We start from the raw sequence: 115343 nt of genomic DNA, 5'->3' as shown, positions 1-115343 counted from the left end.
CACTTTCGGGCATTCGTCGCCGCCGACATGGATATATTCGCTGGGGAACAGGGCGAACACTTCGGTCAGCACGTCTTCGAGGAAAGCGAAAGTAGCTTCTTTACCGGGACAGAAAACGTCGGGTTCCACCCCCCAGATGATGCGGGGCTGAGCGAACGGGCCGCCGGTGCACGAAAGTTCGGGATGCGATACCAACGCGGCCAGCGCGTGGCCCGGCATTTCGATTTCCGGAATCACGTCGATGAAACGTTCCTGCGCGTAGGCCACGACTTCCCTGATTTGCTCCTGGGTGTAAAAGCCGCCGTATTTCGAGCCGTCGCCTTCGGTGCGCACGGCGCCTTTCTCGGTCAGTTCGGGATATTTCTTGATTTCGATCGTCCAGAGCTGGTCGTCGGTCAGGTGCCAGTGGAACTTGTTGATCTTGAACATCGCCAGCACGTCGAGCTGCTTCTTGATGAAGTCCACGCCGGCGAAATGGCGGGCCGGGTCGAAGTGTACGCCGCGGTATTTGAAACGCGGCTGATCTTTGATCGTTACCGCCGGCACGGTCCATTCCACACCTTTGATTTTGGCGGGGCTTTCGATTTCCGCCGGGAGCAGTTGCAGCAGGGTCTGCATGCCGTAGAAAGCTCCGGCGGGCGTAGCGGCCGTGACGGTTACGCCTTTCGGGGTCGATATGAGGGTATAACCTTCGGGGGCGGAGATGGCGGTGTCCTGAACGAAATAGATGTAGTTGTCGGTCGGAGCGGCCTGTACGAGGGTCAGGTCGTATCCGGTCGAACCTTTGACTTTCGCGGCCAGGTATGCGGTGGCCGGAGCGAATTCCGGCACGCTGCATGCGATAGCGGTGTTTCCGTTCAGGGTAAAGGCTCCTTCGTTCCGGGTCATTTCGGCCGGTACGGGAATGACGTTTATCCCTTCGTTCCAGCTTCTTTTTTCGGGTGCCGAGCACGAGGCCAGCACCAGCGCGGCGGCGCAGGCCAGCGATGCGATGCCCGACAGGCGAATCTCTCTTTTCATAAATTTACGGTATGTTTATCGGGTTAATTTTCTCTTTTTATCGCTCGTTTATGCTGTACATCGATGCAGAGTCCACCGTTCTTTCTTTTCAAAAAAGAACCAAAGGCCGACGTAGTAATCGAGCGCCATCGAACTCATTCGGATGGCACTCGGCAGTTGCGTCGGTTTTCCGGTTCCTTTTTCACAAAAGGAACAGTACCCTCCAATACCAAAGTACGGATAAACGGACGGTTAAAGCGGTCAGAGTTGCGAAACCGTGGCTCCCGCTTTGGTATTCGCATCTTTTTCGATCTTCAGCAGTACCGGATAGGGAGCGTCGAGGCTGTAGGCGCTCCGGTTCAGCGGTTGCGCCAGCGCCGAAGCCGTGCGGCGGAAACGTTTCGTCGCGACCGTTTTGTCGCCGAACACCACCGTCACCGGTTTGTCCAGATCGACCAGCCCGTCGTTCAGGCCCACCAATACCACCGGCGAGTCGCTCTCTTCGATGCGAACCGTCTGGCCGTCGATCTCCGCCACGATCCTGGCGCCTGCGCGACGGTGGATTTCCGGTACGCCGAGCCAGTAGAAGTTATCGCGCAGCACATCGTCCTGTACCCAAATCACCCGTTTCGGATAGACGTTCCGCGTGAACTGCGCCATCCATGGAATCGCGATCGTGTCGCGGCGCAGCATCCAGTGGCCGCAGTCTTCGTAAATATGCGTATCGTGGATATATGTTCCCTCGCCCTCCGCGATGGCCAGCCTGTCGAGCGTGGTGCTGTACTGCCGTGCCAGCGAATTGCGGTCGTAAGCCGCATCCTGTCCGCCCATGTAGATGGCGAACGGCAGATTCCGCAGCGATTCGGGCCGCGCGTCGCCCGGATGACCGGCCATCATCGAAGCGGCGGCCCAATGGTCGGCCAGTCGCGGGGCCAGCTGGTACAACCCGTCGCCCCCGGCGGAATAGCCGAGTATATAGACTTTGTCCGGGTTCACGCCTTCGAAAAGCACGGCGGCGGCGATAGCCTTGCGCAGGAAATCGTCCATGTATTCCTGATGCCACATGTTCCAGCTGTCGGTCGGGGAACGGGGCACGAAATAAAGCCCTTCAGCGGGGCTGTACAGCCTTTTCTGGTTTTCCCACTGCTGGTCGTTGACTTCGGGCGGGGCGCCCCCGCCGCCGTGCAGCGAGATGTAGAGGCTGCGGCCGTCCGCAGGCGCCTCTTTCGGCCCGTAGATGGTGTCCCAGAATTTCATCCGGTACTCCCCGTTGGTGAATTCGTGGTTTTTCCATTCGTCGGCGAGCGCCTGGCGCAGTTTCGCGCGGCGTTCTTCGACAATGGTTTTCGACCGGGCGTCGCTGGCGGCCCGGGTGAGGGCCTTTTCGGCAGCCGAAGCGGTCGATACCGCGCCGCCGAACATCAGGCCGGCGGCCATGAAGGCAAATATGTGTCGGGTTTGCATAGGGTTGTGTTTTTTTTCGATTCGAATGACTTTACCCAAAGTCGGAGAGCGATCTCCCCATGGCGGGCCGGAGCCGACGACTACTCGAATTCGATGTCGCCGAAATATTCCGGCACATGGAAGTTGGGTTTTTCGGTCCCGATCGGCTGCCACGACAGGAAGTGGGGCCGGGAAAGGTCGTCGCCGCACTTATAGACGTTGGCGCGTGCCTTCAGTCCGTCCAGCGAGGCGAAACGGTGTGCGAAAAAGGCCGTTGCCGGAATCGCCACGTCCAGTTCCCAGCGGTTGTCGCCCCGGCGTTCCGCGAAATTCGTCCCGCCCAGCGACGAACGGCGCAGGATGGTACGCATCACTTCCGGGGCGGCGTGCGTTACGTCGGGTTTGGTCTTGCGAAAGCCCAGCAGGGCTTTGCCGATGCAGGAAAATTCGAAATTGTAGTAACCGGTGTCGTCGAACGAAATAAAAAATTCCACGGCCGAATCGGTCCACACGGGGCCGTTGTCTTCGGTTACTTCGGCTTTGGTGCACTCCTCCTCGACGCGGAACGTAAGCAGCAGGTGCGTGCCGTTGTGGGCGGCCGTGAAGGTCGTTTTCGGAGCATAAGGGTAGTCGGCCGCCCAGTTGTTGCAGGCCACGGCGCCGGACGATCCGGTCAGTTCCGCCGGAAGAGCCGGCGCGTCGATTTTCGGGATCTTAAGCATAACGTTCCAGCTCTTCTTTTACGATGCGCTGCATGTCGGCGTATTGCGCCTCCATGCTTTGCAGGAGTTTATATTGCGCCCGCGTCCGCACGAGGTTGTGGTCCGGGGACTTGATTTTGTAGTAGCGGTCGCCGTCGATATAGTCCATCAGGAAACGCAGCACCTGTTCGTAGGTGATGTATTTGGCCGAGAATGCGAGGTGTTCGGCTTCGGCGGGGGTCAGGAACGCGTGGGTTTCGGAGAGGTACCCTTCGGTATAGGCCTTGAAAATGTCGAGGCTCATGGATACGTTGTCCGGATTCGGGTCGTCTTCCAGCCCGGTGTTGGTGTACGAACGCATGGCGTCGCCGTAGTCGTTCAGACATGTGGCCGAAAGCACCGTGTCGAGGTCGATCACGCAGAGTACGTTCTCCTGTTTGTCGAACAGGATGTTATTGATTTTGGTGTCGTTGTGGGTCACGCGGGCGGGAATGGTACCCTCTTCGACCAAGCGCCAGAACGCGAGCATCTCTGCACGCCGGTCTTCGATCCAGCGGATCTCTTCGGCCACCTGGGCGGCGCGTCCGGCAGGGTCTGCGGCCAACGTTTCGTCCCACTGTTTGAAACGGAACCGGATATTGTGGAAGCCCGGCAGGATGTCGGTCAGCGGTTCCCTGAAATCGGCCAGCATGGCCTGGAAACGGCCGATCCCTTTGCCTCCCTGGTAGGCGAGCCGGGGCGTGTCGGCTTTCTGATAGGCGATCGTGCCGTCGATGAATTCGCACACGGCCCAGTATTCGCCTTCGTCGTCTTTGTAGTAGAGCTTGCCGTCGCGGGCGGGGGTTACGGTCAGGGCTTCGCGCCGGGGATCTCCGCCGCGGGCGATGATTTTGTTCTTGAGATGGTTGGTCACGCGCACGATGTTTTCCATCATGGCGGGAATGTTGGTGAAGATGTGCCGGTTTTTCCGCTGGAGGATGTAGTTCGGCGTGTGGGCCGAGGCGGTTTCGATGATGAAGGTGTCGTTGATGAAACCTTCGCCTAAGGGGCGCACGACGGCGATTTCGCCTTCGGTCTGGAAACGGCCGGCGATGGCACGTAATGTCTGATTCATGCGGTTCGGGTTGGTTTATGGGTTCGTTGCCGGCCTTTTGCGGTCGGTTCGACGGATAAAGATAATGGTTTTTCGGAAATTTCCGGGCTTGTTTGTCCGGGGGATTGCGAGCGCGTGACGCCATGCGAAGTCCTATGTCCGGTATCGGTCGTGCGGACGGCTGTATATCTTTTTTTAAAAGGTAGGGCTAAAACTAAATCTCCGCGTCAGTGGGCGGGCCGGACGCCTCCCCCCTCGGGAGGCCCGTTTTCCTGCCAGGCTCGATGCGGCACTACCGGATATCCGACCTCTGTCACTGATTGTGCGGATCTATGGAACCTATTTCGGAGAGCGCGGCAGGGGCGGAACGCAGCAGGCCCTCTTCCGTATTTCGGAAGAGGGCCTGCTGCGTTTGATAGGGGGGAGAAATTACATATTCATCCCGCCGCAGCAGTGCACGACCTGTCCGGTCACGTACCCGGCCATGTCCGAAGCAAGGAAAGTGCAGACGTTGGCCACGTCGTCCGGGGTACCGCCCCGTTTGAGCGGAATTTTCGATTCCCAGTCCTTACGGACGTCTTCCGGCAGCGCGCCCGTCATGTCGGTGATGATGAATCCCGGCGCGATGGCGTTGCAGCGGATGCCGCGCGACCCCAGCTCTTTGGCGGTCGATTTGGTGAGACCGATCATCCCGGCTTTCGAGGCCGAATAGTTGGCCTGGCCGGCATTCCCGCTGACCCCTACTACGGAACTCATGTTCACGATCGAACCGGAACGCTGTTTCATCATGAACGGAATGACGGCTTTGGTGAGGTTGAAAGCCGATTTGAGGTTCACGTTGATCACCATGTCCCACTGCTGTTCGGTCATGCGCATCAGAAGACCGTCGCGCGTGATGCCCGCGTTGTTCACCAGAATGTCCACCCGGCCGAAATCCTTGACGATCTGTTCGACGGTGGCTCCGGCCTGCGCGAAGTCGGCGGCGTTCGAGGCGTAACCTTTGGCTTTGACGCCCAGTGCGGCGATCTCTTTTTCCGTATTCCGGAAGTTGTCGTCTTCGTTCAGGTCGGTAAAGGCGACGGCGGCCCCTTCCTGAGCGAATTTCAGGGCGATGGCTTTGCCGATACCGCGGGCCGCGCCCGTAATGACAGCGACTTTTCCTTCGAGAAGTTTCATGCTTTGCTGTATGTTGGTTATATAAGACAAAGGTAACATTTTTCCCGGATATGGGACGAGGGAGTGGCCGGGCTTTGAAATTTTACCTACCTTTACGGCAACTTTCTTTCGAACGGGATATTACGTAACCAACCATCATAAACACCGAACAGGAAATGAACCGCGACACAGCCATTTTCGACCTTATCGGGCAGGAACGCGCCCGCCAGATGCACGGCATCGAACTGATCGCTTCCGAAAACTTCGTCAGCGAAGAGGTGATGGAGGCCATGGGCTCCGTCCTCACGAACAAGTACGCCGAAGGGTACCCGAATGCCCGTTATTACGGGGGGTGCCAGGTGATCGACCGGGTGGAACAGCTGGCGATTGACCGGGTGTGCGAGCTTTACGGGGCCGAATATGCCAACGTGCAGCCCCATTCGGGGGCGCAGGCCAATATGGCGGTATTCCTGTCGGTGATGAAACCGGGCGAGACCTTCATGGGGCTGGACCTGGCGCACGGGGGACACCTGACGCACGGGTCGCCGGTCAATTTTTCCGGGATACTCTACCATCCGGTGGCCTACCGGGTGGACGAGCAGACGGGAACGATCGATTACGACAAAATGGAGGCGCTGGCGTTGGAGCACAAGCCGAAAATGATTATCGGCGGGGCTTCGGCCTATTCGCGCGAATGGGATTACAAGCGCATGCGCGAGATTGCGGACAAGGTGGGGGCGGTGCTGTGGGTCGATATGGCGCATACGGCGGGACTGATCGCCGCGGGATTGCTGGAGAATCCGGTGAAGTGGGCGCATGTGGTGACTTCTACGACGCACAAGACGCTGCGCGGCCCGCGCGGGGGGATCATCCTCGTGGGCAAGGATTTCGAAAACTGGTGGGGGGTGAAGACGCCGAAGGGCGAAACGAAAAAGATGTCGGCCATCCTGAACAGCGCGGTGTTCCCGGGCGTACAGGGGGGGCCGCTGGAACATGTGATCGCGGCCAAAGCGGTAGCGTTCGGCGAGGCGCTCAAACCGGAATACAAAACGTATCAAAAACAGGTGCAGCGGAATGCGCAGGCGATGGCGGCGGCATTCGTGGCGAAGGGATACAAGATCATTTCGGGCGGAACGGACAATCACCTGATGCTGATCGACCTGCGTTCCAAGTTCCCGGAACTGACGGGCAAGCAGGCGGAACGCTCGCTGGTGGCGGCAGACATTACGACCAACAAGAACATGGTGCCGTTCGACAGCCGTTCGCCGTTCCAGACTTCGGGCATCCGGGTGGGTACGCCGGCAATCACGACGCGGGGACTCAGGGAGGAGCATATGCCGGTAATCGTGGAACTGATCGACCGGGTGCTGAACGCGCCGGAGGACGAGGGGGTTATCGCGGCGGTCCGCGGAGAGGTCAATGCGCTGATGGAGGGTTTCCCGCTTTTCACCTGGTAAACCTTTCGCTCCCGATTTTTAACCGTCCGTTTCGGTTAAGCTGGCACTCCTTCGGCTTTGCGCCCACCCCATCGGAGCAAACTCCCGGTCGGAGTGCCCGGAGGCACCGCGAAAGCCGGCGATTCTGATGAATCGCATCAATAAAAAAACTACGGTTTACAAGTACCCCCGATTTCTTACTTTGGTATCGAAGTACGAGTAGAGACTACTGCTCCGGGAATGTGCGATTTTCCGTTCCGACGGGAGTCGGGAGCGGGGAATCGCATTCCCGGCGACTTTTTTGCTTACTTTTTTGGTCGCGCAAAAAAGTAAGTGCCCCCGCGGCATGAGCGGGTGAAGAAAGAGCAAACGCCCGTCGGCGAAAGACAACAGTACAATTAAACCGTACGATTTTGTGTAAAATTTTCCCTTTGTCAGGCCGGAACCACCCCCGGCGTAGGCCTGCAACTGCGCGGTGCTTGTTACGGCCCCGCTGGCTCCGGCCATAATTAATCGTACGATTAAGTAATCGGGACATGCTTTGCGACCTTTAGGTCGCGCGGGCCGCAGCCTCCCGCAGCGGAGGCCCGCTCGCTCGCACAGCTCGTTCCCGTTCCCCGCAGGCTGCGCCCCATTACAAAGAAACGTACGGTTAATCGTCCGCATAGCGGCCAGCCCGAACGACGCAACAGCCGAGTGCCATCCGAACGAGCTCCATGGCGCCCGGTTGCTGCGTCGGCTCTTTGGTTCTTTCTTTGAAAAGAAAGAACGGTTGCTTCAAAACTTAACGTACTGAATAAACGAACGGATAAACAGATAAAATTATGGAATTGATCGACGGGAAAGAAGTAGCCGCCGCGCTCAAGCGGAAGATGGCCGAAGAAGTCGCCGTAATGGAGCGTAAACCCACCCTGGTAGCGATTCTCGTTGGGCACGACGGTGCCAGCGAGACCTACGTAGGGCATAAAGAGAAAGCCTGCAAAGAGATCGGGTTCAACTCCGCCGTACTGCGCTTCGAAGATACCATCACCGAAGACGCCCTGCTCGCCGAAATCGGCAAACTCAACGACGACCCGCAGGTGGACGGCTTTATCGTGCAGATGCCGCTGCCGAGACACATTTCCGAACAGAAAGTAATCGAAGCCATCGATCCCCGAAAAGACGTGGACGGTTTCCACCCCGTCAATGTGGGACGGATGATCCTCGGGCTGCCCGCATACGTTTCCGCGACCCCCGAAGGGATCTGCGAACTGTTGCGGTACTACAGGATACCGACCGCCGGAAAACACTGCGTGGTGGTCGGCCGCAGCAACATCGTCGGTCGTCCGATGGCAAACCTGCTCTCGGACAAAGAGTTCAACTGCACCGCTACCTTGTGCCACAGCCGGACGGAAAACCTGAAAGAGATCTGCGCCTCGGCGGATATTCTGGTCGCCGCTTTAGGCAAAGCCGAATTTGTCACCGCCGATATGGTCAAACCGGGCGCCGTGGTGATCGACGTCGGGATCACACGCGTACCGAGCGACAAAACCCGGAACGGCTGGAAACTGTTAGGCGACGTGAAATTCGACGAAGTGGCGCCGAAATGCAGTTACATCACCCCCGTACCGGGCGGAGTAGGACCGATGACGATCGTGAGCCTGATGAAAAACACGCTGCTCGCAGCCAAAGGAACCATATACGGGAAATAAACGCCCCGGAGCCGTTCCCCTCTCCAGGCGACCGAATGGGAGTGGAAATGGGATCGACCGGCAGGGTATTCGGAAAAACTACGGTTAATCGTCCACTGTGTAGCGGCCAGCCCGAACCGACGCAGCAGCCGAGCTGCGTACTGAGACCTAAAGGCCGCTTGCGGACTTTGGCGAGGCAGCGCGAGGAAGCCACCGGCAAACCGTAGGTAAAAAAGTATGCGCCCCGTCGGCATAAGGCGTCCGGAGAAGCTGGTGCCCCTGCAGCATAAGCGGGCGAAGAGAAACAAACGCCCGTCGGCGAAAGCATATGATAAACCTGCGGTTATCTGTCGAATGTTTCCTTTTTCTGCCCGGAGCCACCCGGAATCAAGGCGCAAACAATCTTCGCCGGCATCGGACAGTGCAGTCGTAATAAAGTCTGAAGGCTAAGGGGGCCGATCCGGCTGGGGAGCGTCATCGGGTTCTCGGACGGCCGGATACAGGTAGGGAAAACCGGTCCTTCCGGGAGTACTCGCGGGTAACGGCGGCAGGCCGGAGAGAGAGGAATTATTCGGCGAGTATCCGGCCGGTCAGGAATTCATCGCCTCCCGCATAGCCCGAGGCTTCAGGCACGGCGGAAGCCGGCATTCCCAGTTCCACCGGTACGATCCGGTTCACCCACTCCCGCCGGTACGGCACCGCCACGCGGATATAGTTGTCCGTGAAACCCGTCATGCGGCCTCCCCGCATCGTCGATTCGAACAGCACCGGCCGTACCTGCCCCGTAAAGCGGGCGCAGAACTCCGCATGCAATTCCGCCGATAACCGCCCCAAACGGGCCACCCGTTCCGCCGCTGTTTCCGGCGCCACTTGCTGCGGGAATTCCGCCGCCGGCGTCCCCGGCCTCACGGAATAGGGAAAGATATGCAGGTAAGCAGGCCGGATCGTCTCCGCCAGGAAACGGTATGCGTCCGCGAAGTCATCTTCCGTTTCGCCGGGAAAGCCCACGATCACGTCGATACCCAGAAAAGCGTCCGGCATCGCCTCCCTTACCCGTGCGATCCGCTCCGCGAAACGCCCCGTGTCGTACCGCCGCCGCATCCGGCGCAGGATCCGGTCGCTGCCCGATTGCAAAGGAATATGGAAATGCGGTACGAATTTTTCCGACGCGGCGCAGAACGCGATCACCTCGTCCGTCAGCAGGTTCGGCTCGATGGACGAGATGCGGTACCGTTCGATATCTTTCACCGCGTCCAACGCCGTAACCAGTTGCAGGAAGGATTCCCCCGTCGTGCGGCCGAAATCGCCGATATTGACCCCTGTCAGCACGATCTCCTTCACGCCGCGCGCCGCAATCTGTTCCGCCTCGCCGACCAGCTCGGCCGCCGGTATGTTGCGGCTGGCCCCGCGCGCGTCCGGGATCGTACAATACGAACAACGGTAGTTGCAGCCGTCCTGCACTTTGAGAAAGGCCCGCGTGCGGTCGCCGGTCGAGAAAGCGGCGAAGAACGAACGTATCTCCTCGGCGGCACATGTGTGCACTTCGAGCCGCCGTTCGCCCCGCCCCAACATCGCTGCCACCTGTGCGTAGAGCGATCCCTTTTCGTTATTGCCGACCACGATGTCCACCCCTTCGATGGCCGCCAGGTCCTGAGGGCGGAGCTGGGCGTAACACCCCGTTACGGCTACCAGTGCGCCGGGATTCTCGCGTACCGCCCGCCGCACGACATGGCGGCATTTTTTGTCTGCGTGTTCGGTCACCGAACAGGTGTTGATCACGCAGATGTCCGCCCGCTCTCCTTTCGCGGCACGGGCATAGCCGCCTTCTTCGAATTGGCGGGCGATGGTTGCGGTCTCGGAAAAGTTGAGTTTGCAGCCTAAGGTATAAAAAGCGACTTTGAGCGTTCGGACTTCCATTTCGGTCGGTTTATGGATTTGAACGGTACAGCCTTGTTGCCGGGCTGTCCGAAAGCGTTTTTTGCGGAGACTGACCGTATATATCGGTATGCCCGTGCAGAAGATTTCGTCCCTTGGACACGGGTCAGTCTTTCCGGCAATCGTAAATAGCGTTGTGCCGGTCTGTTTTGTATAGGTTCTCTCCGCGGTGGAGCAGCCCCCCCGAACGAGTCCGGCGGTACTGTTGGAGCCAGCATCGCAAAAATAGCATTGTTTTTCGAACAAAACCGCAGTCTGCGGGGAACGGGAAGTTATAACCCGGTCGGAGGGTCCGGCGGCACCGCAAAAACCGCAATGCGGCTTGGGGGCGAATAAGCCGGCGATTCTAAAGAATCGCATCAATAAAAACGTAGGGTTATCTGGCCCGCAGCCTGCGGGGCACGGGAACGAGTATCGCGAGCGAGCGGGCCTCCGCTGCGGGAGGCTGCGGCCCGCGCGACCGGAAGGTCGCAAAGCATGTCCTTAACATTTAACCCTACAGTTAAATGGCCGGGATATATTTTATGACCGGAAAGTCGCGCGGGCGATATGTACTCCATTTCCCAATGTACCTCTTGACTAACAGCCGCACCTATTCCCAGAGGTTCCGCAGGTCGCCTATGGAGACATCCCGGAAACCGTCTGCCAGCAGGTCGTAGTCGCCGCGCTGCCGGATCGTCTCGCGCGGGAAAGTAGAAGCGAGCGCGACCACTTTGGCCCCGGCGCTGCGGGCGGCCTGCATGCCGACGAAGGCGTCTTCGAAAACGACGCAATGGTCGGGCCGTACATCCAATTTTTTCGCCGCGAGCAGATAGACCTCCGGGTCGGGTTTGCTGCGGGTGATTTCGGAACCGGACGCGACGGCATCGAAATACCGGGAAATACGACAGCGGTCGAGGACGAAATCGACATTCACCCGCGGCGCGGAGCTGCCCACGGCGATTTTTACGCCGGCTGCCCGTAAGGCTGCCAGCAATTCCATAAGGCCGGGGGCAGGTTCCATGACGGGGTCGTAGAGTTCGCGGTAGATCGCTTCTTTCTCCTGCGAGAGGCGTTCGACCTCCCCGGCCGGAATGTCGTCGCGACCGAAGAGATGCCCCATGATGACGGCGTTGGTGGAACCGAAATAGGGCAAAAGGGCGGAGGTGTCGAAGCCGGGTATGCCGTGGCGGCGGGCGAACTCCGCGAAAGCGCGCAAATGGGCGTCGCGGTTATCGACGATTACGCCGTCCATATCGAAAAGAGCAGCCTGAAGCATAGGTCGCGAATGTTGGAAATGAAAAACCGCCTGCCGTATATCGATCGAGGCAGGCGGTCGCAAAGGTAACGTTTTTTCGGGGCTTTGGGTCGTCTCAGACCTCCAACGGAATCGATACGAGCCGAAATTCCCCGTTTTGCGTGTCGAGTTCGACAGCGTAAAGAACAGAATCGTCGGGTTCCACGCAAAAATCGATCAGCAACTTATCGATCTGATAGAAATGCCGTTCGTTTCCATCCCAGTCGAAGACCGCGATGCCATGAATGGCATCCATCTCTTTGGTACCGCGGTAAGTGCCGTAGATATAGCGGTCGGTGGAGCTGATATCTCCGAACCCGAAAACCGTCTTTTCGTTGGGGCCGATTGCGGCGCCTTCGGCCATTTCCGGTTTATGGAAATAACGCACGGCGTACGGACGGATACCGCCGTCCCGCAGGTCGAGGATTTCCAGAACGCACCCGTATTTCAGCCCGAAAGCCATTTTCGAGCCGTCGGGCGATACGGTCGCCGTGCAATCGACATAGCTTTTCCGCATCAAGGCGGTGTCTTCCGCCGCCGGATAGGTATCGTACCGGGCCGTACAAATCCCGTCGCGGAACCGGGCCAGACGGGCCTGACCATAAACTCCCGATCCTCTCGACAAAATGCCGTCGGCCGTATGCCACATCTTTGTCGGCGTAGTTACGGAATCCGGCAGGGTAAACTCGCGTTCCGGGAGCCGTTTCCCATACCGGATCAGGGAATCGAGGTCGAATTCGAGTATCTTGTAGGTCGATCGGTCGGTCACGAACAGCCGCCCATTGGCTGGCGAAACGTCGATCGTCGAGACCTGGACGGCCTCTCCCGGTCCTTTCCCCGGAGGAACCGCCATGCCGATCCGCTCGCCGGTATGCTTGTCGAAAAAGTGGACCCATCCGTCCGCATGGCGGGAGGCGACGATCAGCCAGTCTTTATATAAAGCCATGGCGCCGGAACCGTACAGGACAAGCGAATCGCGAAGCACTTCCGTTTGCGGGACGGAACGAGCGGGGAACACGGGCGGCGCATAGTTCTCGCAAGGCTGCTGCCGTCCGCATCCGGCCAACGCCAGACCGAGAAACGACGTAAACAGGATTTTACGCATGTCGGACGAAAATTAGAGAATCCATGTACCGCAATTGGGACACGGCCCCATCGCCTGAAGTTTGGGACCGGGCCAACCGGCGCTTAGTTTCTCACCGCATTTGGAGCAAGTGGCTTCGCACTTGTACAAAAAACTATTGCCGCATTTGCCGACGACGATTCCCGTTTCGTCCGTATCGAGGCCGAGCGCCTCGATATTGGCGAGGGTCAGATCGGAGACCTGCGGTTCGGGCTGCGCCAGACGATAGGCCGTAAATACGCCAGCGCCCAGCGACAAGGCGGCAACGATCGTCAGCATTTTAACCGGGCTAATTTTTTCTTGTTCATAACCATATGATTTTATGGTTATGTTTCACAGTAATACAAAATGACATCATACAAATTTTAAACAGAATCGAAATCCGGTTTTCTCTGCCGGGGCCGTTATTCCCGCACATAAATCCGCTTGATGCGGGCCGACACCGAAGTCAGCACCTCGTACGAGATGGTACCCAGCACCTCGGCCACCTCCCGCACCGTCGGCCGTTCGCCGAAGATCACCACCTCGTCCCCTTCGCGGGCCTCCGGTACGGCCGTAATGTCGATCATGCAGGTGTCCATGCAGATATTGCCGAATGTCGGACACAATACCCCGCGGATACAGACCTGCCCCGCCCCGCGTCCCAGGCCGCGGTCCATGCCGTCGGCGTAGCCGATCGGGATGGTTGCCGTCCGCATCGGCCCGGTCGCTACGCCCCGGCGGTTGTAACCCACCGTATCGCCCCTGTCGAGGGTCTTGATCTGCACGATCTGCGTGCGGAGCGTGGCCGCCGCCTGCAACGCAGGGTCTTCGATGCCGTAAAGCCCCACGCCGAGGCGCACCATGTCGAAGTGGGCTTCGGGGAAACGGGCGATGCCTGCGCTGTTGCAGATGTGTCGCAGGATAGAGGGATCGCCCAGCGTTTCGACGATCCGGCCGCTCATCCGGGTGAACAGGGCGATCTGCCCGCGGGTGAAATCGTCTTCGGCGGGGTCTTCGGAAGCCGCCAGGTGCGAGAATATCGACCTTACTTTCACCGCGTGTTCGTCTTTCAGCAGGACGCAGAGTTCCGGCAGCTCCTGCGGCATGAAACCGAGGCGGTGCATGCCGGTGTCCATCTTCAGATGGATGGGCGCTTCCGTAATCCCCCGGCTGCGTATTTCGGCGGCATAGCCTTTCAGGGAAGAGAACGAATAGATTTCGGGTTCGAGATCGTAGTCGGCCATCACGGCGAAGCTGCCGGGATCGGAATTGAGTACCACGATCGGCAGGCGGATGCCCGCTTCGCGCAAGGCGACGCCTTCGTCGGCGAAGGCGACGGCCAGGTAATCGACTCCTTCGTGCTGGAGCATGGCGGCGATTTCAACCGAACCGGTACCGTAAGAGTGGGCTTTGACCATCGCCATCACCCGGGTTCCGGGGCGGAGCATGGCGCGAAAGTGGCCGAGGTTGGCGGCCAGCGCGCCGAGATTCACTTCGAGGGTGGTGGTATGGGTGCGTTTTTCCAGCATCCGGCTGATACGCTCGAAACCGAACGCGCGGCTCCCTTTCACGAGGATGAAGCGGCCGGCAAAACGTTCCTTGTCGATATGGCGCAGGAAATCGTCGGTGGCGGCGTGCAAATGGACATGTTCCGAGCCGAGCAGCGCGACGAAATGGTGCGCGGCCGAGGCGATGCCGGGGCCGATGCCGGTAAAATCGGCGATACCGTGTTCGCGGACGAGGGCGGCGACCTGGCGGTACAATTCGTCGGATTTCAGCCCGGCCTGCAGGATGTCGGACAGGATCAGCGCTTTGGGCCGGTCGCCGGCGTTGTGGTCGAGGTAGTCGAGCGCGATGCCCAGCGAGGTCAGGTCGCTGTTGTAGGAGTCGTTGATGACGGTGCTGCCGAGTATCCCTTCACGCAGTTCGAGCCGCATGGCGACGGGCTGCAACCCGTCGAGAGGCTTGGGCGCGATGCCGAGCAACCGGTAGAGGGCGACGACGTGGGCGGCGTTCTCGCGCGAGGCGTAGTCGCCGAAGTGTTCCGCGAGGCCGGTCGCCAGGTCGGTCCGCCAGCCGTGCAACCGTTCGGGGCATTTCCCGTACCGTTTGCCGATATGTTTGGCGATCAGGGGGATGTCGGCGCGGTAGATGATCGATTCGGCATTGCGGAACAGTTTGAGTTTTTCGTCCAGTTTCTGTTCGTCGGAGTTGAAATTTTCACCGTGGGCGGCGCCGATATTGGTCAGGATACCGATCTGGGGCCGGATCATGGCTTCGAGCCGTTCCATCTCGCCGGGGCGGGAGATGCCGGCTTCGATCACGACCAACTGTTCGTCGCCCCGGATCATCAGCAGCGAGAGGGCTACGCCTAACTGCGAATTGTAGCTGCGGGGGCTGCGGAACAGCCGGCCGGCGCCCTCCGGCCAGAGCTGAGCGATCCACTCCTTGACGACGGTCTTGCCGTTGCTGCCCGTTATGGCCGCTACGGTGCCGTTGTATTGCTGGCGGTGGTATGCGGCGAGGGCCTGCAATGCGTCGAGGGTATCGGGAACGGTGACGAACGACGCATCGGGCATCGGTGCCGCGGGCGGGTCGGGGACGTATCCGACGAGAAAGCTGCGGACACCGCGGCGGTAGAGTTCTTCGATGTAGCGGTGGCCGTCGTGGTTGGGACCGACCAGAGCGACGAACAGGGTTTCGCCCGGCGCGGCGATGCTGTTGCGGCTGTCGGTAGCGACGGCGGCGACGCGCCGGTCGTCGCCGTGCAGAGCACCGCCCGTAACGGCGGCTATGTGGGATAGGGTATAGTCCATAACGGAGCCAGTTTTATCGGCTTCGCAAAGTTAAGGTTTTACCCCAAGAACGGTTATAAATATTGTCGGGAAAACCTGTCTCCTGCGTCGGCGGGTGTTTGTCCTTTCTTCACCCGCTCGTGCCGCGGGGGCACTTTCTTTCTTGTGCGACCAAGCAAGAAAGCAAAGAAATCGCACATTCCCGGAGCAGCAGTCTCTACTCGTACTTCGATACCAAAGTAAGAAGTCGGGAGAACTTTTTAAACCTACAGTTATTTCTAAGATTTAAGGTTGGACGCCCGGTCTTGGGTAGTTACAGCCCGGTTCGAGTGCCGAGCGGCACCGGGCTCCTGTGGGGAGGCGTCCGACCCGCCCGCTGACACAGAATTTTACTCTTAACAGTGTGGTTAATTATCCGCGTAGCGGCCAGCCCGAACTGAGGCGCCAGGAGGAAGCCGGAACGGCAACCCACCCCCGGCGCAGGGCTGCCACACTCGCGAAGCTCGGTCTTGTCCTCGCTGGCTCCGGCCTTGAACCTACAAATTAAAAGTACGATGAAAATATAAATTTCCGCGTCAGCAGACAAACCGGGCTGTAATTACCCATAACCTCCCGGGTGTCCGGATTATACACCCTATTATATACTTCGATATACCCATTGGTTTTCGTCGATACGTTTTTGGCTCGCGCCGTCCCCCGACAGCAGAGAGCATTCCCGGTCGGTTCGGCGGTGCCGCCGAACCGACCGGGAAGGTCTGTATTTAATATAATCGGGCTTCGGTTTTACGGATTACGGGGTTACTGCATGAAAATCGGGGATAACGGCTCCGGGTGATTTTCGAGATTCACCGCCGAAGGATAGGAAACCATCCGCTGAACCGAAAAAAGACAAAACCGTACAACGCAACCCTGCGTTTTACGGTCTGCGGGCGGTGTCTCTCCTTTCGGTTGTTCTGTGTTTTTCGGTCCGCGCGGGCTTTTCTTAGAGAATATTCACCTCCATCGAGAGCGTGATGCCGAATTTTTTTTCCACGTCGCAGATGATGCGTCGGGCGAGGTTCAGAATCTCCTGCGCGGTCGCGCCGCCGAGATTCACGAGCACAAGCGCCTGCCGGGGATGAACGCCCACCGTACCGCAGCGGAAACCTTTCCAGCCCGCACGGTCGATCAGCCAGGCCGCCGGAATCTTGACCTGCGTCCCGTTATCGCACGGGTAACCCGGCATGTCGGGGTACTGTCGCCGCAATGCCTCGGCCTGTCCGGCCGGGACGACGGGATTTTTGAAAAAGCTCCCGGCGTTCCCCGCGACTGCGGGATCGGGCAGCTTCTCCCGGCGGATGGCGATCACGGCCCGCCGGATATTTTTCAGCGAAGGGCCGCCCAGCTCCATGACCCGGTCTCGCAAATCTCCGTATCCTATATTATAGGTATATTTCCCACCGGCTTCGGGCGCGAGCCGGAACTCCACCGCCGTGACGACGGCCCGCCCTCGCAGCGGACCTTTGAAAACGGAATCGCGGTAGCCGAAAGCGCAATCTTTTCCTGCGATACGTACCGTTTCGAGAGTCTCCGTATCGAAATATTCGACCGTCTCGATCGTATCCTTGGCCTCGGCTCCGTACGCGCCGATATTTTGAACCGGGGCGGCGCCGGCATAGCCGGGGATCAGCGACAGATTCTCCAGCCCGCCCAGACCGCGTTCCACCGCCCAGCCCACCAGATCGTCCCAGACGACGGCGGCTTCGGCCCGCACCAGACCGGGTTCGGGTTCCGAGATACCGTCGGCCGTCGGATGAAGGACGACGCCGGGAAAATTGCCCGTCAGGATGATATTGCTGCCGCCGCTGAGCACATACCACGGAAGGTCGCGTTCGCGGCAGGCGAGGATCAGTTCGCGCAACCGGTCGTTCGTGCGGAATTCGGCCCAGTGCCGGGCGGTAGCGTCGAGGCCGAAGGTATTACGGCCGCGGAGTGTGAAATTGTCGGAAAAATTGGTCATCTTGTCGCTTCGGGACTGTTAAGGTGTTACAAATTTAAAAATAATACCTAACTTTAGACTTTGTTATCACCATCGAAAGACGAGATATGTTTACCCAGAAAGACTTGACTCAACTGACTGCAAGGGGCATGGCTCCGGAACGGGTCGAAGAACAGTTGGAAGCATTCCGTACGGGGTTCCCGTACCTGGCGATCGACCGCGCGGCGGTGGTCGGGGACGGTATCCGGAAACTGGATGCCGAGAAGGCGGCGGAGCTGGCCGTGCTGTACGGGAAGTCGGTCTGCCGGCTTTCGGTGGAAAAGTTCGTGCCGGCATCGGGTGCGGCCTCGCGCATGTTCAAGGAATTGTACGAATATGCGGGCGAGAATAAGGCGAGCGCGACGGTGGAGGCGGTGCTCTCGGGGCTGGAGAAATTCGCTTTTTACGAAGATCTGGCGGCATTGGATATCCCTATGAAAGATCCGAAAGCGGTGGTTTCGGCCATCGTCGGGGGAAGTCCGGCCGAAGGGACGGGCCTGGGGTTGGGCAAAAAACCGAAAGGGCTGATCAAGTTCCATAAGTATACGGGCGGAGGCCGCACGGCGATGGAGGAGCATCTGGTGGAGGTGGCCCTGTACGGAGGCAGCCCGGCGCGGATCCATTTCACGGTATCGCCGGAGCATATGGACGATTTCAAGGCGCTGGTGAACGAGCGGCTGGAGGCTTTTTCTTCGAAATACGGAGTGGAGTACGAAATCACTTATTCTGTGCAGGAGCCTTCGACGGACACGATCGCGGTGAATCCGGACAATACGCCGTTCCGCGAAGGGGATGCCGCCGCAGGGGAGATCCTGTTCCGCCCGGGCGGCCACGGGGCGTTGATCGAGAACCTGAACCGAATCGACGCGGACCTGATTTTCATCAAGACGGTAGATAATGTGGTGCCGGATCACCTGAAAGGGGATACGGTGCTGTACAAGAAGGCGCTGGCGGCGGTGGCGCTGGAGTTGCAGCAGCAGGTGTTCTCGTATCTGAAGGCGATCGACGGAGGCGCGGGCAAGGCGGGTGACGCGGCTTTCGCTGCGGAAGTGCGCCAGTTCATCGAAGAGAAACTGTGCTACCGGTTCCCGGCGGGGGCGGAACCGACTCTGGCGGAGCTGAGGCGGGTGCTCGACCGGCCGCTGCGGGTGTGCGGCATGGTACGCAACGAGGGGGAACCGGGCGGGGGGCCGTTCTGGGCCGAAACGTCGCTGGGGATGCCGGGGGCATTGTCGCTCCAGATCGCGGAATCGTCGCAGATCGACCCGGCTGTACGCGAAAAACTGATGGGCGGAGGAACGCATTTCAATCCGGTCGATCTGGTTTGCGCTGTACGCGATTTCAAAGGAAATAAATTCGACTTGACACAATATATAGATAAGAAAACCGGTTTTATATCCGAAAAAAGTAAGGACGGACGCAGTTTGAAGGCGCAGGAATTGCCGGGGTTGTGGAACGGGGCGATGGCGGACTGGAACACGGTGTTCGTGGAGGTGCCGATCACGACCTTCGCGCCGGTCAAAACGGTGGCCGACCTGCTCCGGCCGCAGCACCAGTAGCCCGGAATTTTCCGGAGCCGTCCTTTTCGACATATGCGGAGGGGGAGAAGAGGAAAGGGGATGCTTCGCTGACATAAAGTTCTGGCAGAACCGGTATCTTCGCGGTGTGAACGGGCGAAGAAAACCGGGAAACATCCGTCGGCGACAGACAGTACATTTACAAACCTACGGTTATTTTTCATTCGGGTCGGGCGCCCGGGAGGTCTCGGGTAGTTACAGTCCGGCTGGAGTGCCCAGCGGCACCGGGCCTACCGGGGGGGGAGGCGTCCGGCCCGTCCGCTGACGCGGAAACTTGTTTTTAATCGTAGGTTTAAAAGCACTTCCGGCTTCTTACATTGGTATCGAAGTACGGGTAAAGGCTGCTGACCCGGGAATGTGCGATTTCCCGATCCGACGGGAGTCGGGAGCGGGGAATCGCATTCCCGGCGGGTTCTTTGCTTGCTTTCTTGCCCGCTCAAGAAAGCAAGTGCCCCGCCGGCATGAGGCGTCCGGGGAAGCCGGTGCCCTGCGGCATGAGCGGGCGCAGAAAAACAAACGCCCGTCGGCGATAGACATTACAATTAAACCTACGGTTGATTGTCCGCGTAGCGGTCAGCCCGGAGCCACCCCCGGCGAAGGGCTGAAACTCGCAAAGCTCGTTTGGCCCTCGCTGGCTCCGGGCGACAATATATAAATTTCACCGTACGCTTTGAAATGCGCATTCCTTTGGCGCCGGCTCCGGTAGAGATAGAGGGCATACGCAGAACGAACGGAACGGATATGCGGGAGGGCAACGCGGGGAACGGGCGGCGCCTGCGGTTTGTCCTTCGTCTGTCCGGATGTCCGATATGGAATGATAAGAATAAAAACGCATCATAAGATCATGGAAAACAAACTGCAACAACTCACCGAGAAATTGTACAAAGAAGGGCTGTCGAAAGGACGGGCCGAAGCGGAGGCGATACTGGCCAAAGCGCATGCCGATGCGGAAAAAATCGTGGCCGAAGCTCAGGACAAAGCCAAAACGATCGTCGCGAAAGCGGAAAAAGAGGCCGCGCAGCTCAAAGCCAATTCGGAGAACGAAGTACGGTTGGCCGCGGGGCAGCTCAAGAGCGCGCTGCGCCAGCAGGTGGAGACGATGGTGCAGATGGAAGTGCTCTCGCCCAAAGTGAGCGATGCCTGGCGCGACGACTCCTTTATCAAAGAGCTGGCGGTGGCCGCCGTACAGTCGATCGGAGCCGAAAACGGCCTGCGGGTGGTGTTGCCCGAAAACCGGGGCGCGGAACTGGTCGAGGCGGTGAAAAACGCGCTGGCCGAACGGTTCGGAGCCGACGGCGGAATCGAGGTCGTGACCGACGCGAGGGTACGCGTACCGTTCCGGATCCAGGTCCGGGAAGGAGGGTATTACGTGAGCTTCGCCGATGCGGATTTCGACGCGCTGTTCCGGTCGTACCTGCGGCCGAAGGTGGCGGGGCTGCTGTTCGGGGAGGCCGGCGAGTAGGCTCCGGGCGGAGATTGTTTAATCCAGGAAATTCGGGCGTATGCAGTATTATTATCTGGTCGCGGGACTGACGGAGTATCCGTTCGACATCGACAACGTGGTGTCGGGAGGGCTGCGCGTGGACGTGCCGCAGATCAAGGCTCAGATCATGGGCGAACTGTCGCCGCGGGACCGTCGGGCGGTGGAGTTGCTTTATACTTATTACGATATAGAAAACATCATCGGGCATGTGAGGGGAACGAAGTTGCCCTTCAACGAGCTGGGGAACCTGTCGCGCGAAGAGATAGCCTTTCTGACGGACCGGAAAGGCGGAGAGGGGGAACAGGCGGGCCAGCCGTTGCCGGAGGAGATGGCGGAACGCGAGGCGAAACTGGCGTTGCCGGGGGCGGTAAGATTGGTGATCGACCGTTTCCGGGGGCACGGCGGGTCGGACGCCGTGCCGGAGCCGGACGATTTCGCGCCGTTGTCGGAGGATGATTTGGAGCGGGAACTGTTCCTGAGTTTTTATAAAGCCTGCGGCGCAGCTGGAGAACAGGGCGGCGGCTGGTTCCGGACGGACATGTGGCCGGGCGGGTTCGCGGTGCCGGAATACCTGCGGACATGGGCCGAATACGACCGGATGGTACGCAATATCGTGGCGGCGTACAAGGCGCGCCAGCTGGGACTGACGCCGGAGCAGAAAGAGGGGATGATCGTGGAGGAGAACCGGGATGTACGCGACGCGCTGATCGGCGGGCAGGCGGCGGATTTCGGCATGAAAGACCGTTTCCCGTATGCGGAAGAGTTGTTGCAGGTGCTGGAAACGGAGGATTTCGTGGAGCGGGAGAGGCGGATGGACGCGCTGCGCTGTCAGATGGCGGACGACTTGGCGGAACACGACTATTTCGGGATCGGCCGAATCATGGATTACCTGATCCGTCTCAATATCCTGCACCGTTGGGCGTCGCTGGATGCCGAGCAGGGGCGCGGGAACTTCCGCGAAATGGTATCGGCGCTGACCGATCCGGAGAAGATTGCGGAGTCGGTGGGCGGGACGCGGGGATAGCGTTCGTGCGGGGCTGGCAGGCCGATAATGGGACAGACCGAGGGGCCGGGCATATCGGGGGAGGGGGACGGAAACGAGGCGTTTGCGTCGGCTCCGATTGGTAATAATAAGGGTATGTTTTGCGCAGGGCCGCATCCTGCGGGGGATAGGGTACTTACAGCCCGGCTGGAGTGCCCGGCGGCACCGGATCTCCGCTACGGGAGGCTGCGACCCGCCGCTGACGCGGAAACCTAATTTAACCGTAGGGTTTTTATTGATGCGATTCATAAGAATCGCCGGCTTTCGCGCCCAAGCGGCTATGCCGCTTCGGGGGGGCGCAAAGCCGAACGGGTAAAACAGTTTAACCGTACGGTTAATTTATATAATTGTCGGCCGGAGCCAGCGAGGCCGCAACAAGCACCGCGCAGTTGCAGGCCGCCGCCGGGGGTGGCTCCGGCCTGACTAAGGGAGAACATTGTGATTAACCGTAGGTTTAAAAATTCCTTTTTCCAGCGTCTTACTCTGTACCCGAAGTACGGGTAAAGACTGCTGGCCCGGGAATGTGCGATTTTCCGTTCCGACGGGAGTTGGGAGCGGGGAATCGCATTCCCGGCGACTTTTTTGCTTACTTTTTTGGTCGCGCAAAAAAGTAAGTGCCCCGCCGGCATGAGGCGTCCGGCGCAACCGGTGCCCCGCGGCATAAGCGGGCGAAGAAAGAACAAACGCCCGTCGGCGACAGACATATGATTAAACCTACTTTTAATTTGCGGATTCAAGCCCGGAGCCAGCGAGGGCAAGACCGCAGGTTGCAGCCCTTCGCCGGGGGTGGCTCCGGGCTGACCGCTACGCGGACGATTAACCGTACAGTTAAATACCGTTAGATATCGACATTGCGTCCCCCCGAAGCGGCTCCGCCGATCGGACGGACCGGAAACGACAACGACACGAAAGAAATCAAAAAGCAAAAAACGACCATAAATGAAAACAACGGGCGAAGTAATCGGTATTATTGCCAACCTGGTGACAGTCAGGACTTCGGGTCCGGTGTCGCAGAACGAAATCTGTTACATCCTGATGGACGGCGGAGTGAGGCTGATGGCCGAGGTGATCAAAGTGATCGGCGACAAGGCGTACGTGCAGGTGTTCGAAAGCACCCGCGGCCTGAAAGGCGGCACGCGCGTGGAGTTCGAAGGGCACATGCTCGAAGCGACCCTCGGGCCGGGTATCCTGACACGTATTTACGACGGTCTGCAAAACGACCTCAAGGCGATGGAAGGCGTATTCCTCAAACGCGGCGAATATAACGACCCGCTGGACTATGAATCGCGCTGGGACTTCACCCCCCTGGCAACAGCCGAAAATCAGGAAGTACGCGCCGGAGACTGGCTCGGCTGGGTACCCGAAGGGTGGCTTCAGCACAAAATCATGGTACCGTTCAAGATGGAAGGCACCTATCGCCTGAAATGGATCGCCCCGGCCGGCAATTACAAGATCACCGACACCATCGCTACGGTGGTGGATGCCGACGGCGTGGAACACGGCCTGTCGATGGTGCAGAAATGGCCCGTGAAAGTGGCCGTAACCGCATTCCGCGACAAACCGCGCCCGTTCAAGACCATGGAGACTGGCTTCCGGGCCATCGACACTTTCAACCCGATCGCCGAAGGCGGGACCGGCTTTATCCCCGGGCCGTTCGGCGCCGGTAAAACCGTGTTGCAGCACGGGATTTCGAAACAGGCCAACGCCGACGTGATCATCATCGCGGCATGCGGCGAACGGGCCAACGAAGTGGTGGAAACCTTCGTGGAATTCCCGGAACTGGACGACCCGCGCACGGGACGCAAGCTGATGGAACGTACCACGATTATCGCCAACACGTCGAACATGCCCGTTTCGGCCCGCGAAGCGTCGGTCTATACGGCCATGACCCTGGGCGAATATTACCGGGCGATGGGGCTGAAAGTGCTGTTGCTGGCCGACTCCACCTCGCGCTGGGCGCAGGCCCTGCGCGAAATGTCGAACCGGTTGGAAGAGCTGCCGGGACAGGACGCTTTCCCGGTGGACCTGTCGGCCATCATCTCGAACTTTTACGCCCGCGCCGGGTTCGTCTATCTGAACAACGGGCAGACCGGTTCGGTTACCTTTATCGGGACGGTGTCGCCGGCTGGGGGTAACCTGAAAGAACCCGTCACCGAATCGACCAAAAAGGCGGCGCGGTGTTTTTACGCCCTCTCGCAGGCGCGCGCCGACTCCAAACGCTACCCGGCGATCGACCCGCTCGAAAGCTACTCGAAATACCTCGAATACCCCGAAATCATCGGTTACCTGGATGAAAACTACGGCGACGACTGGGTGACCAAGGTGCTGGCCTCGAAAGCGATGGTGCAGCGCGGCAAAGAGGCGTTCGAACAGATCAACATTCTGGGCGACGACGGCGTGCCGGTCGAGTACCATGACCGCTACTGGAAATCGGAACTGCTGGACTTCATCATCCTGCAACAGGACTCGTTCGACCCCACCGATGCCAACTGCCCGATGGAGCGGCAGGTCTATATGTTCAATCTGGTGATGGACATCTGCGGGCGGAAGTTCGATTTCGCGGATTTCGAAGCGTGCGTGTCGTACTACAAACGGCTTATCAACGAACTGCGGCAGATGAACTTCTCGACGTTCGAGAGCGACGACTTCAAACGGCACTACGCAGCGGTGCAGGATATTCTCAAAGAACAACAGAACTAACACGGAGGCGCTTATCTTATGGAGACTCAGGGATTTCAGAAAATATATACGCAGCTGACGGCGATCACCAAAGCGACGGTGACGCTCCGGGCCGAAGGGGCCGCGAACGACGAGCTGGCCACTGTGGCGGGCCGTCTGGCGCAGGTGGTGAAGGTGGCAGGGGACAGCGTGACGCTCCAGGTTTTCGCGGGTACGGAAGGGATTCCGACGGACGCGGAGGTGGTGTTCCTACACCATCCGCCGACGCTGAAAGTGAGCGACGAACTGGCCGGACGTTTCTTCAACGCCTACGGCGAACCGCTGGACGGCGCGCCGATCGAAGGCGAGGAACGCGAGATCGGCGGCCCGACGGTGAACCCCTACAAACGTAAACAGCCCTCGGAGCTGATCGCGACGGGCATCGCGGGCATCGACCTGAACAACACGCTGGTGTCCGGACAGAAGATCCCGTTCTTCGCCGACCCGAACCAGCCGTACAACCAGGTGATGGCGATGGTGGCGCTCCGGGCGCAGGTGGACAAGATCATCCTGGGTGGGATGGGGCTTACCAACGACGACTACCTGTATTACAAGACGGTATTCGACAACGCGGGGGTACTGGACCGCATCGTGTCGTTCGTGAACACGACGGACAACCCGCCGGTGGAGCGGCTGCTGGTACCGGACATGGCGCTGACGGCGGCGGAATATTTCGCGGTCGATAAGGGCGAAAAGGTGCTGGTACTGCTGACGGACATGACCCTGTATGCCGACGCGCTGGCGATCGTGAGCAACCGTATGGACCAGATTCCGTCGAAGGACTCGATGCCGGGATCGCTCTATTCCGACCTGGCGAAGATTTACGAAAAGGCGGTGCAGCTGCCCAACGGGGGATCGATCACGATCCTCGCGGTGACGACGCTGAACGACGGGGACATCACGCATGCGATCCCGGACAACACGGGGTATATCACCGAAGGGCAGCTGTTCCTGCGTAACGATGCGGAAATAGGTAAGGTGATCGTGGACCCGTTCCGTTCGCTGTCGCGTTTGAAACAGCTGGTGATCGGCAAGAAGACGCGCGAGGACCATCCGCAGGTGATGAATGCGGCGGTGCGCCTCTATTCGGATGCGGCCAACGCGCGTACCAAGCTCGAAAACGGGTTCGACCTCTCGGATTACGACCAGCGTACGCTGGCGTTCGCGAAGGAATATTCGGAGGAGTTGCTGGCGATCGACATCAATATCGACATCACGCAGATGCTGGATACGGCGTGGAAACTTTTCGCGAAGTATTTCTCGCCGAGCGAGGTGGCGATCAAGGAGGCGATCCTCAAAAAGTACTGGCCGACGGACGATCCGGCCCGCCGGGTGGATGCGGCGGCGGCCCTCAAAGGAGATATGGAACCGCTCGGCGATAATTAATCCGTTCCTTTATTTCGTACCGTTAGGTTCGAGGGTACTGTTCTCTTTAACGTCGCTACGCTCGTTTTTCTCCTCGCCGCTTACCAAAGCCAGCTCGCGGTCTTTGGGTTCGCTGGCAGCGTCGATTGTGAACAAAGAGAACCAGAAAAACTTCCGAACGCATCCCTGCGGGATGCTAATGCCGTGTCGCCCCAGGTTTTGCTATGCAGGAGGGGGCCGGCGATTCCCATTGTAATGCCCCTCCTGCATAGCAAATGCAAAGGGTAGTTACAGCGTGGCAGCCCGAAGGGCGGCCTCTGGAAAGTCTTTTTGGTTCTTTTTCTTCAGAAAAAGAACGGTTGCCTCAAACCGAAATATACGAAATAGAGGAAGGAAAAGGGAGAAATGGGATGATAAAGTTTCAGTTCAATAAAACCGCCTTGGGCGAATTGGGCAAGCAGCTCGCCATGCGGCAGAAAGCCCTGCCCACCATCAAAAGCAAGGAATCCGCCCTGCGTTCCGAGGTCAAGAAAGCCAAAGACCGGATGACCGAGCTGAAAGCGCAGCTGGACAAGACCATGGCTGAATACGACTATATGGTACAGCTTTGGGGCGAGTTCGACCGGTCGTTGATCGAAGTGCGGGACGTGAAATTCGGTACCCAGAAGATCGCCGGCGTCGAGATACCCGTGCTGGAAGATATCCGGTACAGCGAAAAACCGTACAACCTGTTCAGCGCCCCGCTGTGGATCGCCGACGGCGTGCGGATACTCAAGGAACTGGCGCGGCTGGGCGTCGAAAGCGAATTTTACCAGCGGAAGATGGACCTGCTCGAAAAAGCCCGCAAAAAGACCACTCAGAAAGTGAACCTGTACGAAAAAGTGCAGATTCCCGGCTATCAGGAAGCGATACGCAAAATCAAACGCTTCCTCGAAGACGAGGAGAACCTCTCCAAATCGTCGCAAAAGATTGTCAAATCCAGATTGGAAGCGGAGGCTACGATATGATTGAACCGATGATACGGTACAACCTGCTGTTGTACCACGGCGATGTGAAGCCTTTTATGGAAAAGCTCCGGGAGCTGGGGATGGTGGACATCACCCTGCGCGACTGGGACGCGCCGCAGCAGGTGCGCGACCTGATGGCGGCATCGGAACGTTACCGGACCGTTTACCAGCGGCTCGGTTCGGTGAAACCGGGCGCGGCGGAAGCCGGACAGGACAACGACGCGGCGCCGTTCGCTACCGTGCACGAAGCGGTCGAAGCCTATGAAACGGCTGCGGAACGCATCGCCCAGCTGGAAAACATGCGTGCCAAAGCGACCACCGAACTGGACGAACTGGCGATGTGGGGCGAATTCGACCCGCAGGAGATCAGGCGCCTGAGGGAACAGGACGGGATCGCGCTGCGTTTCTTCGAAGTCGCTACGAAACAGTACGACCCGCAGTGGGAACGCGAATATGCCATTCAGGTCGTTTCTCAGACGGCCGGCGGCGAAACCTATTTCGTGGTGGCTCAACCCCTGACGGAGAACGGTACGGCGGAACCGGTGGAACTGGGCAGTGCCGCGACGGAACTGAAAGCGCCGGAGATGACCTTCGCGCAGAAAGAGGCGCAGATCGAGGATTTCCTCCGGCAGGAACAGGAACAGCAGGCCGTGATCGCCCGTGCCGCCCTGTCGCGCGAGCGGATTTGGGCCGACTATCTGGAGATGAAAAACCGGGTTCTGTTCGACGAGGCGGTGAACGCGGGCGAGTCTTATGCCGACGGGACGGTCAAGATCGTGGAGGCATGGTCGGTGGCGGCCAACCGGGACGCAGTGGAAGCGTTTTTCGACCGCGAGGGGGTCATTTACGAATCGGACAAGGCCACGGCCGGGGAGAATCCGCCCATCAAACTGAAAAACCATTTCTTCGCACGGCTGTTCGAGCCGGTCGGATCGCTCTACATGCTGCCGAAATACAACGAGCTGGACATGACGCCGTTTTTCGCGCCGTTCTTCATGCTCTTTTTCGGCATGTGCTTCGGGGACGCGGGTTACGGGCTGCTGTTCATCCTGGCGATCGTACTTTTCTGGCGCAAGATTCCGGTGCGGTTCCGCGATTATGCGTGGCTGGTGCTGTTCCTGAATATCGCGGCGGTATTTTTCGGTCTGCTGACGGGCAACATGTTCGGTATCGAACTGGCGAAAGTGCCGGCGCTGGTACGGTTCAAGGAGTATTTCGTTTCGAACGACAACATGTTCAACGTGGCGGTCGGCATGGGGGCCGCGCAGGTGCTGTTCGGACAGATCCTGCGCATCTTCAACCGCTCGAAACAGAACGGGAGTTTCCTGTACGGGCTTTCGACCCTCGGATGGGTGATCCTGATGATCAGCGGCATTCTGGTATTGCTGGGCGTGTTGCCGGCCGGCAGTCTGGCGTTCTATATACTGCTGGGGATTTCGGGCGTGCTGATCTTTTTCCTCAATTCGCCGCACAAAAACCCGTTCATCAACGTAGGGGCGGGGCTGTACAGCTGTTACGAGATGGCGACCGGCGTAGTGGGCGACCTGGTCTCTTACGTGCGGTTGTTCGCGATCGGTCTTTGCGGCGCGATCATCGCGCAGGTATTCAACGCGCTGTCGGTAGGGCTGAGCGGGGATATTCCGGTGCTGAGCTGGATTTTCATGGCGGCGATTCTGGCGATCGGCCACGGACTGAATATCTTTATCAGCGCGCTGGGAGCATTCGTGCATCCGGTCCGTCTGACATTCGTGGAGTTCTACAAAAACGCCGGTTTCGAGGGTGGCGGACGTCGGTTCACACCGTTCAAACGGGCGGAAAAGTGATGTTGCGCGGCGGCGAAGGGGAGGCGAGGGAGGCCGAAGGGGCGAGGCGCAGAGGAGGGCGTAGAAGGGGCGACGAGGGGGCGCAGAAGGGGGCAGAGGGCAGGGCCATATGGGCTGTAAACTTCCGCGGTAACGGCAGCCCCGGCGCCGGGCGGCAGAGCCGCCGGAAAACGGGGCGGCGCGAGGCTGGAGAATGCCTGGCGATGTGCATGAAAAACAATTAACAAAACAATAAAAACAAAAACAGACAACGATTATGGAACCAATCTTGCTTGCTTATCTCGGGATCGCGATCATGCTTATTTTCTCGGGGGTCGGAAGTTGCTACGGCACCACCATCAGCGGTAACGCCGCCGTGGGGGCGATGAAAAAGAACAAAGGGGCTTTCGGTAGTTACATGATTCTGTGCGCGATGCCTTCGACGCAGGGTCTGTACGGCTTTCTGGGGTACTTCCTGCTCAAAGGATTCCTGACCCCGGAGATCACGATGGCACAGGCTGCGGCCATTCTGGGGGGCGGTCTGGCGCTCGGTCTGGTCAGCCTCTGGAGCTCGCTCCGTCAGGGACAGGTGGCCGCCAATGCGATCACGGCTATCGGAAACGGGCACGACGTGTTCGGTAACTCGCTGATCCTGCTGGCTTTCCCGGAGCTGTACGCTATTCTCGGCGTGGCTGCCGTGTTCTTCATCAGCCAGGCGATCTAAGCGCCGCCTGAATGGCAAAAACGGTTCGGGCCGGATTCTCCGCAAAAGGAGAGTCCGGCCCGAACGGCGTTTGAAAGGGGATTACTGCTTGCAGATAACCCAGAGGTTGTTGGCGCCGTATCGGTTGCCTATCATTAGCCCGGCTTCGCACGGGGTGAGTGCGACGGGTGATGTCAGGAGGCAGGTCTGTGTGGGGTCGGAAGGGTCCATAAAATAATAGTTTGCACCGTCCTTGAATTGCATGACGACGGCATGGCCGCCGGCATCGTTACTCTGTGTGACCTGTGCGCCGATAACACCGACGAAGCGGTATTGGGCGTTGGCCTCGGCGATGGCGTCGGCGGCAACCTGCGAGTCGCTGAGGCCGCTCAGGGTGAAGTGTATGAACTCGTGGACGGGATCGTTGATGGGGCCTGTAATTTGCTGGAAGGCATCGGTGAGTTCGACGGGTGACGGACCGATGGTGTTGAGGTCTGTACCGGGAGCAAGGCCGCGCCCGGTGGCGACGGATTGGAGGATGCCGGTTTCAATGTCAATATTGGGGGCGATGTCGCCGGTATTGACGAGAATCATGCGCAGGGCGCAGGGAAAACAGCCGTAGGCGTAATCCTGTTGTTTGTACTGGATACCGGTGCCGGGAAAGGTGTTCCATGGGTGTGGCATAGCATTTTGTTTTAGTGACTATATACGACTTTCCCCTGAATCAGGTACTGATCTTCCCAACCGGCCTGCGCCCAGGCGACTCCGCTGTTTCGGGGGATGGGTGCGGGCCGAAAACAATTGAAAATCAAGTATGGATATAAAACTGGGGAAAGTCTTATATAGTTAAAGGTTATTAGGTATGTTGTCAGCACAAATATAACCGGTCCCGGGCGGTGCCGGAGGACGAAGTATACGACCGGCGGTGCCGGGTTTGCGGACGGAGAGTACGGATGCATGACGGGCGGTGATTTCCTTTATGGGAATCACCGCCCGTGTCTTGCCATGGATTTCAGAGAGACTTACTGCCGCGGCGCGGGGGAACTGTCGCCGAGCGCCCGCACCGTGCGCACCAGCGTGCTGTCCTGCGGGAAGATATAATAATAAAAGGCCGTTTCGTCCAACGACGTGTTGCGGCCGATATAGCCTTTGATCTGGGCCGTGATGAGCGGTCTGGAAAGCGTCATCTCGGTCTCCGTCGGATGCACTCCCTCGCGGTCGGCGAAAGCGACGAAATCGTAAAACAGGTTTTTGTCGGCAAAGAAACGATCCAGCTCATCGAGGCTGCGGATCGCATTGACCTGCTTGCGGTAGCGGTCCGTCGTCCGCTGCGCGTAGCGGAAAATCAGGTTTTTCTGGAACAGTTTCGAGAAATAGGGCGTTACGCCCGTCGTGTCGATCGGCACGAATACGTCGGGCATGATCCCGCCCCCGCCGTAGACGATTTTGCCGCCGGGAGTGACGAACTTCAGCGAATCCGCCAGGCGGATGCTGTCGATGTTGAACATTTCGTCGTGGTCGAAACGGCGGATCAGTTCGCCGTTGTAATCCTCTCCGTCGCCCGGCGTATAGGGCTTCTGGATCGACCGGCCCACCGGGGTGTAGTAACGGGCGACGGTGAGCCGCATGGCCGAGCCGTCGAGCGGATAGCCGATCTGTTCCTGCACCAGCCCCTTACCGAACGAGCGGCGGCCGACGATCACCCCTCGGTCGTTGTCCTGAATCGCCCCCGCTACGATTTCGGAAGCCGACGCCGAATTTTCGTCGATCACCACGGCCAGCCCGATGTCCTGAAACTGTCCCCGCCCGTCCGCATCTTGGTCGGCACGCGGAGAGGCATATCCTTCGGTATAGACGATCTTGCGCCCCTTGGGCAGAAATTCGTTGGCGATGTAGATGGCCTGGTCGAGATAACCGCCGCCGTTGCCCCTCAGATCGAGGATCACCTTGCGTGCCCCCTGTTCCCGGAGCTGCATCAGCGCGGCGAGCACCTCGCTGTATGTAGTGGCGGCGAACCGGCCGAACTTGACATAGCCTACCTCGGGGTTGCCGGGCACGATGAAAGCCGCTTCGAGGCTCTTGATGGGAATGGCCCCGCGCGTGACGGTAACGGGCAGCAGGTCCGTGGCCGGAGAACGCAGGATACCCAACTTCACCGTCGAGCCGCGTTTGCCGCGCAGCATACCGACCACCTTGTCCTGGTCCATCTTGACCCCCGCGATCGTACTGTCATCGACCGTAATGATGCGGTCGCCGGCCACGATCCCCGCCGCCGCGCTCGGCCCGCCGGAGATGACGTTGGTGATCTGCACCGTGTCGGTCAGCATGTTGAACATCACGCCGATGCCGTCGAACGTGCCGGTCAGCGGCTCATTGGTGGCGGCGAACTCGCTGGCCGGAATATAGACCGAGTGCGGGTCGAGTTCCTGCAGGAGCACCGGCACGGCCAGCTCCGCCAGCGAGTCGCGGTCGATCGGATCGACATACCGTTCTTCGATCTGGCTCAGCGCCCAGGTCAGTTTGTCGCCCTGCCGGGCTTCGGTATAGGCGTCGCGCAGCGCGGCGCGTTCGAGCATGACTCCTAACGCCGTACCGATCAACAGGGAAGTGACCAGGAACAGCGTGATGCGTATATTGGTTTTATAATTGCCCATAGAAAAAGATATTCTGTCCGAAAAAAAGACCGTTTCCCCGGTCCTGCGGTTGCTGCGCCTTCCGGCCGGCGGCAGCGTTTGCGCCGGTGTGCGTAAAATCGTGCCAAATATAGTAATTTTGCAGGGAATTCATCCCTTATTGCGACTATGGTCAAGGTTTCGGTCATCACGGTAGTGCGGAACGCGGCTGCGGAGTTGGAACGGACGCTCTCGAACCTCGCGGCGCTGGACCGTTCGGCGGCGGAACTGGAGGTGATCGTGATCGACGGAGCATCGACCGACGGTACCCCTGCTGTCATAAAACGTTACGAATCGCTGATTTCGTATAGTGTCAGCGAGCCGGACGGCGGGCTGTACGACGCGATGAACAAGGGCATTCGGGCGGCGACGGGCGACTACCTGTGGTTCGTGAACGCCGCAGACGCGGTTTACGCGCCCGACGTGCTGACCCGGATTTTCGGACCCGGTTCGCCGCTGGCGGCCGACGGCCCGGCGGACGTTTACTACGGTGAAACGCTGGTGACCGCTCCGGACGGGACGGCGTTAGGGCTGCGCAAGAAGCGGCTGCCGCGCGGCGGGCTGACCTGGCGGTCGCTGCAGCGGGGCATGGTGGTGTGCCACCAGTCTTTCATCGTGCGGCGGGCCGTCGCGCCGCTGTACGATACGCGGCGTTACCGGCTGGCGGCGGATATCGACTGGGTGATCGAATGCCTGAAACGGGCCTCGTCGATCCGGGATACGGGCCTCGTGCTGAGTCGTTTCACCACGGGCGGCATCTCGACGCGCCGCCGCCGGGCGAGCCTGCGCGAACGGTGGACGATCATGCGGCGGCATTACGGGCTGGTGGCGACGCTGTTCGCGCATGCGGGATTCGTCTGGGAAATGTTGCTCGACAAGTTGCTGCGCCGCCCGCCTTACCGCAAGATATATTGAACCGGCGGGCCCTCCGGAAAAATTCTACACCGGACAGGACGGCCCGGAAACGGAAATCGTCCCTCGCGGAACCTGCCGAACCGTAACCGCTAATCACATTTTACCCGTGAAGCATCTTCTTTCGCTGTTTTTTCTCGGCTTCCTGTGCCATTTCCCGGCAAGTGCGCAACGGCCTTATACCGTCGTCCGCCAGCCCGGACAGGACGGCGTCCACACCTGTCGCATCCCCGGCCTGGCCACCACCCCTAAAGGCACCCTGCTCGCCATCTACGACGCCCGGTACGAATCCTCGCGCGATCTCCAGGGACGTATGGCCATCGGCCTGAGCCGTTCCACCGACCGCGGCAAGACCTGGGAACCCATGCGCACCGTGCTCGACATGGGCCGGTGGGGCGGCCTGCCTGCCAAATACAACGGCGTCAGCGACGCCTGTATTTTGGTTGACAGTGCCAGCGGCAAAATATACGTCGCGGGTTTGTGGATGCACGGCCTGCTGGACGACGAAGGGAAGTGGATCGAGGGTCTGACCGAAGACAGCACCCGCTGGCAGCATCAATGGGTCGGCCGCGGGTCGCAGCCCGGCACCTCGCCATACCGGACGTGCCAGTTCCTGCTCGCCGAAAGCTCCGACGACGGACGGACCTGGTCCGCTCCCCGGAACATCACGGCCTCCGTCAAACGCCCGGAATGGTGGCTTTTCGCACCGGCTCCGGGGCGGGGAATCGTGACTCGCGACGGTATCCTCGTTTTTCCCACCCAGGGACGCGACAGCGCCGGGATACCCTTTTCCGGCATCATGTACAGCACCGACCGCGGCCGCACGTGGCACGCCTCTGCCCCTGCCGCTTCCCAGACTACCGAATGCGCCGTGGCGGAACTCGGCGACGGCCGCCTGATGCTCAACATGCGCAACAACCGCCGTACCGGGCGCGTGGTCTGCACCACTGCGGACCTCGGCGAGAGCTGGCAGGTCCATCCCACTTCCGAGAAAGCCCTCGTCGAACCTGTCTGCATGGCTTCCCTCCACAGGCACGTCTACACCGAAAAGGGCACAGCCAGAAGTGTGCTCCTCTTCTGCAATCCTGCTTCGGCAACCGAGCGCCGCAACATGACTTTGCGCGTGAGCCGCGACGACGGGACGAGCTGGAGCCGCGGCATACTGCTCGACTCGACGCTGAGTTTCGGCTACTCCTGCATAACCAGCCTCGATCAGCATACCATTGGCGTACTTTACGAAAGCGGGGGATCGCGCATAGTGTTCCAGACCATCGGCCTCGACGAATTGCTGCGGGCCGAATGAGCTGCCGCGCTGCGCCGGAACCGGCAGTCGCGGTCCGGCGCCTGCATCGCTTCGCGCGGCTGTGCTTTGTCCACAGGATGCCCCGGCGATACCGGCCGGCACCGCCGGCGGAAACGCCTTATCCTCGGATCAATCCGATTTTACTCAGGAAAATAATGGCTACGGCTACCGGGGAGACATACCGGATGACGAAGCGGAATACGGGGAATATCCGGTTGTTGTAGGCCCCGTTCGTGGTGAAAACCTTGCGCAGCCGTTTTTCGGAGATGTGCCAGCCTGCGAAAACGACGATCAGCAGGCCGCCGATGGTCATCAGGTAGTTCGACGAAAGCATGTCGAGAAAATCGAAGATGTTGTACCGCCCGATCATGAGGCGCGACCCTTCGACCTGAGACTGGGCGCACAGGGCCGCGACCAGGCACAGCGTACCCAGCAGCCACAGCACCGCCCGGCGGCGCGTCATCTTCAGTTCCTCCATCATGTAATTGGTCATCATCTCGAAAATCGAGACCATCGAAGTCAGCGCGGCGATCGTGATGAGCAGGAAAAAGAGAATCCCCACGTACTGCCCGCCTGCCATTTGGCCGAAAACGTTCGGAAGGGTCAGGAAAATCAGGTCGGGTCCCTGTGTGGGGCTGATGCCGAATGTGAACACTGCCGGAAAAATAGCAATGCCCGAAATGATCGCGATCGAGGTATCGATGAGCGTTACGATTCCCTTGGAACGAAGCATGTTCTCCGGTTTGACCACATAGGAACTGTACGTAATCATCACTCCCATGCCGAGGCTCAGGGTAAAGAATACCTGCCCCAGCGCGTCGAGCACCGTATTGGCCGTGATTTTCGAAAAGTCCGGGCTGAACAGGAAGCTCATACCCGCCCCGAAACCGTCGAGGGTGAACGAATTGACGCAGAGCACCACGAGGATGCCGATCAGCAGGGGCATCAGGATCTTGTTCCACCGTTCCACGCCTTTTTCCACCCCTTTGAAGACGACGAACGCCGTGAGGCCCAGAAACCCGGCCGAGAGCAGGATCGGCTGCCAGCCCGTATTCTTGAACGCGTTGAACGACGCCGCGATTTCGTCGTAACTCTGTCCGGCGTTGGCATTGATGACCGAGTCGTAGAGGAAACGGACGCTCCACCCTGCGATAACGCTGTAAAATCCCAGGATGCAGAACCCCGCCACGACGCCCATGTAACCGACCAGATACCACCTGCTCCGCGGGGCGAGCTGTTTGAACGAGCCGACCGCTCCGCGATGGGTGGCCCGGCCGATCACGAACTCGGAAAGGATCAGCGGCAGGCCTACCAGCAGGATCAGGAACAGGTAAAGAAGCAGGAAAGCGGCGCCGCCGTTTACGCCGGCCAGGTAGGGAAAACGCCAGATATTGCCCAATCCGACGGCTGAACCGACCACGGCCATCATGGTTCCGAAACTGCTGGTAAACGCGCCTCTTTGCTCTTTCATGTCCTGTGTTGCTCTATAATTGTCTATTATTGTTGTTACACTGCATTCGTCTTCTCGTCTCGCTCCGCCCCCGACGGTCGAATAGCTGTCCGGCGCAAAGACCGACGATCCGCGCGGATCGCATAACGAAGAGTCGTATGGTTAAAACTCAGTTTCCGCGCCGGTGGACGGGCCGCAACCTCCGGGCAGCGGAGGCCTGATGCCGCTCGGCACTCGAACCGGGCTGTAATTGTCCCATTCTCCGCAGGCCGTGGCCTTTTCAAACATAAAATTTGACCGTACGATTTTTCCAAAATGTCGCAGCCTGCGGACGGACTGCAACTTGTTGCGGGCCTCTGCGGGGGCTGCGGCCCGCGCGACCGGAAGGTCGCAAAAAATATTTTCCTGCCTTTTATATTGTACGGTTAAAACTAAACTTCCGCGTTAGCAGGCGGGCCGGACGCCTTCCCACGGGAGATCCGCAATTCGCCGCTCTATGCTCCGAAAGTTGCGACCCTTCCCGGGCGGCCGACTGTAGAAATAATTGTACTTTTAATTTGCAGGTTAAAGCCCGGAGCCAGCGAGGGCGCGACCGCAGGTTGCAGCCCTTCGCCGGGGGTGGCTCCGGGCTGGCCGCTACGCGGATAAATAACCGTACGGTTAAACATAAGGCCGGATGTCCGGGGTCGAATGAAATAACGGTACAGTAATAATAAAGACAAAAATAATGTAAATTTGCGAGGCGGGCGGCATGCCGCCCGCTCTTTTTTCAGTAACGACATGATTTTCAATCCTCAAGAATACGCAATTCCCGACCGTTCCGGAGAACCTTTCATCGACGGGCAGGAGATAGAAAAATTCCTCGCCGCGCACGTCCGGCCCAGCCGCGAGGAAGTGCTCGAAACCGTCGCACGGGCTATGGACCGTGAACGCCTCAGCCTTTCGCAGGTAGCCGTACTGCTCGGTGCCGGGCCGCAGGAACGGGAAGCGGTACTGGAAGCCGCTTCGCGGCTCAAACGCGAAGTTTACGGCAACCGGATCGTGCTTTTCGCTCCGCTTTACGTCGGCAACCGCTGTACGAACCGTTGCGCTTATTGCAGTTTCCGGGCCGACAGTACCGAAACGGTGCGAAAGACGCTTTCGGACGAAGAGATCGTGCGGGAGGTCGAAGCGTTGGAGCGGGCCGGACACAAACGGCTGATTCTGGTTTACGGGGAACACCCGCTGTACGACCCGGAATATATCGCGAAGACGGTGCGTATCACTTATGGGGTAAAGACCGCTCCGGGCGGCGAGATACGCCGGGTGAACATCAACGCCGCGCCGCTGACGGTCGAAGGTTTCCGCACGGTGCGCGAAGCGGGTATCGGGACCTACCAGATTTTCCAGGAAACCTACCACCGCGAAGCCTACAAACATTACCACTTAGGAGGCCGAAAGGCAGACTACGACTGGCGGCTGACGGCCCTCGACCGGGCTATGGAGGCGGGCATCGACGACGTAGGGCTGGGGGCGCTGCTGGGGCTGCACGACTGGCGGTTCGAAATCATGGCGCTGGTGCGGCATACGAACCATCTGGAGGCTTGTTTCGGCGTAGGGCCGCATACCATCTCTTTCCCTCGTATCAAAGAGTCGTCGGCTTCGTTGCCGGCCGCCTCGCCGGTGAGCGACGAGGATTTCATCTATGCCATCGCCGTACTGCGGCTGGCAGTGCCCTATACGGGGCTGATCCTGACGGCGCGGGAACCGGCGGCAGTGCGCGACGCGGCGATCCGTTACGGGGTCTCGCAAATCGACGGAGGTACGCGGCTGGAAATCGGGAGCTATTCTTCGGCCGCCGCGCCGGACGAAGAGTTAGGATCGCGCCAGTTCGCCATCAACGACGACCGCTCGCTGGACGAAATCATCGGTACGCTGACGGCCGAAGGATACCTGCCGTCGTTCTGTACGGCGTGCTATCGGCGGGGCCGCACGGGGGAGCATTTCATGGAGTTCTCGGTGCCGGGTTTTATCAAGCGTTTTTGCGGCCCGAACGCTATCCTGACGCTGGCGGAGTACTTGTCGGACTATGCGTCGGAGGGGGTGGCGAGCAAGGGCTGGGCGGCGATCGAAACGGCTCTGGCCGGATTGCCGGCGGCCTCGGCGGAACTGACGCGCGAACGGCTTGAACGTATCCGGGCCGGGGAGCGGGACCTCTATTTCTGATCTGCCGGCGGGTCCCCGGCTGACATCGGTACGGACCGTATCGTCCAATGGAGGAAACTCTTGGTCGAAATGCCCGGCGGTATCGCGAAAACCGGCGATTTTCTCGAATCGCATCAATAGAAACCGTACGATTATTTCTACGGTCGGACGCCCGGGAGGTCTCGGGTAGTTACAACCCGGATCGAGTGCCGAGCGGTACCGGGCCTCCCGAGGGGAGGCGTCCGGCCCGCCCGCTAATGCGGAAATTTAGTTTTAACTGTACAGTTAATTCATACGGTGTAGCCCGGAGCCAGCGAGGGCCAAACGAGCTTTGCGAGTTGCAGCCCTTCGCCGGGGGTGGCTCCGGGCTGACATCGGGAGAACTTTACATAAAATCGTACGGTTAACTCTATATCTATCACCGACGGGCGTTTGTCTTTTCTTTGCCCGCTCATGCCGCGGGCGCTTTCTTTCTTGCGCGATCAAAAAAGTAAGTAAAAAAATCACATTCCCGGGTTAGCAGCCTCTGCCCGTACTTCGATACAAAGTAAGACGTCGGAAGAAGTGTTTATTTAACCTACGGTTTCATTCATTTCGGGCAGGTACCCGGTAGCCGGTTCCGGCAGGCCGGAGGGCGGACTCGACAAAATAACCGCACTGTCCGTTTCTCGTTTCCGCGCCGGCGGACGACGCGCGGCATGCATAATCTTTCCGAACCGGCCCTGCCTCCCCCGATGAAGGATAATGCCAAAAATGTGTATCTTTGCAAGGATAACGTTTTTTCCAAAAACTCAAGTAGAATATGATGCTGTTGCAGGCCGTGCAAGAGGCGGCCAAACCCGAAACGATAGGCCTCGGCTCGCTGATTCTGGCGGGGGGATGGCTGATGATCCCGCTGGCGCTCCTCTCGGCCATTACGATCTTCATCTTTTTCGAACGTTTCTGGATGATCCGGCAGGCGTCGGGTAAAACAGACGCAGGCTTCATGGCCAAAATCCGGGACCTGATTTACGAAGGCAAAACGGAACAGGCGATCCAGTACTGCCGCGCACGGCGTAGCCCGGTGGCGCGGATGATCGAAAAAGGGATCATGAACCTGGGCCGCTCCAAGGCGGATATACAGGCTTCGATCGAAAATGTGGCCAATCTGGAGGTCTCGCGGCTGGAGAGCGGGCTGCCGTTTTTGGCCACCACGGCCGGCGGCGCGCCGATGATCGGGTTTCTCGGAACGGTGCTCGGCATGGTACAGGCGTTCATGGATATGGCGGCCGCCGGAGGGTCGGTCGATCTGTCGATTCTGGCCAGCGGGATGTACACAGCGATGATTACCACCGTCGGAGGTCTGGTAGTGGGGATTCCCGCCTATTTCGGCTATAATTTTCTGGTGGCGCGGATCGAAAAACTGGTCTTTCAGATGGAGGCCAATACGATCGCGTTTATGGACATCGTAACGGCCGGGGAAAATCCGCTGGCGGGGGGCAATTTCATCAACCGGTAGGGATATGGCTATCAAACGGGGTTCGAAAGTGGATATGGGCGGAAGTTCGGCGTCGCAGACCGACCTGATCTTCCTGCTGCTGTTGTTCCTGATGATCTCCACGACGCTCATCAACCCGAATGCGCTGAAACTGCTTCTGCCCAAGAGCAGCAATACGAACAAGGAGAAGCCGTACACGACGGTGTCGATCACGGCCGATCTGCAATACTTCGTGGAGACGGAACAGGTGCCGTTCGCGGAGCTGGCGCCGAGGCTCAAAGCGAAACTCGAAGGGGTGGAAGATCCCACCGTATCGTTGCACTGCGACCGTACGGTACCGGTGGACGAAGTGGTGAAGGTGATGAACATCGCGCGGGACAACAAATACAAACTGGTGCTGGCCACGGCGCCGGAGTAATGCGGGGGAGCGAACGCGGGGCGAACGACGCTTGACGGCTATGAATTCAAGGTACGGTTTAATTTAATACTATCGGCTTTGCGCTCCCCAGCGGAACAAACTCCCGGTCGGAGTGCCCGGAGGCACCGCATAAGCCGGCGATTTTCTTGAATCGCATCAATAAAAAACGTAGGTTTTTGTAATGGGGCGCAGCCTGCGAGGAACGGGAACGAGTGTCGCGAGCGAGCGGGCCTCCGCTGCGGGAGACTGCGGCCCGCGCGACCGGAAAGTCGCAAAAAATATTTTCCTGCCTTTTATATTGTACTTTTAATTTGCAGGTTAAAGCCCGGAGCCAGCGAGGGCGCGACCGCAGGTTGCAGCCCTTCGCCGGGGGTGGCTCCGGGCTGGCCGCTACGCGGATAGATAACCGTAGGTTTAATTGTATGTCTTTCGCCGACAGGTGTTTGTTTTTTCTTTGTCCGCTCGTGCCGCGGGGACAGCGGCTGTGCCGGACGCCTCATGCCGGCGGGGCACTTACTTTTTTACCTATGGTTTGCCGGTGGCTTCCTCGCGCTTCCTCGCCATAGTCCGTAAACGGCCTCTGGCCTCGGTACGCTGCTCGGTTCCTCCTGGCGCCTCGGCCATACGAACAAGTTCGATGGCGCCCGGCTGCTGCGTCGGTTGCGCGACCAAAAAAGTAAGCAAAAAAGTCGCCGGGAATGCGATTCCCCGTTCCCGACTCCCGTCGGAACGGAAAATCGCACATTCCCGGGCCAGCAGTCTTTACCCGTGAGCTAAGCGCAAGGGAAAAGGCCGGGGACATTTAATTGTAGTTTTTTTTGTAATGGGGCGCAGCCTGCGAGGAACGGGAACGAGCGTCGCGAGCGAGCGGGCCTCCGCTGCGGGAGGCTGCGGCCCGCGCGACCGGAAGGTCGCAAAGCATGTCTCAATTATTTAATCGTACTTTTAATTTGCGGATTCAAGGCCGGAGCTAAGGGGGCCGCAACCTCCGGGCAGCGGAGGCCAGATGCCGCTCGGCACTCGATCCGGGCTGACTAAGGAGAAACATGGCGATTAACCATACAGTTAAAGCATAAGTTTCCGCGTTAGCGGGCGGGCCGGACGCCTCCCCCACGGGAGGCCCGCAATTCGCCGCTCTACGCGCCGAAAGTTGCGACCGCTCCCGGGCGTCCGACCGTAGAAAGAATCGTACTTTTAATTTGCAGATTCAAGGCCGGAGCCAGCGAGGGCAAGACCGAACTTCATGAGGTTGCAGCCGTTAACTTCGCTTCGCTCGTTGTCCTCCTTGCGCCTCGGCTATTCGTGCAACCGACGCTGCCGGTGAGAGCAGTGCAAGCGGGCTTAAGCACTGCCGAACGGCGAGGAGGAAGGCGAAGCCAACCCCGATCGCCCACGCCGGCAGCGTCGGTTCGCCGGCGTGGGTTGCCGTTCCGGCTTCCTCTTGGCGCCTCGGCCATACGAACAAGTTCGATGGCGCTCGGCTGCTGCGTCGGTTCGGGCTGGCCGCTGGCGCGGAAACTCAGCCGCTCGTTGGCAGAGGATTTAGCCGGCCGCTGTATCGTTTTCGGCGCGCCCACGCCCCCCACGGGGCGCGCCGCCATTGGCATGGGGACTTAGCTACTCGCTTCCCGGCCTTACTGCGGCTTCGCACTTACGCGCTCCGCCGCCCGCCGACTCTTCGGCAGACCATTTCTGCCGCAGGCCCGGATCCAGCGAGGGCAGGGGTAGCTACAGGCCGGTTCGAGTGCTGGTCGGTACCAGTTTTGCGCCGAAGATGGTTTGCCGTTTCGGCTTTCTCCGGGCGCCTCGGCCATACGAACAAGTTCGATGGCATCGGCCTGCCGCCGTCGGTTCGGGCCGGCCGCTACGCGGATAAATGCCCCTGCGGTTTACGGCCGTCGTGTCGTCGCGGGTTGAACACACGACAAAAAACACGGTGCGGTTCGCGCACGCCGCCCGAATAGGGAAAAGATCCAAGCCACCGGTGTTGAAACTGAAATTCACCCTGTTCCTGCTGCTGTTCGCAGCCCTGGCCATTGCCGACGTGCTCGTCGGCTCCACCGGCGTGCTGTGGTCTTTCGGCGATCATGCCGACCCCGACATCGTGCGGCGCATCCTTTTCGACTTCCGGTTGCCCAAAGCCGCCGTCGCTCTGCTTGCCGGCTCCGCCCTCTCCGCCAGCGGTCTGCTGATGCAAACCATTTTCCGCAACCCCCTGGCCGGGCCTTACGTGCTCGGCGTCAGTTCCGGCGCCAGCCTCGGCGTCGCCCTTTTTCTGCTGGGCCTCCCCATGCTCGGCGGCGCAGGCATCGCCCGCGACCTCGGTACCGCCGCTTCCGCCTGGATCGGCGCCGCCGCCATCCTTCTGCTCGTGACAGCCGTATCGGCCCGCATCCGCGACATCATGGCCGTCCTGATCCTCGGCATGATGTTCGGCAGTGCCGCTTCCGCATTCGTGGACGTCCTGCAATACTTCAGCAGCGACACCGCCCTCAAAGGATTCGTCGTCTGGTCGATGGGCAGCCTCGGCGGACTCTCGCACGGCCAATTGCTTATCATGGCCGTCTGCGTCGCCGGCGGCCTGCTGCTCGCCGCCCTGTCGGTCAAGCCGTTGAACCTGCTGCTGTTGGGCGAGAGCTACGCCCGCAGCATGGGCGTCAGCGTAGGACGCGTGCGCGGGATCATCTTCCTGGCCACCTCGCTGCTGGCCGGCAGCGTCACGGCCTTCTGCGGTCCCATCGGTTTCGTCGGGATAGCCGTCCCCCATATCGCACGCATGATTTTCCGCAGGGCCGACCACCGGATCCTGCTCCCGGCCTCGGTACTGATAGGGGCTGACATGATGCTCCTCTGCGACATGATTTCGCAGCTGCCGGGTACCGATCTGATACTGCCCGTCAATACCATCACCGCCCTGCTGGGTATCCCGGTGGTCGTGATGGTCGTCGTGAACAGCAAACGCGGGAGAATGATGTGATGAAACTCGAACTTGAAGAGATCGCCCTCGGTTACGCACAGCGGCACGCCCGAACGCGCCTGCTGGCCGAACACCTTTCGCTCTGCGCCCCGGAAGGCGAGCTGACCGCCCTGCTGGGACGGAACGGCGTCGGTAAAAGCACCCTGCTCCGGGTGCTGGCCGGCGTGCGGCCGCCTCTGGCGGGCCGCGTACTGCTCGACGGTCGGGAAGTCGCCTCGATGACCGCCCGCGAACGGGCCGCTCGGATCGCATTCGTGACCACCGAACCCGTTGCCGCAGCCCACCTGCGCGTCCGTGAAGTCGTATCGATGGGCCGCGCTCCCTATACCGGCTGGTTCGGTACCCTGTCGCCAGAAGACGAACGGATCGTCGGCGAATCGCTCGAACGGGTCGGCATGGCCGCTTTCCGGGACAAGACGCTCGAAAGCCTCAGCGACGGCGAACGGCAGCGGGTGATGATCGCCCGCGCCCTGGCTCAGGACACGCCGCTCGTGCTGCTCGACGAACCGACCGCTTTCCTCGACCTGCCCAACCGCTACCAGATCGCCCTGCTGTTGCGCGAGCTGGCCCACGACACCGGAAAAAGCGTCGTCTATTCCTCCCACGATCTCTCGACCGCCGTCCAGCTGTGCGATGCCCTGTGGGTAATGACCCCGGAAGGCGTGGCGGCGGGCGCTCCCGAAGACCTGCTCCGTTCCGGCCGTCTGAACGCCATGTTCGACGGCACGCCGCTGACCCTCACGCCCGAGGGCACCGTAAGGCTGGAACAGGAGAAAGAACGGACCGTAAAGATTCCTGCGGCGACCGATCCGCAAACGACGGCGTTGCTCACCGGGGTCGCCGCCCGGTGCGGTTTCCGGGTCGTCGCGGGGGAGACCGCTCCGGCCGACTGTTCCATAGCCCTGTCGGCCGACGGAACGTTCTCGGTATCCGACGCCCGGAGCGGGACGGTCGGCACCGCCGGGGATTTCCATGCGTTGGCCGCCCTACTGAGGCGGTCCGGAACCGTTCGTTAGCGGAACTTCGTCCCGCTCGCGCAGCCGGGCAAACGCCTCGCGGAGCCAGAAATCGACCGCCAGCAATTCGGGGTCGCCGCCGGTCGCCTCCCGCATCAGGAGCGCGTCGTCGAGCAGAGTTTCGTCCATACGAAGAATCGTTGTACCTGATTTATATACTTGGATATACCGAAGATGTTCGGGCATGGTCTCCTCCATCGGCTCGGCGGTGCCGCCCGAGTCGAATATTGCGAATCCAAAGTCCCGGAGGGTCCGGCGCAGGCCGAAAAACGCCGGTGAAAACTGCCGGTATATCAAAATAATAATCGGGTCGTTATATATCCTAACAACGGGCCGCCGCCCGCAACTATTGCACGGCAGTCCCGAAACCCGCTAACTTTGCACCGATATGATAAAGGCCATATTTTTCGACATCGACGGCACGCTGGTCAGTTTCCGTACCCACGGTATTCCCTCGTCCGCCCGCCAGGCCCTGGATGAGCTGCGCGGCAAAGGCATCCGGCTGTTCATCGCCTCCGGGCGGCACCCGCTCGATATTTTTCCCGTCCTCGACTTCCCGTTCGACGGTTACGTGACCCTCAACGGCGGCTATTGTCTGGCGGGGCGGGACGAAGTGATCTTCCGGCGCGGAATCGCCTCCGCGGACATCGAACGGATGATCCGGTGGCAGCAGGGGCCGGAGCCGTTCGCCTGCGTGCTGGCCGGCGAAAAAGGCATGTGCATCAACTTCGTGAACGAACGGGTCACGCGCGTGCGTAAAATGGTCGAAACCGAAAACCTGGCCGTCGTCGTGCCGTTCGACGAGTGGAGCGCGGCGGCACGGCGGGGCGTGCTGCAACTGATCGCCTTTTTCAGCCCCGACGAAGAACCTCGCCTGATGCGGGAGGTATTCCCCGACTGCCGGGCCATGCGCTGGAGTCCGCTCTTCGCCGACGTGGTGCCGGCCGGGGTGAGCAAGGCCGAAGGGATCGACCGCATGCTGGCCCGTTTCGGAATCGGTCTGGACGAGGCGATGGCGTTCGGCGACGGCGGCAACGACATTCCGATGCTCCGTCATGTCGGTACCTCCGTAGCCATGGGCAACGCCGCCCCGGAGGTCAAGCAGGCGGCAGACTACGTCACCACTTCGGTGGACGACCACGGCATCGCCCGCGCCCTGCGGCACTTCGGCCTGATCGCATAATCCCCGCAGCCGGGACTTTTCCCCCCGGACCGAAACGCAACCGAACCCGTTTTTGCCTATCTTTGTCCATAAGATGAAACGCGGAAAAATATCGCATTACATAAAGCCTTCGTTTTGGATTTTTCTGCTGATCGCCGCCCTTTTATGGTACGGCGACAAGCTGGGCGACCGCTATACCACCGAAATAGTACTGCCGATCGAAGTGCGGAACGACTTTTCGTCGAAACTCTGGATCGAACATCCGCTGGGCGAGGTGAACTGCCGGGTCGAAGGGATCGGAGGCAAACTGATGGCTTATAAGCTGAAACTGGGCGAGAGGGCCGTCATCCCCATGTCTCAACTGACGCTCGTACCGGTGCGCGGCGCCGAACGGGTGTTCCGGGTGGACAAAAGTTCGCTGACTGGTGCGCTCGCGGCGGCGGTCAAAGACCTGCGCATCCACGAGATATTGGATACGGCCCTGACGATCAGCGTGTCGCCGGTCGAATCGCGGAGGATGCCGGTACGGAGCCGGATCGCGATCGGCACCGCAAGGCAGTACATGCCGGTGGGCGGAGTCGTCTGCGACCCCGATTCGGTCGATGTACGGGGGCCGAAAGTCGTGCTGGACGCGATGGAAGCCGTCTTTACCGAACCGAAGAGGTACGAAAACCTCAAGGCCCCGGTGGCCGGGCGGATCGACCTGGAGCCGACCGAAGGAGTTCTGCTGTCGGTTCGGCAGGTGGACTACCGGGCGGAAGTGGTACCGTTCACGCAACATACGCTGGAACTGCCCGTGCGGGTGGAGAACATGCCGGAAGGGATACAGGCCACCATCGTGCCGGCGCGGGTGAAAGTGGTGATGAACGTTCCGCTGCGCGACTACGAACGGGTACGCGAAGAGCGGCTGCACGCCTGTGTGGACTACAACCGGGTACGGGAGGAGGAGAGCGGCCGGTGCGCCGTGCGGATCGACTCGCTGCCGGCCGGGACGGACATCATCCGGATCGATCCGCAATTCGTGGAACCTTTCTTTACGAAACGATGAGGAGGCGTCTTTTGCGGGTCGGGCTGACCGGGGGTATCGGCAGCGGCAAGAGCACGGTAGCGCGACTGTTGGAGATGATGGGCGCGGCGGTCTATACGGCGGACGACAGGGCCAAAGCGCTGATGATGTCGGATCCCGTCCTGCGGGCGGGTATCGTCGGCCTGTTCGGACCGGAAGCCTGCCTGCCGGACGGCAAGGGGCTGAACCGGCCCCATATCGCTTCGCAGGTATTCGGCGACGAACCGAAACTGGAAGCTCTCAACGCGCTGGTACATCCGGCGGTGGAACGGGATTTCTCGGAGTGGGTCGTCTGCCGGGAACAAGATGTGCCCCGACCTGCGTATGCGGTGGAAGAGGCGGCTGTACTGATCGAGTCAGGAGGCTGGCGGCGGATGGACCGCATCGTGGTCGTCACGGCCCCCCTGGAGGTACGCATAGCGCGGGTGATGCGGCGCGACGGCTGCACGCGCGAAGCGGCGATGGGGCGTGTCCGCGCCCAGATGGACGAAGCGGGGCGGGCCGCCTATGCGGATTATACGGTCGCGGCGGACGAAATGCGGCTGCTGATCCCGCAGGTGGCGGAATTGCACCGGGCTTTGTGCGGGGCCGCAGAACGTATTTAGCACCAGGCGACCCGCACGGCTCTGCCGCGAACGGCGCAATGGTTTTCCCGGCCGGCCCGACGACGGCGATGCCGGATAAAACGTAATCTGACCTTGTTAAAACTCCCGGCAGGGCCGCCTCGCCGGAAAGCGTTCCGCAGAACGGACGAGGACCGGAAGTTGCCGGAAATCAAACACGCGAAGAAAACCGGGGCAAATCGGATGTATTTACCTGAGATTTTTTGCCTACATTTGCGGCTGTATCGCTCGGATACGGAAATTCTTAATAATGATTGACACGATATGGAATTAAAGGAGATTTTGGCAATATCGGGCGCACCGGGGCTGTATAAGTACGTAGCTCAGGGCAAGGGCGGCATTATTGTCGAATCGCTGGCGGACGGACGCCGCACGATGGTAGGCGGAACGACGAAAGTGAGCGCGCTGGGCGACATCGCGGTCTTTACCCGAACGTCGGAAGTAGCTCTGGGAGAGGTGCTCCAGTCGGCTTACGATAAACACGAGGGGAAACCGGCGGCGCTGCCGTCGAAGGCTTCGCCGGAAGAGTTGCAGGCGTTCATGTCGTCGGTATTGCCGGATTACGACACCGAGCGGGTGCACAATTCGGATATCCGGAAAATCGTCCAGTGGTACAACGCGCTGATCGGCGCAGGAATGACGACATTCAGAACGACTGGCGAAAACGAAACGGAAACCCCTGCGGAAGAGGCGGCTGAAGCTCCCAAAAAGAAAGCCGCGCCGCGAAAAACGACGGCTCCGGCGGCGACCCAACGGGCACCGAAAGCCGAAAGCCGGTCGAAAGCTCCGGCGGCACGGAGCACGACGGCCCGCAAGGCGCAGTAATCCCGTTTCCCTTGTCGGAAGCACCGTTCCCTTTCTCTCAGGTGGAGAAAGGGATTTTTTATGCCCTTGCGTTGTCCGCCCGTTGCCGGGGCCGTCGCTTCGCCCCTCAGTCGGGAACCGGAATTCCCATGAGTTTGTACCTGACCCCGGAACGGATTCCATCGCATCGCACTAAGAGGGGCAACCCTTGTCAAAAAAACGACAGAGCCGCTCCGATCGGGAATTCTCTCCGCCGAAAAGCCCCGGCACGAAGCGATGCAACCCTTGTCAAAAGCCCCGGAGGTTCCGGCGCGGATCGCAAAAACACCGGCGAAAACGATCGGCATATCCAAACATATAATCGGGATAAAAGATATGATTTTTATTTAAGGTAACTATATACGACTTTACCCAAAGTCGGGTAATGATCTTCCCGACCGGCCCTGCGGTGCCGCTCGGCACTCGAATCGGGGCTTTGCTCTGCTTAAGGGGGTGGGCGCAGACCGAAATGTACTGAAAATCAGTTGTGCATATAATATCAGGGTAAAATCGTATATAGTTACCTTATTTAATTCGTATCTTACGATGGTAATTTAAGCAGGTAAGCAGATACGGCTTTGTTCAAGGAGGAGGAACCGTTGCGTTGGAAGTAGCGGCCGACAAATATCCGAACGGCGTTATCGTCGAAGTAATAGGTGTTCCCGTCTCCATTAAACCGCAATAACCTATGGCCGGATTATCTCGAAGACAAACATTTGTCTGGACATTATTATTCTGTTCGATGATGGCAGTCGGTATTTTGATGGTCAGGGAATCTTCCCTGCGCATACTTTTCGGTTGTCTGATCGCCATGGAACTCGCCCGGACATTCGTCCGGCCCGCCTTATGGCGATACATCCTGATGGGACTGTTCACCGCCGCCGGTATCGGAACCGTTATTTACAGCCTGGTATAACGTTTTCCGCATCCGTATGTCCTGTTCGTCATTGCCGCCTTGGCGGCGGCAATGTTATGAACAAACGATTATTCAGGTGAGACTAAATGGTATTCGTATCGGAAAAATTCCGGGTTACTCTTTTCTGGCGATTGTCCTAATTGGAGTTTACGAAGCCGCGTACGGTATGCTTGCCGTTCGTTCGTCGCTCGGTGCCTGCGGACATTTCGATAACCCGGACGGTTTCGCTGCCTTTCTCGCGGCGCTGTTCCCGTTTACGTTGTATTTTATCGGATTACGACAGAAATTATCCGTCGTTTTCGGCATGACCGCTGCAGCCGTCCTACTTTTTGCCATCGCCCTGTCCGGTTCCCGGGCAGGGTGGATAGCCGTATTGGTCGTCGGCATCTATTATCTTTGGCCGCGCCTTTTTTCGATATGGCGGTATCGATCCCGATGCTACAAAATCTGTATCTTATGTTGTCTGGGGGGCTTCGGTACCGCAGGATGTATTGGACTTTACCATTTCAAAAAAGATTCGGCGGACGGCCGCATCCTGATTTGGCGCAACACGGTGACGATGATTGCGGATAAGCCGCTGTTCGGACACGGTACCGACGGATTTCGGGCTCAATACATGCTCTATCAGGCAGATTATTTCCGCAAGCATCCGGACAGTAAATACGCCATGTTGGCAGATAATGTGCAAGCGCCTTTCAATGAATATCTCCGTTTTGCAGCCGAATACGGGATTATCGGCCTGTTAGCGGTCGGAAGTATTCTATGGATTATTTTACATTGCCGGCAACGGAGAATACCGCATTTCAAAGTACCGTTTGCATCGCTGCTGGGGGTGGGGATAATGGCCCTGTTTTCATACCCTTTCCATTATCCGGCTTTATTGGTCGTATCCGGCATCGATTTTTTTATGCTGGCAGGCATATGTTTCGATTGGCGAGCGTGGGGAAAACGTGTCGTCGGTTTGAGTTTTCTCATTATGGCCGGCCATTCGATCCTGTCCCGAATCGACCAACACCACTGGCAACAAGCGGTTGGACCGCGAATCGACCATACATCCGTCATCCGTGAATATGAAAAGTTAGCCTCGACAAAGTTCAACGAAAATCCGGCATTTCTATATGCCTACGGGTTAATACAAAACCGGGAAAAAAGATATATCCGAAGTTTGGAAATACTCGATCGTTATTTCCGGTTACGGGCCGACGTCGATGCGGCTATTGTCCAAATCGACAATCATTACCGTCTCGGCCATTATGCAAAAGCCTGGGAGTGGGCTGTTTTAGCCTCCGATATGTGTCCCAACCGCTTTATTCCGTTATATTACAAAGTATTGATTCTAGATGCGACCGGCCATCTCGCTGAAGCGAAAGAACTGGCCCGGCAGGTTCTAAGCAAACCTATAAAAGTCCGTGCGACAGACGTATATAAGGTTCGAGTAAAACTGCAACATTTTTTATCCGTCCATTCATAGCGATTTCAAAACACAGCAAACCGGCAGTTGTTGTTTTCGACGATGGTTATATACGTTCGTTCGATTAGGTAAGTATATCCGACTTTATCCAAAATCGGGGAGCGATCTCCCTAAACGGCCCTGCATCCAAGCGGCGAAGCCGCTTCGTCGCTTGGGCATAGGGCCGAAACATACTGAGAATCAAGTGTGCATATAATATAGGGTAAAGTCGTATATAGTTACCTTATTTAATTCGTATCTTACGATGGTAATTTAAGCAGGTAAGCAGATACGGCTTTGTTCAAAGAGGAGGAACCGTTGCGTTGGAAGTAGCAGCCGACTCGTGTGTCCCACGTACCGGGCATCCGCTGTAAAGCAGTTGAAATTCCCGTCGGCACCGGCATGCCCGTTGGTGCGGAAACGTGATTTCAACTAACGAATTTCATCAGGCGACGATTGTCGCAGCGGATTTAGGGAGTCTGCTATAGTACCGGCAACCGGGAGGTTCCGGGCGGAACGGAGGGCCCGGATGGAAAAGAAGCCTTGTCTCCATAAACGGGGACAAGGCTTTCCGAATGTCGAGGCCGGTCGTTCGCGTCAGGCGAAAGCGATTTGTTTCTCGTCGATCAGTTTGCGCAGGTTGATCAGCGCATACCGCATCCGTCCCAGCGCAGTGTTGATGCTGACTCCGGTCTGCTGGGCGATCTCTTTGAAACTGAGATCGAAATAGTGCCTGAGGACGACTACTTCGCGTTGTTCGACGGGCAGGTGGTCGATCAGGTTGCGGACATCCTGTTCGATTTGGTCGTGGATCATCTCCTCTTCGATGTTCGGGTCGGCCAGTTTTTTGTTGTTCAGGAGATCGTACCCGGCATCGTCGCTGGTGATGTGGGCCGGTTTTTTCCCGCCCCGGAAGTGGTCGATCACCTGGTTGTGCGCGATGCGCAGCACCCATGAAATGAACTTCCCGTTTTCCGAATAACGCCCGGCGCGCAGGCTGCTTATGACTTTGATGAATGTCTCCTGAAAGAGGTCGTCGGCCGTTTGCGGGTCTTTGACCAGCATGAGTATATAGTTATATACTTTTTTCCGGTGACGTTCGATAAGAGTTGTGATCGCAGATTCATCGCCTCCAATGAATGACCGCAGCAACAGTTGGTCATTGTCGCTTCTGATTTCTTTGTTCATTGCGTCTACTCCTTTGGTTTTGTTGGTTTCTGAGTAGATGTGGATCGATAGGCGATGTCTGTTTTGGTTTGCGATTCGGTGCAAGATACTTATTTTTTTGAATCTTGCAAAACAAAGGTGTTTTCCCGAGCCGTAACGGGCCGTCCCGCGGTATTTTTATCAATTAATATGCCAAAAAAACGGCGTGACATATTGTCATGCCGTATCCTCTAAAGCATATTCCATCCCGATCATATGCTTTAGATATACCGACAGTTTTCGTCGGCGCTTTTTCGGTTCGCTCCTGTCCTTTCGGGGCTTTTGTCCGGGTTGGCCATACTCGATTCGGACGGCATCGCAGAGCCGATAGAGGGAGGTGTATCGAAAGTATATAACCGGGTATTCCATAGACCATTTTCCGATTACAGGCTTTGTGTCCCGAATATGCCCGCTCGGCTCGATGATTGCAATTACCCCCATAATACGGCGACCGCCTGCGGGAGACGTTTTGCGGCTTCCCGCCGGGGGAGGCGGTCGCTGACCGCTGGCGCGCACCCGCCCACTGTTTTGCTGGCCGCCTCTACCCTAATAACGACTGTCCGCTGTGTTGTTTTCGGCACGCCCACGCCCCCCACGGGGCGCGCCGCCATTGGCATGGAGACTCTTTGTCGGAACCTTTCTGCCGCAGGCCCGGAGCCAGCGGGGGCAAAACGAGCTTTGCGAGTTGCAGCCCGCCGCCGGGAGTGGCTCCGGGCTGGCCGCTGGCGCGGGAACTTGTTTTTAACTGTATGCCTTTCGCCGACAGGCGTTTGTTTTTCTTCGCCCGCTTATACCGCGGGGCACCGGTTTCTCCAGACGCCTCATGCCGGCAGGGCACTTTCTTTCTTGGGGGACCAAGAAAGAAAGCAAAGAAGTCGCCGGGAATGCGATTCCCCGTTCCCGACTTCCGTCGGAACGGAAAATCGCACATGCCCGGGCCGGCAGCCTCTACCCGATAAATGAACAGGTGGAAAAGGCCGGGGATATTGAATGGTACGGTTAATTTTATGGCCGGAGCCAGCGAAGCCCAAATGAGTTTTGCGAGTTGCAGGCCTTCGCCGGGGGTGGCTCCGGCCTGACTAAGGGAAAACATTGTAATTAACCGTACTGTAATGGGCCTCCGCTGCGGGAGGCTGCGGCCCGCGCGACCTAACGGTCGCAATAGTACGTCCCTCTTGTCAGCAGGCTGCGGGTTGGCCGCTGGTGCGCACCCGTCCACTGTTTTGTTGGCCGTCTCTGTCCGATTCGGCGACCGCCTGCGGAAGACGTTTTGCGGCTTCCCGCCGGGGGAGGCGGTCGCCGCCCGCTGGCGCGGTGACTCAGCTGCTCGCTTTCCCGGGATTCAAACCGTCCGCAGCCTTTTCCGTTTCAGGCTCGTCCCCGGCGCGGGGACTCTTTATCAGAACATCCCTGCCCGATGGCCGGACGCCTGGAAAGTTTCAAATAGTTCCAGCCCGGTTCGGGAACCGGGAGGCACCTATCCTCCGCGCCGGGGCGGCCGTGGGCCGACGCTCTTCGGGATACCCCCGAAGAGCGCGTCTTTTCTGCAACCGAACTCTGCAACCGAACGAAAAAAGAGCATGCCGATACGCTTTGCGTCGGTCAGCATGTCCGGTTTTACCGAAAACCGGACATGGGTCTTCCTAAAAAGCCCTGCGCCCAAGCAGTTTTGCTGCTTGGGCGCAGGGCCGAAATGCACCGAAAATCAGACATGCATATCCGGGTGATCGGTACAGCCTGTCGTTTATTCGTTTTCGGTCCCGTCCCGGTCCAGCAGGTCGGAAACCAGGATGCGGCCGCAATATTCGCAGACGATGATCTTCTTGCTCATCCGGATGTCGAGCTGTCGCTGCGGCGGAATCCGGTTGAAACAACCTCCGCAGGCGTCGCGCTTGACGGTCACCACGGCCAGACCGTTACGCACGTTGCGGCGGATACGGTCGTAGGCGGAAAGCAGCCGCTCGTCGATCTTGGCGCGGGCGTTTTCGGCCTGCGCCTGCAAATCTTCCAGCTCTTTGGCGGTGTCGGCCTCGATGCCTGCCAGTTCGGCACGTTTGGCTTCGAGATCGACCTTGCGGTCTTCGAGCAGTTCTTTGGTGTCTTCGATCTGTTTTTTCTTGTTCTTGATTTCGGCGTTGAACTCCTTGATCCGCTTTTCGGCCAGTTCGATTTCGAGCTTCTGGTATTCGATCTCTTTGGAGAGGGAGTCGAATTCGCGGTTGTTGCGCACGTCGTCCTGTTGGGCTTCGTATTTTTTGATAAGCGTTTTGGCCTGTTCGATCTCCTCTTTTTTGGCTTTTACCTCTTTGGCCAGCTCGTCGGCCTGGGCGCCGTAACCCGATATGCGGGTTTCCAGCCCGCCGATGATGTCTTCGAGGTCCTGCACTTCATAGGGCAGCTCGCCTTTGATATGGTTGATGCTGTCCATTTTGGAGTCGATCTGCTGGAGGCCGTAGAGGACGCTGATCTTCTCTTCGGTGGAGAGATCTTCGACGGTGCTTTTGGTTGTGGTTGCCATGTATGTGTATCGCTTTGTATGATTTGCCGTTATCGTAGTCCGGAGAGGTAGCCGACCGGATTGGAGGGCATAACTGCCCTACGAACTGCAAAATTAGGGATTTTTTTCGATATGAGTTCATAAAAAACGTCCAGCACCTGCTGTTCGGTCTCGAAATGGCCGCCGTCGGCCAGCGTGATACGACCTTCGCCGCGCTGGAAATCGTGGTATTTGAGGTCGGCCGTCAGGAAGAGCTGCGCCCCGGCGGCGACGGCCGCCGGAATGAATTCCGCGCCGCTGCCTCCGCACAGGGCTATCCGCCGTACCGTTTCGGTAGCGATTTCGCTGTGGCGCAGGGAAGCGAGGTTCAGCGTCCGGACGATATGCCGTAAAAATTCCGCCGTCGGCACGGCTTCGGGCAGATCGCCCGCACACCCCAATCCCGCGCCGCGATAGGGAAGCTCCAACGGGATGATGTCGTAGGCGGGTTCTTCGTAAGGGTGCGCCTGTACCAAAGCGCGGATGACGCCGGCCAGCAGATGCCGCGGCACAACGGTTTCGGTGCGCGTTTCCGGTTCGCGGTGCAGCTCTCCCACGGTGCCGACGAACGGGCGGCAGGCGTCGGATACGGCCCGGAAGGTACCGACCCCTTCGCTGTTGTAACTGCATGAATCGTATCCGCCGATGTGTCCGGCCCCGGCTGCCAGCACGGCTTGCCGCACGTCGTCGGCCTGCGCGGCGGGGGTATAGAAGACCAGTTTCAGCAGATCGTTCCGACGGGGTACGAGCACCCGGATGTTTTCGAGTCCCAGCATTCCGGCCAGCCGGAAATTCACCCCTCCGGGGGCGGAGTCCATATTGGTATGGGCGGAGTATATGGCGATGCCGTGCCGGATGGCGGCGGCGGCGATGCGTTCTCTGGACGTCGCTCCGGTGATATGTTTCAGCCCTTTGAACAGGAGAGGATGGTGGCTGACCACGAGGTTGAACCCTTCGCGGGCGGCTTCGGCGACGGCGGCTTCGGTCACGTCGAGGGTCAGCAGGGCGCCGGTACATTCGGCGGTCGCCGGATCGGCCGGGCAGATTTGCCAGCCGGCATTGTCCCAGCTCTCCTGCCAGGCGAGGGGCGCGGCGGTTTCGATAGGGGCGACGATGTCGTTGAGGGTGGGCATGGTGTTGTCGGGTTTAGGGGACGGCAAGCGCGTTTCGTCAGGAACGCCCGAATCGCAAAAGCAGGCACGAAGTCGCCGAAGCGATCGCTCGCGCGGCGTGGCGCAAATCGCGTGATAGCGGAAGCGTGTGCCCGCGCAGAACAAGCCATATTGTGTATCGTCGAGCGGCGGGCTACAGGTCGAACAGGGTCGGTTCGATATACCGCGGTTTGGACGGCTCGGCCGGCGTTTCGGTCGCGGCGTCCGCCTCATGCCGTTCGAGGGCTTCCTCTACGGTGACAGGTTCCGGCAACGCCTCATTGACAGCCTCGGCCAACGCCTCGGTTTTCACCACGATCTCGGTATCGGTGCTCTCGCTGCCCAGTTCGGACTTGATCTCCAGCAGGACGGCCCGGATGCGGCCCAGATGTTCGAGAATCTGCACGTCGCGCTGCAGCGCGTTTTTGTTGTCCCTGATGTATTTCTCCGCGCCGGCCAGCGTCATCCCCTTCTCCTTGACCAGGTGGTAAATGAGTTTGAGGTTCTCGACATCCTCCGGCGTGAACAGGCGGTTCCCTTTGGCATTCTTGCGGGGCTTGAGCACGGCGAAACGTTTTTCCCAGAAACGGATCAGGGAAGGGTTCACGTCGAACATCTCGGACACTTCGCCCATGCTGAAAAACATCTTCCGGGATCGTTTCTTTTCGTCGGTCATACCTGCGTCTTCGTTTGGCGTTTCGGTCCGCCAAGATAGTGATTTTTTCCGTACCTTTACCGCCCGGATGCAGAAGACGATCACGATACAAGGCCGGGTGGTGCCGGGACGGAGGCTGGGGCGCACGCTGGGATTCCCGACGGCCAATGTCCACCTGGCGGCGGACGAGTGCCGCGGGCGGCGTATGGCCGGCGTATGGCTGGCGAGGATCGTGCTGGAGCAGACCGGCGGACGGTACTGGGCGTTGGTGAACGTGGGGACGCGGCCCACGGTGGAGGATGCCGGACGCTGCAAGGCCGAAGCGTGGCTGTTGGATTTCGACGGGGACCTTTATGGGCAGCGGATCGCGATCGAGCTGCTGGAATTCCTGCGGCCGGAAAAGAAATTCGCCTCGGTGGACGAACTGCGCGAAGCGATGGAACGGGACAGACGAAATGCACTCAATATCATAGAGAACGATGGATATACCTTATAAAGTGGCCGACATGGCGCTGGCGGACTGGGGCCGCCGGGAGATCGAAATTTCGGAGCACGAGATGCCGGGGCTGATGGCCCTGCGGAAAAAATACGGCCCGCAGAAACCGCTCCGGGGAGCGCGGATCATGGGTTCGCTGCACATGACGATCCAGACGGCGGTGCTGATCGAGACGCTGGTCGAACTGGGAGCCGAGGTGCGCTGGTGCTCGTGCAACATCTTTTCGACGCAGGACCATGCGGCGGCGGCCGTCGCCGCCGCGGGGGTACCGGTGTTCGCCTGGAAGGGCGAGTCGCTGGAGGATTACTGGTGGTGCACGCGGCAGGCGCTGACTTTTCCGGGAGGGAAAGGGCCGCACCTTGTCGTGGACGACGGGGGAGACGCGACGCTCTTAATCCATAAAGGATTTGCAGCCGAGAACGATGCGGCAATCTTGGATAAGACGCCGGCCAACCAGGAAGAGGCGGTCATTCTGGCATTGCTGAAAGAGACTTTAGCGGCGGAGCCGGGCAAGTGGCACGCGATGGTGGAGGAGCTGCGGGGCGTTTCGGAGGAGACGACGACGGGGGTGCACCGCCTGTACCAGATGATGGAGCGGGGCGAGCTGTTGTTCCCGGCGATCAATGTCAATGACTCCGTTACCAAAAGCAAGTTCGACAATCTGTACGGCTGCCGGGAGTCGCTGGCGGACGGTATCAAGCGGGCTACGGACGTGATGATCGCGGGCAAGGTAGTGGTGGTCTGCGGTTACGGCGACGTGGGCAAGGGCTGTGCGGCGTCGATGCGGCACTACGGGGCGCGGGTGATCGTGACGGAGATCGACCCGATCTGCGCGCTCCAGGCGGCGATGGAGGGATTCGAGGTGAAGACGGTGGAGGAGGCGCTGCCGGAGGGCAATATCTTCGTGACGACCACCGGGAACCGGGACATCATTACGCTGGAACATATGCGGGCGATGCGCGACCAGGCGATCGTCTGCAACATCGGCCATTTCGACAACGAGATCCAGATGGACCGGCTCAATGCGTTCGAAGGCGCGGTACGCACGGAGATCAAGCCGCAGGTGGACAAATATACGTTCGCCGAGGACGGGCATTCGATTTTCGTGCTGGCCGAGGGGCGTTTGGTGAATCTGGGCTGCGCGACGGGCCATCCGTCGTTCGTGATGAGCAACTCGTTCACCAACCAGACGCTGGCGCAGCTGGAGCTGTGGCGCAAGGATTACGAAACGGGCGTCTATCGTCTGCCGAAGCACCTGGACGAAGAGGTGGCGCGGCTGCACCTCGAACGAATCGGGGTACACCTGACTACTTTGACGCCGGCGCAGGCGGAGTATATCGGCGTACCGGTCGAGGGGCCGTACAAGGCGGATTTCTACCGGTATTGACGCCCGTCGGCGATAGACAGTACATTTAAACGGCCCGGACATGCTTTGCGACCTTTGGGTCGCGCGGGCCGCAGCCTCCCGCAGCGGAGGCCCGGTGCCGCTGGGCACTCCAGCCGGGCTGTAAGCACTCCTTTTTTCCGAAGGCTGCGACCCTCGGCAAATAACGGTAGGTTTAATTGTATGTCTGTCGCCGACAGGCGTTTGTTCTTTCTTCGCCCGCTGGTGCCGCCCGGACACGAACAGGGCAGGAACCCGCCTTCGCCGGCTCCGGGCGCAAAGTTGATAAACATATTTCCGGAGGTTTCCGGTTGCGACGACCGGTTCCGTAAAACGAACGGGAGGGAACCCTCTTTGACAGGTTCCCTCCCGTTCGTTTTACGGAACGCCGCCCGATTCTATTCCTCCGGGATACCCATCTTTTCCAGCAACGGGCCTACGGTCGGTTCATGGCCGGCGAATTGCCGGAAAAGGATCATCGGATGCTGCGAACCGCCGGGCGTAAGGATATGTTCGCGGAACGAACGCGCCGTCCGCTCGTCGAAAATCCCGTTCAACTTGAAAAGGGCGAAAGCGTCGGCTTCCAACACCTCGGCCCATTTGTAACTGTAATATCCGGCCGCATAGCCGCCGCCGAAAATATGGCCGAAACCGGTCGAGAAACAAGTGCCCTCCACCGGCGGCATCACCTGTGTGCGGCTGACCGCCTCCCGTTCGAAAGCGGCCACATCGCACGACGTGTCGAGCGGTTCGGAAACCGTATGCCACGCCATGTCGCAAATGCCGAATTGCAGCTGGCGCACGCAGGCGTAAGCCGCCAGGTAGCGTTTGGTCGCTTCGATCTTGTCGATCATCCCGGCCGGCATCTTCTCGCCGGTTTCGTAGTGCGCGGCCCACAGATCGAGAAACTCCTTCTCGCTGACCCAGTTTTCCATGATCTGCGACGGCAGTTCGACGAAATCGCGCCGCACGTTGGTTCCCGTCTGGCTGGGATAGCTGCCGCGTCCGATCATCCCATGCAGGCCGTGTCCGAATTCGTGAAAAATGGTGGTCACTTCGTTGAAACTCAACAGCGACGGACGTTTCCCGGCCGGCTTCGTAAAGTTGCAGACGAGCGACACTACGGGGATGACCTGCTCGCCGCTCTGCGGATCGACGTACGCCTGCCGGTAAGAGGTCATCCACGCGCCGCCCTGTTTGCCGGGGCGTGGGAAATAGTCGATATAAAGAATCGCCATCGGGCTTCCGTCGCCGCCGCGTTCGGGATCGTCGTACACTTCGAAAGCCCGCACGTCGGGATGATACGCCGGAATATCCTTGTTCTCCTCGAACGTCAGCCCGTAAAGCCGCCCGGCGAGCATGAACATGGCCTCCTGCACCCGTTCCAGACGGAAATAGGGACGGGTCATCTCATCGTCCAGATCGTAAGTCGCGGCCTTGTATTTTTCCGTGTAGTAAGCCCAGTCCCAAGGCATCAGTCCGCCTTCGAGTCCCTGCGCGGCCGCATATTCCCGGATACCGGCGATCTCTTTTTCGGCATAGGGCTTCGTTTTGGCGAGCAATTCGTCCAGGAGCGCATTCACCCGGGCGACCGTCCCCGCCATCCTCTCTTCCAGCACATAGTCCGCGAAAGTGGCGTATCCCAGCAGGTTGGCGAGCCGCAGGCGCAGGTCGGCAATCCGCACCACCACGGAGCGGTTGTCGTGTTCGCCGCCGAAAGCGCGGCTGTTGTAGGCGCGGTACATCCGTTCGCGCAGGTCGCGCCGGGCGGAGTAGGTCATGAACGGTACGTAGCTCGGCGCGTGCAGCGTGAAGAGCCATCCCTTTTTCCCGGCCGCTTCGGCTTCGGCGGCCGCGCTTTCCCGCACGGACTCCGGCAGCCCGGCCAGCTCCGCTTCGTCGGTCAGACAGAGCTGCCATTTGTTGGTCGCCGCGAGCACGTTCTGTTCGAAACGCAGCACCAGCTGCGAAAGTTCGCCGGTGATGGCGCGGTATTCGCTTTTCTGTTCCGGCGTGAGATTGGCGCCCGAACGGACGAAACTCTTGTAAGTCTCGACGAGCAGGGTGCGTTGTTCGGTGGCCATCCCCGCGAACCCGGAAACCTCGGCCTCGTCGTACACCGATTTCACCCGCCGGAACAGCCGCTCGTTGAGCATGATGTCGTTGGAGAAATCGGTCAGCATCGGCGAGAGTTCCATCGCGAGCGACTGCATCGCGTCGCTGGTTTCCGCGCTGTTCAGATTGTAAAAGACATTCAGCACGCGCTCCAGCGGCTGCTGGGCGAATTCCAATGCGACGACGGTATTCTCGAACGTGGCCTCGTCGGTGTTCGTCGTGATGTCATTGACGGCACGGTGGCCGTCTACGATGAGCCGTTCGACGGCCGGGCGGTAATGTTCGAGCCGTATTTTCTCGAACGGCGGAACGCCGTAAGGCGTTTTCCAGTCCGACAGCAGCGGATTGGCGTGGTCGTCGGCGCCGGCGCATCCGGCGAGCAGGGTCGTGGTACTCATAAGGGTCGCGATGGTTTTTAGGGTTCTGGGCATCTCTGGCGGGGTGTTTGTCAGACCGAAATAACGATAGCCGGAAAACCGACGGGATGCGCGCTCCGGCCCGGGCGCGGCGGCACGTATCAGTAGCTGTAATAATTGTCGATAAAGCTGTTGGTTTTCTTATACTTGACCAGGTCGGACAGCACCGAACTCTTGGCCCGGATCGAGAAGGTCCAGCTCTGGCGGAACCCGACGGGCACCCACGAAAAGGTGGCTTGCAGGCAGTGCATGTCGCGGCGGATCATCACGGTACCCGGCGTGAGTTTGTTCATCTCGAAGTCGTACCCGGCCCCGAATTCGACGGCCCATTTCGATGTCAGGTTCACTGAGCCGTTGAAGCTGACGGTCTGCGACCGCGTTACGGTCTTGCCCGGCCGGCTGAAACTGAAACTGTAATTGAACGAAAAACTCCACGGGATACTGAAATCATAATACTGGGTGGCCAGCATCTGCGCCCGCCTCATGGCCGTAGCGTACTGGTTCTCGGTCTGGTTGAAGAAGCCGCCGTTCTGCGCAGGGTCGTTCAGCGCCGCTTCGACGTCGGCCCGGGTATTGTTGTCGGGGTTGTTGCTGGCCGGCGTGTTGGACGAGGAGCTGCTGCGCACCTTGGAACTGAAGCCGTAACTGAATCCGGTGCTGAACGAGGTGAGGCGGGCCAGTCCTTTGCCGTGCGAGACGACGAATTTATCGATCCTCCGTCCGTTGTCGTCCACGATATAGGGGTCGAACGTAGCGTTCACGTTCAGGCTCAGCCCTTTGACCAGCGTCGTGCGCACATTGACGGTAAAGGGGCTGAGTTTCAGCGAGTCGGCCAGGAAGTTATACCCCGAACTGATATTGAACGCCTCGAAAATCTTGATTTTGCGGTAACCGCTGGTGTCCTTGGTAGTGGGCACTTTCATCTCCAGCGTGTTGTTGATCCCGAAAGTGAGCCCCATGCTTTCGCCGCTGCCCGGCACGCCGTAGATTTCGTTGGCGAAAGGCGAATAGGTCATGGTACCGCCGTGCTTGTCGCTCTGGATGGTACGGTAGTAGCCGTAGCTCTCCTTGCCGAAATTCGGGGCGTAATTGAAGCTGATGCTGGGCGTCATCACGTGGCGAAGCTGGATCTTGCCCTTGCGTCCCAGTTTGTAGCTCCCGTACAGGCGGGTATTGGCCGACAGCGAGGCGCTGTAATCGTAAACGCGGTAGAACCCGTGCGTGGTATCGGTATTTTCGACCCGTTCGGTCTCCGGATTCCAGTCGCGGTAGATCTTGCGGAAATACCACCGTTCGCGGTAGGTGAAGTTGGGCGTGATATTCAGGTATTTCAACAGGTTGAACGAGGCGCTCACCGGTAACTGGTGCTGGAAGCCGAGTTTCATCTGGTCGAACATCTCTTTCTTCATGAAATCCTTCTGCTTGAAACCGGAGACGCTGTTGGAGAAATTGGTCTGGAACGTGAACGCGATCTTTTCGTACCACCGCTCCTTGCCCACGGCGTTTTTGCGCTTGAACGGATTGATGCGGGTCACGTTGAACACGACCGAAGGCAGCGTCAGCGACATGATGCTGTCGCGCAGGCTCTGGCTGTGGTTGGCGTTGATCGAGAGCGAAAAAGGCTTGCCCGCCCAGTTCTTGGAATAGGCGATCGACGAACTGGTCTGGGCGGCCAGGTAGTCGTTCATGTCCGTCGCGTTGTACTGATTGTACTTGCTGGTGGAGTAATTGACGCTGGCCGAGAAGGTGGAGTTGGGCCGGAATTTGGCGTCCTGCTGATGCGTCCACCGGATCTGCATGTTCTGCTGGTTCACGTAATCGGCGCTGCCTTTCTCGCCGAAAACGTCCTTGGCGAAATCGAATTGGAAATTGCCGTTGAATTTGTAACGTTTGCGGTAACTGGACGCCGCCCCGGCTTCCCACGAGCCGAGGGTATAGATGCCCCCCGTGAATTTCAGGTCGAGGTAGTCGTTGAATACGAAATAGTACCCTCCGTCGCGCAGGAAGAACCCCCGCGTGGTCTCTTCGCCGACGGTCGGCAGGATGAAACCGGAGTGCCTGGCTCCCTGCTGGGGGAAGAAACCGAAGGGCAGCCCCAGCAGATAGAACGGAACGTCTTCGATCACCATGTAGGCCGGACCGAAAACGACCTTTTTTTTCGGTTCGACCGTCCCTTTGGTCATCTGGAGGTAAAAGTGCGGGCACTCCGCGTCGCAGGTGGTATAACGGCCGCCTTTCATGTGGAGCACGTCGTCGGGCATCTTCTTGACCAGCCCGCCGGTGATGATCCCTTCGCCCTCTTTGGTGTGGGCGCCCCAGATCAGCGCCTTCTTGGTGTCTATATTGTAGCGGACGGAGTCCAGCTCGTAGGTGGTGTTGTCCTGGATGAATTTGGGGCGGATATATTTATTGCTCATCGTATCGACCTCGCCCCGCGCGGCGACGTTCTTGTCGTCGAGGTTGAGCTTGATCTGTTCGGCCTCGACCTGCAGGTCGGTGTATTTCACCTCCCCCTTGCGGTACATATAGAGGTTGCCCGTGCGCACGTCGTATACCAGCGAGTCCTGCTGCGATCCCGTAACGCGGTCGGCCAGCGGCGAGCCGCCTTTGCGCCTGGCGGAATCCGCCGGAACCGCGTTCCGCGCCGTCGAGTCCGGCCGGATCGCGACGGTGTCCGCCGGCAGGCTGTCCGGCCGCACGAGCGTATCGGCTGCCGATACCGGCAGGCTGTCGGTCGCGGTGCGGAGCGTGTCGTCCGGAACAGCTGCCCGGCCGGCCGGCAGATGCGGAGCGGCGGGAAGCACGGCCGCCGTCCACAAGAGCAGCAGGAGCGAAAAAAATATCCGTTTTCGTTGTGCCGGGCGCAAAATCCGATGAAATAGGTTAAATTTGTCCGCCAGCCTTTGCGCGGGGCGCATACGGGCGACCCGCAAAGGTAATCAAAAATGGGGAATCGCAAAGCAGGCGGTATGAAGCTTCTGACGGCTATAAGAAACGTATTTTTTCCGGTTATCGGTATGCTGTGGCTTTCGGTCGGGCCGGCGCCGGCCCGACCGGGAGCCGAAGGCACCCTGCGGTGCATCGTGATCGACGCGGGGCACGGCGGCAAAGACCCCGGCGCGGTGGGCAACGGCCAGCAGGAGAAGGCGATCAACTTAGGGGTGGCGCTCAAGCTGGGACGCATGATCGAACAACAGCTCCCGGGCGTAAAAGTGGTTTATACGCGCCGGGACGACCGTTTCATCCCGCTGGCCGACCGAAGCAAAATCGCCTCCCAGGCGGGCGGCGACCTCTTCGTCTCGATCCACACCAATTCGAGCACGAGCAGTTCGGCTTCGGGCACGGAGACCTATGTGATGGGCGAAGACAAAGGGAACCGCAACCTCTCGGTGGTGATGCGCGAAAACGCGGTGATCAGCCTGGAGGCCGACTACACTTCGCGTTACGAGGGCTATGACCCGAACTCGTCGGAATCGCTCATCCTCTTTTCGCTGATGCAGTACGCCTACCAGAGCCAGAGCCTGTCGCTCGCGGAACTGATCCAGGGGCAATATGCCTCTTACGCGCAACGGGGGAACAAGGGGGTCAAGCAGGCCGGGTTTCTCGTGCTGTGGCGCACGCCGATGCCGAGCGTGCTGACCGAGGTGGGCTTCATCTCGAATCCTGCGGAGGCGAAGTACCTGGGTTCGGCCGCCGGACAGGAAAAAATCGCGGCGTCGATCTTCCGGGCGGTGAAAGAGTACAAACGCCGCACCGACAGCCGCACGCTGGCCAAAGGGCCGGCACGGGATGCCGGTGTCGAAACTCCGGCCCGCAAACCGGCCGTTCCGGCTGCTGCGGACACGAAAAAATCCGGACAAACGGCTCCCGTCGGCACGAAAAATGCAGCACGCACCGTATTCCGCATACAGGTGAAAAGCTCGCTCTCGAAAATTCCGCTAACCCGCTCCAATTTCGGCGATTATGCGTCGCAGGTGCAGGAGCGGCGGATCGACGGGCGCTATAAATATTACTGCGGTTCGAGTTTTTCTTACCAAGAAGCGTTACTTTTGCAACGCAAAGTGCGCCGCACGTTCCCCGATGCCTTCATGGTGGCTTTCCGGGACGAGCGGCCTGTGCCGCTGGCGGAAGCGCTCGAACAATAGGGCCGCCGGGGTCCCTTTTTATTCAGGAACATCGTCGAACATGAAAAAAACGAAACTCTCGCGCGAGGCAAAGATAGGCATCTACGGAATCTGCATGATCCTGCTGCTGTATCTGGGGATCAACTTTATCAAGAGCCAGGACATCTTCAGCCGGGACAACACTTATTATGCGGTGTACGACAATTCGGACGGCATCGAGGCCTCGTCGCCGGTCACGATCAAAGGTTTCCGGGTGGGGACGGTGGACAACGTATGGTACGACGTGCCGACCGGAAAAGTGATCGCGGAGTTTTCCGTCAAAAGCGACTACCCCGTGCCTGCCGATTCGAAAGCGAAGATCGCCAGCGCGTCGCTGATGGGCGCCAAAGTGATCGATTTGCAGCTGGGTACCGACGGCCGGCTGCTGGAAGACGGGGATACGATCCGGTCGCTGATGGAGCCGGGGCTGATGCAGCTGGTCACTTCGGAGTACGATAAGATCAAGGAGATGGCGGCCTCGCTGGTGGAACGGGTATCGAAAGCGCTGGACGGGGTCAATGCCGTGCTGAGCGAAGAGAATGCGGCCAACCTGTCGGGCCTGCTGGCCCATGCCAACTCGATCAGCGGCAATGTGGATCGCATGGTAGTCGAGGATCTGAATCCGATGATGGCGAACCTGCGTTCGCTGTCGGCCGAACTGGACACGGCGGGGCCGAAAATCACCCGCATCGTCGAACGGGTGGATACCTTGGCCGGCTCGATGAGCGCATCCGTACCGGTGCTGATGACGAATGCGGCACAAGCCGTCGAAAGGCTCAACGCGGCGATGGCGGCGGTGAACGATGCCGAGGGCAGCGTCGGCAAACTGATCTACGACAAGGAGTTGTACGATAACCTGACGGAGGCGTCGCAGAGTCTCACGCTTCTGTTGCAGGACATGAAAACGAACCCCGGGCGGTATATCCATTTCTCGGTATTCGGCGGGAAAAAGAAATAGGCGATTGCTTTCGAACCGTGCCGGTAAGAAACGTATGATTCAAAGGCAGGGAAATATTTTCTCGACCTTCCGACCCGCCCGCTGACGTGCAGCCGTCCACTGTTTTGCCGGCTGCCTTTGTCCGATTCGGAGACCGCCTGCAGAAGACGCATTGCGGCTTCCCGCCGGGGGGAGACGGTCGCCGCCCGCTGACGCGGAAGCCTGATTTAACCGTATAGTTAAAATACCTCATTTATCGGCTTTGCGCCCACCCCCATCGGGGCAAACTCCCGGTCGGAGTGCCCGGCGGCACCGCGAAAGCCGGCGATTCTTCCGAATCGCAAAAACTAAAAAACGTAGGGTTAAAAACTCCTTTTTCCGGCGTCTTACATTTGTACCCGAAGTACGGGTAAAGACTGCTGGCCCGGGAATGTGCGATTTTCCGTTCCGACGGGAGTTGGGAGCAGGGAATCGCATTCCCGGCGACTTTTTTGTCTCCTTTTTTGGTCGTGCAACCGACGCAGCAGCCGAGAGCCATCGGGCTTGCACGAATGGCCGAGGCGCAAGGAGGAAACCGTAGGTAAAAAAGGAGATGCCTCGCCGGCATGAGGCGTCCGGATAAACCGGTGCCCCGCGGCATAAGCGGGCGAAGACCAACAAACGCCCGTCGGCGAAAGACATATAATTAAACCTACGATTTATAAATCCGGACGCCCGGGAGCGGTCGCAATTTTCGGCGCATAAAGCGACGAATTGCGGGCCTCCCGAGGGGAGGCGTCCGGCCCGCGCGACCTAAAGGTCGCAAAGCATGTCCCGGCCATTTAACTGTACATTTAATTCATACAGTGTAGCCCGGGGCCAGTGAAGGCAAAACCGCAGGTCGCAGCCCTGCGCCGGGGGTGGCTCCGGGCTGGCCGCTACGCGGACAAATAACCCTACGGTTAACATACTTTACCCGTTCGGCTTTGCGCCCACCCCCCGAAGCGGCGTAGCCGCTTGGGCGCAAAAGCCGGCGATTCTTATGAATCGCATAAATAAAAAACGTCGGTTAAATATATCATTTTCGGCTTGCCTTCCCGGTCGTTGAAAACCGTCCGGCGTTGAGCAATCTGCGGTTCCTGATGAATCGCAGAAATAAAAACATCGACGATCCGGCGCCGGCCGGAAGTCGAAGATTCGGAACCGCAGATGGTGCATCGTCCCGGAAAACGGACAGGTAAAACCTGAAGAAAAAATTACGAAATCAAAAATATGAATGCAGAAAATACGGTAAAGGATTGCTGCGAACGGGCAGTGGCGGCGCTTTACGGCGCCGGTGCCGTACCCGCGTTGCAGGTGTCCAAGACACGTAAAGAATTCGAAGGGGATTATACCCTGGTGACCTTCCCGTTGCTGAAGGTAAGCCGCAAGTCGCCCGAAGCGACCGCGCAGGAGATCGGAGAGTGGCTCCAGGCCAACTGCCCGGAAACGGTGGCCGGTTTCAACGTCATCAAAGGATTCCTGAACGTTTCGCTGACCCCGGAATACTGGCTCGGCTGTCTCGGGACCCTGATGCGGACCCCCGGTTACGGTTTCGTGTGCGACAGCGGCCGGACCGTCATGGTCGAATACAGCTCGCCCAACACCAACAAACCCCTTCACCTGGGCCATATCCGCAACAACCTGCTCGGTTACTCCGTGTCGAAGATACTGGAAGCCAACGGATGCAACGTCATGAAAGTCAATCTGGTGAACGACCGCGGCATCCACATCTGCAAATCGATGCTGGCCTGGCTCCGCTTCGGCGGCGGCGAGACCCCGGAATCGAGCGGCATGAAAGGCGACCACTTGGTAGGAAAATATTACGTCGCTTTCGACAAAGCCTATAAAGCCGAAGTCAAAGAGCTGACGGCGCGGGGCATGGACGAAGATACCGCCAAACGCGAAGCCCCCATCATGCGCCAGGCGCAGGAGATGCTGCGCCGCTGGGAAGCCAAAGATCCGGAAGTGTACGGCCTGTGGGAAAAGATGAACGGCTGGGTTTACAAAGGGTTCGACGAAACCTATGCCGCCCTGGGCGTATCGTTCGACAAGGTCTACTACGAATCGAACACCTACCTGTTGGGCAAGGAGATGGTGCAGAAAGGGCTGGCCGAGGGGATCTTCTTCCGCAAGGAAGACGGCTCGGTATGGGCCGACCTGACGGGCGACGGGCTGGACCAGAAACTTCTGCTGCGCGGCGACGGGACGAGCGTCTATATGACGCAGGACCTCGGCACGGCCGTACAGCGCCACGACGAATACCGTTTCGACGACATGATCTATGTCGTCGGCAACGAACAGAACTACCACTTCCAGGTGCTGAAACTGATTCTCGGCAAACTGGGCTATGCCTGGTCGGACAATATTTTCCACCTCTCGTACGGGATGGTGGAGCTGCCGGAGGGCAAGATGAAGTCGCGCGAGGGTACGGTGGTCGATGCCGACGACCTGATCGCTGAGATGGTCGCCACGGCCCGTACCGTGGCCGAGGAGGCCGGCAAGGTGGACGGTCTATCGTCCGACGAGATCGCGGAGATCGCGCGGATCGTGGGGCTGGGCGCCCTGAAATACTTTATCCTGAAAGTCGATCCGAAAAAGACGATGCTTTTCGACCCGAAAGAGTCGATCGATTTCAACGGGAACACAGGGCCGTTCATCCAATACACGTATGCTCGTATCCGGTCGCTGCAACGCCGGGCCGAAGCGGAGGGCGTCGCTGTCGCGGCTTCGACGGGCGACTTCGACGCGGGACGCCGTCCGCAACCGAAAGAGATCGAGCTGATCAAGCACCTGACGGAGTTCGGGGGCGTGGTGGCGCAGGCGGGAGCGGAATTCTCGCCGGCGGTGGTAGCGGCTTATGCTTACGAGCTGGCCAAGGAGTTCAACCAGTATTACCACGATTATCCGATCCTAAAGGCGGATGTCGCGCCCGCCGACCGTACCTTCCGCCTGTCGCTGGCGGCCCAGGTGGCAGGCACGCTGAACAGGGCGATGGGGCTTCTGGGCATCGAGATGCCGGAACGCATGTAAACCTTTCGCCGATTTTTAACCGTTCGTTTCTTATCGCGGTTCCGGCTCGGAAGTGCACCGTTCCCTTTGCGGACACCCGGCGCGCGGCGGTTGCGGCGGCTTTTTCTTTTCAAAAGACGGAACGGTTGCCTCCGGGGCGAGGCACAGCGATAAAAAACGGAAAGATAAACGATAAAGAGAGTATATAGGATATGTTCGAGAATTTGAGCGATCGGTTAGAGCGGTCCTTCAAGATACTGAAAGGACAAGGGCGGATCACCGAGATCAACATCGCCGAATCGTTGAAAGAGATCCGGCGTGCCCTGATCGAAGCCGACGTGAACTACAAAGTGGCCAAGAGTTTCACCGACGAGGTGAAACAGAAGGCTATCGGCCAGGAAGTCATCAAGGCCGTGAACCCCAGCCAGATGATCGTCAAGATCGTGCATGACGAGCTGGCTGCCCTGATGGGCGGCACCGCCACGCCGATCAACCTGAAAGAGAACCCTGCCGTCATTTTGGTGAGCGGTCTTCAGGGTTCCGGGAAAACCACCTTCAGCGGCAAGCTGGCCTTGCATCTCAAGAAGAAAGGGCGCGGCGTGTTGCTCATCGGCGGCGACATCTACCGTCCCGCGGCGATCGACCAGCTCAAAGTGCTGGGCGAGCAGATCGGCGTGGAGGTCTATTCCGAACCCGACAACAAGACCGATGCTGTGGCGTTGGTGCAGAACGGTATTCGGTATGCGAAATCCAAAGGGGGGACGTTTAACACGATTATCATCGACACCGCCGGCCGACTGGCCATCGACGAGCAGATGATGCGCGAGATCGCGGCCATCAAAGAGGCCGTCAGGCCGTCCGAAACGCTCTTCGTGGTCGATTCGATGACCGGTCAGGACGCGGTGAATACGGCCCGGGAGTTCAATGAACGGCTGGACTTCGACGGGGTGGTGCTGACCAAGCTGGACGGCGACACGCGCGGCGGGGCGGCGATCTCGATCCATTCGGTGGTGGACAAGCCGCTCAAGTTCGTGAGCATGGGCGAAAAGATGGAGGCGCTGGACGTGTTCCATCCGGAGCGCATGGCGGACCGTATCCTGGGCATGGGCGATATCGTGTCGCTGGTGGAAAAGGCGCAGGAACAGTTCGACGAGGAGGAGGCCCGCAAACTCCAGAAGAAACTGGCCCGCGACCAGTTCACGATGCAGGATTTCCTGAACCAGATCCAGCAGATTAAGAAGATGGGTAATATCAAGGATCTGGCTTCGATGATTCCGGGCGTGGGCAAGGCGCTCAAAGACGTGGATATGGACAACAGCGTGTTCAAACAGACGGAGGCGATCATCCAATCCATGACGCCGGCCGAACGGGAGAATCCGGGGCTGTTGAACGGGGTGCGCAAGGCGCGTGTGGCGAAGGGAAGCGGAACGGATGTGGCGGCGGTGAACCGGTTGCTGAAACAGTTCGACCAGACGCGTAAGATGATGAAAATGGTGGCGGGAGGCGGAGGTGCCATGGCCCGTATGGCGGGCGCTGCGGCTATGATGCGACGTAAGCGCTGAGCCTTTTAACCGTTCGTTTATGGGGATTGTTTTCGTTTTGAGGCAACCGTTCTTCCTTTGAAAAGAAAGAACGGTTGCCTCAAACTTAAATGTGATAGATAAACGAAGGATAGATCAGGCCATATCTTTGTAGAGGTCGAGTTCGCCTCGTTCCGCCGCCTTGTGGATGGCTGCCAATCGGGCGACTACCGGCGATACCACCTCCAGGACATCCTTTACGTAACGTTCCGCCGCTTCTGCCTTTTTTTCGGCTCCCGGCCCGTCGTCTTTTGCCGCCGTTCCTTTGAGCCGGCACAGCATGACCGAGTACAATGCCCGAAAACAGGCTTCCATATCGCTGATACCTTCAGCAGCCATATCGCTTTCTCCGGCGATCGCCGATTTCAGTTTCGGTAATTCCGGCGCCAGTGCCGCATATACCTTGTCGTAGCCCTGCTCATGCCCTGCCGGCGCCTTGAGCAGATGCAGGTGCAGATCGTTCAGGTCCGCAATGAGGTGCAACGTATGGTCCAGGTGGCCCGTCTTCTCTTTTCCCTCCGTTTTCAACAGGTTCACCATATCCATGTACCAGAAGAAAAGCGCCTGTTTCTGCTCCTGATCCAGTTCCGTATGTGGTTCCACCAGCGTGGAGTAGATCTTTTCCGGCGATAGTTCCAGCGCCCGCAACATATCTTCCAACTGCCAGAGGTACAGGATATATTCCGCTATATTTTCACGTCTTTTTTGTTTCGCAGTCAGCATAATTCTGAATTTTCGAGGTTTTTCAGGCCCGGCCGCAGCATGGTTGCCGTTCCGCGGCCGGGCCGCTGTTATCCGGTATTCCGGCACGGTGGTTACCGTCCGGAACAGATACAAAAATAGTACAATTTTTGAGCAGACGGCTCTTGTTTGGCGGGCCTGCCTCCAGTAGGTCGCGGCTGAGACTTTCCGTCTGTTCCGACTGATATATAATCGTACAGTTAATTTTATGGCCGGAGCCAGCGAGGCCTCAACGAGCATTGCGAGTTGCAGGCCTTCGCCGGGGGTGGCTCCGGCCTGACAAAGGGAAAACTTTACACAAAATCGTACGGTTAAATGGCCGGGATATGTTTGGCGACCTTTAGGTCGCGCGGGCCGCAGCCTCGCCCCGCGGAGGCCCGCAAAATCAGTCGCTCACGCGATTGTTGCGTCCTCCGCAGGCTGCAGCCCTCGGCAAACAACAGGACTGTTAATCGTATATTCGCAGTTCGCCGCTATACTCGTTTGTCGGGTAGAGGCTGCCGGACCGGGAATGTGCGATTTTCCGTTCCGACGGGAGTCGGGAACGGGTAATCGCATTCCCGGCGACTTTTTTGCTTACTTTTTTGGTCGCGCAAAAAAGTAAGTGCCTCGCCGGCATGAGGTGTCCGGAGAAGCCGGTACTCCCGCGGCATAAGCGGGCGAAAAAAGAACAAACGCCCGTCGGCGAAAGATATACAATTAAACCTACGGTTAATTTAGAGATTGTCGTCTTTTGTGTAAACATGCCGGGAGAGGGCGGGGGCGTTATGCGGAACGAGGTAAAAAACGTATCTTTACTCCGCCATGGGAAAATTATACCTGATACCGACCCCGCTCGGGGAAACCGCTTCGTGGGATGTCGCTTTGCCGGCAGGCAACCGGGCGATTATCGACCGTATCGACTGTTTCGTGGTCGAAAATACGCGTACAGCCCGGCGGTTTCTGGCCCGTTGCGGGCTGAGCCGGGCGATCGACGAGATCGTTTTTGCCGAACTGAACGAGCATACGCCGCCCGAAGAGGTAGAGTCCCTGCTGGTTCCTTTGCTGAAAGATGGAAAAGATATGGGCGTTATGTCCGAAGCGGGACTGCCTTGTGTCGCTGATCCCGGGGCCCTGCTGGTCGCCGCGGCGCACCGGCACGGGGCAGAGGTCGTGCCGCTGGCAGGGCCCGGTTCCATCACGTTGGCTCTGATGGCGTCGGGGGCGAACGGACAGTCGTTCGCTTTCAACGGTTATTTGCCTGTCAAACCGCAGGAACGGATCAGGGCTATCCGGCATTTCGAACGCCGTGCCCAGAGTGAAGGGCAGAGTCAGATATTCATCGAGGCGCCTTACCGGAACCGGAAACTTTTCGACGATATGCTCGCTGCGTGTGCGTCCGGGACGATGCTGTGCGTCGCCTGCGATCTGCTGGAACCGGGCCAGTACGTCCGTTCGCAGAGTATCGGAGCGTGGAAAAAGAGCGGGGCGCCTGCTTTCGACAAGCGCCCCGCGATCTTTATCCTTTTCTGATTTCCTTTGCCGTTATCGCCCGAACTCTTTCGGTGCGTGCGGCGACAGGGTGTTTATTCCGTGCCGCCGTCGTCTTCGTCCTCCTCTTTGTCATCGACGACATATATCTTGTACCGCATCGGCTGGTAGGGGAGGATTTCCGGCGTGCTCGACGAGTTGCCGCTGTCTCCGTGCGCCCAGGTGGAGACGGTTACCACTTCGGCGGTTTCCCCTTTCCGCATGTGGGGAACCGCGATGTACAGCACGTTGTTTTCAGAGGCGTTCGATCCGGAAGAGGGGGTCAGCGAGAGAGGTTCGTAGGCCGTTTCGTCGCTGCTGCTGTACACGTTCCATTTCGATGCGACCGTGTCGATGTTCGTCGCGGCCAGGAAACCGTCCATAAAGTATTCTTCGTAATAAACGAGCACGGTCGAGTCTTCGGTAATCGTATCTCCGGCCGGGTTCGGCTGCACGATACGCATGTACATCCCTACCGTGTCGTGCGAATATCCCGTTCCCCAGTGCCGTTGCGCATAACGTTCCACCGAATCGCGTTCCCAGATGAACGGTTGGGTCGTCACCGCCTTGAGCCGCATCTCGAACAGGATCGGGACGGAGGTGTAGCCGGATCCGTTTTCGCCGGCATAACCGCTATTGACGTTCATCGCGGAGGTGTAGCCTTTGTCGTGCGGGATATAGACCCTGACGGAGTCGCCGACGCGCATCCGTTCGAAAGCCTGCCGCAGTCCGTCGCAGAGTTTGGTCGAGGTCGAGGTGTATTGCAGGAAATCGTCGCAGTAGTGTGTCGTATAGGCGAACGATCCGATGCGTTTGGAAATCGAGTCCACGCGCGTGACGAATACGGTTCCGTCCAGTGTCTTGCCGGTATAATTGACGGTCAGCCACGTATAGTTTTCGACGGGTTTGGCTTCGTTTTCCGGTCCCCGTTCGATGTATTCGATGTATATGTCTTTATACGGATTGGCATATGCCGACGGCGCGTATTTGGAGACCCATGCCTCGAATGACTGTCTGGACAGACCTGTGGCGATTTCCTCGGCTTCTCTGGCGCACGACCATCCGACCATGACCGTCGCGACGGCGATAGCCGCCGCATATACCCTTTTTATTCCGTGCATATGGCGTTCTGTTTTCCGGTTGGCCGGGCATGTCCGGCCTCTTTGCTTGTTTTCGGTGGCCGGATTTTCGCCGGACACTCCGCAAAGATAACGTTTTTTCCGATACGGCAAGGCAGGTGCGAGGACCCTCTGGCAGATTCCGGCGGCCGCGTCGGAACGGGGAATATGCTGCCGGGGCCTGCCCGGCGGGCGTATCTCTTTTCGATGGGTTTGCGTCGGACCGTGTGTCGTCCGGGCATTTTCGCGTGCGGGCGGCGTACGGCCCTTTTCAGCGGCGGGGAAAACGAAACGGCTGCTCTCCGCAAAGCGGGAAGCAGCCGTCGGTGTATGGCGCCGGTCGCGTTTCTCAGGCGTCGATGTTGGCGTATTTGGCGTTCCGTTCGATGAATTCGCGGCGGGGCGGCACGTCGTCGCCCATCAGCATCGAGAAGATGCGGTCGGCTTCGGCGGCGCTGTCGATCGTCACCTGGCGCAGGATGCGGGTTTGCGGATTCATGGTCGTTTCCCACAACTGTTCGGCGTTCATTTCGCCCAGACCTTTGTAACGCTGGGTGTGCACGCCTTTGGTGCCGAACTCTTCGATCGTGGCGATGCGCTCTTCGTCGGTCCAGCAGTAGCGCTCCTGTTTCCCTTTCTTGACGAGGTAGAGCGGGGGAGTGGCGATGAAGAGGTGCCCGTTCTGGATGATGTCGGGCATGCGACGGAAAAAGAAGGTCATGATCAGCGTGGCGATGTGGCTCCCGTCTACGTCGGCATCGGTCATGATAATCACTTTACCGTACCGCAGCTTGCTCAAATTCAGAGCTTTGCTATCTTCCTCCGTGCCGATGGTCACTCCCAATGCCGTGAAGATGTTCTTGATCTCCTCGTTGTCGTACATTTTGTGGTCGGTGGCCTTCTCGACGTTCAGGATTTTACCGCGCAGGGGCATGATGGCCTGGAAAGTACGGTCGCGGCCCTGTTTGGCGGTCCCGCCTGCGGAGTCCCCTTCGACGAGGAACATTTCGGTCTTCTCCATGTCACGCGAGGAGCAGTCGGCCAGTTTGCCGGGCAGTCCGGAACCGGAGAGGACGGTCTTGCGCTGCACCAGGTCGCGCGCTTTGCGGGCGGCGGTGCGGGCGGTGGCGGCCAGAATCACTTTCTGGACGATGGCTTTGGCGTCTTTGGGGTTCTCTTCGAGGTAGTTGGTCAGGGCGGCGGAGACGGCGTTGTCCACGGCGCCGGCCACTTCGCTGTTACCCAGTTTGGTCTTGGTCTGACCTTCGAACTGCGGTTCGGCCACTTTCACCGAGATGATCGCCGTCAGCCCTTCGCGGAAGTCGTCGCCGCTGATTTCGAATTTGAGCTTGGCGAGCATGCCGCTGTCTTCGGCGTACTTTTTGAGGGTGCGGGTCAGACCGCGCCGGAAACCGGTCAGGTGCGTGCCGCCTTCGATGGTGTTGATGTTGTTCACGTAGGTGTGCACGTTTTCGCTGAAGCCGGTGTTGTATTGCAGGGCCACCTCGATGGGCACGCCGTCGCGTTCGCCGGTGATGTGGATGGTCTCTTCGATCAGCGGCTCGCGGTTGCCGTCGAGGAACTTGACGAACTCCTTGAGGCCTTCCTGCGAGTAGTAGTTGTCGTGGCGGTATTCGCCGCTCTCTTCGTCTTTCTCGCGCTTGTCGGTGATGTTCAGGTGGATGCCTTTGTTGAGGTAGGCCAGTTCGCGCAGCCGCGAGTTGAGGATGTCGTAGTTGTAAACGGTGGTCTGGGTGAAGATCTCGCCGTCGGGCTTGAAAGTGATGGTGGTTCCGGTGCGGTCGGTGGTGCCGATCACTTCGATGTCGCCCTGCGGCACTCCGCGGCTGAACCGCTGGCGGAAGATTTTGCCCTGCCGGTGCACGACGGCTTCCAGGTCGGTGGAAAGGGCGTTCACGCACGATACCCCCACGCCGTGCAGACCGCCGGATACTTTGTAGGAGCCTTTGTCGAACTTGCCGCCGGCGTGCAGTACGGTGAGCACGACTTCGAGGGCCGATTTCTTCTCCTTGGGGTGGTAGTCGGTGGGGATACCGCGCCCGTCGTCGGTCACGGTGATGGAGTTGTCTTCGTTGATGGTGACGTCGATGGTGGTGCAGTAGCCGGCCATGGCTTCGTCGATGGAGTTGTCCACCACTTCGTAAACGAGGTGGTGCAAACCTTTTTCGCCGGTGTCGCCGATGTACATGGAGGGGCGCTTGCGCACCGCTTCGAGGCCTTCGAGCACTTGGATGCTGCTGGCCGAGTATTCCCCGCTGCCGGGGTTCTTTACTTCTTCGCTCATATGCTGTTGTTGGATCGTTCCGTTTTTTCGGTAACTTACAAAGATAGCAATTTTTCCGGAGTTGTGCAACAGCGGGACCGGATTACGAAAGCCGCCCGCCTTTGCGGGCGGCCGGTGTGTATGGCGGTCGGATTCGAATGAGGCGATCGATTATTCGGTGTACCATGAGGAGTAGGTCAGGTAGTGTTCGGCGTTGAGGGTGATCATGCGGTGCTGCTCCTCCGGTGTCAGGGTTTTGACTTTTTTGGCGGGCACGCCGGCATAGACGCAGCCGGGTTCGCACTCCTGGTTCGAGAGAACGAGGGCGCCGGCGGCGACGATGGTGCCGCTGTGCACGACGGCGTTGTCCAAGAGGGTGGCGCCCATTCCGATCAGGCAGTCGTGTTCGACTCGCGCTCCGTGGACGGTGGCGTTGTGCCCGACGGATACGTTGTCGCCGATTTCGACGACGGATTTCCGGTGGAGGGTGTGGAGCACGGCGCCGTCCTGTATATTGACCCGGTTGCCCAGACGGATGGGGTTCACGTCGCCGCGCAGTACGGCGCCGTACCAGATCGAACAGTCGTCGCCGGTGGTGACATCGCCGATTATGGCGGCGGTTTCGGCGAGGAAGCAGTTTTTCCCGAATTGCGGGGTGAACCCTCCCAGGGGGCGTATCAGTGCCATAGTAGTCTGATTTTGAATGGTTTTAGAACAGAGTTTTACAGTTGGACAGAGATTCCGGACAGCCGGCTGCGGTTTTAGTCTTCATCGTCGTGGGTTTTGGCCTCTTGCCAGAGTGTTTCGAGCTGTTCGGGGGTAAGGCTTTGCAGGGGGACTCCCTGCTTGATGGTTTGTTGTTCCATGTAGCCGAACCGCCGGATGAATTTGCGGTTGGTGCGTTCCAGCGCCAGGTCGGGGTTCACGCCGTAAAGCCGGGCGGCGTTGACTACCGAGAAGAGCAGGTCGCCGAATTCGGCCTCCAGCCGGTCGGTATCCTTGCGGTCGATCTCGGCCTGTACCTCGGCGGTCTCTTCGGCCACTTTGTCCCATACTTCGCTGCGTTCGGGCCAGTCGAACCCGGCGGTGGAGACTTTCTGCTGGATGCGGCACGCCTTGGGCAGGGCCGGCATCCCTTTGGGAACGCCCGAAAGGATGGTTTTGTTGCCGTCTTTTTCTTTTTGTTTCAGGGCTTCCCAGTTCTGCACGACTTCGCCCGCGTTTTTCACGGCTTCGGCGTCGTACACGTGCGGGTGGCGGTAAATGAGCTTTTCGCTCAGGGCGGTCGCCACGTCGCCGATGTCGAACATACCTTCGTCTTGGGCGATTTTGGAATAGAAGACCACATGCAGCAACAGGTCGCCCAGCTCTTTCTTTATATATAAGGGATCGCCTCCCACGATAGCGTCCATCAGTTCGAAGCACTCTTCGATGGTGGCGTTACGCAGCGAGAGCATGGTCTGTTCCCGATCCCAGGGGCATTTCTCCCGCAGTTCGTCCATGATGTCCAGTAGTCGCCCCAGGGCGGCCAGTTTCTCTTCTTTGGTATTCATTGTCTTTCGGTGTGGCGGTTTTTGAAAAGTTGCGTGTCCGGCTTTCCCGGATCTTGTCTTTACGGTACAAAAATAACCCGTTTCGGGGAGACGGAGGTACGCCGACCGGCGGTAAAAATATTTTTAGCCGGTATCGTTTTGATAATAAGACGACTACAAATTTAATGGAAAATTATTCCGAAAAAAGTTTCCGAAATAATTTGGCGGGAAAGGAAAAGTGTTTACCTTTGCACCCGCAACAACGAAAAACACAGACGTTCTTTCAACAGCGGCGTTGCGGGTTTCCGAAAGAAACGGTAAAGTCGCTGAAAAGAAAATCTGAAAAAGTTTTGCGGAATTGAAATTTTGACATATCTTTGCAGCCCGTTTCGACTGAAAGCGCGGTTAAGTCCGCAGGGTAAGGAGAGACGGCAGAACGATATGAAGTTCCTTGAAGTATTGCAGTGTAGTACAAGTAGCGGTTATCGGGCTGAGATGTTATATTTGATGTTTCGGTTACGATGATCGTAGGATCGTTTTTCAGGCGCAAGTTTTGAGAGACGGTTTAAGAAAAGCTTAGTCAATTTTTTTGAAGTTAGTGGAATAAGAGCTAAGGATATGACTTGGAGACAAGTCAGTAAATTTTTTTACTATGGAGAGTTTGATCCTGGCTCAGGATGAACGCTAGCGGCAGGCCTAACACATGCAAGTCGAGGGGCAGCGAGGCGGAAGCTTGCTTCCGCTGTCGGCGACCGGCGCACGGGTGCGTAACGCGTATGTAACCTACCTTATACAGGAGGATAACCCGGAGAAATTCGGACTAATACTCCATAGGTATATTTTCGGCATCGGAGATATATGAAAGATTCATCGGTATAAGATGGACATGCGTGACATTAGCTGGATGGTGAGGTAACGGCTCACCATGGCGACGATGTCTAGGGGTTCTGAGAGGAAGGTCCCCCACACTGGTACTGAGACACGGACCAGACTCCTACGGGAGGCAGCAGTGAGGAATATTGGTCAATGGACGGAAGTCTGAACCAGCCATGCCGCGTGCAGGACGACGGCTCTATGAGTTGTAAACTGCTTTTGTACGAGAATAACGGTATCTACGTGTAGGTAATTGAATGTATCGTACGAATAAGGATCGGCTAACTCCGTGCCAGCAGCCGCGGTAATACGGAGGATTCGAGCGTTATCCGGATTTATTGGGTTTAAAGGGTGCGTAGGCGGCCCGGTAAGTTAGAGGTGAAATTCAGCGGCTTAACCGCAGAACTGCCTCTGATACTGTCGGGCTGGAGAGTAGATGCAGCAGGCGGAATGAGTAGTGTAGCGGTGAAATGCTTAGATATTACTCAGAACACCGATTGCGAAGGCAGCTTGCTAATCTATATCTGACGCTGATGCACGAAAGCGTGGGTAGCGAACAGGATTAGATACCCTGGTAGTCCACGCAGTAAACGATGATAACTCGTTGTCGGCGATACACAGTCGGTGACCCAGCGAAAGCGATAAGTTATCCACCTGGGGAGTACGACCGCAAGGTTGAAACTCAAAGGAATTGACGGGGGCCCGCACAAGCGGAGGGACATGTGGTTTAATTCGATGATACGCGAGGAACCTTAGCCGGGCTTGAAAGTTAGCGACCGCCTTTGAAAGAGGGCTTCTCTTCGGAGCGCGAAACTAGGTGCTGCATGGTTGTCGTCAGCTCGTGCCGTGAGGTGTCGGGTTAAGTCCCATAACGAGCGCAACCCCTGTTCATAGTTACCAGCATGTACGTGGTGGGGACTCTATGAAGACTGCCGGTGTAAACCGCGAGGAAGGTGGGGATGACGTCAAATCAGCACGGCCCTTACGTCCGGGGCGACACACGTGTTACAATGGCCGGTACAGAGGGCAGCGACATAGCGATATGAAGCGAATCTCGTAAAGCCGGTCTCAGTTCGGATTGCAGGCTGCAACTCGCCTGCATGAAGTTGGATTCGCTAGTAATCGCGCATCAGCCATGGCGCGGTGAATACGTTCCCGGGCCTTGTACACACCGCCCGTCAAGCCATGGAAGCCGGGGGTGCCTGAAGTACGTGACCGCAAGGAGCGTCCTAGGGCAAAACTGGTAACTAGGGCTAAGTCGTAACAAGGTAGCCGTACCGGAAGGTGCGGCTGGAACACCTCCTTTCTGGAGTGTTTTTTAATCCCGAACCGTTTCGACGGTCGGGTACGAAAAACACGAAAGGTGGTCTGACCGAGATTATAGACAAGTTTGCAACTGCTCTGCAAATTATCGACTTTTCACCGTAATTTAATTAAACAGACCCGTAGCTCAGTTGGTTAGAGCACTACACTGATAATGTAGGGGTCAGCGGTTCAAATCCGCTCGGGTCTACCAACATATGGAGTTGCTTTGAAACGAAGTACTTTATATTAATGTTCTCGGGGAATTAGCTCAGTTGGCTAGAGCACCTGCTTTGCAAGCAGGGGGTCAAGGGTTCGACTCCCTTATTCTCCACGAACGCGATGCGAATCGCGAAAGTTCATTGACACGTTAGGAAAAGAAAAACGAGTAAGGGTATTCGTCGTAGTGATACGGCGGAGCCTAAAAAAGAAAGTATGCAAGGGCGTACGGGGGATGCCTAGGCTTATGGAGGCGATGAAGGACGTGTTAAGCTGCGAAAAGCGCCGGGGATCTGCAAAAAAGAATCGATCCGGCGATATCCGAATGGGGGAACCCGGCAGTTTGAAGGACTGTCGCTCCGAGTCATCGGAGAGCCAACCCGCTGAACTGAAACATCTAAGTAGGCGGAGGAAAAGAAAGAAAACTCGATTCCCTTAGTAGCGGCGAGCGAAGAGGGAATAGCCCAAACCATGTATGTTACGGCATATATGGGGTTGTAGGACCACGACATGACTTGGACGACGAACTGGAAGGTACTGGAAAGTGCCACCATAGAGGGTGAAAGTCCCGTACAGGTAAGTTAGTTCAACGATAGTGGTATCCTGAGTAGGGCGGGACACGTGAAATCCTGTCTGAATTAGCGGGGACCACCCCGCAAGGCTAAATACTCCCATAAGACCGATAGTGAACCAGTACCGTGAGGGAAAGGTGAAAAGTACCCCGAACAGGGGGGTGAAAAAGAACCTGAAACCGTACGCCTACAACCTGTCGGAGCCCCTTCGTGGGGTGACGGCGTGCCTTTTGCATAATGAGCCTACGAGTTACTCATGACCGGCGAGGTTAAGATTCCGAAGGATCGAAGCCGAAGCGAAAGCGAGTCTGAATAGGGCGCTAAAGTCGGTTGTGGTAGACGCGAAACCTTGCGATCTACCCTTGGCCAGGATGAAGGTGAGGTAGAACTCACTGGAGGTCCGCACCGGTAAACGTTGAAAAGTTTTCGGATGAGCTGAGGGTAGGGGTGAAAGGCTAATCAAGCTGGGAAATAGCTCGTACTCCCCGAAATGCCTTTAGGGGCAGCGTTGACGTAGTATACTGGAGGTAGAGCTACTGATTGGATGCGGGGGCTTCACCGCCTACCAAATCCTGACAAACTCCGAATGCCAGTTATATGATCGTCAGCAGTGAGCCGCCGGGTGCTAATGTCCGGTGACAAAAGAGGAACAACTCAGACCAACAGCTAAGGCCCCCAAACATACGCTAAGTTGAACGAACGATGTGCGACTGCAGCGACAGCTAGGATGTTAGCTTGGAAGCAGCTATTCATTTAAAGAGTGCGTAACAGCTCACTAGTCGAGCGGTTGTGCGTGGATAATAAACGGGCATCAAGCGTATTGCCGAAGCTTTGGACTCCGCACAGGAGTGGTAGGGGAGCATTCTGCCGGCGTCGAAGCGGATTCGTAAGGATCCGTGGAGCTTGCAGAAAAGCAAATGTAGGCATAAGTAACGATAAGGCAGGCGAGAAACCTGCCCGCCGCAAGACCAAGGTTTCCTGATCAACGTTAATCGGATCAGGGTTAGTCGGGCCCTAAGGGCCAGCCGAAAGGCGATGCTCGATGGACAATCGGTTAATATTCCGATACCCTCTTAATTGGCGATGGAGAGACGAAGGAGCGTAAGATCCGCCTACTGACGGAATAGTAGGTTGAAGGCCGTAGGTATAGAGTGAGGTTAATAGCTTCACTTTGCTGAGAGCCGACAGTACAGAGACCCTTCGGGGAATTTGATAGCGATCCCAAGCATGCTTCCGAGAAAATCTTCTAAGCATAACAGTTAAGAGGCCCGTACCGTAAACCGACACAGGTGGTCGAGGAGAGTATCCTCAGGCGCTCGAGTGAGTCACGGTTAAGGAACTAGGCAAAATGACCCCGTAACTTCGGGAGAAGGGGTCCTCGCAGCGATGCGAGGCGCAGCGAAAAGGTCCAGGCGACTGTTTAACAAAAACACAGGGCTATGCAAATTCGAAAGACGACGTATATGGCCTGACACCTGCCCGGTGCCGGAAGGTTAAGAGGGGATGTCATTCGCAAGAAGAAGCATTGAATCGAAGCCCCGGTAAACGGCGGCCGTAACTATAACGGTCCTAAGGTAGCGAAATTCCTTGTCGGGTAAGTTCCGACCTGCACGAATGGTGTAACGATCTGGACACTGTCTCAACCGTGAGCTCGGTGAAATTGTAGTCCCGGTGAAGATGCCGGGTACCCGCAACGGGACGGAAAGACCCCGTGAACCTTTACTGCAGCTTAACGCTGGATTTGGGTACAAGATGTGTAGGATAGGCAGGAGACTATGAAGATGTGTCGCCAGGCATGTTGGAGTCGCCGTTGAAATACTGCCCTTTTTGTGCTCGGGTCCTAACCCGTGAAAGGGGACACCGTTTGGTGGGTAGTTTGACTGGGGTGGTCGCCTCCAAAAGCGTAACGGAGGCTTCCCAAGGTACCCTCAATACGGATGGTAATCGTATGCAGAGTGCAATGGCACAAGGGTGCTTGACTGCGAGACCGACGGGTCGAACAGGTGCGAAAGCAGGGCATAGTGATCCGGTGGTTCCGAGTGGAAGGGCCATCGCTCAAAGGATAAAAGGTACTCCGGGGATAACAGGCTGATCGCTCCCAAGAGCTCATATCGACGGAGCGGTTTGGCACCTCGATGTCGGCTCGTCACATCCTGGGGCTGGAGAAGGTCCCAAGGGTTCGGCTGTTCGCCGATTAAAGTGGCACGCGAGCTGGGTTCAGAACGTCGTGAGACAGTTCGGTCCCTATCTGTTGCGGGCGCAGGAGATTTGAGGGGTTCTGACCTTAGTACGAGAGGACCGGGTTGGACTGACCTCTGGTTTACCGGTTATGCCGCCAGGTGTATCGCCGGGTATCCAAGTCGGGACGGGATAAGCGCTGAAAGCATCTAAGCGCGAAGCCCACCCCAAGATTAGATCTCCCTTGAGGGTCGTAGAAGACGACTACGTTGATAGGCTACAGGTGTATAGGCAGCGATGTCACAGCCGAGTAGTACTAATCGCCCGAACGACTTTCTTGTAAAGTCCCTTACTGGTTTTTCTTGCCACACGTGTCGAACGAACCGTGCGAGCGGTTCAGGTTATAGAAGACTTATCGTCTTCACGGTTTTAGGTGGCAATAGCGACAGGGTCCCACCTCTTCCCATTCCGAACAGAGAAGTTAAACCTGTTAGCGCCGATGGTACTGCAATCATGTGGGAGAGTAGGTCGCCGCCTTCTTCAAGGGGTTCATCGTAATGATGAACCCCTTTTTTATTATCGGCAATACCCTAACCGGATACTCTTTCTGCTCCGCTCCGACAACGGACGCTCCTGATAAAGCCGCCTCGATTCATTACACAGAGCAGAGGCACTTTTTAGTGCCCATAGATTGGGCCGATATTTTTCGGAATGAATTGTTTTCCCGGCACCTGAAAACCGTCCGGTGCGGATCCGAAGCTGGGGCGTCGGATGTTGGGGCAAAATCGTATATAGCTGTTTCCGATTATAACTTTGGTATACCAGACCTGTTCGGCGGTAATTTTCAGCTATCGGCTCAGCGGTGCCGCCTGAATCGAGTATGGCAACCCTAGGTAAAGACCTGAAAGGTTCCGGTGTGAGCCGAAAAAATATCAGTGCGAATGATCGGTACAAAGTATGTAATCGGGTAGCTTTTTGTCATTATATTCGCAATCACTTGCCGTCATACATAAGTCAGCCATGTAAGATCGGCCGAAACCTTTCGCAACACCCGAACCGACTGGGAGTTTTTCAAACAACGATGTCGGTTGTGCCGGATTCCTCCGTACAGAACTTGATTACCGCTTGATGCGGATGAAAGGGGAGAATTTCGTCTGCCGATTTGCCATAATATTCTTTTTTTGTTTTTCCGGAGCCGATAAAGGTTACAAAAAACAAGGCTTTACCGGAAAGGTAAAGCCTTGCGATCGTTTACTTGTCCCGGACGCATCGGACCGACATGCCCGCCGTTCGGTTATAGGCGGTGTTGCTGACTAAGTGGGTACTTCCGCGCCGGATCACCAGATAGTAGGCCGACACGTTCGTCGGTCTTACGGAGGAAGTCCAGCAGTACCCCTCGTCCGTATGGCCGAATGCATGGCTGTTGCCGAGGAGCTGGCCGGTGATGGGATACCAGCCGCCCTTGCCCGTCAGATAGTCGCCATAGTTATTGTGGGAGGAACTCGAGGGCAATGTAGTCCCCGTTCCCCATCCCTCATCGCCGAAGGAGGGAACCTTCCAGCCCGCCGGACACGGATCGAACACGGATTTCCGGGTCGGCGAGGCGGAAACGGCATCCTTGCTGACGATCTCCCCGCCCCACAGATCATACCAGTGAGCCGTGCCGTTGTTGGCGTCGGCCAGCCAGTTCGAGAGGTTCTGTACGCGGACGTGCGGGTTCTCCACGCTCTGTTGCAGGGTATATTGCGTGGTGGACTTATTATAGTCGCTCGGGAATGGCTGTTCGGTCGCCGCATCGCCGTAATAGAGTGCGGTCGAGGTCGATGGGAACGGGTCCTTGCGGCCCCACTGGTAGAGCAGTCCGAAAGACGCGTTCCCGGCTTCCTGGCTGTTGGCCATGGCTCCGAGGTGCCGGTCCATCCACTGCTGGCCCGGATCGGGCGAGTAGGTCGTCACCCACAGGTGCCAACTCCAGAGGATTTTGCCGTTCGAGTTGGTCGCCGCGACGACGGCATTGCCGCTCATCGTGCCCGGAAGCACCAGAATGTAGCCCGTCTTGCCGCGGCCGACGGCCTTTACCAACCGGATGTTCGAGCCTTCGCCCGTTCCCGGCTGCTCGTTCCACACCATGCGGACGCCGAAAGGAGTCTCCTCGCCGAGCACGCTGCCCATACCTTCCTGTTGCGAATAGGTGTTGGCGCGGCCCACCGGAATCAGTATGCCCGTTTTGCCGTTGGGATTCAGCAAATAGGAGTTGGCCTCCTGCTGAGGAATCCCGGATGCCAGCAGGATGCGGAACCGTTTGGGAGCGAATCGCTCGGGCGACGCGGTCGAGGTGATCTCGAAAGTGGCGTGACCGATGTAACGGGTCGGGTTCGTCAGGTCGTCATAGGGCGTGAAGGCGATACTCTCGCCGCTGATCTTGCCGTTGTAGCGGCGATCGATGCTTTCCTGAATGACCGGTCCCGGAGTGCCTCCGGCAGTCTCGTCCACCGCATTCTCGACCATTCGCAACCGATAGGGCGTATTGGCCCGGATGCGGAACGAAGCGTTCTTGCCGTCCATCAGGTAAACTCCGGAGCCGTCGAGCAGCGAAATCCCTTCGGCCGTTTCGGGCAGGGCGTCGTACTCTTTTTGCGAAAGCGTGAGCGTGCGGGCCACGGAACTGCCGTCTTCGCCTTTGACGACGAAGGTGATCGTTTCGCTGCGTGTCCGAAGCGGATTGGCCGGATCGGGCACCAACTCCGCGGGGTCGATCGTGAAGTCCGCCGTCCCGTTGCCGCCGACGATGTCCGCCGTGGGTTCTCCCGCAAAGGGATCGCCAGCGCGATGAACCTCGACCGTAGCCGTAGCAGGACTCCATGTCAGGCGGAACTGTTGCGCCTCGACGTTGCGTGCCGCGAACTCCATCTGGCTGACCTCCTTGCCCGATGCGTCCGTCAAGGCCAGCGAGAGGGACGAATAAGGGTGCTGCACCACTTCGATCCGCCAGTTCATATGTCCGGCCGTAACCGTAATCGCGCCCCGTCGTTCATTATCCGTGTCGTTGGCAGCGACGGTGCAGTTCACCTCCGTATCCCGGCCCGGAGCGCCCGATGCCGGAGAACACGAGAGCCACTCCTGTCCCTCGGCGACCTGTATCCGCCACCCGTCGGGATGGTCGGTTCGTACGGTCAGCACTTGGGAGGAGGCCTCCCGGTAATAGGTCAGTGCTCGGTGACTTACCCCCAGCATGTACTGCCCGTCGTAAACGACGTCTCCTACGGCGGTTTCATCCCAAACGTTTACGCTCGTTTCCAGGTTCGTCGGGCGGGTTTGCAGGGCTTCCTCGCGGGTACCGAAACCCGGTCCGCTGACCTTCAGGATGTTGATGCGGTACCGGTGATTGCGCAGTATGGGCAGATATTGCTGCGAACCGGCGGCGGACTTCGGGGTCAGGAAATCCACGCGGTAGAAGGTCTGCTCCGTCGTATTTCCGATTCCGTAATAGCCGCCGATTACCAGGCATACGCCGTCATCCGCCGATGTTGCGGCGGGAGCTTCCGGCAGGTATATTTCCCGCAGGCAGACGTCCGCTGCCGTTTCCATCTCGTAAATGAGCGGTTCCTCAGCGGGACGCAGCAAATCGGTTCCGTCGGGCAAGGTCGGCCGTACGGCGATGCCTTCCTCCAGATCGGAAAGCTCCGGGACGACGCGTGCCCGCAGTGCCGACCGGTAGACGGCGACGCTTGTCAGCGCGAAGTCGGCGAGGCCGTTCACCGTTTCCGAATCGGGCGCGGAGTCGAACGCCGCGCCCACATCCACACGGGCCAGCGCCCGCAGCAGCCGGATAGGGGAGTGGCCGGTATGGAAATCCACCGGCTGCGCGGAGGCGTCCCGAAGTTCCAGCGCGGCCGATTCGCCCCACATGGGAATCGTCCCGGAACCGGCTGTCGCGTCCCATTTGCCGGGCAGATCGACCAGAAATTCCCGCAGAGCCTCGTCCCGTGAAGTTCCTACGGCGGGCGGGGTGAAATCGTCGAGGTTCGCCAGCAGCACCAGCCGGAATTTTTCGCCGGCTTTGCCCCGGAGCAGATTCACCGTCAGCGTCACGATCCCCTGCCCGTCGGTACTCTCCTTGCGATCGACGACACGGGCCGTGTAGGCGTATCGCTCTCCGTCGCCGTCCGTCCGGAACACCAACAGGTGCAGTGTCCTCAGGCGGTTTTCGTCTTCGGGGCGCATCTGCCTGGTCGCGGCGGGCGGCTCCTGTGCGGGAACGTTCACCCGCATGGCCAGCGTCAGCGTTTCCCGTTCGGTGTCCCGGAGCTTTTCGGTCGTCTTCCCTTTCGAACAGGCCGTCGCGAGCAGTGCCATGGCGATGCCTGACAGAAAAAGTCTGTAACTTGTCCTAATACTCATGGTTCAGAAAGTTTTTGTCCGGATCAGATGCCCGGGCGGATCGGTTCTTCCACCCAGTCCGGTATCTCGATGGCGACATCGACCCGGTTTCCGGTGAAATCGACGCTGATCGGGATGCGCAGCTCTTCCCTGTCCAGCGACACGGAGGGTGTTCGCCGCGTTGCGTCGCCGTCCTGCGTCAGCAGTTCGGCCATGCGCAGGTGAAAAACCTCCTCGCCGCCGGGGATACGGATACCGATCTCCATGGGGGTGTCCTCGTCGAACCGCAATACGTTCAGCTGCGCCGTGTGGACTCCCGGCGCGGCATCCCGTTTCACGACCGGATAGCAGACGGCTCCCGGCGTGCGGCTGGCGTTTTTCGCGAAATCGTAGCCGGTCTCGATGCCTGTCAGCCGGAGTTCGGGGTTGCCCGCGACCGGGTATCGTTCCCCGAACCCCCGGATGTAAAAATCCAGGCCGATGTGGGCACTGCGGAAATCCAGCCGGTGCGAAGTCGTCGTCTTGTCCGCCAGCGCGAACCTTCCGGCCGCATGATAGAGCGGATCGAAGGTCTCGATCCGTCCGGCTCCGGTCATGGCGGTGTGTTGCAGCCGGCAACGGTCGGGGCCTCCGTCGGTCAGTACCGGTCGCGAGTATTCGTCCATGTTTCCCCAACATACCACATGATAATTTCCTGCGGGCAGAATGAACGAAATACCGTGTCCGGACGTTATTTCGGAGGCCGATACCGGGCGTTGGACGACCAGTTCCCCGTGATCGAAAACATAGAGAACCGCCCCGTGGATGTACTCTCCGATTACGTTCCGTTCCCCGTCCGCATCGTAGTACAGGGTCAGAACGGCTCGCGGGCAGTCGTCCGTGTTCTCTTTTATGCATCCCGCCTGCCCGAAGAGCAGCAGGAGGCATAGTGTCGCTTTCAATGTCTTACGCATGGAATCGGATCAGATGCCGGGAATGATCTCTTGCGGAACCCAGGCGACGGGTTCGATCAGTACGGTCAGGTCCGTCTTGTCCATTTCGGGGTCCGTATCGGTCGGGTCTACGACCTCGCCGGTGTTCGGGTCCGTCGAGTTGCGGAACTTGTCGGACAGCGCGGAGAGGTCGAGCTTGTAGATGTAACCTCCCTGCATGCTCTCCATGAAGTCGCTGCCGGTGGCCGTCTTGTAGCGGTTGATCGTAAAGTAGCCGGTATGTACGCCGGGATTTTTGCCTTCGATCGACTTGTACTCCACCTGGATAATGATGTGCGGAAGGCTGGTGACGCCTGTCATGGGAAAGACCTGGTAGGCGGCGCATTTCTGCCGGTTGCCGAAAGCGTCGCGGTTATCGTCGCTCACGGCGTCTTGCATGACGGCAGGCAATTTTTCCCAGGCGAAAGCCTCCGTCGCGCCCTGCTTCTTGTAGAGCTGGAGCGTCGAGGCTTCGTTTTCGAGTTTGTAGTTATTGCAGTAGACATTCAGTACCTTGACATATTCGTAGTTTTGGGTCTGATCGGGATCGGTCGGCTTGGGATCGATCTTTCCGAATACCTCGATGCGGGCCAATTGGGCCTGAGGAGTCAGCGTCACTTTGGATTGAGCGCCCGACGTGGTGATCGGCGCGACGGGCGAGAGAAGCGGAATCGTCTCCTTGAATGCCTTCGCATCGCTGCCGTCCGCGTTCATACTCTGATAGGAGAGGATGTTTTTGCCTTTTTCGTTCACGGCATCGTTGCCGGCCATGCTGATGAACAGCGTATTGCTCGGCACTTGGAGCGAAAGTCCGTCCGCGCTCCGGGCTTTGGCGATATCGTCCGGACTCAGAAAACGGTTGGCGAACGGTTTGATATCGGCTGCCTCGTAATAATAGAGCGTGGCCGAGGTGACCGTCGGCGAAACTTCTCCGATCGGGTTTTCCACGGCGCGGGTCTGGATCTGCGGACTCGTCAGCTTCAGGGAGACGGCCTTGGTTTCGACCGGGGCGGTTTCGTTGGGCTTTTTGTTGCAACTTACCAACATCATAAATGCACACGCGCCCAAAATTGCAGTTCTGCGTTTCATAGCTTGTAAAATTTTAAGTGAATGATTGGTTATTTTGTGGTATGTTCAATGATACAGACCGTGCGGCGCAGGGCCGGGTAGAAGGGGCGGAGCAGGGAGCCGTATTGCAGCATCCGCTGTTTGCGCAGGGCCGGATCCTGTTCCCGTAAAATACCGAGCAGCAGTTCCCGTTGCCGGGCGTCGCCGCCGTCGCGGATCGCCGCAATCAGCCCTTTCCGATCTTCGCCTTCGCAGCGGAGCGTGAAAAGCGAATCCGGCAGCGACAGTTCCGGACGGCGGTTCTTCAGATACGCTTTTACAGCCTCTGCGCGTGCCCGGCCCAGTCGGAGGTTGAGGGTTTCGCTGCCTTCGGGAGAGGCATATCCCACAAGGGTAATGTGTCCGATGCGGATGTCTCGTCTCAACAGTGAATCCAGCGATGCGAACGCTGCCGTGTTTTCGGCCGGATCGAGGCCGGCCCTGCCTGTTCCGAAGCGGAAAATCAGGGTGTCGCGTACGGTGCGGATGGTCGGCGGTTCCGCTGGTCGGGATTCCTGCCGGACGGTAGGTGCGAGGATAGGGGGCGCCGCCTGCGCCGCTGTGGGGGGAGGTGCGGGAACCGACACCGGCGGCGCGGTTTTTCGGGCACGTTTTTTCCCGATGGAGTACACCAGACTGACGGCCAGTTTGGTCGGCCGGACGACGTCGCGGCCGTGCTTTTCGAGCAGTGCGCTGCAACGGTTGCAGCGGTAGCGGTCGTAATCCAGGCGGATGTAACCGATTCCGGCCTCGGCCTCCAGGTGCCAACGTCGTCCCAAACGCCAACTGTAGCCGTAACCTATGCCGATGCCGACGGCCCGACCTTCATAGCGGTACCGGCTCGATGCGGCGTCGAACTTCCAGGGGAGACGGATCCGGTTGATATTGTAGGCCCCTCCCAGCGCATGCAGGCCCAGAAAATGTCCGTCGAAGGTCCGTTTCAGCCAATAACGGGCTTCGGGCTGCACGAGCCAGTGTTTGAGCTTCTTACCGTCGTTGAACGTCCAGGGGTTGTAACCGCACGACAGGTCGAGGCTCCATCGGTCGGAGAGTCTGAATTCGACGCCGGCGTTGGGGGTAAGCGCCGCACCCCCGTACAGCAGGTTGGTTTTGATCGTTATGTGCTGACCGTTTACGATACCGGCGGACAACCATATGGCGGCAACCGAAAGGAGAAATAGTTTGTTCATATTTCAGTCTCTTGATGTCCGATGATTCGGCGGAGTTTCGGACAGATAGAAAAATCAGGCGTAAAGTATCTCTACACAGAGTAATAAACTCTGTGTAATTATTTAGGTGATTATATACTATTTTACACTACGGTAATTTTTCGGCTCGCGCCGCCCCCCCGACGGCTGAAAGCCGCCCGGCGCAGAGCCGAAACGGAGTTATCGGGAAGCTTGTGTAAAGTTGTATATAGTCGCCATTATTTAAATCGTTTATTTTACGGGTAAATAGTCTCGACCGTAGAACGCAGTCCGTTTGCCGACGCGCAGTGTCCCGCTTCGGGACTGCACGCGGAAAATACCGCGAAACGCCGTTCGCCGGGAACGGGTACGCAGATCGGAATACGCAAAAGGGCGGGAGCCGGGAAACGGTTCCTTACGAAAGCAAATGGGAAAAGACGACTAAATGTTCAGCCGTGAAAGAAAATGCAACCGTCGGGCGGCGCATTTGCGGCGGGGGCCGGGTTGTATGTAAGAGATCAGGTTCGACGGACGGTTCTCTGTCCGGAACGCGTCATTGGCCAGATAGTTTTCCCAAAGAGGTCTCGGAATGTTTTCGTTACCGCGCCGGCATTCGACGAGATTCGAGCGGCTGGCCGTGAAAGCCGCTCCGTTTTCCGTCCAATGAGAGTGCGTATGGCCGAGATGGCATTGTTCTGAGGATGTTTCCAGCAGGGATATGGTCGTCGTAGACCGGGAGGCCGATCCGGAATCCGCCCCGGCGATAAGCATGCTGCATACCGCGAAAGCCAACCAACAGAGAATCCTTGCTGTTTTCATAAAAACGATGCCGCACAGGCCGTTATGGGCATTATCAGATATTCGTTCATTAACGATATACCGAACTCGTTCGGAGATGATTTCGTCCCGTCGGCTTGTGCCGAACGGCTTTTTGCCGGCGGGAGAGGTGTGAGCCGAATAAACGATCGGTATTAAAATATATAATCGTCTTGGTTTAGTATTTTACACGTGCAATCTATTTGTAATCGATGATATCGACCGATTTATCGCTTTTACGGTCCATACGGCAGCGACGAAGGGAGCCGTCAGAGTGACGATTCCCGCCCGCATGCCGAACCATTGCAGGAGGATGGAGAGCAGAACGGCACCTGTCGCAAGCGTGAAATCCCGTCCCGAGGGACCTGCCAGAGCGATGGCGCATAATACGCCGTTATAACCGTATAACCCGGCATTGAAAGCTGTGCAATCATCCGAAAGGAAGGCCATACCCAGCGGAAGCAAGGCTCCCCAAAGGGCGAAGAGCGCTCCGCGGGAGCCGTTCACGGCGATACCGGCGAAAAAGAGCGCCCCGGTCAGCAGCGAACGTCCTTCGAACATGACTTGCCCGAAATGCAGCGACAGGGCCTGCAACCATTGCGGCGCATATTCCGCAGCGGTATTTTCGCCCGACAGGCGCAACGAAGGCCACAACAAAGCAGCCGAACCCAGCAATAGCCAAGTGGTCAGGATAAAGGGTGCCGTAAAACCCGGTATCCTGCACGCGAGGAAAAACCGGGTAACGAGCGATGAAAGCGCGGAACCTGCGACTAAAAGCAGGGCTGCCTGCCATCCGAGCGGGAAAAAGACGCCGACGGCGATACCTACGAGCGTGCCGTTGAATCCGTATAATCCACGATTGATATCTGCAACGGAATAGCGGAGAAGCCGTGCGGTGAGCGTACCCACCGCATTACCGGCTAAAGCCAGCAATGCGGCCGTCGGCGAACCGACGGCAATGCCCAATAACATCAGTACTCCTGAAAGGGCATTCTCCTGAAACATGACTTGCCCGATACCGCGCATCGGGACTATCCATAGATTACGCAAGGTGCGCATGATGACAGTAATAAAAATACGAAAATAAACAGTATTTTTAAAACAAAAAAGCGATTGATGTGCAAAAGTTCCGAAATTCGCTGCTCTTTATGCGTTTGGTTGTTTTAAAATTACTGTAAATCAATCGGTTGTTTTATTTTTCTAAATGTGCCGTATCGCTTTGATTTCTATTCTGTCATTATTCTCGGAGAATGAGGGGACTTGACCTGATTATTTCATACCTCTTGGCCGGGGCTTGTAAAATTCGATTTTTGGTGCTGCCGGTGGCGTTCGGGCGTGGCCGTAGCGTATGTTGCATGTCGGGTAAGTCCAAATCGTCTGTTGATTTTCAGATTTTTGTAGATGTTTCTTGGTATCCTGAAATTAACTTTAAATTATTTTCCCCGCAGGCGCTCGCATAGCCTTTCCGGAAACGGACTCCCGTTTCCGGCTCCAGGGAAACACAGTCATTGCCCCATGAAACTTACTCTGGTGTCTCAATAATGAAATTGGCATGTTCCTATATGTTGCTACTGATTCTGGTAAATAGTACTCATCTTAATAATACATGCATATATAAGGCACCAAGGCGTATAAAAACATTGGTAATATTGTTTGTTTTTAAAATTAGTCATTATAAAATTTATCGAATTAAAAAATAACAATAATAATATTTGTAATTATGGATTTTGTGCTTATATTTGGGACAGGTACTACTAATAACTAATGTTATGAAAAAACAGGTTCTATTGGTAATGCTGTTTTGCGTTACAGTTATTCTGGCGATTATTGGCCTTAACACGGAAAAAACGATGGCCCGAGGGGCATTTGATGATCCCTTTTGGTTGGAAACCGGAGAAAGCATGGGTAGCCCAATTACTACAACCGTGTATTGTGATGAAACAATAATTTCGACAATCATTACCAAAGAGTATGATTTCAATGGTATTTACGTAGGACAAAAAACCACTGTTGAAAGAACTAAAATGGCGATAGCCAGAGAGGCAGTAAATTGTGCCATGATTTCAACGGGAAACTGTACTCCGTCAAATCCTTGTTAGTGTTGATTGTTTAATCGGAATGCTTTATGAAAAAGACATTTTTACTATCAGGTTTATTTGGATTGACCATAACAATTGCGATTATTGGTTTTTGTATTGACAAGACCAGTGCCGGCAGTTGGTATGGAGATGATCCTTTGTGGATGGAAATGGGCAATAATACAGGGCAGGCGAGATCAGAGCAAGTACGTTGTACGCGAACTACAACTACTAACGAAACCCATACGTTTATTTGGAATGATACCCCTGAACATATTCATTACAACCCGCCTTCCAAAGAAGAAGTATGGTTTGGAACAGCTATCTTTTGCGATTGTGCAGGTGTTATGCTCACAAGTTGTAATCCTTTTAACCCGTGTTATTGATCTGAAATTTGGATGTTATGCGACATTTATATCTTTTTATATTGGCCAGCTCCATTATGTGGAGTTGTTCCCGAGCTATACCGCAATCGGAATCAATCCATGTCGGAATGGCCCCCATAAAAACGTTATGTATGGACTCTTCCATACAAATTGAGGCCAAAGATTTAATCTCCAATATCTCGTTCGTACGATTAGAGTCCTCATGGAAAAATATTATTGGGCAGATAGAACAAATTTTGTTTACGGACGATAGAATTATTGTATTCGACCGGTATAAGGCCAAAGCGATTTATGTATTCGATCGTAACGGAAAATTCCTGAACAAGATCGGCATGCTCGGACACGGGCCGCAGGAGTATGTGGAACCGTCCTATATTGCTTTAGTCCCGGGAAAAAATCAAATAGCAGTATTCGATTTAGCGCCTAAAAAAGTGAAAATTTATGATTTGAATGGGAAATTTATCCGTTCGGAAGATGTACCCATATACCTTTTCTCAGGCGAGTACCTTACTGACCAGGTCAAAGTAGGGGCGACCATCGGACGACGTTATCTTTCTTTACCTGAATGGGGGAAAGCCTCATTGTTTATGTTTAATAAAAATTGGGAAGTAATCTCCGCTGCATTTCAGGATCCATTTCCTGAAGGATTAACCTACACATCAACAAAAAACCTGAAAAAGTTCAAGGATCGAATTTATTATACACCGGCCTTTGAAAATCGGATATACAGAGTGTACCTCGATTCGGTTCAACTACTTTACCAACTTGATTTCGGCGATCGAACATTACCCGATCCTGGGAAATACCAAATTAATGATGATCGAAGTTTCGGTAATTTATTGAAAAAGCATCACACATTCGATGGTTATTTTGTTGACCTCGCAGGTGGGATGTTTATACAAACAGCAGATAACACACGAGGCAAGACGTTCTTTTTTGATAAAATCAAAGATTCTGTTTTTTGTCTGAGCAATCAGATATCGAATCCGTTGGAGAATTGGTTTCATACGTCCGATTATTACGTAAATGATTCTACGATCGCGTCTTCTACCGATGCCGCATCCATCGTAACATTGATGCCGTGGATGCGTCAATTCGCAAAAGCCATTCCTCAAAAGGAACAGACGGAACGAATCATAGAACAGCTGGCCCCGGTAACCGAGAACGACAATCCGGTGTTGTTTTTCTTCACGTTAAAAAGCGATCGGTAAATCCGTATGCCGTAAAAACGAACGATTATGAAAGGATGGGAGCGATTTACTGTCCTGTTTCTGATCTTATCGGTCGGCGTCAATATCTTTTTGATTTTTCGAATATTCGACAGTCGAACGGATATCGAACGATTGAGCGAACGGTTGCGGGTGGTATTGACCCCGGAACAGCGGACTTTATCTTGGGAACGGTATTTCGCTTCCATGATCGCCTATCAGGATTTCTGTCTGGAGGGCAAAACGGCAATCAGCATGGACGGTCGGAGTTTTTCGCTCGATTCGCTGATCGACGGGCCGACTTTGGTGTTCCGGTATAAATCGACCGATTGCGGACAATGTATCGATTTCGCTTTGCTGAAGCTGAAAAAAATGGCAATCGGGCAGCATATTCGTATGCTCGTATTGGCTGCCGAACCCGATCGACGGAACGTAAAGATACTGCGCCGACGTCACGGATTCACCGATATTCCGTTTTACCAAGTGCAAACGTTGGATACTCCGGCCGAAGAAGTGCAATATCCATATTGTTTCGTAATGGATAAGGATATGTATATGAAAAGCGTATTCATTCCGGACAAGTCCTATCCTTACAGTATGGACTTGTATCTGAAAATGATCGGGAAACGTTATTTCTCAGTCAGCGATGCCGTGCCGTAATCTTGAATCGAATCCGGTTATCCGTACCGTCGCAGGTATCGTTTGCGGCGCGCTTTTCGTATCCGTGTTGTGGACAGCGCGAGGGTTGGTCGGTACTACCGGAATCGACAAGAGGCTCTTTCTTTTCGGCCTGATGCCTGCCGTTACTGTACTGGCCGCTTCTTTGGCCTTTCACCGGTTCAAAACGCACCGAGTTATAAAAATCGGCATTTTAGACATGCTGATTGCCAGTGGAGCGGTATATCTGATTATCAACTATTATTGTTTCGACAGTATTGTACCTGCCAAACTGGTAACGGTTCTCTCACTGCTCATTCTATATTATGATTTACGGATTATTTTATCCGTTTTTCCTACGCTGAAACGGATTGCCGTAAACTGTCTGTTGGTGCTGGCTGTTATCGAAGCCATACTGGGACTTGTTCAATTATTCGGATGGTACGGCTCTTATCACCCGTTATTTAAAATTACGGGCACTTTCCTTAATCCGGGACCTTATGCCGGTTATCTGGCTGTACTTGCTCCATTGGCATCGTATCGGTTGCTAAAGCCTGCACAATACGGCGGGAGAGCAATAGCCTGGGCTGCGGTATGTGCCGTAACGGCTATCTTGTTCGCCACTGAATCCCGGACTGCATGGATCGCACTCGGAGTTGCCCTTGCCGTGCAGGTTTGTCGGGAAACAGATCTGTCGGCAAAGTTGCGGTTGGTATGGAAACGCCATAAAATGTATTGTTGGGGCGGAATCTTTCTGCTGATTTGCGCAATAATTGCCGGTAGCTTTGCCATGTATCGGATGAAACCGGCATCGGCCGACGGGCGGTTGCTCATGTGGAAAATCAGTTGCCGAATTATTACCGATAATCCCTGGTGCGGGGTAGGATTCGGAAATTTTAAGGGAGCCTTTGCCGAACAACAGGTTGCTAATTTCAGTTCCGATCACAGGCCGTTAAAAGAACAGTACGCTGCCGGATCGCCGGATTTCGCATTCAACGAGCCGTTACAAGTTGGCGTGGAACTGGGTCTGGTCGGTTTAGGGATTTTCATGGCCATAATCTGCTTAACATTAAAAGGACTTACCGAAGAGAAAAACGGTTTGTTATACACGGCCATTGCACTGCTGATTTTCAGTCTGGCGTCGTATCCGTTTAATTTATTGCCATTCAGCATACTGGGGGTCTTTTTGTCAGCAGTTGCCCGGCAGAAAAACGTCGTTGTTTCGCCTGTCCGATGGCCATATCGAATCGGAGAGATCGCGTTCGTCATAATTTTCATGTTCCATGCGCTTGTTTTGCGATACGGCGGACGGTACTATCAGGCAGTCAGACAGTGGAACCTGATTCAGCCAGCTTATTTGAATGGCGGCCAGAAAAGCATTTTGCCCGAATACGAAAAGAACAAAGCATTCCTACTGGATGAGAGCCGCTTTGCAGCGGAATATGCCGACTGTTTGTATCAGGCCGGTTATACAAAGGCCGCGGAGAAACTTATGCGATCACGTATGGCTTTGTTCAATGCGCCGGAAAGCTATATCCTGATGGCGCGAATTTATGAAGCAGAATCGGATACGGCCCAGGCTGAAGCATATTTCACGAAAGCTATGTTACACTCACCGGGCCGTATCTATGCGTCTTATTTACTGGCTGACTTTTATTGTCGGTATGGCCGGCTTTCCCAAGGGGTAAATTTGGCCCGAAAAACATTGGATAAACGTCCGAAGATTATTTCGTCCAGGACAAAAGAGATACAGCGTCTATTACGACATATGATCGATAATCATATGAACGTCGAGCGACAGAATGAATCGTAGGAAAGAGGCTGTTTATCCATGTAACGGCCGAACGCCTGTACGATCAAAACCGTTATTTCTTCTTTCCGGATCTGATAAACCAATCGATGCTTGACGGTAATCTGCCGGGACCAATAGCCTCTTTTCCCATATTTCAATGGCTCCGGCCTGCCGAAACCGGTATCCGGATGTTCGCGCAACTCATCCAGGATTTGTGACAAACGGTTCCCAGCTATTTTACCGCCCGGTTTCCGTAGCCGGATCATATCGCCTTCGGCGGAGGGCGAATCGGTAATCGACATCTCATTCTTCCAGCAATTCACGTTGTTTTTCCGGCGTCAGTTCCACACCTGGCCGCTTTCCGTTTGCGCGGTGAAATACTCCAGGCACTCTTTGATCTGCGGATCGAAAAAATACGTTTCCGTAGTGGAGTAATCGCTGTCCGTTCCAGCGTCGTCACCCGTGATGTAGTGGTGGCGTTGAAAGGCGAGGTGTCGTTCGAATCGGGCTCGTTGGAGTCACGGGCGGCGTAGAATCCGGCTTTGCAGAGGATATTTTCCGCTCCTTCGACGAACCGCCGAATATTTGCCGAAGCGTTCCGGAGAGGCTGGCTAACAGGAGGTGGATGCACTGGCTACCGGCAAATAGCTCCTGACGCTCTTTGTTCGTAGCCTGCGCACTCAACGCTTGCTGCACTCACACGCCGTTTTTGTTTTACCTGGACCCGCTACGGGTCAGCTCGTTTAATCGAAGTCGGCTTTCTCGATCAAAGCACGGGCACCTGCGGTACTTTCGATAGCGTCGAGATAACCTTGCGTCGCCGAGTGATGTGCCGGACGGTCGTCGTGTTTTGGCAGGGGGCGTATCGCCCCCGATCCCGCAGGCGGTCGCTTTCAGTTGCCGCGCCAGGTGTAGAACGCATCGGCTTGCCGGTCGGGCATCACTTCGATGTCGTTGATGTTGATGTGCGGGGGCAGGGTGGCGATCCATTCGACCACACGGGCTATGTCGTCGCCCGTGAGCGGGGTGATACCTTTGTAAACGGCGTCGGCCCGCGTTTTGTCGCCGTGGAAACGCACGGTGGAAAATTCGGTGTCGACCATGCCGGGGCGTATCTGGCTGACTTTGATGCCGTGTTTCAGCAGGTCGATGCGCATGCCTTGCGAAAGTGCGTTTACGGCGTGTTTCGAGGCGCAGTAAACGGCTCCGTTTTCATAGGTCTGGCGGCCGGCGATGGAACCTATATTGACGATATGGCCGCCGCCGGAGGCGATCATCAGGGGAGCGACTTGCCGGGTGATGTACAGAAGGCCTTTGACGTTGGTGTCGATCATGCGTTCCCAGTCGTCGGGGTCGCCTTCGTCGATGTGTTCCAAACCTGCGGCAAGACCGGCGTTATTGACGAGTATATCGATCTGTTTCCAGGTGTTGGGGAGGCCGGCTATGGCTCGTTCGACGGCGGTGCGTTCGCGGATGTCGAAGCTGAGGGCGAGTATTTCGGTTTTGTGTTCGGTTTCGATAGCTCGTTTGACGGCTTCCAAACGATGGCTGCGACGTCCGGTCAGTATCAATCGGTAGCCGAGGGCGCCGAACCTCCGGGCGGTGGCTTCGCCGATCCCGGAGGTCGCGCCGGTAATCAATGCTGTTCTCATTTCGCTGATCGTGTTTTTATGGGTTCGGTTATCCGTTACATTGAGTTTTGAGGCAACCGTTCTTTCTTTGAAAAGAAAGAACCAAAGAGCCGAGGCGCCAGAAGGAAGGCGAAGCCAAACTTTCGAGCAGTTGTGTGCGCCTCAGGCTCCGCAGTCCTTTTGCATTGAAACTTTCCTTGTCTTGTAATCGCCGGGGCTATATCACATGTTTATATTTAATTAGCCCCGGCGATTACAAGACAAAACAATCAAAGACAACGGGTACCCGGCAGGCTCAGGAGATGCGCGAGCATCTCAAAAAGTTTTTCTGGTTCTCTTTGTTCACAAAGAGAACAGTACCTTCAAACAACAAAGTACGAACAATCGAATGATTAAAAAACGCCGTTCGGAATAGGAACGGCGTCAAAATGTTTGGGGGAATAAGGGTTTAGTCGCTGTCGATTTCGTCTTCCGGCAGCGGGAGAGCGTACTTCGTGTCGATGATCTCCTTGTCCGGGAAGAAAAAAGCGGCTTCCCAGGCTGCATTTTCGTCGCTGTCCGAAGCATGGATGGCATTGCGTGTTTTCGAAGCCGCGAATTTTTTGCGGATCGTACCCTCCGCCGCCAGTTCCGGATTCGTTTTGCCGATCAGTTCGCGGAACTCCGCCACCGCATCCTGAGCGCCCTCTTTTTCCAGCACTGCGGCCACGATCGGACCCGAAGTCATGAACAGATAGAGGTTGCGGAAGAACGGTCGGCCCTTGTGCACGTAGTAGAATTTTTCGGCGTCCGAACGGCTCAGGTAAGTCATTTTCAGTGCGATGATACGGAAGCCCGCCTTTTCGATCATGGTCAGTATCTCACCGATGTGATTCCCGCCTACCGAGTCGGGCTTTATAATGGTGAAAGTTCTTTGTCCCATAAAGATTCTGGTTGGTTGTGTGATTAATTCCGGATAAAGTTAAGGATTTTTTCGCTTTTTGAAAGGCCGGCAGCGGTAATTTTCCCGACCACGCCGGGAATAACCGCCGCCGGTACCGTATCGGACGAATGGGACTGTCGGAAAAGATTCCGGACGGCAGACCGTGTGGGACGAGCTTGGAAACGGGCGGTTTTCTGCCGTAAGCCGGAATCGGAAAAATGCAGACCGAGCTTTCCCGAATAGATAAGTAATTATTCGCCCCTTTCGATGTCGCTCCGCGCGGCCGTGTAGCTTTCCCATTTGGCCAGACAGGCCGCGAAGTCGGCCGGGTATTCCGATTCGAAGTAGATCTCCTTGCGGGTGGAGGGATGGACGAAACCCAGGCTCAGGGCGTGCAGGCCGTGGCGGGGCATCAGCGCGAAGCAGTTTTCGACGAATTGCCTGTATTTGCTGAATGTCGTCCCTTTCAGTATCCGGTCGCCGCCGTAGCGTTCGTCGTTGAACAGCGGGTGGCCGATGGATTCCATATGCACGCGGATCTGGTGCGTGCGGCCGGTTTCCAGCCGGCATTCGATCAAGGTCACGTAACCCAGCCGTTTCAATACGCGGTAATGGGTCACGGCATGTTTCCCCACCGGGCCGTCCGGCGGATAGACGGCCATTCGCATCCGGTCGGTCGCGTGGCGGGCGATATTGCCGGTGACGGTCCCTTCGTCTTCGTCGAAGTTGCCCCACACCAGCGCATGGTAGATGCGCCGGATGGTGTGGTCGTAGAATTGCCGGGCGAGAAAGGCGTGCGCCCGCTCGTTTTTGGCCACGACCAGCAGCCCGGAGGTGTTTTTGTCGATCCGGTGTACCAGTCCGGCCCGCATGTCGCCCGTCTCGAACAGGGGCAGGCCCTGCAGGTGGTAGGTCAGGGCATTGACCAGGGTGCCGGTGTAGTTGCCGTGGCCGGGATGTACGACCATGCCGGCCTCTTTATTGACGACGATGAGGTCGGCGTCTTCGTAGACGATGTTCAGCGGAATGTTTTCGGCGATGATCTCCAGTTCGCGCGGCGGATAGGGCAGCACGATGGAGATCTGGTCGAGGGGCTTGACTTTATAGCTCGATTTGGCGGGTTTGCCGTTGACGAGGATGTTGCCGGCGTCGGCAGCGGCCTGGATACGGTTGCGCGAGGTGTTTTCGAGGCGGGTGGTCAGGAATTTATCGAGCCTCAGCATGCCCTGGCCTCTGTCGGCGGTTACATGGAAATGCTCGAATAGTTCGTCGCCGCTCTCTTCGGACTCATCGGCGGCGAGGTCGGGCGCGGTATAAGATGTGGCTTTAGCGTTCATCGGCGGTCTCCTCCTCCGGTGCGCTTTCCGATTCGGTCTCTTCTTCGTCCACGGCATAACGGCGGGCTGCGGCGTCGGACTCTTTGGACGAACGGGCGATTTTCTGCGTGTCGAGGGTGAGCCACAGCGAGATGTTGCCGCCGTAGTCGGTACGGCTTTGCTGGTTGGGTTCCTGCCGATAAACGCGGGCGTCGTCGAGATCGGCGTCGTCTATGCCGGAGTCGTGCCGCACGCGTCCGACGTTAAGCCCTACTTCCCACAGGCGGCTTTTGGCTTCCCGCAGGGTCAGTCCGATCACTTTCGGAATGCGGGGCAGGGGGGAGGAGTGGTTCACGCCGACGACGAGGGTGATGCCGGAGCCGAGTTCGGCTTCGGTGCGGGCCCCCTGGGTGACGGAGCGGCCTTCGTATTGCTGGTCGAGGACGTTGTTGGTGGCCATGTCGGACCGGTAAACGAGTTTCTCGATTTCGAATCCTTTGGTTTCGAGCATGTTTTTAGCCTGACGCAGCGAGTATCCGGTGACGTAGGGGATGATGTCGGTACGGGGCCGGGAGGCGTTGACAGTCAGAAAGACGCGACGCCCGGATTTGACGCCCATGCCGGGTTTGGGACTTTGGTCGAGGATGGTGCCGGGTTTCTGTTTGGGCATGTACAGGGAGTCGATCACTTCGAGCCGCAGTTCGCCTTTGGCGGCCATGGCGTCGGCTTCGGCGACGGTATGCCCGATCAGGGTCGGGACGATGAATTTCTGGCCGTGCCGCGTGTAGATGCTGAGGCACAGATTGATGATGAAGTATAGTATGATCCCGAGGCAGAGGGCCATCACGATGTTCCGTAGCAGAACGTTACCGCGGATGGTGTCGTAAATGCGCCTGGGAAAGGAGGGCTGCCGTCGTTTCGGACGCTGGCGGGGAGCGGGCCGCCGCACGGGGGGGGTGTTGGGGCGTTGCATGGTCACCATATGTCGCAAAGATATAATTTTTGGTAAGTATATACGACATTACCCAAAATCGGGCAATGATCTCTCTAAACGGCCCTGCGGTGCCGCTCGACACAGGGGATCGGGGCTTTCTCTGCTTAAGGGGGTGGGCGCGGGCCGAAATATACTGAAAATCAAGTGTGCATATGATATAGGGTCAAGTCGTATATACTTACCTAATTTTTTAATCATTCGTTTATTCGTGCATTAGGCTATAAATGATTAGGTAATTATATACTACGGTAATTTTTCGGCTCGCGCCGCCCCCCCGACGGCTGAAAGCCGTCCGGCGCCGAGCCGAAACGGGACTTGTGTAAGGTCGTATATGGTCGCCAAAATTTATTGGCGGGATACGGGGCGGTAGAACGTATCGCGTTCGATAGGTTCGAAGCCGGCGGTCCGTACCAGTCGTTCCATGCGTTCCGTCGTCAGGCGCGGCCGTTGTTCCTCGGCCCCCGCCATCGAGTAGATTTTGGTCGTATCGTCGATCGTTCCGTCGATGTCGTCCGCCCCGAACGAGAGCGCCAGCTCCGTAGCGCCGATCCCCAGCATCGGCCAGTAAGCCTTGATGTGGGGGATGTTGTCCAGGTAGAGGCGCGAAATCGCCATCATCTTCATGTCTTCCGGCAGGGATACCTCGCCGATGGCCGACATGGAGTTGTGCATATTCCTGTATTTGAGCGGGATAAAGGCGTCGAAACCATGCGTGCGGTCCTGTAGTTCGCGCAGTTGCCGCAAGTGGTCGATGCGGTGCTCGTACCGCTCGATGTGGCCGTAAAGGATCGTGCAGTTGGTGGACAGGCCCAGGCGGTGGGCCGCTTCGTGCGTGGCCAGCCATTCGGCGGCGCTCGGTTTCTCCGGGCAGATCCGTCCGCGGATCTCCGGGTCGAAAATCTCGGCTCCGCCGCCCGGTATGGCCTCCATGCCGGCTTCCCTGAGCCGTCGAAGGCCCGCTTCGAGCGACAGGCCCGCCTTGCCGATGATATAGTGCAGTTCCACCGCCGTATATGCCTTGACCGCCACGTGCGGCAATGCCTTTTTGACCCGGCGGATCATTTCGCAATAGTAATCGAGGTCGTGGTCGGGATGCACGCCGCCTACGATATGCACTTCGGTGATCGGTTCGCCCTGTCGTTCGGCGGCCAGCCGTTCCACGGCGTCGAGGTCGTGGTACCAGGCGTCCGGCTCGCCGGCGCCGCGCCGGTAGGAGCAGAACCGGCATTTGAAAACGCAGATGTTGGTCGGCTCGATATGGATATTCCGGTTGTAATAGACTTCGTTTCCGGAAACTTCTCTCTTGCGGGCTACGGCTAGAGCGCCCAGCAGGGCTATCGGGGCTTCGCGCATCAGCACGAGGGCGTCGGCGTCGCTCAGCCGGTAGCGTTCGCCGGCCTCCGACAGCCGGGAGGCGATGCGTCCGACCTCTGGGGAGAGGTTCAGGTGGCGTATGAGTTCGTCGGTCATGGCGGTACAAAATTACGAAAAAGCCTTCTTGTCCGTTACGGAAAAGAAGGCTCGGCCTTTCGGCGGAAAATATTTTTACGCGATTATGCCTGACGGAATTCGTCGGATACGGTCAGTTTCTTGCGTCCTTTGGCCCGGCGTGCGGCCAGTACGCGGCGGCCGTTCGGGGTTGACATACGTTCACGGAAACCGTGCTTGTTGACGCGTTTGCGCTGCGAGGGTTGGAAAGTCCTTTTCATGGTTATTCTGTATTGTCTTAATTTTCAGGAATTTGTCCGGATCGATACCGGAAAATGCAGGGCAAAGATACGTCTTTCTTTTGTTTTTCGCAAGTCATAAGGCATATGATTTCAGAAGTATCCCCATTCGGTTTGTTTCGATATTCCGGATGGCCGGCCCACAGTTCCGTCAATCCATTTTGAGCACTGCGAGAAACGCCTCCTGCGGCACCTCCACGCGGCCCACCTGGCGCATCCGTTTCTTCCCGGCCTTCTGTTTTTCCAGCAGTTTCCGTTTGCGCGAGATGTCCCCTCCGTAACACTTCGCCGTTACGTCCTTGCGCACTGCCTTGACCGTTTCGCGGGCGATGATCTTCGCCCCGATCGCCGCCTGGATCGCGATGTCGAACTGCTGGCGGGGAATCAGCTCTTTCAGCTTCTCGCACATTTTGCGGCCGAAATCGTAGGCGTGGTCCACATAGATCAGCGAAGAGAGCGCATCCACCGGTTCCCCGTTCAGCAGGATGTCCAGTTTCGACAGCTTGGACGGCTTGTAGTCCGTCATGTGGTAGTCGAACGACGCGTAGCCCCGCGAAACGCTTTTCAGCTTGTCGTAAAAATCGAAGACGATTTCGGCCAGCGGCATGTCGAAATTGACCTCCACCCGGTCGGTCGTGATGAAATTCTGGTTCAGCAGCACCCCCCGCTTGTCGATGCACAGTTTCATGATCGCTCCCAGATACTCCGTTTTGGTGATGACCTGCGCCAGGATATACGGTTCCTCGATATGGTCGATGAGGTTCGGTTCCGGCAACCCCGACGGATTGTGGACCATCAGTTCGTCGCCTTTGGTCGTGAATACTTTGTACGACACGTTCGGCACCGTCGTGATCACGTCCATGTTGAACTCCCGGAACAGCCTCTCCTGGATGATCTCCATGTGCAGCAGGCCGAGAAAGCCGCAGCGGAAGCCGAAGCCCAGCGCCAGCGACGATTCCGGCTCGTAAGTCAGCGACGCGTCGTTGAGCTGCAATTTCTCGAGCGAGGCCCTGAGGTCTTCGTACTGGTCGGTCTCGACCGGGTAGATCCCGGCGAAGACCATCGGTTTCACATCCTCGAAGCCCGCGATCGCCTCCCGGCAGGGCGTCGCCACCGAAGTGATCGTGTCCCCCACCTTCACGTCCACCGAGTTTTTGATGCCCGAAATGATATAGCCCACGTCTCCGGCACGTATCTCTTCGCGCGGCGACATCTTGAGTTTCAGCACCCCGATCTCGTCGGCGTCGTACTCGCTGCCTGCGTTGAAGAACTTGACCCGTTCGCCCTTGCGGATCACCCCGTTCATCACGCGGAAATAGGCGATGATTCCCCGGAACGGGTTGAATACCGAGTCGAAGATCAATGCCTGCAACGGCGCGGTGTCGTCGCCTTTCGGAGCCGGCACCCGTTCCACGATGGCCCGCAGAATCTCTTCGACCCCCTGGCCCGTTTTGCCCGATGCCGCGAGTATCTCTTCGCGCTTGCAACCCAGCATGTCCACGATCTGGTCTTTCACCTCTTCGACCATCGCCGCGGCCATATCGATTTTGTTGAGCACGGGGATGATCTCCAGGTCGTTGCCCAGGGCCAGATAGAGATTCGAAATGGTCTGCGCCTGGATGCCCTGCGTCGCGTCCACCACCAGCAGCGCCCCTTCGCACGAGGCGATGGCCCGCGACACTTCGTACGAAAAGTCCACGTGGCCCGGCGTGTCGATCAGGTTCAGGACATATTTCTCCCCGTCCAGTACGTATTCCATCTGTATCGCATGGCTCTTGATCGTGATGCCTTTCTCTTTCTCCAGGTCCATGTCGTCCAGCACCTGCGCCTGCAATTCCCGTTCGCTGACCGTTTTGGTCACTTCCAGCAGACGGTCGGCCAGCGTCGATTTGCCGTGGTCGATATGCGCGATGATGCAAAAGTTGCGGATATTCTTCATAAAAATACAGTAATCAACTAAGGGGTACAAAAATAGCGATTTTTTCGGGAAAGCCCGTTTGTCAAAGAGTTAGACAACGGGTGTCTAATTATTAGACACTCTTCGGGTCGTATGTGATTTTTAAATCGCTGATTTTCAATTGTTTTTATTTTGTGGCACGACTCTGGCATAAGAAAAGGCAGAACCGGAAAATCCGAAAGGCACGAACAGAACGTCTATATAGTGTCGCCGTCGGAACCGGGCGCCAACCTGATTGTGATACCGAAAAAATACGACAGCAATGAAACACCTGTTATTCGTCGCTTTGATGCTCGTTTGCATCCTCGCCTAAAGAAAACCGCGGAACACGAAACAAAAACGAAAAAACATATATACGCCATGAAACACCTGCTGCTCATCGCCACGATGCTCGTTTGCATCCTCGCATAAAGAAAATCACGGAATACGAAACAAAAACGAAAAACACATATACGCCATGAAACACCTGCTGCTCATCGCCACGATGCTCGTTTGCATCCTCGCATAAAGAAAATCACGGAATACGAAACAAAAACGAAAAACATATATACGCCATGAAACACCTGCTGTTCGCCGCCTTGATGTTTGTCTGTATCAATGTTACCGCATGCTTCCCCCAGTCCGACAAGGTGAATCGCGCCAAAGCCGAACAGACGGCCGAAACCGCGACGACCGTCGTCGAAGATAAATTCCAGGGACAACGGATCGATGCCGTCGATGTCGGCTTCGCTTTCCAGGCCGTCATCCGGAAAAGCGACCGGACCGGCGTCCGGATCTCCATCGACAGCCGCCTGGAACCTTATTTGGTCTGCAAACTCGAAAACGGCCGCCTGACCCTCGGCATGAAAAACGATCTGCCGCAATATTTGCGTTACGGGCAGTACTGGACGATCCAGCCTGCCGCCGTTATCGACGTTCGGGAACTAAACGCGATCGAGGCTTCCGGAGCTGCCAAAATCACTGCGGAAGGCGAATTCAGGGCCGACGATATTAAAATTCAGACCAGCGGCGCGTCCAAAACCGAGGGGCTGCACATCGAGACCGGCGGTTCTGTTTCCGTCGATTGTTCCGGCGCCAGCCAACTGACCGGCGCCAATTTCGGCCATCCTTCCCGGGTCGGTATCGCCGCCAGCGGCGCCACCCGTCTCTCTTTCGCCTGCCATACCCGCGCCCTCGGTATCGACGCCGGCGGAACCGCCAAAATCGAACTGTCGGGCAGTGTCGGTCATTTGACCGCCGACGTGTCGGGCGTCGCGAAATGTCAGCTCGGAGAAATGGTATCCGAAACGGCCGAATGTTCCGTTTCCGGCGCGGCGCGTATCGATTGTCATGCGACCGGCCGGCTGAGCGCTTCGGCCAGCGGCGCCAGCCATATCTCCTGTACGGGAAACCCCGAAGTGCTTAAAAAAGCGGCTTCGGGAGCCAGTTCCATCAGTATCCGATAACAAAATCCTTTCGAACCATCTTTTAAATGGTTATATTTGAAAAACCGATTGTCCGAATCCCATGAGAAAAATTCTATCCACCCTTTGCGTCGCCGTTTTTTCGCTGTCTGCAGTATTGGCAGGCGAACGGCAGATCCTGACTCCGGTACAGGGCACGTCCATCGATGGGCTGCAAGTCGGTTCTGTTTTCACAGTCGTTCTGCGTCAGGACGACAATCCGAAAAATTCCTGCGCTCAGGTCACGATCGACGCGCGTCTGGAACCCTACCTGAAGGCCGAACTCCGGGGCGGCATCCTGACCCTCGGGTTTCGCGACCTGCCGCGCGAACTGCAAAACGGCGCCCGATGGTCGTGCCGGCCTACGGCCGAAATTACGGTCGCTTCGCTCGACCGGCTTATAGTGTCCGGTATGGCGGATATCCGGCCGGAAGGGACCTTTACCGGAACGGCATCGGTTATCCAGGCTTCGGGATCGTCGCGAATCGGCCCGCTGGAAATCGCCGTTACCGGCGGCAGGGGCACCGAAACGAAAACTTCCGGGATGAGCCGGATCGACAACCTTATGCTGAAAAATGCCTGCTCTGCCGAGATCTCGGCCAGCGGTTCGTCTTCGTTGGTCGTGGATTGCGGCAGCGTTTCGTCTTTGGACATCGAAGTGAGCGGCATGAGCCGCGCGACGGTCGAAGGGGGAGCGCCTTCGACCCGGGCCGTTGCCAGCGGTTCGTCCGGACTTGAACTCGACTGCGGCGGGCTGGACGTTTCGTTGGAGATCGAGACGAGCGGCATGAGCCGTGCGGAAGTCAGAGGCGGTGCGCCTTCCGTACGGATCGAAGCCAGCGGGTCGTCGGGTCTGGACTTCGACGGCGGGACGATCGGTCGCCTCGACATCACGACTTCCGGGATGGCGTCGGTTACCGGAAAGGGCAGGGCTGAAACCGTGGAGGCTGCAGCCGGCGGCAGCTCGCATATCCGGATCGGGGAAGTGGAAAGCCGGGAGGTGGTTTGCGAGGCTTCGGGCATGGGCGGTATCACTTGTTACCCGACCCGGAGTCTCGAAGCGGCGGCTTCGGGTAGCAGCTCGATCCGTTACCGTACCGACGGCCCGATCCGTACCGTTTTCGAAAAATCGAACATGGGCAGCATTGAGGCAGTCGAATAAGCGTTCGGGAGCGATTTCCACAGGCTTGCGGGGGTGGCTCCGGGCTGTACCTTCGATCGCGCCTCCGTTGGCTCCGGGATTTAGCCTGCAAATGAAAAGTATGATTAAAAACAAGTTTTCGCGTTAGCGGGCGGGCCGGACGCCTCTCCCTCGGGAGGCCCGGTGCCGCTCGGCACTCGAGCCGGGCTGTAGCTACCCGAGACCTTCCGGACGTCCGACCTTAGACATAATCGTACGTCTTTCGCCGACAGGTGTTTGTTTTTCTTTGCCCGCTTATGCCGCGGGGCACCGGTTGCTCCGGACGCCTCATGCCGGCGGGGCATCTCCTTTTTTGCGCGACCAAAAAAGGAGACAAAAAAGTCGCCGGGAATGCGATTCCCCGTTCCCGACTACCGTCGAATCGGGAAATCGCACATTCCCGGGTCAGCAGCCTCTGTCACAAAACAAACAAGGGAGATTAATAGTACGGTTAATCGTCCGCGTAGCGGTCAGCTCGAACCGACGCAGCAGCCGAGCGCCATCGAACTTGTTCGTATGGCCGAGGCGCAAGGAGGAAGCCGGAACGGCAACCCACCCCCGGCGAAGGCTTGCAAGCAGCCCTCGCTGATTTTGGTCGTAATACTAACCTTTCAATTATTTTTCTGACGAACAATCATCGTAAAACGCAAGACCACCATGAAAAAGACCTTACTGATTCTTTGCGCCGCCCTCGCGATTGGCGGCCGCACCGCACTGGCGCAGGAAAAGATGGACGCCAGGACTGTCGAGACCGGCCACCTGAGCGGCGTTGAGGCCCGCAGCGGATTCGACGTGATCCTGAAACAAGGAGCCTCCAGCGGCGCCGTCATCTCGGTGGACAGCCGCCTGGAACCCTATTTGCAGGTAGAAATCGAAGATGGCATACTCCGGATTGGATTCGACAACATACCGATCGGCCTGCAACGCAGGAACCTTGCCCGGAAAGCGGAAATCACAGTCAATGCGCTCGAAAAACTCGACGTGCACTCCGGTTCCCGGGTCGTCGGGAACGGCAGTTTCACAGCCCCGGCATGCGACATCGATGTCCACAGCGGGGCATCCGTCAGCGGGATCGACATCGACGCGAAAACCGTCAGCGTGGACGTACGCTCCGGAGCCAAAGCCGTTGTCAGCGGTTTTGCCGACCGGCTCGAAGCCTCGACCAGTTCCGGAGCCACCGCGAACCTGCGCGACCTGCAAGCCCAGAACGTACAGGCCGACGCCTCGTCCGGATCGTCGCTTCGGTGCTGCGCCACCCGCTCCATCCGCGGCCGGGCCTCCAGCGGCGCATCGGTACGGTATGCCGGCGGGGCCACGCAGGTCAATACCGGTTCCTCGTCCGGCGGCTCCTACGGCCCGATGAAATAATCCCCCGGCGAGGCGAACGGCACGGATTTATCCGTAAGTTTGTAACCGTACCCGAAGATCATTCGCCTCTTGCGCCGCCATCCCTGCGGACAGGCTTCCGGAACGATCCCGTTCCCGGCCTGTCCGCATCGCGGTTCGACATCGGCGGCGACCGACCCGCAAAACCATGCTCGACGACTTCCGACAATACATCCGCCAGCGGCGGCTTATCGCGCCCGGCGACCGCATCCTGATCGCCGTCAGCGGCGGCATCGATTCCATGACCCTCCTCGACCTGGCCCGCCGGGTATTCGAAGGGCGCATCGCCGCGGCACACTGCAATTTCGGCCTGCGAGGGGCCGAATCCGACGGCGACCAACGGCTGGTAGAGACCTGCTGCCGCCGGTACGGTATTCCCCTGCATACCGTCCGTTTCGATACCGAAGCGGAGGCCCGCCGGCGCGGCGAATCCATCCAGATGGCCGCCCGGAGACTCCGTTACGAGTGGTTCGACAGCCTCTGCGACGAACACGGTTACGATAAAATAGCCATCGCCCACCATGCCGACGACTCCGCCGAGACCTTTTTCATCAACCTGCTGCGCGGTACCGGCCTGAGGGGACTGACCGGTATCGGCGACCGGCGCGGACGTATCGTCCGTCCGCTGCTTTTCGCCCGCCGCGACGACATTACCGCATACGCGGCGGCGGAAAACGTACCCTATCGCGAAGACTCCACCAACGCAGGCCTCAAATACCTGCGCAATCGGCTGCGCCATGACATCCTGCCCCGGCTGGAGAGCGCTTCCGGCAACCGTTTCGCCCGAACGATGGAGGAAAACCTCGTCCGGCTCCGGGAGACCCAGCGTTATATCGACCTGCAAATCGACCGATTGCGCCGCCGTGCCGTCGAAGGCGACACGATCGACCTGACCGCCCTCGATCCCGAATGTCTCGGTTTCGAATTGTACGAACTGCTGCGTCCCCGCGGTTTCGCCCCCGAAACCACGGAAGATATGGCCGATCTGCTGGGAAACCGGACGGAAGAAGAGGATACCACCGTGTCCGGCAAACGGTTCGACGCTCCCCTGTGGAGCGCCGTTATCGACCGGAGCCGCATCCTGCTCGTCCCCCGCGCCGCGGAACCTTTTGGCGACGAACAGATCGCCGAAGACGACCCCCGCGTCGAGTGGCTGTCGGTCGGAGACCTGCCCGACAGCCTCGCCGCTCCGCCGAACGTGGCTTACCTGACCGCCGACGCCCTGAAATTTCCCCTGCGCCTGCGGCAGTGGCGCGAAGGCGACTGGTTCATCCCGTTGGGGATGTTCGGCCAGAAAAAGGTGAGCGATTTCCTGATCGACGCCAAAGTGCCTGTTACGGAGAAGGCCCGCCAGGGCGTGCTCGTTTCGGGGGAGACCATCGTGTGGCTGGTCGGACGGCGTATCGACGACCGTTACAAAGTCCGGCAGGACGCCCGTCGGGTCGTCCGCATCACTTTATAAGCGTTTTGTACGTCGACCCCTCCGGGTCTCAGCCCTCCGAACCGATTCATTTCACCCTAAATCTTGCGTCCCATGCGTACCATACCTTCCTCGGAGCTGATCGTCAATGACGACGGTTCCGTATTCCATCTCCACCTGAAGCCCGACGAGCTGGCCGATACCGTGATTCTGGTCGGCGATCCCGACCGCAGCAGCATGGTGGCCAGCTATTTCGACCGGGTCGAGCACAGCGCGGCCAACCGCGAGTTCCGCTGTCATACCGGAACGCTGAACGGCGTCCGGCTGACGGTCGTCTCCACCGGTATCGGCTGCGACAATATCGACATCGTGATGAACGAACTCGACGCGCTGGCCAATGTGGATTTCGCCGCCCGTGTCGTGAAACCCGGACCGCAGCGGCGCAGCCTGCGCATCGTCCGTCTGGGTACCTGCGGCGCCGTGCAGCCCGACATACCGCTCGGCGCTCTGGTCATGTCCGCCGTTTCGGGCGGTATCGACGGCCTGCTCAATTTCTATGCCGACAGCGAGGCCGTCCGCGACCTCCGGCTCGAAGAGGCGTTCGTGCGGCAGACCGGTTGGGACGAACGTCTCGCCCGTCCTTATTTCGTCCGTAACGACGCGGGCCTTATCGAACTGTTCGGCGACGTTGCGATCCGGGGGCTGACCCTGTCGGCGCCGGGCTTTTATGCGCCCCAGGGACGTGTCGTGCGCCTGCCGCTGGCCCGGCCCGATTATCTGGAAAAGATCGAACGGTTCGAACACGAGGACCTGCGGGTCACCAACTTGGAGATGGAAAGTTCGGCCATCGCGGGCCTCGCCGCGCTGTTGGGCCACCGCGCACTGACCGTCTGCACCGTCATCGCCCAGCGCACGGCGGGCGACAGCAAGCCGGATTATGCCGCCTTCGTCCGGAATATGGTCGAAACCGCACTGGCGAAATTGACACGAAATGCCTGATTCTCCGGCGGACTTTTCCCGGAATCCCCCGTACCGGTTCGTTTCGGCTTCGTTCCTGCCGGTTTTGCCCTGCCTGTCTCCGGCCGTTCCGGACCCGTTTCGTGCGGCGCTTGTCGTTCCGCATTGACATAACGGTAAAAAACATTATCTTTGCTTGATATATCGCGAATCATAAACGACAAACACATTCCCGTATGAAATTCATCATATCCAGCAGCCTGCTGTCGAACAACCTCCAATCCATCGGCAAAGTCATCAGCAACAAGAACACCCTGCCGATTCTCGACTATTTCCTGTTCGACTTGTCCGGCAATCAGCTGAAAATCACCGCTTCGGATCTCGAAACTACGCTGATTTCCACCCTCGAAGTAGACAATCAGGACGGCGACGGCATCGTGGCCATTCCGGCGCGGCGCATTACCGACTCGATCAAGGAATTTTCGGAACAGCCCCTGACCATCTCCGTCGATAAGGAGAGCTGGGAGGTGACCATCAGCTGGAAAACCGGGAAACTCAGCATTCCCGGCATTACCGGTCTCGGTTATCCCGAACTGCCCGCCGTGGACGAAACGACGGCGACCATATTCTACATCCCGGCCCCGGCTTTGGGCGACGGTATCGTGCAGACCCTTTTCGCTACGGCCGACGACGAGCTGCGCCCCGTGATGAACGGGATCGACATCTGCCTGTCGCCGAAAGAGATCACCTTCGTGGCGACCGACGCGCACCGGCTGGCCCTGTTCAAGAACGCCAACGTGACCTCCGACAAAGAGGCTTCGTTCATCCTGCCGAAAAAACCGGCCAACCTGCTCAAGAATCTGCTCTCGCGCGACGCCGAAGACATGGTTACCGTCACTTTCGACAACAAGAACGCCATCTTCACGCTGCCCAAGCACAAGATCGTCTGCCGGCTGATCGAAGGAAACTATCCGAACTACAACGCCGTTATCCCCAACAACAACCCCAACAAGGTGCTGGTGGACCGCGTCGAACTGCTGAACTCCATCAAGCGCGTCTCGGTCTGCTCGAACCAGGCCAACCAGCTCATCAAGATGGACCTCACCGCCGGGAACATCAACCTCTCGGCGCAGGACATCGACTATGCCGCCTCGGCCGAAGACAACATCAGCTGCAACTACGAAGGCACCCCGATCGAAATCGGTTTCCGTTCTTCGTTCCTGCTCGACCTGCTGGGCAACATCCACTCTCCGGAAGTCTCGATCGAACTGGCCGACGCCACCCGGCCCGGTCTGTTCTTCCCCTCCGAGACCGAAACGGAGGGCGAGTCGCTGCTGATGCTCCTCATGCCGATGATGATCAACGCATAGGGTCATGGAACTGAAACTCAAACGGCCGATCATCTTCTTCGACATCGAGTCCACGGGGGTCGATCCGGCGAAAGACCATATCGTCGAAATTTCGCTGATCAAGGTACATCCGAACGGCGACGAGGAGAGCAAGACGCGCCGGATCAATCCCGGCGTGCACATTCCCGAGGCTTCGACCGCCATTCACGGCATCACGGACGACGATGTCAGGGATTGTCCGACTTTCCCGCAGATCGCCAAATCGCTGGCCGCTTTCCTTAAAGGGGCCGATCTGGCCGGGTACAATTCGAACAAGTTCGATATCCCGATCCTCGTCGAGGAGTTCATGCGGGCCGGCGTCGAGATCGATCTGGGCGGCAGGAGGTTCGTCGATGTGCAGAACATCTTTCACAAGATGGAACAGCGCACGCTGGCCGCCGCCTACAAATTCTACTGCGGCGCCGAGATCGAGAACGCCCACTCCGCCGAAGCCGACATCCGCGCCACTTACGATGTGCTCAAGGCGCAGCTCGACCGGTATCCGGACGATTTGAAAAACGACGTGGACTTCCTGGCCGAGTTTTCGCAGATGAACCGCAACGTGGATTTCGCGGGACGCATCGTGCTCGACGACAACGACGTCCCCGTGTTCAATTTCGGCAAGCACAAAGGACGGCCCGTGGCCGAAGTCTTCGCTGCGGAGCCGAGTTATTACAGTTGGATGCTGAACGGCGACTTCCCGCTCAACACCAAACAGGTCATCACCCGGCTGCGGCTCGAAACCGTTCATCATCCGGCGAAAAAATAAAACGATATGACCCGCCACCTGCTGCATCTCGCTTTTCTGCTCCTGCTCAGCGGCCCGGTCTTCACCGGAGCCGCCGCGCAGACCGCCGTACGCCTCTCCGAACGCAGTATCACGATCCGCGGCGAACAATACCTGATTCACAAGGTCCGCAAAGGCGAAACCCTTTACGCTATCGCCAAAGCGTATGCCGTGAGCCAGGAGGAGATCATGAAGGCCAACAGCCTGACTCGGGACGTACTGAGGGCGCGGCAGACCCTGTTGATTCCGAAACGTGCGCAGAAACGGCATGCGGCGGGGCAGACGCACGCCGGCGACGCGGAAAACAGGCCGCAGGAACGGCCTGAACCGCAGATCGAACCGATTACCCCTTCCGTTCCGCCGCGGAATGTTCCGCGGCAGGACGCCTATCCGGAAAACCGGTACGATCCTTTCCGGCGACCCGCCGAAAGAATCTTTTACCCGCTCCCCGACACGCTGGAGACAGTCGCAGCGGAGGAACCCGCTTTCGGCGACGGCCGGCTGAAAGAGATCGACAAACACGAGCCGCTCGATATCGCCGTATTGTTGCCTATGCAGCCCGGCATGAAAACCAACGACCGGTTCTCGGAGTATTATAAAGGCATACTGCTCGGCCTCGAAGCGTTGAAAACGGAAGGCGTTTCGGCGGATGTCCGTTTCCTGAACAGCGGCGCGTCGGCCGAAACGGTGCGCGAACGCATCGCTTCCGGGCAGCTGGACGGGGCCGACCTCGTCGTCGGTCCCGTTTATGCCGAAGCCTTCGGACCGATAGCCGAATTCGCGGCGCAGAAAGGGGTTCCCGTGGTCAGCCCGCTCGGTGCCGTCGGGGCCGAAAACAACCCCTATGTGTTCGAGGCTCCTCCGGCCGAGGATCGTACCTATCAGCGGATATTCGACCTGTTCGGCGGCAAGCCGGGCAGCCGGAGCGCGGAAGCCAATCTGGTGCTGATCGACCATGTGGAGCATCCCGATACGGCGGTACTGGCCCGGATCGAAACGCAGTTGGGCGACAAGGTCTCGACTATCTCTTTCACCGGCGTCCGCACCCAGAGTCAGGCGATGGACATCCGGCTGAACGCTGTGCTGGACAAAGACCGCGACAATATCGTCTATGTGCCGGTGAACCGCGTCGATGCGCTGGAAGGGGTGCTTTCCCACCTCAGTTCGATCAACATGAACGGCAAATACCGTATCACGGTGGTCGGCACGCCCCGCTGGGAATGGCTGTCGAATATCAATCTCGACCTGTTTTATAAATTGGACGTGCATTATCCGGCTTCGTACCATGCCGACCGCAGCGATCCGGCGGTGGCGGAGTTCTACCGGCAGTACATCGATGCGTTCGGCGAATTGCCCAGCCCATACGCATTCCGAGGCTATGACGTGATCCGGTATTTCGGGGGCGCGCTCAGCCATTTCGGTTCCGACATGCCCGACCGTATCGCCAACCGCGGTTACGACCCGCAGCTCCTGCAAGTGGGTTACGATTTCCGCAGGCCGGAGGAAGGCAGCGGTAAATACCGCAATATCGCGTGGCCCATCGTGCATTACAAACCGGACTATACCATCGAAGTGATCCGTTAGAGTGGGGCAGTGCCCCGGCATCCGTATGAAACGCCTGTTACGCATCCTGCTCCGTATCGTCGGTCTTGTCGCCCTCGGTTTCGCCCTGTTCGTCGCCGTCATGTGGGCGCGGGAGTGGCGGCCTGCCCCGGTCGAAACCGTTTATACGCTGCCGCTGGGCGAAACCTGCGATACCCTGGCAGTGGGCGATACCTTGCGTGTCCTTTCGTGGAATATCGGCTACGCGGGATTGGGGAACGACATGGATTTTTTCTATGACGGAGGTACCCGGATGCGCACCTC

83 protein-coding genes, 2 tRNA genes, 3 rRNA genes and 2 pseudogenes (2 of these 90 running past the window's edge) are annotated in these 115343 nt (G+C 57.8%); 49 read left to right on the top strand and 41 right to left on the bottom strand.

Features of this window, described 5'->3' with window-relative positions; translation table 11 throughout:
* The 5 genes from RIKMI_RS0101835 to fabG form a co-directional block, all read right to left on the bottom strand.
* Positions 1-1020: the beginning of a family 20 glycosylhydrolase gene (locus RIKMI_RS0101835; protein ID WP_027290237.1), read on the bottom strand. 1359 nt of this gene lie to the left of the window's left edge; the window shows 1020 of its 2379 coding nt (coding positions 1-1020); it begins with the start codon at positions 1018-1020; its stop codon lies off the left edge, out of view.
* Positions 1021-1260: 240 nt separating this feature from the next.
* Positions 1261-2463 carry an alpha/beta hydrolase gene (locus RIKMI_RS12665; protein WP_115356409.1) on the bottom strand — a complete coding sequence of 401 codons (1203 nt, stop codon included), beginning with the start codon at positions 2461-2463 and terminating at the stop codon, positions 1261-1263.
* An 80-nt stretch (positions 2464-2543) separates the two neighbouring features.
* Positions 2544-3164, bottom strand: coding sequence for a carbohydrate-binding family 9-like protein (locus RIKMI_RS0101825; RefSeq protein WP_027290236.1), 621 nt, complete (start codon positions 3162-3164; stop codon positions 2544-2546).
* Positions 3157-4257, bottom strand: coding sequence for a phosphotransferase enzyme family protein (locus RIKMI_RS0101820; RefSeq protein WP_027290235.1), 1101 nt, complete (start codon positions 4255-4257; stop codon positions 3157-3159). The genes RIKMI_RS0101825 and RIKMI_RS0101820 overlap by 8 nt, the downstream gene beginning before the upstream one ends.
* Positions 4258-4665: 408 nt before the next feature.
* Complete coding sequence (gene fabG, locus RIKMI_RS0101815) at positions 4666-5412, bottom strand: 3-oxoacyl-[acyl-carrier-protein] reductase (RefSeq protein ID WP_027290234.1); 747 nt, start codon at positions 5410-5412, stop codon at positions 4666-4668.
* Positions 5413-5567: 155 nt separating this feature from the next.
* Between fabG and glyA the strand changes: the two genes are divergently transcribed.
* Together glyA and RIKMI_RS0101800 are read left to right on the top strand one after the other, a co-directional pair.
* On the top strand, positions 5568-6848 hold the full coding sequence (gene glyA / locus RIKMI_RS0101810; RefSeq protein WP_027290233.1) for a serine hydroxymethyltransferase: 1281 nt from the start codon (positions 5568-5570) through the stop codon (positions 6846-6848).
* 803 nt (positions 6849-7651) lie between these two features.
* A complete protein-coding gene (locus tag RIKMI_RS0101800; protein WP_027290231.1) occupies positions 7652-8518 on the top strand; it encodes a bifunctional 5,10-methylenetetrahydrofolate dehydrogenase/5,10-methenyltetrahydrofolate cyclohydrolase in 867 nt (288 codons plus the stop codon).
* Positions 8519-9064: 546 nt separating this feature from the next.
* Here the strand turns inward: RIKMI_RS0101800 and mtaB are convergent.
* The 6 genes from mtaB to murB all read right to left on the bottom strand — a co-directional run bounded on the left by mtaB (position 9065) and on the right by murB (position 17607).
* A complete protein-coding gene (gene mtaB / locus RIKMI_RS12660) occupies positions 9065-10414 on the bottom strand; it encodes a tRNA (N(6)-L-threonylcarbamoyladenosine(37)-C(2))-methylthiotransferase MtaB (RefSeq protein ID WP_051214228.1) in 1350 nt (449 codons plus the stop codon).
* Between the two features lie 610 nt (positions 10415-11024).
* Positions 11025-11690 carry an HAD family hydrolase gene (locus tag RIKMI_RS0101790; protein WP_027290230.1) on the bottom strand — a complete coding sequence of 222 codons (666 nt, stop codon included), beginning with the start codon at positions 11688-11690 and terminating at the stop codon, positions 11025-11027.
* 94 nt (positions 11691-11784) lie between these two features.
* The gene (locus RIKMI_RS0101785) at positions 11785-12813 is read right to left on the bottom strand and encodes a BF3164 family lipoprotein (RefSeq protein WP_027290229.1); all 1029 of its coding nucleotides are present in this window, start codon (positions 12811-12813) and stop codon (positions 11785-11787) included.
* Positions 12814-12825: 12 nt separating this feature from the next.
* Positions 12826-13110 carry a hypothetical protein gene (locus tag RIKMI_RS0101780; protein WP_027290228.1) on the bottom strand — a complete coding sequence of 95 codons (285 nt, stop codon included), beginning with the start codon at positions 13108-13110 and terminating at the stop codon, positions 12826-12828.
* A 125-nt stretch (positions 13111-13235) separates the two neighbouring features.
* Positions 13236-15629: an alanine racemase gene (gene alr / locus RIKMI_RS0101775; protein WP_027290227.1), complete on the bottom strand. Its 2394-nt coding sequence runs from the start codon at positions 15627-15629 to the stop codon at positions 13236-13238.
* A 961-nt stretch (positions 15630-16590) separates the two neighbouring features.
* Entirely contained in the window at positions 16591-17607 is a 1017-nt protein-coding gene (murB, locus tag RIKMI_RS0101765) for a UDP-N-acetylmuramate dehydrogenase (protein ID WP_027290225.1), read from the bottom strand.
* An 86-nt stretch (positions 17608-17693) separates the two neighbouring features.
* Between murB and RIKMI_RS0101760 the strand changes: the two genes are divergently transcribed.
* The 5 genes and pseudogenes from RIKMI_RS0101760 to RIKMI_RS12650 form a co-directional block, all read left to right on the top strand.
* On the top strand, positions 17694-19184 hold the full coding sequence (locus tag RIKMI_RS0101760; RefSeq protein ID WP_027290224.1) for a DUF4301 family protein: 1491 nt from the start codon (positions 17694-17696) through the stop codon (positions 19182-19184).
* Positions 19185-20046: 862 nt separating this feature from the next.
* Positions 20047-20664: a hypothetical protein gene (locus RIKMI_RS0101750; RefSeq protein ID WP_027290222.1), complete on the top strand. Its 618-nt coding sequence runs from the start codon at positions 20047-20049 to the stop codon at positions 20662-20664.
* Positions 20665-20704: 40 nt separating this feature from the next.
* On the top strand, positions 20705-21709 hold the full coding sequence (locus RIKMI_RS0101745) for a DUF2764 family protein (RefSeq protein ID WP_027290221.1): 1005 nt from the start codon (positions 20705-20707) through the stop codon (positions 21707-21709).
* Between the two features lie 957 nt (positions 21710-22666).
* On the top strand, positions 22667-24427 hold the full coding sequence (locus tag RIKMI_RS0101730) for a V-type ATP synthase subunit A (protein ID WP_027290219.1): 1761 nt from the start codon (positions 22667-22669) through the stop codon (positions 24425-24427).
* Between the two features lie 18 nt (positions 24428-24445).
* A pseudogene (locus tag RIKMI_RS12650) lies at positions 24446-25756 on the top strand (V-type ATP synthase subunit B); the annotation flags it as partial.
* Positions 25757-25840: 84 nt separating this feature from the next.
* Here the strand turns inward: RIKMI_RS12650 and RIKMI_RS15225 are convergent.
* On the bottom strand, positions 25841-25966 hold the full coding sequence (locus RIKMI_RS15225; RefSeq protein ID WP_256620799.1) for a hypothetical protein: 126 nt from the start codon (positions 25964-25966) through the stop codon (positions 25841-25843).
* A gap of 254 nt (positions 25967-26220) precedes the next feature.
* Between RIKMI_RS15225 and RIKMI_RS0101715 the strand changes: the two genes are divergently transcribed.
* The 3 genes from RIKMI_RS0101715 (at position 26221) to RIKMI_RS0101700 (ending at position 29343) form a co-directional block, all read left to right on the top strand.
* Positions 26221-26817: a V-type ATP synthase subunit D gene (locus RIKMI_RS0101715; RefSeq protein WP_037291339.1), complete on the top strand. Its 597-nt coding sequence runs from the start codon at positions 26221-26223 to the stop codon at positions 26815-26817.
* An 8-nt stretch (positions 26818-26825) separates the two neighbouring features.
* A complete protein-coding gene (locus tag RIKMI_RS0101710; protein ID WP_169715486.1) occupies positions 26826-28640 on the top strand; it encodes a V-type ATP synthase subunit I in 1815 nt (604 codons plus the stop codon).
* 256 nt (positions 28641-28896) lie between these two features.
* A complete protein-coding gene (locus tag RIKMI_RS0101700) occupies positions 28897-29343 on the top strand; it encodes a hypothetical protein (RefSeq protein WP_027290215.1) in 447 nt (148 codons plus the stop codon).
* Positions 29344-29424: 81 nt separating this feature from the next.
* Here the strand turns inward: RIKMI_RS0101700 and RIKMI_RS0101695 are convergent, their stop codons facing one another.
* Entirely contained in the window at positions 29425-30006 is a 582-nt protein-coding gene (locus tag RIKMI_RS0101695) for a hypothetical protein (RefSeq protein ID WP_027290214.1), read from the bottom strand.
* Between the two features lie 338 nt (positions 30007-30344).
* Positions 30345-31976 (bottom strand): S41 family peptidase, encoded by a 1632-nt coding sequence (locus RIKMI_RS0101690; RefSeq protein ID WP_051214224.1) that lies wholly within the window; start codon positions 31974-31976, stop codon positions 30345-30347.
* Positions 31977-32123: 147 nt separating this feature from the next.
* Between RIKMI_RS0101690 and RIKMI_RS0101680 the strand changes: the two genes are divergently transcribed.
* Both RIKMI_RS0101680 and RIKMI_RS12645 read left to right on the top strand, forming a co-directional pair.
* Positions 32124-32909, top strand: coding sequence for a glycosyltransferase family 2 protein (locus RIKMI_RS0101680; protein ID WP_027290212.1), 786 nt, complete (start codon positions 32124-32126; stop codon positions 32907-32909).
* Between the two features lie 184 nt (positions 32910-33093).
* Positions 33094-34209 (top strand): annotated as a pseudogene (locus tag RIKMI_RS12645) (sialidase family protein); the annotation flags it as partial.
* Positions 34210-34327: 118 nt separating this feature from the next.
* Here RIKMI_RS12645 and RIKMI_RS0101670 read toward each other — a convergent pair.
* Positions 34328-35680 carry a sodium-dependent transporter gene (locus RIKMI_RS0101670; RefSeq protein WP_027290211.1) on the bottom strand — a complete coding sequence of 451 codons (1353 nt, stop codon included), beginning with the start codon at positions 35678-35680 and terminating at the stop codon, positions 34328-34330.
* Positions 35681-36439: 759 nt separating this feature from the next.
* Between RIKMI_RS0101670 and hydG the strand changes: the two genes are divergently transcribed.
* From hydG to RIKMI_RS12630, 5 genes are all read left to right on the top strand, one after another.
* The gene (hydG, locus tag RIKMI_RS0101665; protein ID WP_037291336.1) at positions 36440-37864 is read left to right on the top strand and encodes a [FeFe] hydrogenase H-cluster radical SAM maturase HydG; all 1425 of its coding nucleotides are present in this window, start codon (positions 36440-36442) and stop codon (positions 37862-37864) included.
* Between the two features lie 781 nt (positions 37865-38645).
* A complete protein-coding gene (locus RIKMI_RS12640) occupies positions 38646-39341 on the top strand; it encodes a MotA/TolQ/ExbB proton channel family protein (RefSeq protein WP_051214220.1) in 696 nt (231 codons plus the stop codon).
* 4 nt (positions 39342-39345) lie between these two features.
* Positions 39346-39738, top strand: coding sequence for an ExbD/TolR family protein (locus RIKMI_RS0101650; RefSeq protein WP_027290209.1), 393 nt, complete (start codon positions 39346-39348; stop codon positions 39736-39738).
* Positions 39739-41722: 1984 nt separating this feature from the next.
* Positions 41723-42715, top strand: a complete 993-nt coding sequence (locus tag RIKMI_RS0101640; protein WP_245584930.1) for an iron ABC transporter permease — start codon at positions 41723-41725, stop codon at positions 42713-42715.
* The gene (locus tag RIKMI_RS12630; protein ID WP_084135138.1) at positions 42715-43731 is read left to right on the top strand and encodes an ABC transporter ATP-binding protein; all 1017 of its coding nucleotides are present in this window, start codon (positions 42715-42717) and stop codon (positions 43729-43731) included. Before RIKMI_RS0101640 ends, RIKMI_RS12630 begins: the two co-directional genes overlap by 1 nt.
* On the opposite strand, the gene RIKMI_RS14760 is transcribed toward RIKMI_RS12630, so the two are convergent.
* Positions 43702-43860, bottom strand: coding sequence for a hypothetical protein (locus RIKMI_RS14760; RefSeq protein WP_156877452.1), 159 nt, complete (start codon positions 43858-43860; stop codon positions 43702-43704). The genes RIKMI_RS12630 and RIKMI_RS14760 overlap by 30 nt on opposite strands.
* Positions 43861-44119: 259 nt before the next feature.
* Here RIKMI_RS14760 and RIKMI_RS0101620 point away from each other — a divergent pair, with 259 nt between their 5' ends.
* The 6 genes from RIKMI_RS0101620 to RIKMI_RS0101595 all read left to right on the top strand — a co-directional run bounded on the left by RIKMI_RS0101620 (position 44120) and on the right by RIKMI_RS0101595 (position 49812).
* Positions 44120-44914 carry a Cof-type HAD-IIB family hydrolase gene (locus RIKMI_RS0101620; protein WP_027290207.1) on the top strand — a complete coding sequence of 265 codons (795 nt, stop codon included), beginning with the start codon at positions 44120-44122 and terminating at the stop codon, positions 44912-44914.
* 73 nt (positions 44915-44987) lie between these two features.
* Positions 44988-45941 carry a YbbR-like domain-containing protein gene (locus RIKMI_RS0101615; protein WP_027290206.1) on the top strand — a complete coding sequence of 318 codons (954 nt, stop codon included), beginning with the start codon at positions 44988-44990 and terminating at the stop codon, positions 45939-45941.
* Entirely contained in the window at positions 45938-46564 is a 627-nt protein-coding gene (gene coaE / locus RIKMI_RS0101610; RefSeq protein ID WP_027290205.1) for a dephospho-CoA kinase, read from the top strand. Before RIKMI_RS0101615 ends, coaE begins: the two co-directional genes overlap by 4 nt.
* A gap of 282 nt (positions 46565-46846) precedes the next feature.
* Complete coding sequence (locus RIKMI_RS0101605) at positions 46847-47407, top strand: DUF5606 family protein (RefSeq protein ID WP_027290204.1); 561 nt, start codon at positions 46847-46849, stop codon at positions 47405-47407.
* A gap of 763 nt (positions 47408-48170) precedes the next feature.
* Positions 48171-48341 (top strand): hypothetical protein, encoded by a 171-nt coding sequence (locus RIKMI_RS14755; protein ID WP_156877451.1) that lies wholly within the window; start codon positions 48171-48173, stop codon positions 48339-48341.
* A gap of 16 nt (positions 48342-48357) precedes the next feature.
* Positions 48358-49812, top strand: coding sequence for an O-antigen ligase family protein (locus RIKMI_RS0101595; protein WP_084135137.1), 1455 nt, complete (start codon positions 48358-48360; stop codon positions 49810-49812).
* 576 nt (positions 49813-50388) lie between these two features.
* Here the strand turns inward: RIKMI_RS0101595 and RIKMI_RS0101590 are convergent.
* The 4 genes from RIKMI_RS0101590 to RIKMI_RS14505 all read right to left on the bottom strand — a co-directional run bounded on the left by RIKMI_RS0101590 (position 50389) and on the right by RIKMI_RS14505 (position 55360).
* Positions 50389-50979 (bottom strand): RNA polymerase sigma factor, encoded by a 591-nt coding sequence (locus RIKMI_RS0101590; RefSeq protein ID WP_027290202.1) that lies wholly within the window; start codon positions 50977-50979, stop codon positions 50389-50391.
* A gap of 1762 nt (positions 50980-52741) precedes the next feature.
* Positions 52742-53515: a zinc ribbon domain-containing protein gene (locus tag RIKMI_RS0101575; RefSeq protein WP_027290199.1), complete on the bottom strand. Its 774-nt coding sequence runs from the start codon at positions 53513-53515 to the stop codon at positions 52742-52744.
* Positions 53516-53544: 29 nt separating this feature from the next.
* The gene (locus RIKMI_RS0101570; protein ID WP_027290198.1) at positions 53545-54666 is read right to left on the bottom strand and encodes a Nif3-like dinuclear metal center hexameric protein; all 1122 of its coding nucleotides are present in this window, start codon (positions 54664-54666) and stop codon (positions 53545-53547) included.
* Positions 54667-54838: 172 nt separating this feature from the next.
* Positions 54839-55360, bottom strand: a complete 522-nt coding sequence (locus tag RIKMI_RS14505; RefSeq protein WP_084135136.1) for a MerR family transcriptional regulator — start codon at positions 55358-55360, stop codon at positions 54839-54841.
* Positions 55361-55427: 67 nt separating this feature from the next.
* On the opposite strand from RIKMI_RS14505, the gene RIKMI_RS0101560 reads away from it, so the two are divergent.
* Both RIKMI_RS0101560 and ahcY read left to right on the top strand, forming a co-directional pair.
* Positions 55428-55835: a riboflavin kinase gene (locus tag RIKMI_RS0101560; protein WP_027290197.1), complete on the top strand. Its 408-nt coding sequence runs from the start codon at positions 55428-55430 to the stop codon at positions 55833-55835.
* Entirely contained in the window at positions 55819-57222 is a 1404-nt protein-coding gene (ahcY, locus tag RIKMI_RS0101555) for an adenosylhomocysteinase (RefSeq protein ID WP_027290196.1), read from the top strand. The genes RIKMI_RS0101560 and ahcY overlap by 17 nt, the downstream gene beginning before the upstream one ends.
* Positions 57223-57617: 395 nt before the next feature.
* Here the strand turns inward: ahcY and RIKMI_RS0101550 are convergent, their stop codons facing one another.
* Positions 57618-59732, bottom strand: a complete 2115-nt coding sequence (locus tag RIKMI_RS0101550; protein ID WP_027290195.1) for a M3 family metallopeptidase — start codon at positions 59730-59732, stop codon at positions 57618-57620.
* A 119-nt stretch (positions 59733-59851) separates the two neighbouring features.
* Positions 59852-62617: a putative LPS assembly protein LptD gene (locus RIKMI_RS0101545; RefSeq protein ID WP_245584929.1), complete on the bottom strand. Its 2766-nt coding sequence runs from the start codon at positions 62615-62617 to the stop codon at positions 59852-59854.
* 150 nt (positions 62618-62767) lie between these two features.
* Here RIKMI_RS0101545 and RIKMI_RS0101540 point away from each other — a divergent pair, with 150 nt between their 5' ends.
* From RIKMI_RS0101540 to ffh, 4 genes are all read left to right on the top strand, one after another.
* A complete protein-coding gene (locus RIKMI_RS0101540; RefSeq protein ID WP_084135306.1) occupies positions 62768-63895 on the top strand; it encodes an N-acetylmuramoyl-L-alanine amidase family protein in 1128 nt (375 codons plus the stop codon).
* Positions 63896-63935: 40 nt separating this feature from the next.
* Positions 63936-64871: an MlaD family protein gene (locus RIKMI_RS0101535; RefSeq protein ID WP_027290192.1), complete on the top strand. Its 936-nt coding sequence runs from the start codon at positions 63936-63938 to the stop codon at positions 64869-64871.
* 1230 nt (positions 64872-66101) lie between these two features.
* A complete protein-coding gene (gene argS, locus RIKMI_RS0101530) occupies positions 66102-67901 on the top strand; it encodes an arginine--tRNA ligase (RefSeq protein WP_027290191.1) in 1800 nt (599 codons plus the stop codon).
* A gap of 191 nt (positions 67902-68092) precedes the next feature.
* Positions 68093-69442, top strand: a complete 1350-nt coding sequence (gene ffh, locus RIKMI_RS0101525) for a signal recognition particle protein (RefSeq protein WP_027290190.1) — start codon at positions 68093-68095, stop codon at positions 69440-69442.
* 114 nt (positions 69443-69556) lie between these two features.
* Here ffh and RIKMI_RS0101520 read toward each other — a convergent pair whose 3' ends face one another.
* On the bottom strand, positions 69557-70183 hold the full coding sequence (locus RIKMI_RS0101520) for a DUF4924 family protein (protein WP_027290189.1): 627 nt from the start codon (positions 70181-70183) through the stop codon (positions 69557-69559).
* Positions 70184-71005: 822 nt separating this feature from the next.
* Between RIKMI_RS0101520 and RIKMI_RS0101510 the strand changes: the two genes are divergently transcribed.
* A complete protein-coding gene (locus tag RIKMI_RS0101510; protein ID WP_027290188.1) occupies positions 71006-71713 on the top strand; it encodes an SAM-dependent methyltransferase in 708 nt (235 codons plus the stop codon).
* A 53-nt stretch (positions 71714-71766) separates the two neighbouring features.
* Here the strand turns inward: RIKMI_RS0101510 and RIKMI_RS0101505 are convergent, their stop codons facing one another.
* The 4 genes from RIKMI_RS0101505 to mazG all read right to left on the bottom strand — a co-directional run bounded on the left by RIKMI_RS0101505 (position 71767) and on the right by mazG (position 76665).
* Complete coding sequence (locus RIKMI_RS0101505; protein WP_147288453.1) at positions 71767-72831, bottom strand: FKBP-type peptidyl-prolyl cis-trans isomerase; 1065 nt, start codon at positions 72829-72831, stop codon at positions 71767-71769.
* Positions 72832-73177: 346 nt separating this feature from the next.
* On the bottom strand, positions 73178-75133 hold the full coding sequence (gene gyrB, locus RIKMI_RS0101500; protein WP_027290186.1) for a DNA topoisomerase (ATP-hydrolyzing) subunit B: 1956 nt from the start codon (positions 75131-75133) through the stop codon (positions 73178-73180).
* Positions 75134-75283: 150 nt separating this feature from the next.
* Positions 75284-75799 (bottom strand): gamma carbonic anhydrase family protein, encoded by a 516-nt coding sequence (locus tag RIKMI_RS0101490; RefSeq protein ID WP_027290185.1) that lies wholly within the window; start codon positions 75797-75799, stop codon positions 75284-75286.
* A gap of 74 nt (positions 75800-75873) precedes the next feature.
* Positions 75874-76665 carry a nucleoside triphosphate pyrophosphohydrolase gene (gene mazG, locus RIKMI_RS0101485; protein ID WP_027290184.1) on the bottom strand — a complete coding sequence of 264 codons (792 nt, stop codon included), beginning with the start codon at positions 76663-76665 and terminating at the stop codon, positions 75874-75876.
* A gap of 628 nt (positions 76666-77293) precedes the next feature.
* Here mazG and RIKMI_RS0101480 point away from each other — a divergent pair.
* From RIKMI_RS0101480 to rrf, 5 genes are all read left to right on the top strand, one after another.
* Positions 77294-78823, top strand: a 16S ribosomal RNA gene (locus RIKMI_RS0101480).
* Between the two features lie 133 nt (positions 78824-78956).
* A tRNA-Ile gene (locus RIKMI_RS0101475) sits at positions 78957-79033 on the top strand.
* Positions 79034-79079: 46 nt separating this feature from the next.
* Positions 79080-79153 (top strand) — tRNA-Ala (locus RIKMI_RS0101470).
* A gap of 93 nt (positions 79154-79246) precedes the next feature.
* Positions 79247-82129: ribosomal RNA gene (locus tag RIKMI_RS0101465) — 23S ribosomal RNA — on the top strand.
* Between the two features lie 88 nt (positions 82130-82217).
* A 5S ribosomal RNA gene (gene rrf / locus RIKMI_RS0101460) occupies positions 82218-82328 on the top strand.
* Together the 16S, 23S and 5S rRNA genes with 2 tRNA genes alongside form the textbook arrangement of a ribosomal RNA operon.
* Before the next feature lie 711 nt (positions 82329-83039).
* Here rrf and RIKMI_RS0101450 read toward each other — a convergent pair.
* From RIKMI_RS0101450 to RIKMI_RS0101425, 6 genes are all read right to left on the bottom strand, one after another.
* Positions 83040-86189, bottom strand: coding sequence for a BACON domain-containing protein (locus tag RIKMI_RS0101450; protein WP_084135134.1), 3150 nt, complete (start codon positions 86187-86189; stop codon positions 83040-83042).
* A gap of 23 nt (positions 86190-86212) precedes the next feature.
* Positions 86213-87121, bottom strand: a complete 909-nt coding sequence (locus tag RIKMI_RS0101445; RefSeq protein ID WP_027290182.1) for a FimB/Mfa2 family fimbrial subunit — start codon at positions 87119-87121, stop codon at positions 86213-86215.
* Positions 87122-87130: 9 nt separating this feature from the next.
* Positions 87131-88228 carry a hypothetical protein gene (locus RIKMI_RS0101440; protein WP_156877450.1) on the bottom strand — a complete coding sequence of 366 codons (1098 nt, stop codon included), beginning with the start codon at positions 88226-88228 and terminating at the stop codon, positions 87131-87133.
* Between the two features lie 29 nt (positions 88229-88257).
* A complete protein-coding gene (locus RIKMI_RS14980) occupies positions 88258-89436 on the bottom strand; it encodes a DUF3575 domain-containing protein (protein ID WP_115356410.1) in 1179 nt (392 codons plus the stop codon).
* A gap of 438 nt (positions 89437-89874) precedes the next feature.
* The gene (locus tag RIKMI_RS0101430; protein ID WP_156877449.1) at positions 89875-90252 is read right to left on the bottom strand and encodes a hypothetical protein; all 378 of its coding nucleotides are present in this window, start codon (positions 90250-90252) and stop codon (positions 89875-89877) included.
* Between the two features lie 183 nt (positions 90253-90435).
* Entirely contained in the window at positions 90436-91275 is an 840-nt protein-coding gene (locus RIKMI_RS0101425; protein ID WP_037291315.1) for an urea transporter, read from the bottom strand.
* A 743-nt stretch (positions 91276-92018) separates the two neighbouring features.
* On the opposite strand from RIKMI_RS0101425, the gene RIKMI_RS14750 reads away from it, so the two are divergent.
* The 5 genes from RIKMI_RS14750 to RIKMI_RS0101410 all read left to right on the top strand — a co-directional run bounded on the left by RIKMI_RS14750 (position 92019) and on the right by RIKMI_RS0101410 (position 96391).
* Positions 92019-92348: a hypothetical protein gene (locus RIKMI_RS14750; protein WP_147288454.1), complete on the top strand. Its 330-nt coding sequence runs from the start codon at positions 92019-92021 to the stop codon at positions 92346-92348.
* 26 nt (positions 92349-92374) lie between these two features.
* Positions 92375-92713, top strand: a complete 339-nt coding sequence (locus RIKMI_RS14745) for a hypothetical protein (RefSeq protein WP_147288455.1) — start codon at positions 92375-92377, stop codon at positions 92711-92713.
* A gap of 131 nt (positions 92714-92844) precedes the next feature.
* Positions 92845-93924 carry a 6-bladed beta-propeller gene (locus RIKMI_RS0101420; RefSeq protein ID WP_169715484.1) on the top strand — a complete coding sequence of 360 codons (1080 nt, stop codon included), beginning with the start codon at positions 92845-92847 and terminating at the stop codon, positions 93922-93924.
* Positions 93925-93951: 27 nt separating this feature from the next.
* The gene (locus tag RIKMI_RS0101415; protein WP_027290177.1) at positions 93952-94581 is read left to right on the top strand and encodes a hypothetical protein; all 630 of its coding nucleotides are present in this window, start codon (positions 93952-93954) and stop codon (positions 94579-94581) included.
* A complete protein-coding gene (locus RIKMI_RS0101410) occupies positions 94568-96391 on the top strand; it encodes an O-antigen ligase family protein (RefSeq protein WP_027290176.1) in 1824 nt (607 codons plus the stop codon). Before RIKMI_RS0101415 ends, RIKMI_RS0101410 begins: the two co-directional genes overlap by 14 nt.
* Here the strand turns inward: RIKMI_RS0101410 and RIKMI_RS12600 are convergent.
* The 8 genes from RIKMI_RS12600 to lepA all read right to left on the bottom strand — a co-directional run bounded on the left by RIKMI_RS12600 (position 96358) and on the right by lepA (position 104899).
* Complete coding sequence (locus RIKMI_RS12600) at positions 96358-96672, bottom strand: Txe/YoeB family addiction module toxin (protein WP_051214216.1); 315 nt, start codon at positions 96670-96672, stop codon at positions 96358-96360. The two genes, RIKMI_RS0101410 and RIKMI_RS12600, sit on opposite strands and share 34 nt — an antisense overlap.
* A gap of 591 nt (positions 96673-97263) precedes the next feature.
* The gene (locus tag RIKMI_RS0101405) at positions 97264-98022 is read right to left on the bottom strand and encodes an SDR family NAD(P)-dependent oxidoreductase (protein ID WP_037291313.1); all 759 of its coding nucleotides are present in this window, start codon (positions 98020-98022) and stop codon (positions 97264-97266) included.
* A 427-nt stretch (positions 98023-98449) separates the two neighbouring features.
* The gene (ndk, locus tag RIKMI_RS12595; protein WP_051214215.1) at positions 98450-98923 is read right to left on the bottom strand and encodes a nucleoside-diphosphate kinase; all 474 of its coding nucleotides are present in this window, start codon (positions 98921-98923) and stop codon (positions 98450-98452) included.
* Positions 98924-99174: 251 nt separating this feature from the next.
* Positions 99175-100260: an RluA family pseudouridine synthase gene (locus RIKMI_RS0101395; protein ID WP_027290174.1), complete on the bottom strand. Its 1086-nt coding sequence runs from the start codon at positions 100258-100260 to the stop codon at positions 99175-99177.
* A complete protein-coding gene (locus tag RIKMI_RS12590) occupies positions 100250-101221 on the bottom strand; it encodes a PASTA domain-containing protein (RefSeq protein ID WP_051214213.1) in 972 nt (323 codons plus the stop codon). The genes RIKMI_RS0101395 and RIKMI_RS12590 overlap by 11 nt, the downstream gene beginning before the upstream one ends.
* Positions 101222-101578: 357 nt before the next feature.
* Positions 101579-102703, bottom strand: coding sequence for a radical SAM protein (locus RIKMI_RS0101385; protein ID WP_084135132.1), 1125 nt, complete (start codon positions 102701-102703; stop codon positions 101579-101581).
* Between the two features lie 83 nt (positions 102704-102786).
* The gene (gene rpmH, locus RIKMI_RS0101380) at positions 102787-102942 is read right to left on the bottom strand and encodes a 50S ribosomal protein L34 (protein WP_027290172.1); all 156 of its coding nucleotides are present in this window, start codon (positions 102940-102942) and stop codon (positions 102787-102789) included.
* A 169-nt stretch (positions 102943-103111) separates the two neighbouring features.
* Positions 103112-104899, bottom strand: a complete 1788-nt coding sequence (gene lepA, locus RIKMI_RS0101375) for a translation elongation factor 4 (RefSeq protein WP_027290171.1) — start codon at positions 104897-104899, stop codon at positions 103112-103114.
* A gap of 572 nt (positions 104900-105471) precedes the next feature.
* Between lepA and RIKMI_RS0101365 the strand changes: the two genes are divergently transcribed.
* The 9 genes from RIKMI_RS0101365 to RIKMI_RS12575 form a co-directional block, all read left to right on the top strand.
* Positions 105472-106362, top strand: coding sequence for a GIN domain-containing protein (locus RIKMI_RS0101365; RefSeq protein ID WP_027290169.1), 891 nt, complete (start codon positions 105472-105474; stop codon positions 106360-106362).
* Between the two features lie 61 nt (positions 106363-106423).
* Positions 106424-107521, top strand: a complete 1098-nt coding sequence (locus RIKMI_RS0101360) for a GIN domain-containing protein (RefSeq protein WP_027290168.1) — start codon at positions 106424-106426, stop codon at positions 107519-107521.
* Positions 107522-108196: 675 nt separating this feature from the next.
* Positions 108197-108907, top strand: a complete 711-nt coding sequence (locus RIKMI_RS14175; protein WP_051214211.1) for a head GIN domain-containing protein — start codon at positions 108197-108199, stop codon at positions 108905-108907.
* Positions 108908-109073: 166 nt separating this feature from the next.
* Complete coding sequence (tilS, locus tag RIKMI_RS0101345) at positions 109074-110387, top strand: tRNA lysidine(34) synthetase TilS (RefSeq protein ID WP_027290167.1); 1314 nt, start codon at positions 109074-109076, stop codon at positions 110385-110387.
* A 72-nt stretch (positions 110388-110459) separates the two neighbouring features.
* Positions 110460-111344 (top strand): nucleoside phosphorylase, encoded by an 885-nt coding sequence (locus tag RIKMI_RS0101340; protein ID WP_027290166.1) that lies wholly within the window; start codon positions 110460-110462, stop codon positions 111342-111344.
* 194 nt (positions 111345-111538) lie between these two features.
* Positions 111539-112672, top strand: a complete 1134-nt coding sequence (dnaN, locus tag RIKMI_RS0101335; RefSeq protein ID WP_027290165.1) for a DNA polymerase III subunit beta — start codon at positions 111539-111541, stop codon at positions 112670-112672.
* Between the two features lie 4 nt (positions 112673-112676).
* Positions 112677-113459 (top strand): 3'-5' exonuclease, encoded by a 783-nt coding sequence (locus tag RIKMI_RS0101330; RefSeq protein WP_027290164.1) that lies wholly within the window; start codon positions 112677-112679, stop codon positions 113457-113459.
* Between the two features lie 6 nt (positions 113460-113465).
* Positions 113466-115061, top strand: a complete 1596-nt coding sequence (locus tag RIKMI_RS12580) for a LysM peptidoglycan-binding domain-containing protein (RefSeq protein WP_037291310.1) — start codon at positions 113466-113468, stop codon at positions 115059-115061.
* Between the two features lie 25 nt (positions 115062-115086).
* A protein-coding gene (locus RIKMI_RS12575) for an endonuclease/exonuclease/phosphatase family protein (protein ID WP_037291308.1) crosses the window boundary here: on the top strand, positions 115087-115343 show its 5' end (the start). 811 nt of this gene lie beyond the right edge of the window; 257 of the gene's 1068 nt are visible here — the first part of the coding sequence; the start codon lies at positions 115087-115089; the stop codon falls past the right edge of the window.

It is taken from the genome of Rikenella microfusus DSM 15922 (genome assembly GCF_000427365.1).
GTDB lineage: Bacteria > Bacteroidota > Bacteroidia > Bacteroidales > Rikenellaceae > Rikenella > Rikenella microfusus.
Note: the sequence above shows the minus strand (reverse complement) of the source record. Positions and strands in the feature narration are given on the sequence as shown.

Coding starts and splice junctions, on each gene's coding strand:
- RIKMI_RS0101510 (WP_027290188.1), top strand. CDS start 71,006: ATGGGAAAATTATACCTGATACCGACCCCGCTCGGGGAAACCGCTTCG.
- RIKMI_RS12630 (WP_084135138.1), top strand. CDS start 42,715: ATGAAACTCGAACTTGAAGAGATCGCCCTCGGTTACGCACAGCGGCAC.
- RIKMI_RS14175 (WP_051214211.1), top strand. CDS start 108,197: ATGAAAAAGACCTTACTGATTCTTTGCGCCGCCCTCGCGATTGGCGGC.
- RIKMI_RS12590 (WP_051214213.1), bottom strand. CDS start 101,221: ATGGTGACCATGCAACGCCCCAACACCCCCCCCGTGCGGCGGCCCGCT.
- RIKMI_RS12640 (WP_051214220.1), top strand. CDS start 38,646: ATGATGCTGTTGCAGGCCGTGCAAGAGGCGGCCAAACCCGAAACGATA.
- RIKMI_RS0101595 (WP_084135137.1), top strand. CDS start 48,358: ATGTCCTGTTCGTCATTGCCGCCTTGGCGGCGGCAATGTTATGAACAA.
- RIKMI_RS0101490 (WP_027290185.1), bottom strand. CDS start 75,799: ATGGCACTGATACGCCCCCTGGGAGGGTTCACCCCGCAATTCGGGAAA.
- RIKMI_RS0101615 (WP_027290206.1), top strand. CDS start 44,988: ATGAAACGCGGAAAAATATCGCATTACATAAAGCCTTCGTTTTGGATT.
- dnaN (WP_027290165.1), top strand. CDS start 111,539: ATGAAATTCATCATATCCAGCAGCCTGCTGTCGAACAACCTCCAATCC.
- RIKMI_RS0101420 (WP_169715484.1), top strand. CDS start 92,845: ATGGACTCTTCCATACAAATTGAGGCCAAAGATTTAATCTCCAATATC.
- ndk (WP_051214215.1), bottom strand. CDS start 98,923: ATGGGACAAAGAACTTTCACCATTATAAAGCCCGACTCGGTAGGCGGG.
- RIKMI_RS0101365 (WP_027290169.1), top strand. CDS start 105,472: ATGAAACACCTGCTGTTCGCCGCCTTGATGTTTGTCTGTATCAATGTT.
- glyA (WP_027290233.1), top strand. CDS start 5,568: ATGAACCGCGACACAGCCATTTTCGACCTTATCGGGCAGGAACGCGCC.
- RIKMI_RS0101445 (WP_027290182.1), bottom strand. CDS start 87,121: ATGCGTAAGACATTGAAAGCGACACTATGCCTCCTGCTGCTCTTCGGG.
- tilS (WP_027290167.1), top strand. CDS start 109,074: ATGCTCGACGACTTCCGACAATACATCCGCCAGCGGCGGCTTATCGCG.
- RIKMI_RS0101690 (WP_051214224.1), bottom strand. CDS start 31,976: ATGGGCAATTATAAAACCAATATACGCATCACGCTGTTCCTGGTCACT.
- RIKMI_RS0101715 (WP_037291339.1), top strand. CDS start 26,221: ATGATAAAGTTTCAGTTCAATAAAACCGCCTTGGGCGAATTGGGCAAG.
- RIKMI_RS0101560 (WP_027290197.1), top strand. CDS start 55,428: ATGCAGAAGACGATCACGATACAAGGCCGGGTGGTGCCGGGACGGAGG.
- RIKMI_RS14505 (WP_084135136.1), bottom strand. CDS start 55,360: ATGACCGACGAAAAGAAACGATCCCGGAAGATGTTTTTCAGCATGGGC.
- RIKMI_RS14750 (WP_147288454.1), top strand. CDS start 92,019: ATGAAAAAACAGGTTCTATTGGTAATGCTGTTTTGCGTTACAGTTATT.
- RIKMI_RS14760 (WP_156877452.1), bottom strand. CDS start 43,860: ATGGACGAAACTCTGCTCGACGACGCGCTCCTGATGCGGGAGGCGACC.
- RIKMI_RS0101385 (WP_084135132.1), bottom strand. CDS start 102,703: ATGACCGACGAACTCATACGCCACCTGAACCTCTCCCCAGAGGTCGGA.
- RIKMI_RS0101360 (WP_027290168.1), top strand. CDS start 106,424: ATGAGAAAAATTCTATCCACCCTTTGCGTCGCCGTTTTTTCGCTGTCT.
- RIKMI_RS0101745 (WP_027290221.1), top strand. CDS start 20,705: ATGCAGTATTATTATCTGGTCGCGGGACTGACGGAGTATCCGTTCGAC.
- gyrB (WP_027290186.1), bottom strand. CDS start 75,133: ATGAGCGAAGAAGTAAAGAACCCCGGCAGCGGGGAATACTCGGCCAGC.
- RIKMI_RS0101520 (WP_027290189.1), bottom strand. CDS start 70,183: ATGCTGACTGCGAAACAAAAAAGACGTGAAAATATAGCGGAATATATC.
- rpmH (WP_027290172.1), bottom strand. CDS start 102,942: ATGAAAAGGACTTTCCAACCCTCGCAGCGCAAACGCGTCAACAAGCAC.
- ffh (WP_027290190.1), top strand. CDS start 68,093: ATGTTCGAGAATTTGAGCGATCGGTTAGAGCGGTCCTTCAAGATACTG.
- RIKMI_RS0101750 (WP_027290222.1), top strand. CDS start 20,047: ATGGAAAACAAACTGCAACAACTCACCGAGAAATTGTACAAAGAAGGG.
- RIKMI_RS0101620 (WP_027290207.1), top strand. CDS start 44,120: ATGATAAAGGCCATATTTTTCGACATCGACGGCACGCTGGTCAGTTTC.
- RIKMI_RS0101670 (WP_027290211.1), bottom strand. CDS start 35,680: ATGAAAGAGCAAAGAGGCGCGTTTACCAGCAGTTTCGGAACCATGATG.
- fabG (WP_027290234.1), bottom strand. CDS start 5,412: ATGAAACTTCTCGAAGGAAAAGTCGCTGTCATTACGGGCGCGGCCCGC.
- RIKMI_RS0101450 (WP_084135134.1), bottom strand. CDS start 86,189: ATGAGTATTAGGACAAGTTACAGACTTTTTCTGTCAGGCATCGCCATG.
- RIKMI_RS12600 (WP_051214216.1), bottom strand. CDS start 96,672: ATGTCGATTACCGATTCGCCCTCCGCCGAAGGCGATATGATCCGGCTA.
- RIKMI_RS0101695 (WP_027290214.1), bottom strand. CDS start 30,006: ATGCCACACCCATGGAACACCTTTCCCGGCACCGGTATCCAGTACAAA.
- RIKMI_RS0101330 (WP_027290164.1), top strand. CDS start 112,677: ATGGAACTGAAACTCAAACGGCCGATCATCTTCTTCGACATCGAGTCC.
- RIKMI_RS0101785 (WP_027290229.1), bottom strand. CDS start 12,813: ATGCGTAAAATCCTGTTTACGTCGTTTCTCGGTCTGGCGTTGGCCGGA.
- RIKMI_RS0101395 (WP_027290174.1), bottom strand. CDS start 100,260: ATGAACGCTAAAGCCACATCTTATACCGCGCCCGACCTCGCCGCCGAT.
- RIKMI_RS0101570 (WP_027290198.1), bottom strand. CDS start 54,666: ATGCCCACCCTCAACGACATCGTCGCCCCTATCGAAACCGCCGCGCCC.
- RIKMI_RS12580 (WP_037291310.1), top strand. CDS start 113,466: ATGACCCGCCACCTGCTGCATCTCGCTTTTCTGCTCCTGCTCAGCGGC.
- RIKMI_RS0101415 (WP_027290177.1), top strand. CDS start 93,952: ATGAAAGGATGGGAGCGATTTACTGTCCTGTTTCTGATCTTATCGGTC.
- RIKMI_RS0101550 (WP_027290195.1), bottom strand. CDS start 59,732: ATGAGTACCACGACCCTGCTCGCCGGATGCGCCGGCGCCGACGACCAC.
- RIKMI_RS0101410 (WP_027290176.1), top strand. CDS start 94,568: ATGCCGTGCCGTAATCTTGAATCGAATCCGGTTATCCGTACCGTCGCA.
- RIKMI_RS0101760 (WP_027290224.1), top strand. CDS start 17,694: ATGTTTACCCAGAAAGACTTGACTCAACTGACTGCAAGGGGCATGGCT.
- RIKMI_RS0101425 (WP_037291315.1), bottom strand. CDS start 91,275: ATGCGCGGTATCGGGCAAGTCATGTTTCAGGAGAATGCCCTTTCAGGA.
- RIKMI_RS0101535 (WP_027290192.1), top strand. CDS start 63,936: ATGAAAAAAACGAAACTCTCGCGCGAGGCAAAGATAGGCATCTACGGA.
- RIKMI_RS14755 (WP_156877451.1), top strand. CDS start 48,171: ATGGCAGTCGGTATTTTGATGGTCAGGGAATCTTCCCTGCGCATACTT.
- RIKMI_RS0101800 (WP_027290231.1), top strand. CDS start 7,652: ATGGAATTGATCGACGGGAAAGAAGTAGCCGCCGCGCTCAAGCGGAAG.
- RIKMI_RS0101340 (WP_027290166.1), top strand. CDS start 110,460: ATGCGTACCATACCTTCCTCGGAGCTGATCGTCAATGACGACGGTTCC.
- RIKMI_RS0101790 (WP_027290230.1), bottom strand. CDS start 11,690: ATGCTTCAGGCTGCTCTTTTCGATATGGACGGCGTAATCGTCGATAAC.
- RIKMI_RS0101780 (WP_027290228.1), bottom strand. CDS start 13,110: ATGCTGACGATCGTTGCCGCCTTGTCGCTGGGCGCTGGCGTATTTACG.
- mazG (WP_027290184.1), bottom strand. CDS start 76,665: ATGAATACCAAAGAAGAGAAACTGGCCGCCCTGGGGCGACTACTGGAC.
- RIKMI_RS0101505 (WP_147288453.1), bottom strand. CDS start 72,831: ATGCACGGAATAAAAAGGGTATATGCGGCGGCTATCGCCGTCGCGACG.
- RIKMI_RS0101590 (WP_027290202.1), bottom strand. CDS start 50,979: ATGAACAAAGAAATCAGAAGCGACAATGACCAACTGTTGCTGCGGTCA.
- RIKMI_RS12665 (WP_115356409.1), bottom strand. CDS start 2,463: ATGCAAACCCGACACATATTTGCCTTCATGGCCGCCGGCCTGATGTTC.
- RIKMI_RS0101540 (WP_084135306.1), top strand. CDS start 62,768: ATGCTGTGGCTTTCGGTCGGGCCGGCGCCGGCCCGACCGGGAGCCGAA.
- argS (WP_027290191.1), top strand. CDS start 66,102: ATGAATGCAGAAAATACGGTAAAGGATTGCTGCGAACGGGCAGTGGCG.
- lepA (WP_027290171.1), bottom strand. CDS start 104,899: ATGAAGAATATCCGCAACTTTTGCATCATCGCGCATATCGACCACGGC.
- alr (WP_027290227.1), bottom strand. CDS start 15,629: ATGGACTATACCCTATCCCACATAGCCGCCGTTACGGGCGGTGCTCTG.
- RIKMI_RS0101430 (WP_156877449.1), bottom strand. CDS start 90,252: ATGAAAACAGCAAGGATTCTCTGTTGGTTGGCTTTCGCGGTATGCAGC.
- coaE (WP_027290205.1), top strand. CDS start 45,938: ATGAGGAGGCGTCTTTTGCGGGTCGGGCTGACCGGGGGTATCGGCAGC.
- RIKMI_RS0101680 (WP_027290212.1), top strand. CDS start 32,124: ATGGTCAAGGTTTCGGTCATCACGGTAGTGCGGAACGCGGCTGCGGAG.
- RIKMI_RS0101650 (WP_027290209.1), top strand. CDS start 39,346: ATGGCTATCAAACGGGGTTCGAAAGTGGATATGGGCGGAAGTTCGGCG.
- RIKMI_RS0101820 (WP_027290235.1), bottom strand. CDS start 4,257: ATGAATCAGACATTACGTGCCATCGCCGGCCGTTTCCAGACCGAAGGC.
- RIKMI_RS0101825 (WP_027290236.1), bottom strand. CDS start 3,164: ATGCTTAAGATCCCGAAAATCGACGCGCCGGCTCTTCCGGCGGAACTG.
- RIKMI_RS0101605 (WP_027290204.1), top strand. CDS start 46,847: ATGGAATTAAAGGAGATTTTGGCAATATCGGGCGCACCGGGGCTGTAT.
- murB (WP_027290225.1), bottom strand. CDS start 17,607: ATGACCAATTTTTCCGACAATTTCACACTCCGCGGCCGTAATACCTTC.
- RIKMI_RS0101730 (WP_027290219.1), top strand. CDS start 22,667: ATGAAAACAACGGGCGAAGTAATCGGTATTATTGCCAACCTGGTGACA.
- hydG (WP_037291336.1), top strand. CDS start 36,440: ATGATTTTCAATCCTCAAGAATACGCAATTCCCGACCGTTCCGGAGAA.
- RIKMI_RS14745 (WP_147288455.1), top strand. CDS start 92,375: ATGAAAAAGACATTTTTACTATCAGGTTTATTTGGATTGACCATAACA.
- RIKMI_RS14980 (WP_115356410.1), bottom strand. CDS start 89,436: ATGAACAAACTATTTCTCCTTTCGGTTGCCGCCATATGGTTGTCCGCC.
- RIKMI_RS0101575 (WP_027290199.1), bottom strand. CDS start 53,515: ATGGCAACCACAACCAAAAGCACCGTCGAAGATCTCTCCACCGAAGAG.
- RIKMI_RS0101405 (WP_037291313.1), bottom strand. CDS start 98,022: ATGAGAACAGCATTGATTACCGGCGCGACCTCCGGGATCGGCGAAGCC.
- RIKMI_RS0101710 (WP_169715486.1), top strand. CDS start 26,826: ATGATACGGTACAACCTGCTGTTGTACCACGGCGATGTGAAGCCTTTT.
- RIKMI_RS0101440 (WP_156877450.1), bottom strand. CDS start 88,228: ATGAAACGCAGAACTGCAATTTTGGGCGCGTGTGCATTTATGATGTTG.
- ahcY (WP_027290196.1), top strand. CDS start 55,819: ATGGATATACCTTATAAAGTGGCCGACATGGCGCTGGCGGACTGGGGC.
- mtaB (WP_051214228.1), bottom strand. CDS start 10,414: ATGGAAGTCCGAACGCTCAAAGTCGCTTTTTATACCTTAGGCTGCAAA.
- RIKMI_RS0101700 (WP_027290215.1), top strand. CDS start 28,897: ATGGAACCAATCTTGCTTGCTTATCTCGGGATCGCGATCATGCTTATT.